This is a genomic window from Megasphaera sp. AM44-1BH (assembly GCF_003467125.1).
GTDB lineage: Bacteria > Bacillota > Negativicutes > Veillonellales > Megasphaeraceae > Megasphaera.
The window spans coordinates 1-92,492 of the sequence record NZ_QSFA01000012.1; the positions used below are offsets into that span (position 1 = coordinate 1).

The following is a 92,492-nucleotide window of genomic DNA, read 5'->3' on the forward strand; positions in this document are numbered from 1 at the left end:
TTTTATTTTAAAAGTGTCAAAGATGGGATTATACAAGAAGCGGATACAAATTCAAATATTTTAATCAGCTTCTCCTTTATTTATAAAAGCCCCAGCATCCTTGAGCTTGGTCATGCTGCCGTTCACGAGGTACAGATTGCCGCCTTCTTCATCCGGCACGGGATTCATGTCTTCCAGTTCCCGGATGTCGTTGGCGGACAGCCAGCCATTCTGCCGGCCGATGCTGTAACCGGTCATGCGGCTCTCATAATCGCCGCGCATCAGGCCGTTGACGTTGAACTTGAGGAAATACTGCTTCTTCTCTTCCGGCAGGAACAGGGCTTTCTGCATGGCCTGCTCCCAGCGGATGACCCACGGGTCTAGCGTATATTTCACAAATTCCATGGACTGCTGCTCAATATTATTGAAGGAACTTTTCTCCAGGTCCCCGATCATGTGCGGCGGGATGCGGTAGAGCCTTGCGATTTCGTTGAGCTGGAATTTCCGCGTTTCCAGGAACTGTGCTTCTTCCGGCGGGATGCCGATTTGCTGGTACTTCATGCCTTCTTCCAGCACAGCCACCTTATGGGCATTGGCACTCCCCCGATAGACGGCATTCCAGGAGTCCCGGACTTTGGCCGGGTCCTTCAGAACGCCCGGATGCTCCAGCACCCCGCTGGGGCTGGCCCCGTTGGCAAAGAAAGAGGCACCGTATTCCTCGCAGGCCATAGTCATGCCCACGGCATTGCGTGCCATGGCAATCGGCGAATAACCGACCAGGCCGTCAAATCCCAGGCCGGGGATATGCAGCACTTCTTCCTTCTGGAGTGCCACTTGCCCATACGGCTTGATGTTCGGATTCTCGTCTCCTGTCTTGGTATACAGATAGAAAATCTTTCCCCGTTCATCCCGGCAGACGGTCATCTTGTCCGGCCTGAGCGGGTATAGTCCCTGCACCCGCCCCAGGCGGTCACGGATGATCTGGGCGTAGGCATTGCCCCAGATGAGCAGATGGCTCATGAGCGTTTCCCGGAAGATGAACGAGGTCATCTCCGGGTTCGGCTCATCATGGAGCAGATGGTACAGCGGATGGTCATAGACCCGCTCCTTGCCGCCAGGCGTGTAACGGTACAGCTGGAGCGGCAGGGCTGCCAGGGTTTCCGCCAGGATGCGGACGCAGGCATAGACTGCCGTTGTCTGCATGGCTGTGAACTCATTGACCTGCTTACCACTGGATGAACGTCCAAACAGGTAATGCATATCCGTCCCGGTGTAATAGTTTTGTGGCTTATCCCTGGTATGAAACAGTTTGGAAAAGATGCTCATAATCCACTCCTTCCTAATAAACCAAGTGATTGTTATAATAGATTCGTCGGATATCTGATTTTTCAAAAATGAAAAGTTTCCCATAGTGACGGAGGGTGATCAAATATGACAAAGGAAGAATTATTAGAGTTTAAATACACGTATGGCTATTTCAAGATTGATGATCTTACCTATGGTTATATGACAATTCTTTTCTTTCAGCCGCCGTGTACTTATACAAAAGTTTCCTTTGATGAATGTCTGGAGGATAGTTGTTCCAAGCATGGTTCAAACATACAATGCACTAAGACACCACAAACCGTACGATTTTTTCATTGAAGCAGGAACTGAAAAGTTTTCCATCAAAATCAGCGACTATAGTAATGAAAACTTAGATGATTCGGTACTCTTTACCGTAAAGATTTCAAATTGGAATAGCGGCTTACAGTATGGTACAGAGCTACATCAGGAAATGCCCGTTGCCTACTTAATGTATGTATTTGAAAAATTTTTCAGTGAATTACTTCATCATCCGGATTTTCCTTTCCAATATCCATGCTTTTCAGAAATAGCCAGCCCGCAAGGTATAGCCGTAGAAGCTGAGTTTGAGAAAAAATATGAAAACATGAATCTTTCTAACGCGAAATACATTAAGTTAGATAAGCAATTCATGCGGGAGCACATAACAGAATTCACAAAGTGCGGCGAAACACTAAAAAATGAATTTATAACTATGCTGACTGAGTATAAAGTTCCTGATGGATGGACAATCTTAAGAGAATCGGGTCCTGAAACAAAGCACGATATTTTCTAGATCTATTAACCTTTATGCCTTAAACTGAAAATCATGGCTTTATGACGAGTGAAACTACTCTAAAATGCAATAATCCCTCGTTCGTCATAAATACTGTTCCCGCCCATTCCATTACGGATGGCCCGATCCAGTGCCATGATGGACGCCACGATTCCGTCGATCTTTTCGACGGATTTTTCTTTGTCCGGTTTGATGTTCCCCGCAGGGTCCTGGCGCATGACGACGTTGCCAGCCATCCATTTGAGGACGGGATTGCCGCCATGGTTGATATTCCCTTCCATCAGAAGCTTGAACAGCTCCTTCGACGGCGGCGACATATCCTTGAACCCCTGGCCGAAAGGCACCATGGTAAAGCCCATGTCCTCAAGATTCTGCACCATCTGGGTGGCGTTCCAGCGGTCATAGGCGATTTCCCGGATGTAGTACGTTTCCCCCAGGCGTTCGATGAACTTCTCGATAAAGCCGTAATGGATGACGTTTCCTTCCGTCGTCTGGATGAAACCCTGCTTCTGCCAGACGTCGTAGAGGACATGGTCACGTCGGCAGCGAAGTTCCAGTGTGTCTTCCGGCAGCCAGAAGAATGGCAGCAGGATATATTTTTCCTCTTCCGTCCGGGGCGGGAAGGCCAGTACCAGGGCCGTGATATCCGATGTGCTGGACAAGTCCAGCCCGCCGTAGCACATCCGCCCCCGCAGGGAATCCAGGTCAATGGGGAGATTCCCCTTATCGTAGACCTGTTCCGGTATCCAGCGGATGCTGGCCGAAGTCCAGATATTCAATCTGAGTTGTTTGAACACATTCTCCTCGGCCGGATTCTCGATAGCGTTCTGGTACGCTTCCCGGACGCGGTCGATCTGGATGGTGTGGCCAAGGGAAGGATTCGATTTGTACCAGTTGGCTTCATCTGTCCAGTCCGCTTCCCCTTCCAGGCCATAGACAACGGGGTAAAAGGTGTAGTCTTTCTTTCGGCCCGCCATCAAGTCAAGGGCCTTTGTGTGCAGCTCATAGCAGATACTGTTCTTGTCGTTGCCCGCCGTCGTGATGATGAAGAAGAGCGGCTGCTCCCGGGCATCGCCGGAGCCCTTGGTCAGGACATCATAGAGCTTGCGGTTCGGCTGGGCGTGGATTTCGTCAAAGACCAGGCCCGACACATTGAGTCCGTGTTTGGTCCCGGTTTCCGCCGACAGCACCTGGTAGAACCCGGCGTTGCGATAATTGATGATGCGCTTGCCCGCCGTCCGTATCTTGGAGCGGCGCATCAGGGCCGGACTCATCTCGACCATCTGCCGTGCCACATCAAAGACAATGGAAGCCTGGTTGCGGTCACAGGCCGCACCATACACTTCGGCACTCGGCTCGTTATCGGCATAAAGAAGGTACAGGGCGATGGCTGCAGCCAGCTCGCTTTTCCCGTTCTTCTTTGGAATCTCTATATAGGCCGTCAGGAACTGCCGTTTCCCGTTTTCCTTGACGATGCCGAAGAGATCACGCACAATCTGTTCCTGCCACGGCAGGAGCAAGAACGGCTGCCCGGCCCATTTGCCTTTGGTATGACAGAGATGCTCGATGAAGGCAACCGCCCTGTCGGCCTTGTCCTTGTCGTAATGGGAATCCGGCAGCATGAACGCTGACGGCTTATATACAAATGCCAAACTTGTCACCCCCTTAACAGCAGTTCCATTTCATCCGTTTCTTTTTCTGCCCCGTTTTCTTCCCCAATCATGCGGCTCCGGGCTGACGGGGTCAGGCCAAACTGCTCACAGAATTTCAGCATGATCTTGAGGTTCGTCTGGGCAATTGATACCTGCGGTACCTGCTGCAGGTAGCCGTTCGGCGTCCGCACCATATCCCCATGCTGGGTGATGAACTCTTCCGCTCCTTTCCATCGGGCATATGCCTGGCAGTACCCGGCAAAGGCCATCATATCCAGATTGGTCAGCATCCCCATCTCAGCGAGGACTTTCCCCAGCCGCTTCCATTCTTTCTTGGCATCGTATTCCAGCCAGTCCGGGCAGCGAGGGAGCCGTCCCTTTGGCATGGGTTCCTTCTTATTGAGGGGACGATGGCCGGGATTGCCTTCCAGCACCTTGAGCGCCGTCGGCTTCGGTTTTCTTCCTCGTACAGCCAATGGCGCTCACCTCCCAATAAAAAAGCCCTTGCGGGCTGTACGACAGAGGGGACCGCATCTGCGTTCCCCTCTGGTTCTCTTTTTTAATTCTTCATGACCCATTCGATGGCGTGGCCATTGTCTTCGAACAGTTCGACGCTGACTGCCTATCCGATATTTATGCATCTTATTCGATGACTTCCCATTCATCAGCTCCGGGTATCAGCCCGAGACTGCTGCCCGTATCCCACTGTACATGGATGGTCCCGGCATCATCGACGAACTGGACGGTGCCTTCTGTTCCCCTGGGCGGGGCCTGCCTGTCATCCATGGAGATAAGTCGCACCCGCGTTTCTTCCATCCGTTCCCGGCTGTGCCGCAGCCCGGCCCGCAGGACGGACAGGTCGAAACCGAATTTGCGGTAATCCCGCTCCATGTTCTGGTAGTACCAGTCTTCCGGGATGCCGAACCGCCGGTCTTCGTGCATGATGTACACAAGGCCGCTGAGGATGCCTTCATCTGTTTCCACATCCACTTCTTTTTTGTAGTAGAACCGCGGGAAACCTTCATAGGCATCGAGCCGCCGTTCATCCGCCGGAGAAATGCACCAGAAAACAACCGGCACGAAGGCATCCGCCTTCTTCTCGATCGTGGCGTAACATCCTGTCAAGGAACCTTTGAAGAGGAGTTCATAGCCCCGGATTCGGCCCGTCCCTGAAAGAACGGCGTCAGGACACCGTCTTGCCATCTGTACTTCACTCATGTTGCTGCCGTAGGCAATGTAGATTCTTTGTTTCATCGCTCTCATCCTTTCTGAAGGGATTGCCCTTCTACTACCCCAAGGGCAGCCGAAGCTGCCCCTAAGGCTATCCCCTTCAAGCGGCGGCATTGCGCCATGCGGAATTGCCCGTGAGGTGTTTGAGGAAGTGGAGGCGGCAGGTCTTGAATTCGTCGCCGATGAGTCCGAGCCGGAGCATCCAGCATCGGAAGGCGTATTTCTCATTGTCCGTTTCGGTTTTCCGTGCCGAGGCTTTCTTCTGCGCGAGGGCCTGATGGACGACGGCCAGGCAGAACTGTATGTATGCCTTGATTTCTCCGGCGTGGAGTGTCCCATTGAAAAGCCGGAACTCGACGGTCCCTTTGGTGAAGGTGGCGTGCAGGTTCAGCCCGTGGTAGCGGGTGCTGTTGTAATGATGATTCCGTCCGTAGGGTACTTCCTGATACCAGAGGTCGGCGATGCCGTCCAGGGTGTCCGGCTTTTTCCGATTGAGGTCCTTCAGGAAAGTGGAGTTTGTCTTCCGGCAGTACCGGCTTTCCCGTGAGGGGTTGATCTGGAGGGCGCGGTAAATCATCTCTTCCTTACTCGCCATGATGTTCACCAGGTTCCGCAGGGTCTTGGCGGTGAACCGTTCGGCCCCGACATGGATGTGGATGCCGCAGGACTTGTTGGCAAAGGCACCGGCCTTGCGGAGCATCCGCACCAGTTCCTGCAGCTTCGGGATGTCTTCGTAGGAAAGGATGGGGCTGACCACTTCTGTACGGTAGAAACTGGAAGCATCTGTAATATTGCCGTTCACCTTCTTCTGAGGAATCAGGCTGGAGTCGTTCATAGCCTTCCATTTCCGCCCCTGTTCATCCCTTGCGGTGTAGGTATCGTAGGCTCCGCCTTCGTGCCGGCTTTCCGTTCCGAAGAAGTGGGCCATGAGGCTGGCAGCCCGGCTTCTCGTAATCCCAGTCATTTCCATTTCGATTCCAAAGTGCAGTGTTTTCATAATCATCTCTGTCCTTTCTATGTGTGCGTGTGTTCTTTCGGTACACTATATATCACTCTAAAGGCACACAATAGCAAGTAATATTGAGAATAATTATGAATTAAATCGAAAGTTTACAGGTTCGGATGCCGGCGTTCCTTCTGCTTTTTGGCATGAGCCATGGCTTCTTCTTCCGTGCGGAAGGCGCTCCATCCGTTCAGGCCTTTCAGCAGGGCCATGCGCGATTCGTGGCTGGCTTTGGTTCCCATTCCGATGCGCAGGAGCCACATCCGCAGGTAGTACTTCTCGTTTTCCGGCTTCCGTGTGGCGGACTGGACCCGTTTCGCCTTTTTCGCTGCGCTGACCATGAAGGCCGCCAGTTCAATCAGGGCGCGGTTCTTCACGGCATTGCCCGTAGCGGCAATGCAGAACGTCACCGTATCTACGGCAATCAGGAAACCCCGTCCTTCCTTGCTGTAGTTCTGATAGATGGCAAAGAAGGACGTCCTGTCTGTACCGGGTTCTTCTTTCAGGTCTTCCACCAACCTGTCCGGCACATGGATGTTTTCGTGCCCCGCGGCCCGGTTCAGCAGGTACTGCTGGGCATGAAGCATGAAGACCAGGTTGCGTAGCTGCGCACCGTCCATGCCATCAAGGGAAACCTTAATTTCCATCATATCCGGCTCCGTTTCCGTCTGCGGCAGTGCTTCCAATCCTGGCGTTTCATCCTGCTGCAATCGCTCTTGCGACACTTCGGTTCCCGTTCCTTCTGCCGGCTCCGGCTGCGGAAGAATGCCTGCTTCCTGCAGGAAAGCTGTGATAGCGGCTTCTGTCTTTTCATCATCGCATTCGATATCGCCGCTGCGAAGGATGCGGAAGCCCTGCCCTTCGTAGGCAAAGGCCGGCGTCCCGGTGTAATGAAGCTTTTCGTTATGGTTGAAAGGAATCAGCTTTCTGGCCAGTTCCTTGCGGTCGTTCAGGTTCGTCTGGATTGTCATGGTCTATGTACCTCCTTGTTTTGCTAGTACATATATCACTCTGAACGCCAATAATAGCAAGTTATTTCTGCACTTTATCATAAGGAATTTTCTCATTTTCACGCAGTACAAACACACCTTCATCCCCGCACTCGCTGATATACCGCTTCACGATAACATCGACGAACTTCTCGTCCAGCTCGATGCCATAACAGATGCGGTCCGTCTGCTGGCAGGCCATGAGCGTGGAGCCGGATCCGAGGAACGGGTCCAGGACGATGCAGTGGCTCATGGACGAGTTCTGTATAGGATAGGCCATGAGCGCCACGGGCTTCATGGTCGGATGTTCCTTGCTGGCTTTCGGACGGTCATATTCCCAGATGGTTGTCTGTTTGCGGTCGGAATACCACTGGTGTTTCCCGTTCAGCTTCCAGCCGAACAGGCACGGCTCGTGCTGCCACTGGTACGGACTGCGGCCCAGGACCAGGGCGTTCTTCTTCCAGATGCAGCAACCGGACAGGTAGAAGCCTGCGTCCTTGAAGGCCTTGCGGAAGTTCAGCCCCTGCGTATCGGCGTGGAACACATAGATGGATGCATCCCGTTCCATGTTCTGCTCCATGTTGACGAAGGCGCTGAACAGGAACTGATAAAATTTATCGTCCGGCATATTGTCGTTCTTGATTTTCCCGGCCGTTTCTTCCACATCCACATTGTACGGAGGATCCGTCAGCACCAGATTTGCTTTCTTGCCGTCCATCAGCTGTGTGTAGGTCTCCGGCAGCGTAGCATCGCCGCAGATGACGCGGTGTTCCCCCAGGAGCCATATATCTCCTGCCTTGGCCATAGCCGGCTGTTCCAGTTCTCCGTCCACATCGAAGTCATCTTCTCTCACTTTCTTGTTGTGGACTTTGGAAAAGAGCTGCTCCACTTCTGGTGCCTCGAAACCCGTCAGGTCTACATTGAAATCGACGCTCTGCAAATCCACGATGAGGTCGGCCAGGAGCTGTTCGTTCCAGGCGCCGGTGATTTTATTGAGCGCGATATTGAGGGCCTTGACCTTGTATTCGTCTTCGATATGGACGACCACGCACTGGACTTCTTCATAATCCAGTTCTTTCAGCACTGTCAGGCGCTGATGTCCGCCGATGACGGTCATGTCGTAGTTGACAATGACGGGTTCCACATAGCCGAACTCCTGGATGGAGTTCTTGATCTTCTCATATTCCTTGTCACCGGGCTTCAGCTGCTTCCTGGGGTTATATGCCGCAGGCTTCAGCTGCCCGATGGGCAGGACTTTCCATTCCATATCCGATGTCTTCATACACTGTTTCCTTTCTGGATGCCGCAGCGATGGCGGCTCCGTATCCGTTCAGATGATGCCAGCGGCAATAATTCCGCACGCTGTCCCGTGACAGCTTCGTTTCCCGGGCGATGGCCTTGTACCCCATCCCCTGTCTCCGCATGGTTTCAATCTGCCTGCGCTGGCAGTCATTCATGAAGTTTCCCTTCTTCCTAGCAATAAAAAATCCCCGAGCCATAAGCCTGGAGCTGCCTGATATTCGGTTGAAGACCGTCCTTATATCCCCCCTTATGAATTTCGCGGTTTTTTCCGTTTGAGGGGGCGGCGGTCATGGACGGAAGGGCTGCAGAGATTTGCATACCCCTCGGGCTTTCCTTTATCAAAACATTCATGTTATTATAAGATAAAATAATATACATTGAATATAAATTACTATTTGAAGAGTGGCGCATTAAATATATTGTTTGTTATCTATGCTACTAGTATTTATTGCAAAATTTTGTCATATATAGGAGGCGAACTAAAAATGAAAAAGATTTTTTTATCATTGATATTTATCTTCTGTTTAGCATCACCGTGCTTTGCTTCAAACTGGCTTTATTTAGGTAAAACATCAGATAATTCCCAATATTATATTGATAAGGATAGTATAAAAACTCTATCCGATTTCGGGGTTTTATGGTCAAAAGTCTTACATGCTAATGGAAACTATGATGTTAACTATTTGTTATTAAACCGAAATCATAAAACTTTTGCAATTCGAATCTATTCAATTTATGACAAAAACGGTAAATTGATAAAAACTAGAAATGTTACTAATTATCCTTGGATTCCTATTCCCAAAAATTCGATGATTGAAAGTGTATATAAATTTATTTGGTGGCATTAATATTTGTATTTCCAATATCTATCTTCGGTCATCGTCTTGTGGTCATGGCAACTCTTGCACAAAGGCTGCCAGTTCTTCTCATCCCAGAACAAATCCGGGTCGCCGCGATGTGGCTGGATATGATCCACGACGGTTGCCGGGACGAGCCGTCCTTTCTCTTTGCATCGGACACACCAGGGGTGACGCTTCAGGAAGAACTTCCTGGCTTTCTGCCACTCTCTCCCGTAGCCACGCAGCATCGCGTTCTTCCGTTCGCCCTGGCATTGCTGTTCATGTTCGTCACAATATTTTTTCCCATACGGCACCAGCCTTGGGCATCCTGGATACTTGCACGGTGTCTGCGGTCTTCTTGGCATAGGGTATTCTTCCTTCCTCTGCACAAACCTGTTATACTAAGATTACAAGAACAGTCTGGCTTGCTAGTGACAGGAGTACTCCCACAGCAAATCCCGTGTTCTTCAGGCAAAGGATATGTTGACGGCGGGAGTGCCGAGGGCTGCTGCAGAAGATTCTGGTTCCTGAGATACCAGCATAGCCTTTGCCGCCAAGAGAGAACCTGTCTATGGCCAGAATGCCGCCGCTGTTTTCAGCAGCTTGCGCTGGAGTTACTGATAGGTTCTTTCTTTTATTTTCCTGCATCAAAAAAGGACCGATGGCGTTCAAGCCTCGGTCCTTCATTCTTTTTTTGCTGATTATAGTATATCTTACAGAAGCCAGTGACATCAAGTGCTGCTTTAGTGACATTCAGTGACATTCGCCAGAAATCTCGATGTGTTTCAGGGCTTCGTCATGCAGGCGGTACACCTGGCGGATATGAAGCCCGAGGGCATCGGCAATGGATGCCCAGTCTTTGAAGGCCAGGTAGCGGAGTTCCAGGACGACCCGTTCCCGGTCGTCCGGCACCCGGCTGATAGCCTTCATGATGTCTGCCTTGAGTTCCACCAGACGGTCGATGTCCTCATCCACTTCATGCTCCATATCCATCATGCGGGTGATGGTCTTTTCCAGCCGGTGCGGGTCTGGCGTCCCGCTCGGCGGCACCGGGCTGAGTGTCGATGACGCCTTGATAGCCAGCTGCCGCAAGGCGGATACCTGCTCCAGCTTGCTGTCTATCTGGATATTGATATTTCGTGCCTGTTCCAGATACGCTTTTGCTTCCATACGCTTCTCTTCTCCTTCTGTTTCCCGCTTCATAGTATACCCCCGTTTCCTGGTTCCGTCATCCCCAGGTCAGCTTTCACCGCGTCAATCAGTGCGGCCTGGGTTCCGTCTTTGTGTTCCAATACTTTCAGGATGCGCTCATCAATCGTGCCCTTGGCCACGATGTGCTGTATGATGACCGTACGGCTCTTCTGCCCCTGCCTCCAAAGCCGAGCGTCGGTTTGCTGATACAATTCCAGGCTCCAGGTCAGGCCGAACCATATCAGGATAGAGCCGCCCTGCTGCAGGTTCAGCCCATGTCCGGCAGAGGCCGGATGAATCAGGGCCACGGGAATCCTGCCGGCATTCCAGTCGGCAAAGTCCTGCGATTCCTTCAGCTCTCTGGCCTCCATGCGCTTCTGGATGCGTTCCTTATCGTGCTTGAACCAGTACACCACCAGGACTGGCTGCCCGTTAGCGCTTTCCACCAGATCTTCCAGGGCATCCAGCTTCCGGTCATGGATATTCACGACATTCTTGTCATCTGTGTAAATGGCGCCATTCGCCATCTGCGAAAGTTTCATAGTAAGCGACGCGGCATTGGCGACTGTGACTTCGCCGCCTGGAAGCTCCAATACCAGGGACTGCTTCAGTTCGTCGTAACGTTTCTTTTCCATTTCGTTCAGCTTGACCTCTTTCGCTACGCTCACCAGCTCCGGCATCTTCAGATAATCGTTCGCTTTCATGGACACGGTGATATCTGAAATCTGATGATAAATGACTTCTTCCGCTCCCAGCAGAGGTTTGTAGGAAAATACCACCATGCCGTTGCGCTTGTCTGGTTTGAAATACAGGTTCCTGTACTGGCTGATATACTGCCCGAGCCTTTTCCCCATGTCCAGCAGCCGGAACTCGGCCCAGAGATCCATCAGCCCGTTGCCGCTGGGCGTACCTGTAAGGCCGACGATGCGCTTCACTTTAGGGCGCATAGCTTTCATGGCCTTGAACCGTTTGGACTGGGCGTTTTTGAAACTCGACAGCTCGTCCAGGACGACCATATCGAAATCCAGGCGGCTGTTCTGATACAGCCAGGCCAGGTTCTCCCGGTTCACGATATAGATATCCGCTTCCTGCTGCAAGGCCCGCCGCCGTTCTGCCACGGTTCCCACAACCACACTGCAGGTAAGTTCTTTCAGATGGTCCCATTTTCGGATTTCTTCCGGCCAGGTATCTCTCGCCACCCGAAGTGGCGCCACGACCAGTACATGTTTGATTTCGAAGGAATCGTACATCAAATCGCGGATGGCTGTCAGCGTCGTTACCGTCTTGCCAAGGCCCATGTCCAGGAACAGGGCCGTAACTGGATGGGACTTGATGTATTCAATGGCGTATTTCTGATAATCATGCGGCAGAAACTTCATCTGGCACCGCCTCCTTTCCTTTCCTTCATGTGTGCCAATCCATCCAGCATCCCAGGAATATTCTCTGGATTGTCCAGGACGAAAACCGGGAACCCCATTTTACGAAGCATGGCATGGCGGCTATTTTGCAGAGGCCTTGGCTTCCGCCCCGGTGCTTTCACTTCTACAAAAGCCATTATTCCATCCGGCAAAAGTACTAACCGGTCAGGCATGCCGCTGTATGACGGCGAAATAAACTTCAATGCCATGCCCCCACGTTTCCTGGTTTCCATCACTAATTTGATTTCTGTTGTGCGTTCCCGCATGAATTTCTCCTTTCTGTGACGGACGGTGACGCCCCAAACCTAAACTTTTCTATATGTGTTTTTTCTCTAAAAAACAGCCTTAAAAGGGGTTTTATATTTGGGTGTCACCGTCCGTCACACCACTCATTCCAAAAAGTCTGAAATCTTAAGCCTGATGCCGATTATGAACCGTCCGTCCCGCTTTTTCACCCGTTCAAATCCTCTCTGCTCCAAAGTTCTGGTAAACTCTGTGGAATTACGGACAAAGTCGCCCGTCCGAATACAGAAACTCCGGTAAGATTCATATAATTTCCCAGATTGTTCGTGCGTGCCAGGATCTATCTCGCAACATTCTTCCAGGAAATGCGTCATCCAGTCATTATCTGCCCTGTATTTTTGAATGGCCTCCTTCACGCACATCGGTTGATGGAAATGGAACTGGCAGTCGATGGCCTTCTTGGCCCCTTCCATCACCCACTTCAACACGTAGGGTGCCGCATGGTCTAAGAGGTATTTTGAATAATTCTTGATATCCATCTTCCGCGTAATGGTTGCCGTAAAAGGAATGACGATAAGCCGTCTCCAGATGCCGGTGTCCATGGCACCGACGCGTGGCAAATGATTCGTATACAAGACGAGCGTATGGGAAGGCATAAAACTGGACGGGTCTTTATACTTCTTTTCTGCTGAAATTCGGTCTGTGGAGCAAAGCTGTTTTACCACTGAAGTTGAAAGGCGCATGCCTTCTTCCAATTCTGCGGCAATAAGGAGTCTCTTCCCCTTAGCTTCAGCCAGTTCAGGCTTTACGTTCCGCTTGCAGTTGGCCGTTAAAGCATCCGCAGAAATAGTACCGCTATAGCTCCCCAAAACACTGGCAATCGTATTCCAGAACGTAGATTTTCCGTTGGAACCTTCCCCATATGAAATAATCAAGGCTTCCAGCTCCACCTGTCCGATAACCGCCAAGCCCGCAATTCGTTGCACGTAATCAATCAATTCTACGTTTCCCTGGAATGTCCGCCCGACTGAATCCAACCAGAGTGCTTTTCCATCATCACCTGGAGAAACCGATGTAATCTTGGTAATGAAATCCATACTGTTATGTAACTGCCGCGATGATGCCCCTTGGTTCAAGTCATAGGTACCGTCTGGGCAATTCAGCAAGAACGGGTTCTGATCCAGATCATCATAGCTGATTTCAAGCATAGGCTTTGCCGCCTGGAGCGCTGAAACCACATATTTCATATCTCGCCGTTTCATAACAAATTTCTTATAAGCGAGGGCAGACAGATAGGCATGATAGGCCTCGACCTGTTTTTCGCTTATCTGTTTTTCAAGTGACTTTCCTCCGCTGCGGATTTCTTCTTCTGATATTCCACTTTCTTTAAGCGTGTTTATGGTATTAGCTAAGGTATCCAGAGCGTCCGCCAATTGCAGGTCAAGAAATTCTTCCATTGCACCCACAGCCCGCTGCTTCGATTCCACCCAGTGCGTTCCGTCATAGCGCAAATAGTCCGTGGCAGCAGTATATTTCAGCTCACTGCCATACTCCCGTACCAACATCTTCGCCTGCCCGATATCCGAATAGTCTCCTGGCTTCAGTGACTTTCCCGTGCCAAAATCATTGTTGTACTGTTCAGGGCTGATATAGCCTTCCTGCTTAGCCACCTTTTCCCCGAACCGGACGGCGCTTTGCCAGATTTTATTGAGTTCGGCATCTTCCAAAGGCGGATCACATTTTTCGGCTTCCTCAAGGAATATGGAATATGCCCGTTCTGTTGCCCCATACCGTTTGATGACACGCCCTGCAAACCGACTCATTGTATTGTTGCGCTGCCCCTGTGGGATAGAATCATTGCTCTTCGTGTCGCAAAATAAATCAGCAATGGTTCTAGCCCCATCCTGCCAAAGGACTGATTCTGCCTGGCTTCCGTAAAGGAACCTGGCAGAATCTAGTGCAGCTCCATCAAAAAACGGAAACTGCTTTTGTACGGCTCGTTTGAGTGCTGTATAAGCATCTCCGTCTGTCATTTTGGGAATCATGAAATAAGCATGAAAACGTGGTCTAGCACTTTTTCCATCTTTCTCCTTCATGTTATTGCGAGATGGGACAATAGCCACAGCCACATCGGGTAACAGGGTAATAAGTTTTTTTCCGGTCACCCATTCGTCAGGATTGTCCGTATCTCCATTGTCACAATCCATGACCGCCACATCAGATACCAGAAAGTTATCCCGGTTCCGGTAGTTGTCCTTATACACCGCACATACGTGGTCAAAGGCGGCTGCAGTTTTCAATTCCTCGCCGTTCGAAATAACTGCCTTGTTTGGATATACAGCATTGTGTTCGTTGCCAGTGCAGTCAGCAGTGTAAATCGTAAAAATCATCTTTCTACCTCCTCGAGGTCATTAGTAAAAAATCTCAGCCTGTAATTTTTCCACCGGGCTCTCCTGATTTCCGCATCCATGCCAGGGGAAATGATATCGCCGAACACCCACACTTCCCGGCATAGGCTCATCAGTACATTGCCAAAATGCATCCCCATTTCCCGTTCCATCGGATTATCGTCATCCAAAAACTGTGTGAACAACAGATGCGGTGCAATGGGGATACGGCCCTGTTCGAAAGCAAATCTGGAATATCGGCGAGCATTTTCAGTGTTTTTCAAGGTATCTCCTGAATAAGGAGAACACACATAAACCAGAGGTCGATATGTTTTCATTGCCTTTTTCTCTGCTTCAATAGTGGATAATGCTTGCTGTGGCGTAGGATCTAAATAGTGCTCATCATTGAATTTATTCATCTCAAATTCTCCTTCCTAAAAGCTCTTTCTACTTTCCTATGGAGAAGGAAATCCATTTTGAGCAAAAACATTAATCTTTTTGATAAAATTCACATTCATATCCATCGGCTCGCAGAATAAGTCCTTCAGCCCACGGCGGCGTCCGCCCCATCTGCTCACAGATGGCGTCAACGCTGACATCCCTGTCGCATTCGATGATAAGTTCATCGTGGACATGGCCAACAATATCACTGCATCGAAGAGTTTGCATGGCATAGCAGAGGATGTCACGGCTGATGCCCTGGACGATGTTTTCCACGAATTTCGGGCCGTAGCTTTCCAGCCGCTCCCACTTCTTCGTTGTGCCGATTCCTTCATAGGTGACGGATTCCCCGCCGAAGCGGTTCTCGCCTATCCGGGGTTTCACATAAGAAAGCCGCCGTCCGCTGGGAAGCTGGATGAACAGCATGCCGCTCTGGTACAAGAAGCGGATGCAGCCTGCCCGCATAGGGACATGTTCCTTGATGGCTGTCTTTACGGCGGCATCCACCTGCCACCAGAAATCGACGATATGCGGATTGGCCGACCGCCAGGACTGGACCAGAGGATACAGTTCATCTTCCGAAAGTCCCATTTCCAGTGCGCCCATCGCCTTCAGCGCACCGACAGAACCGCCATAGCCACAGGCCAATTCTGCGATTTTGCCTTTCTGCCTCAAGTGGCCATTTATCCCATGCTTCACCACAGGTACACCAAACATCTGACTGGCTGTCGTGCAATAGATGTCCTGCCCGGCCGCAAAGGCATCTGATTTCCACTTCTCCCCGGCAAGCCAAGAAATGGCCCGTGCTTCAATTGCCGAAAAGTCCGATACCACAAATTTCATTCCCTTACGTGGCACAAAGGCGGTGCGGATCAGTTGGGAAAGAACATCAGGTACGGAGTCGTACAGAAGTTCCAGGGCTTCATAATTTCCCTGGCGCACCAGTCCCCGGGCTTCCGAAAGATCCGGCAGATGATTCTGGGGAAGATTTTGTAATTGAATGTGCCGCCCAGCAAAACGCCCGGTCCGGTTGGCCCCATAGAACTGGAACATACCCCTGGCCCGGCTGTCATTACAGGCCGTCAGTTCCATAGCCTGGTATTTCTTGACCGAAGACTTTGCCAGCTTCTGCCGGAGAAGCAGTACACTGCGCAGCGGTTCCTCTGCCGTCTTCAGCAGTTCCTGTACCTGCTTCTTGCTCAAAGAATCAGTCTTCATCCCGTGCTGTTCCAGCCAGGCAATCATCTGTATGACGGAATTCGGATTTTTCAACCCCGTCTTTTTCTTTAACTCGTCCATCAATGATTCCCGGCACCGGGCATCCATGGCCACGGCTTGGCCGACCAACGTCTGGTCAATGGCAATGCCTCTGTCGTTGATTTCCTGATCCAGATGGTATTCGTCCCATACCTGTTCCGGTACTGGGTAGTGCTTCAGCCGCTCCTGGATGGCCATTTCCACTTCTACGTCTCGTTTGTTATAAGACTTGAACAGGGTCCATTTATCCGGGGCATGATGAGGTAGATTTCTCGTCCTGCCACCATTCGTTTTAGTTTCCTTGCATGGTACACAGAAGTAACGAATCAGTTCCTTGCCTTCCTTCATCTTCTGGTTATCCAGTTTTAGAACGGCGCCGACGCCTTCCAGTGAAAGGGGCAGCCCCATGTAGGCCGACCAGATCATGGAGCATTTCCATCCCGCCGGATTGAGGAACCTTGCACAGTTCTGGGAAAGAGGGTGATGGTCATGGAACGGGTCCAGGCTTATCCCCAAATCACTCAGATATCGCGACAGGCAGATTCGTTCGAAACTGGCATTGAAGGCCCACTTGGTGACTGCTTCATCGGTTAAGGCTTCCAGAATATCTTCAGGGATAGTTTCTCCCTGGGCCAGGTCAACGACCTGTACTTCGTCGCCATCCACGGCATATCCGAAAAGGAGAATTTCAAAGGCCGGCGATTCAGCATATTTGTACACACCGCATTTAGCTAGATTTATGTTACTGAACGTTTCAATATCAATGCTGATGGTTTTCATATGTTTCACCTCAAGAAAAGCGGCGAGACACAAGGTCCCGCCACCACCATTTACCAATACTTATTTCCGAAAAGATTCCATCTGTTTGCGGTGATATTCCGCTTCCCGTTCTTCCCGGTGCCGTGCTATTTCTTCGTCACGTTGATCTTTCTTGAGGTCTGTATAAATTAAGGCCACAAAAAAACCGCTTGCAGCCAGTGCCACCAGGCAATACATCAGCTCTAAAATCATTTGCATCGTAGTTTCCATTGAAATTCTCCTTCCTTATGCCAAGAAATCGTCATCGTCAGCTGTAGCGAAGTCATCTTCAGCACGTGGTTTGCCACCGAGGGGTTCGCCGTCACGGATTTTCTGCAGGTTGTTCAGGCCGCAAGCAATGCCCTTATTGCCATTGCTGTTAAAAGCGTAGAAGCTGATGGAAGCACGGCCATAGACGCCAGAGTAGACTTCAGAGCGTTCCAGGATGTGCTGGCAGTCGGCATCGACAATGCCAGGCTTCGTAGTAGAATTGGCATTGATGAAGAAACTGTCCTTATAGGCATCATCACCCGGACGTTCTAAATCACCGTCACGGAGTGGGATTTTGATAGCTTCGAGGGCAGGAACTACACGGTTGTTGCCTTTGAGTTTACCCTGACCTTCTTCGTAAGCAGCTTTGATAGCGGCGCGAATCTTTTCTACCGTTTTGGTATCGGACTTGGGGATGATCAGGCTGACGCTGTACTTCGGCGTACCGCCATTGATGGACTTTGGTTCCCAAACATTAGCGTAAGACCAACGAGTGTTGACGCCAGTAATTACTTTGCACGGATTTACATAATTTTTAGACATAATTTTTTCCTCCTTAAAATTTAACATTAAAATCGTCTGTCGCAGTGTGCATAGCCGGGCGTTTGTCCGATTCCGGTACCAGGACCGGCTTGCCCTGCGGCTTTTCCACTAAATCTGACAGCAGTTCTTCGAACCGCTTCTTGCCGAGCTGTTTCGTCATGGCTGTAATGCCGAGCAGCTTCTTTTCGTATGGGTCAAAGCCCGCATCTTCCACTTTGGCAGCGACTGCTTCTTCACTTACGTAGCGGCGGTTTGACCGGCCTTCGACCAGTTTCCATCCGTCCCACTGCTTGCCGGACAGGGCCTGCTGCAAAGCGTATTCTTTGACATCTCCAGCCCAATTCACCAGTTCATCGGCTTTAGCCAGGACGGCTTCGATTTCTTCATCTTGAAGCGTGGACGGGACGGCGAAATCATACTGGGCCAGTTCCAAGTTGTACTCGGCCCGTTTGCGGCAGGTCGCCTTGATTTTGCAGAAGCGGCAGTGGTCGCCAGCTTTATACTCTCCTTCTCCCTTTGCCGCCAGTTCTGCCGCTGGCTTCAATACGGTTTCAGCCCACTGGAGCAATTCTTCTTTGGGCATGGTGTAGGTGCTGACGTTATCACGGCGGGGCTGGAAAATGGTCATCGATATCCGACGAATATCATAGATGCCATCGAACAGGTTCAGCGCGCCGAGGGCGTAGCACATCATCTGCGGATTCTTCTCGGCGCCTACGAGGACCCCAAGTCCATGTTTGTAGTCAATAACGGTCAAGGTATCATCGGCTACGATGAGGCAGTCGCCGGTACCAAAGCCGCCAGGCACCCACTTCGAGAAGTCCAGTCGCTGTTCCACCATGATGAGCGGATCCTTGCAGGATGCTTTGGCAGTTGCTAGACATTCCATAACGAACTGTGAGTATTCATCAGTACATTCAGCCATTTCTTCATCGAAGTACGTCAGAGACTTCGTCGGATCTTCCAATTTCTGTCCCAGTGCCATCTTTACTTTGAATTCACAGAGTGTATGGGCATTGGTGCCTTGGCGAGCGAATTCACTAGTCGTATCTGGCAGCCTGGCACATTCCTTCGCAGACGGCGGGCAAGCCAACCAACGGTAGCAGGATGAAGCGGACAGCACCGCGTGTTTATCCGGCATGACCAATCGCCTCCAATTCTTTCAAGAGGGTGCTGTACTGTGCCGCATCAACACTGGACAGATTGTTGGCGCCGTGTTTCTGAATGAGGCTGCGGACTTCGTCCGTAAATCCCTGGCGTGACCTGTCGGCGGCGACTTTGCGGACATCTTCCAGAGTCGGTTGAGGACCCTGTTTATTTCCGTTCGCCTTGACTTCTTGGCCATTTTCCATTTCCGCTATTTGAGCTACCTTGTCTGCTGCTTGATTGATAGCGTCTGCCGCTATGCGTAGTAATTGTGCAACTTGTCTTGCTGTTTCTTCATTTGTCATGAATTGTCTCTCCTTCCATCGTAGAATGATGCACGGCAAAGAGTAGTAAGTTCCTTGCCATTCTGGCAGATACTTGACTGATAGCACTTAGGACTTGGATTTCTTCAGCCACATTACACACAGCTATGTCGGTATCTGGATAGTTTGTATTCATCACTTTTCTCTCCTTTCCAGAGGCCTTATCACACCTCCTACTTTCTTTTGGAGAAGGAATCCGATTTTGAGCAAACTTTTTTATTTTTTGCTCCCCACCCAAATCGCTCTCCTACTTTCTAATGGAGATAAGATTTATAATTGAGCAAAAAAGCCGCAGGTCTTTCCCGCTAAGGAAAGCCTACGGCTTTTTAATTGAAATATATGAATTTTCTGTGCTCAAAGAGTTCTGCTTTCTCCATAAGAAAGTAGAGGTGAGATTATGAACAAGTCAGTTGAAAATACACTTAATTCTTACTACACTGCAGAACGCATTCAGAGCGAATTATTCTTCCATATGGCTCAACGCATCGCCAAGGACATGTTAGAGGATAAGCTCATTGGTCAGAAAGAGTTTTACATCCTCTCCGACATCAATCGTGAAACATTTCCTCCGTTATTTGCGGAAATATCGCCAAAAACACTTGAAATATTATGATGACAGAGTGATATATAGACATGGAAAGGAGATGTCTACTTGAAGAAGGTAACAAAAATTGAAAAATCTCAAAATGTAGAGAACAAAAAGGAGAAAATTAGGGTCGCCGCTTACTGTCGTGTCTCCACCAGTTCAGATGCCCAGCTTGAAAGCCTTGAAGCACAAAAAGTCCATTATGAAAACTATATCAACAGCCGTGACGATTGGCAATTTGCCGGCATCTATTACGATGAAGGCATCACTGGGACAAAGAAAGACAAACGCCCAGAATTATTAAGACTCATGGATGATTGCAAAGCAGGCAAGATCGATTTTATTGTGACTAAATCCATCAGCCGATTCAGCAGGAATACGATGGATTGCCTGGAATTAGTCCGCGATTTACAGGCCCTGCATATTCCCCTTTATTTTGAAAAAGAAAACATCAATACGGGATCTATGAAAAGCGAACTTTTTTTATCACTGCTCTCCACGCTAGCCGAAAACGAATCCGTATCTATTTCAGAAAACAGTAAATGGTCCATACAAAAGCGATTTGAGAATGGCACATTTAAAATATCTTACCCACCTTACGGTTATGTTTGGGACGGTGAGCAAATGGTTATCAATCCAGAACAAGCAACGGTTGTTCAAAAAATCTTCGCGATGCTTTTATCGGGGAAAAGCACCCAGACTATAGCTGATGATTTAAATCAAAGAGGTGTTGCATCTAAACGAAGTGGACACTGGACTGCAACAACCATCCGCGACATGATATCTAATGAAAAATACGTTGGTGACTGCCTATTCCAAAAAACATACTCAGATTCAAATTTTGTTCGTCATAATAACCATGGTGAAGTGACACAATATCTGGTTAAAGATCATCACGCAGCTATTATCAGCCGTGAAGACTTCACGACGGCTCAAAGGCTAATTCGTCAACGGGCCATAGAAAAAGGAATTATTCAAGGGAGCGAAAAATATCAGAATAGTTATGCGTTTTCCGGTAAAGTGATTTGTGGCGAATGTGGCAACACTTTTAAACGGCGAATGCACGGTTACGCTGGGTATAAATATGTTGCCTGGTGTTGCAGCACACATCTCCGGAACAAAAATAAATGCCACATGCTCTTTATCCGTGATGAAACGTTAAAGCAAGCTTTTATTATCATGATGAATAAGTTGAAGTGTTTCCGTCAAATCATCTTAACCCCATATGTACAATCTTTAAAAACAGATCCTGCTAATAATTCAATGAAAAAAATCCAGAAACTCCATACGCTGTTAGCCCATAACAGTGAAAAGAGAGAAACATTAACAAAACTTCTGTCTCAAGGTATTATTGACTCTATCATTTATAATAAGGAAACAAATGAACTCCTCTTTCAAGCCGATGCCTATCAAAAAAATATTGAGTCCTTAAAGCACACCGTTTCTGACAGTATGGCCATCATAACAGAGGCAATAAATCTTTTACGCTTCGTTGAAAAAGCACCTGCTGTGACGGCATTTGATCCAATGCTCTTTGAAAAATTTGTAGACCACATTCTCATTCGCTCACGTAATGAGATTTGCTTTATATTAAAATGTGGTCTCGCACTTACAGAAAGAAGGTAACGGTATGGGACATACTCCTTATGGATATATCATAAAAAATGGCAAAGCCATCATTGACATAAAACAGGCCAATAAAATCAAAAAGCTTTATGAAAATTATCTATCTGGGATGTCACTGGCAAAAGCCGCCGTTGAAGCTGGAATTGAAACATATCATGGTACAGCTAAACGCCTGATGGAAAACAAGCACTACCTGGGAGATAACTTCTACCCTGCCATTATAGACAAAAATACGTTTGATAGAGCTTCGAAAGAATGCCTTCGACGTGCCACTGTGTTGGGAAGATTGCATCGCAAAACAGCCGTAAATCCTGCATTGCTACCGACCTCTTTCCGATTGTCCAAGGCGAGTAAACATTATAAAAATCCCAAGTTACAGGCCGAATATCTTTATAGCCTAATTGAAAGTGAGGTAATATAATGGGAACTGTTATGATCATTCCGGCAAAAAAGCGAATGGGAAACACCATAAAAAAGTCGGAACAGAAAAAGTTACGCGTTGCTGCCTACTGCCGCGTTAGTACCGATTCAGACGAACAGGAAACAAGCTATGAAGCACAAGTTTCCCACTATACCGAATACATCCATAATCATCCAGAATGGAGTCTTGCCGGTATCTTTGCCGACGATGGCATTTCAGGTACAAACACCAAAAAGCGTGAAGAGTTTAATCGCATGATAGACGAATGTATGGCTGGAAATATTGATATGGTGATTACAAAATCCATCAGCCGGTTCGCACGTAACACGCTAGATTGTTTAAAATACATACGAAAGCTGAAGGATAAAAATATTCCTGTTTTCTTCGAAAAAGAAGCTATTAATACGATGGATGCCAAAGGTGAAGTACTGATTACCATCATGGCCAGTCTTGCACAACAAGAATCTCAATCACTTTCTCAAAATGTAAAACTCGGCCTTCAGTATCGATATCAACAAGGTAAAGTACAAATCAATCACAATTATTTTCTGGGCTATACAAAAGATAAAAACGGCCATCTTATAATTGATCCAGAACAAGCAGAAGTGGTCAAACGAATCTATCGCGAATACCTGGAAGGGTACAGCATGGCAAAGATTGCCCGTCATTTGGAAAAAGACGGCATTCGTACTGGGGCGGGCAAAACTAGATGGCACAGCAGTACCATTAACAAAATTCTGAGAAATGAAAAATACATGGGAGATGCACTACTGCAAAAAACATATACAACTGATTTTTTGACAAAAACACGCGTCAAGAATAACGGAATTGTTCCCCAATACTATGTCGAGAATGATCACGAAGCCATTATTCCCAAGGAAATCTTTATGCAGGTACAGGCCGAACTAGTTCGTCGCCGCGTTGTTCATGTCAGCCCTTCCGGGAAAAAGCGTAATTTTTCCAGTAACAACTGTTTTTCTCAGATTGTTCGCTGCGGTGAATGCGGAGATCTTTACCGGCGCGTTCATTGGAATAATCATGGCCACAAATCTATCGTTTGGCGTTGTATTACAAGGTTGGAACCTACTGCTGCAGATACAAACTGCACGAATCGAACAGTAAATGAAGAACTCCTCAAGGACATCTCACTAAAAGCTATGAATCAGATTTTGCTAGGCAGTGATTCTTTTATTCAACAATTGCAGGAAAATCTTGCAAAAGCCATCACGAAATCCGACACGCTTTCACCAGACGGGATACAGAAACGCCTGGAAGAATTACAGCAAGAGCTTATCACAAAGGCAAACAATCGTCAGGCTTATGATGCCATTGCCGATGAAATTTTCCGCCTACGGGATCAAAAGGAAAAAGCCGAAAATAATCTGCGCAGCCAGAAAGAAGTAGCTGAACGCATTAAAACTTTGCAAGAATTCATAAAAAGACAACCTTCAAACCTTACGGCATTTGATGAATCATTAGTTCATAAGCTTATTGAAAGAATTACGGTGTTTCCAAAGCACTTCACTGTTGAATTTAAATCCGGCATAAGCGTAGACATAAATGAATAAGAGCAGGCACTCACCATAAAAAGGGAGCACCTGCTCTTTTTTTCTAATTCATTTTTCTGGCATCTACCTGGCGCACTCGACATATAAAATCATCTATGTTGAGTTCTCGACCCCTACTATGCCATCAAATTCAAAGTTCCGTAAAACAAATATCTATGTTGTTTTACGCATTCATTTCGAACACTGGCAATTCAATACTTCAGTAAAAATCCAGACCTTGTGATGAAATAATTTTGCCACAGCCTCAACCTATCTAGTGGCGTTAATTCAAGGTTTTTGGAATATATAGTAGAGTGAAAATTTACATAACACTACATCTTGCGTGACATCAATGCTACCGACTCAACGTGATGAGTCCGGGGGAACATGTCTACGGGCTGTACTTTGACGGTCTGGTATCCGTATTGTTCCAGGTAGGCCAGGTCGCGGGCCAGGGTGGCCGGGTTGCACGAGACGTAGACGACGCGTGTTGGTTTGCTCCGGGCAATGGCCTGGAGAACCGGTTCGCCACAGCCGGCCCGGGGCGGGTCGAGGACGATGACGCCGGGGCGGACGCCTTCCCGGATGAGTTCCGGCAGTTTATAGACGGCATCGCCGAGGATGAACTGTGCATTCCGTATGTGATTGTCCCGGGCGTTGCGGACGGCGTCGCGGATGGCCGGGGCAACGATTTCGATACCGTAGACTTGTTTTGCTTTCTGGGCCAGGAACAATGTAATGGTCCCGGTGCCACAGTAGACGTCGGCAACGGTTTCCTTTCCTTTCAGGTCAGCAAAAGCCAGTGCCTGTTCGTAAAGCCGCTGGGCCTGTTCGCTGTTGACCTGGAAGAAGGACTGGGCCGAAATATGGAAGGTCAGCGGCCCGATGGAATCGTGAATCGTATCTTTGCCATATATGGTGCGGGTCCTGGGCCCCAGTATGACGTTGGTATGACGGGTATTGATATTCTGGACGACGCTGGTCAGTCCCGGTATTTCACGGCGCAGGCGTTGTACCAGGTCTTTCATGTGCGGCACCACATCGCCGGCCGTTACCAGGCAGACCATGATTTCTCCCGTATGGACGCCGACACGGCCCATGACGTGGCGTACGATGCCTGTCCGGGCGTCTTCGTCATAGGCTGGTATCTTGAAGTCTTTCATCCACTGACGGACCACGCGGATAATGGTATTGTTGTCTTCTTTCTGGATGGCGCAATCGGCCACATCGATGACTTTGTGAGTGGCAGCGGCAAAGCAGCCGATGGCGACCTTTCCCCTGCCGGCTGCCGCAACGGGAAACTGCATTTTATTGCGATAGTGCCAGGGTGAGGAAGCGCCCAGTACGGGAAGTACGGGGACGTGATTCAGGTGGCCGATACGGACCATGGCGTCTTCTACCTGCTGCCGTTTTTCTTTCAGTTCTCCTTCATAAGTCATGTGCTGGAGCTGACAGCCGCCACACTGGTCGTAGACAGGGCAGTGCGGCTCGATACGGTCTGGCGAGGGCGTAACGATTCCGGCCAGTTCCGCTATGGCATAGTTTTTTTTGATCAGCTGGATCCGTGCCCGGACGGTTTCTCCCGGCAGTGCACCGGAGATGAATATGGTAAAATTTTCATATCGCCCGACACCTTCCCCGCTGGTGCCCAGCCGCATCACGGGTATTTCATAGATTTTCCCTTTTTGTACGGGAATCGCATGTTTTTCCTTCATATGGGTCCTTTCCTGGATATACGAAAGCCTCTCCGCAGGTAACGGTATGCTCTATCCTTGCCGGAGAGGCTTTTGTTACATAATAATTTCTGAAACGACGGGTTTCTGTACGGGAGCCGGTCCGTCTGATATGATAATCTGCTCTGCCGCCTGCTGCGCCAGTTCTTCCATGGGCGCGTGAGAGTTGCCGTAGAGCGTAAACAACGGTTCCCCCGCCCGGACCGGATCATACAATTCTTTGAACAGACGTATGCCGACCATCGGGTCGATGGCATCTTCCTTACGGGCCCGGCCGGCTCCCATGCGCATGGCCAGTTCTCCCAGAGCCCGTCCATGAACGGCCGTGATATAGCCCGTTTCGGTCGATACGGCGGTGTACATCTGCGGAGCCCTGGTAAGGGGTTTCTTTCCAATCCAGGACGCACTGCCGTGCTGGGCACGGACGAACTGGCGGAATTTTTTCAGGCCTTCCCCGTTCTGCACCAGGTGGCGTATGCAGGCTCTGGCCTCGTCTTCGTCCGCTGCCTTGCCGCCCAGGATGAGCATCTGGCTGCCGATGGCTTCAACGACTTCCATGAGCCGGCGGCCGCCCTTTCCCGACAGGGCCTCTACGGCTTCATCGACTTCCAGGCTGTTGCCGATAGCCGTTCCCAGGGGAGCTTCCATGGAAGTCAGAACAGCCCTCGTCGGCCGGCCGGCCAGTCTGCCGATATCGACCATGGTCCGTGCCAGCTGGCGGGCCCGTTCTTTTGTCTTCATGAACGCTCCGTCACCGTATTTGACATCGAGGACGATGGCGTCGGCTCCGGAGGCGATTTTCTTGCTCATGATGGAGCTGGCAATGAGCGGAATGCTTTCGACGGTCGCCGTCGCATCGCGCAGGGCATAGAGCAGTTTATCTGCCGGAGCGATTTCACCGGACTGGCTGATAACGGCCATTCCCATGTCCTGCACCTGCTGGAGGAAGGCATCTTCTGAAAGTTCCGTCTGAAAACCGGGAATCGACTGGAGCTTGTCGATGGTTCCTCCCGTAAATCCCAGTCCCCGGCCGCTCATCTTGGCTACAGGCACACCGGCAGCGGCGACCAGCGGCGCTACGATGAGCGTCGTCGTATCGGCGATGCCCCCTGTACTGTGTTTATCTACTTTGATTCCCGGGATAGAGGACAGATCGACGAGATCGCCGCTTTCTGCCATGGCCTTGGTCAGAGCCGTCGTTTCCCTTGCATCCATACCCTTTAGATACACGGCCATGCACCAGGCAGCGGCCTGATAGTCCGTCACCCGGCCCGCCGTATAGTCCCCGATGAAGCGGGTAATTTCTTCATCGGAAAGCACCCGGCCATCCCGTTTATGAGCAATGCAGTCTATAGGCCACATAGGCGTCACCTCAGTTCCGAAAGAAATCCCGTTCCTGCCGGAAGCTGCCCCAGGGAGAAGTTATCCATGATGGTCTGTCCCAGGTCAGCATAGGTCTTGCGGATGCCCAGGTTGACCGGTTCCGTAAGGGCCGGGCTATAGACGACGAGGGGCACCCGTTCCCGCGTATGGTCTGTTCCTTTCCAGGTCGGGTCATTGCCGTGATCTGCCGTGATCATGAGCAGTTCATCGGGCTGGACCAGGGGCAGGAAATGGCCCAGCATATCATCAAAGGCTTCGATGCAGGCGGCATAGCCCTCTACATTGCGGCGATGGCCATACTGGCTGTCGAAATCGACAAAATTGGCCATGAGCAGGCCTTCCCGGTCCCGGTGGGCCAGCAATTGTTCCGTCAGGGCCTTCATATCTGCCGGATTGTCCCCAGTATGGTATGATTCGGTGAGGCCGATATGGGCGTAAATATCGCCGATTTTCCCTACGCCTGCGACAAAACGTCCTGATCCGGAAAGATAGGAAAAGACCATTTTTTTCTTGGGAAGGCGGCTGTAGTCCCGGCGGTCTCCCGTACGGACGAAATGGCCCTGTGTACCGATAAACGGCCGGGCAATGATGCGCCCTACTTCATAGGGGCCGACGCAGACTTCCTTCCGCGTGATGTCACAGATGCGGTACAATTCGTCAAGTGGAATGACGTCGTTGTGGGCGGCAATCTGAAAGACGCTGTCCGCCGATGTATAGATGATGGGAAGGCCCGTGCGGAAATGGTCCGGCCCCAGCCGTTCGATGATTTCCGTACCCGACGCAATTTCATTGCCGATATAGCCATACCCTGTTTTTTCCGTAAACGCGTTCAGCAGGTCCGGGGGAAAGGCATGGGGAAAGGTAGGGAAAGGCGTTTCCACAATATTACCCATAAATTCCCAGTGGCCGCTGGTCGTATCCTTGCCGGCCGACTGTTCTTCCATCAGGCCATAAGAGCCGATGACTTCCGCCGGTTCCTGATGAATATGGGCTATATTCCCCCAGCCCAGGCGGCGCAGATTGGGCACGCGCAACGGCACCCGGGCATCGATATGTCCGATCGTATCGGCCCCGGCATCACCAAACGCAGCCGCATCGGGCGCATCGCCGGCACCAACGCTATCCATGACGATGACAATAATTCGTTTAAATTTCATATAGGTCACCCCTTTGGGAAATAGTTTTTCTTTTATTATACCATAGGGTTGTTCCGGGCGTATGGAAAAGAGCGGCCTCAGCGAAGATATTTTTTCGCTTTCTGGAAATTGGCGATGGTCTTGGCATCGACGATTTCATTAGTATCGATCAAGTGTTCCACTTCTTCCGGCGTATAGTATTCAAGGTTCATGAATTCGTCTTCATCGAGGTGCTGATGGCCTTTTTTCAGGTTTTTGGCAAGATAAAGGTATATCCGTTCATTGCAGAATCCCGGCGACGTATAGACGTAGCCCAGGGGCTGGATATCGTCGGAAGAAAATCCCGTTTCTTCTTCCAGTTCCCGGTGCGCGCATTCCGCCGGATTTTCCCCGTCGTGTTCAATCTTGCCGGCCGGTACTTCCAGCATAGGCTGGGCGGCTGCGTAGCGGTACTGACGGACAAGGATGATTTTGCCATCATCGGTCACGGGTAAAATAGCGCAGGCGCCAAAATGCCATACGGCTTCCCGTGTGGCCGTCTTCGGTTTTCCGCCCTGTCCGTCATCGATTTCTACGGTATCTACGGTAACATGGAGGACGCGGCCATGTAAAATTTCTTTTCTTGCAATCATGCGTTCTGTACTGATACTCATTGTGATTCCTCCCCTTTTTTAGTGGTTAGTGGCCAGTGGTTAGTGGATGGTCCATTTTATGCCAAAAAGGCTGTCGCATGATGGCGGAACCCTTCGTGCGACAGCCTCTCGTTATATCTGACATCAAAGGTCAGTCCTTATTGGCCCGTACTGCCTATGCCGCCCATGCGGATGCCTGATGCATCGTCATCGTCGGTGGTCAGGTATTTCATAAATATCCCCTGGGCGATGCGTTCCCCTTTTTTTATCGTGTAGGAAACGTCCTTGGTATTGTAATAGGCAATCATGATATGGCCTTCGTTATCGGGATTATTGTAATAATCGCAGTCAATGATTCCCGTGCTGTTGGCCAGCATAAGGCCTTTTTTGAACGCCAGGCTGGAACGGATGAAAATGGAAAGGTATTCATTCAGTTCCATATATGCCTTGAGTCCCGTCGGCACGACCGTCACGGCATGGGGAGCCAGGACGGTATCGGCTGCGGCTTCCAGGTCATACCCGGCGCTTTTTGCTGTTTTCCGCTGCGGCACGTGAATATCTTTCCCTTCATATGCCGTAACGATTTCAAATCCCCGGTGCCTCATTTCTGCACCTTTTTGTTGTCATTCTGACGTCCATGGCTATTGCGCGGTCCGTGACTGCGGTGTGCCTGCCCGTCACCGCCACCGAGCAGGGCTTTGCGCGACAGGTTGATACGGCCTTTGTCATCGATTTCCACGCATTTGACCATGATTTCATCGCCGATATTGACGACATCTTCTACTTTTTCTACCCGTTCTTTAGCCAGCTGGGAAATATGGACCAGGCCTTCTTTGCCCGGCAGGATTTCCACAAAGGCGCCAAAGTTCATGATACGCGTGACTTTGCCGAGGTAGGTTTCCCCTACTTCCACGTCTTTTGTCAGGTTTTCGATCCATTCCTTCGCCTTTTCACCGCCAGCGGCATCGACAGAGGCGATATAGACCAGGCCGGAGTCATCGATATCGATTTTGGCTCCCGTTTCTTCCGTGATCTGTTTGATTACCTTGCCGCCCGGCCCGATGACATCGCGGATCTTGTCGGGGTCGATATGCATGGTGATAATACGCGGTGCATAGGGAGACAGTTCCTTGCGCGGTTCGCTGATGCATTCCAGCATCTTGCCCATGATGAAGATACGGCCTTCATGAGCCTGTTTCAGGGCCTTGTCGAGGATTTCCCGGCTCAGACCTTTGATCTTGATATCCATCTGGATAGCCGTGACGCCTTTCATGGTACCGGCTACTTTGAAGTCCATATCGCCCAGGGCATCTTCCATCCCCTGAATATCGGTCAGGATGGTGAAGTCATCGCCTTTCGTTACCAGACCCATGGCTACGCCGGCTACAGGGGCTTTGATAGGCACGCCGGCATCCATCAGGGCCAGTGTGCTGCCACAGGTACTGCCCATGGAGCTGGAGCCGTTCGATTCGAGGACTTCCGATACGACGCGGATAGCATAGGGGAATTCTTCTTCGCTCGGCATGACCTGGGTCAGTGCCCGTTCTGCCAGTTTGCCATGGCCGATTTCACGGCGGCCCGGGCCACGGGACGATTTAGTTTCGCCGACGCAGAAGCTCGGGAAATTATAATGATGCATATAACGGCGGTCCGTTTCCAGGCCGACGCCATCGATATGCTGGCATTCAGAAAGCGGCGCCAGGGTGCAGAAACTCAGTACCTGTGTCTGTCCGCGGGTAAACAGGCCCGTGCCATGAGTGCGCTTGAACAGGCCGACTTCGCAGCTGACCGGACGGACTTCATCGACGCGGCGGCCATCGGGACGGATCTTATCGACGGCAATCATGTGACGGACGATTTCCTTGATCATCTTCTGGGTGATTTCGGCGACATCGTCCTGATTGTCCGGATAAATATCGGCAAAGTGTTCGTAGATGTCCGTTTCGACGGCATTCATCTTTTCTTCACGGGAAATCTTATCGGCGTTGCAGATAGCTTCTTTCATGGCGGCTTCGCCATAAGCATGAACGGCTTCTACAATATCTGCCGGCGGTTCTTTTTCTACGAATTCCTGTTTGGGCACGCTGATCTGAGGCAGGAATCCCAGCTGGAATTCGACAACTTTTTTGATTTCTTCATGGGCAAACATGATGGCATCGAGGATATCTGCTTCCGGTACCTGTTTGGCGCCCCCTTCTACCATGAGGATGGCATCTTTGGTCCCTGCTACGACGATATCCATATCGCTGGCTTCGCTCTGGGCCACCGTCGGGTTTACGACGAACTGGCCATCGACACGGCCTACGCGGACACCGGCAATCGGGCCGGCAAAGGGGATATGGGACATGCACAGCGATACGGAAGCACCGATCATGGCAGCGATTTCCGGCGCGTTGTCATGGTCTACGCAGAAGTCATAGGCTACGACGTGGACGTCATGACGGTATGTCTTGGGGAACAGCGGGCGGATCGGGCGGTCGATCAGGCGGGCAAAAAGAGTCGCCGATTCGGGCGGTTTGCCTTCCCGTTTAATAAAGCCGCCGGGAATCTTCCCTACAGAGTACATTTTTTCTTCATAATCGACGGTCAGTGGGAAGAAATCTGCATCTTCCCGTGCTTCTTTCGATCCCGTAGCCGTAACAAAGACGGCCGTATCACCATAGCGGACCAAGGCTGCGCCACTTGCCTGTTTGGCGAGCTGTCCTACTTCAATGACCAGGGGACGACCGGCAAAATCCATCTGGAATACCTGTTTTTCCATTCGTTTTCCTCCTTAATGAAAGAGTCCTAAGAGAAATTCAGACAGGCTGTAGGTCATAGGTCAGTATCGCCGAAAAGCGGTACTGACCTATAACCTACCAACCTGTAACATACACTATGTTCTGAAAAAAGAGGCTGATGCGTACACATCAGCCTCACACAACGCGATTATTTACGCAGGTTCAGTTTTTCAAGAATAGCACGATAACGGCCAAGATCATGTTTCTGAAGATATGCCAGCAGGTTACGGCGCTGACCAACTAATTTGAGCAGGCCGCGGCGGGATGCATGGTCTTTCTTGTTGCTGCGGAGATGTTCCGTCAGATAGACGATGCGGGCCGTAAGGAGCGCAATCTGCACTTCCGGGGATCCTGTGTCGTTTTCATTTGCGCCGTATTTGGCGACGATAGCTTTCTTTTCTTCTACACTTAACATAGTTCGTTCCTCCATTTGTAAAAATAATCTATTCGCAAAGTGCTACGTGATCGTCGGAGATTCGAGACACCTGGCACCCGTACGACATCACATATTATACTATATCCCTGCCATGCTGTAAAGGCTTAGAACGCCTTGCCTGTCAGGAGTTCATAGGCTTCTTTGTATTTTTCAATGGTCTTGTCGATGACATCCTGGGGCAGGAGGTAGTCGCTGTCGGGATTGGCTTTCAGCCAGTCGCGGACAAACTGCTTGTCATAGGACGGCTGGGATTTGCCTGCTTCATAGCCTTCAAGGGGCCAGAAGCGGGAGCTGTCCGGCGTCAGCATTTCATCGCCAAGGACGATATTGCCTTTGTCATCGAGGCCGAATTCAAACTTCGTATCGGCAATGATGATGCCCCGGGAGAGTGCATAATCGGCACATTTCTTATACAGAGCAATGGTATAATCGCGGATGGCTTCAGCATATTCTTTGCCTTTTCCCGGGAAGGTTTTGTCGAGGAATGCCGCCCCTTCTTCCAGGGACACGTTCATATCGTGTTCGCCCAGTTCGGCTTTGGTAGACGGGGTAAAAATCGGTTCCGGCAGTTTTTCCGATTCCTTGAGACCAGCCGGCAGTTTGATGCCGCAGACGGTGCCGTTTTCTTTATAGCTTTCCCAGCCGCTGCCGGTGATATAGCCGCGGACGATGCATTCCATGGGAATCATGGTCAGTTTCTGGCACTTCATGCTGTTGCCGTCGAACTGGGGCTGCTGGAAAAATTCCGGCATGTCTTTCACATCGACAGAAATCATATGATTGGGAATGATATCTTTCGTAAAATCGAACCAGAAGCGGGACATCTGTGTCAGGACGGCACCTTTCTGGGTAATCTTATTCTTGAGGATATGGTCAAAAGCAGAGATGCGGTCCGTGGCTACCATGACGATGCTATCGCCAATATCATATACTTCGCGGACTTTGCCCGATTTAAACGGTTTATATTCTTTCATGCTGCGCCTCCATCACCAAATAGTAAGTAATATGTAAATTGGAACACACTTATGATACCATAAAGAATTTTATCCTGCCAGTATCAGTTTGTATTTTTGGATTGTCTCTCTACTTCACGCCTGCCAGTTTGGCCGGGTCCATATGGGCATCGAACTGTTCCGCCGTGACCCATCCGCTCTGAAGGGCGGCTTCCCGCAGGGTCAGTCCTTCTTTGGCTGCTTTTTTGGCAATGAGGCAGGCTTTGTCATAGCCTACGACCGGGACCAGGCCCGTAACGAGGATCAGCGACTGGTGAAGGTTATAGTCGATTCTGGCCAGATTGGGGCGGATGCCGGTAACGCAGTGGCTGCGGAAGGAATCCATGACGTCGCCAAGAAGGCGGATAGACTGGATGAGATTGTACGCAATGACCGGCATGAAGACATTCAGTTCGAAATTTCCCTGGCTGGCGGCAAATCCCATGGCTGCATCATTGCCCATGACCTGGACGGCCACCATGGTGACGGCTTCGCACTGGGTCGGATTTACCTTGCTGGGCATGATGGAGCTGCCCGGTTCGTTTTCCGGTATGAAGAGTTCCCCGATGCCACAGCGCGGGCCAGAAGACAGCCAGCGGACGTCGTTGGCGATTTTCATGAGGTCGCAGGCCAGGGCCTTCAGCATGCCGTGGACGACGACCAGTTCATCTTTGCTCGTAAGGGACTGGAATTTGTTCGGTGCCGTATGGAAGGCCGTGCCAGTCAGCTGGCTGACGATTTCCGCAAAGCGCACGTCATAGCCTTCGGGGCAGTTGATGCCCGTTCCGACGGCAGTCCCGCCCATAGCCAGGTCGCGCAGGAAATCGACGCCCTTTGTCAGCATTTCTTTGTCGCGCTGGATCATACGGGTCCAGCCGCTGAATTCCTGTCCCAGCGTGAGCGGTGTCGCATCCTGAAGATGCGTACGGCCAATCTTGACGATATCCTTAAATTCCACTTCTTTATCATGAAGTGCCCCGTACAGCCGGTCCATAGCGGGAAAGAGATGCCCTTCGATGAGCAGGACGCCTGCCATGTGCAGTCCCGTCGGGAATGTGTCATTGGAACTCTGGGAATGATTGACATGGTCATTGGGATGGACCGTTTCGTCTATGCCCTGTTCCTTCAGGATCTGAACAGCCCGGTGAGCTACGACTTCATTGATGTTCATATTGAACTGTGTCCCACTTCCCGTCATCCAGACCGACAGCGGGAAATTGCCGTCCAGTTTTCCGGCAAGGATGTCATCACAGGCCTGTACGATGGCATCAGCCCGTTCGGGCGTAACGACCCCCAGTTCCTTATTGGTCAGAGCGGCGGCTTTTTTCAGATAGGCAAAGACCGTCACCATTTCCGATGGGATTTTTTCCGTCCCGATACGGAAATTTTCAAAACTGCGCTGTGTCTGGGCTCCCCACAATTTGTCGGCGGGAACCTTAATTTCTCCCATTGAATCTTTTTCTATACGATATTCCATACAGTATCTCCCCTGTCATGCAGACAGAAAAAACCCAGGACCCTCGTGGATCCCGGGCCTCATTGCCTGGTATCTAGTATTATGTTAAATGGCGCAACCCTTTGGCGCCGATATCCGAGCGGACCTGCTGTCCATCAAAGGAAATCCGGCGGACATTGGCATAGGCTTTGTCAATCGCCGCTTTCAGGTCCTCTCCCAAAGCCGTCACGCCGAGGACGCGGCCGCCATGGGTCTGATATACTCCATCCACTTTCTTCGTTCCCGAATGGAACACGACGACATCGTCATCTACAGCGTCGAGGCCGGAAATGACATCGCCTTTATGGCTGGATGCCGGGTACCCCTTGCTGGCCATGATGACGCAGCAGGCAGAGCCTGGTTTCCAGTGGACCATATCGCTGCGCAGCGTTCCCTGGGTGCAGGCATACATGATCTGTGCCAGGTCACCGTCGAGGAGCGGCAGGACAGCCTGGGTTTCCGGATCGCCGAAACGGCAGTTGAATTCCACGACTTTCGGGCCATCGGCGGTAATCATCAGTCCGGCATACAAACAGCCCTGATAGGTAATGCCTTCTTTTGCAAGGCCCTGGACGACAGGAACGAGAATTGTATCGTATACGGTCTGGACCAGTTCCGGTGTCAGTACCGGTGCCGGGGCATAGGCACCCATGCCGCCCGTGTTGGGGCCTTCGTCGTTATCGAAGATGCGCTTGTGGTCCTGGGCCGGGATCATGGGCACAATGGTCTTGCCATCGACAAATGCCAGGAGGCTGGCTTCTTCGCCGACCATGCATTCTTCAATGACGATACGGCCGCCGGACGCGCCAAAGATATGGTCTTCCATCATGGCGTTCACCGCATCTACGGCTTCTTCTACAGTCTGTGCCACGACGACGCCTTTGCCGGCTGCCAGGCCATCGGCCTTGACGACGATAGGAGCTCCCATTTTATGGATATACTCTTTTGCCGCATTGCCATCAGTGAAAGACGCATAGGCCGCCGTCGGCACATGGTACTTCTTCATGAGATTCTTGGCGAATACCTTGGAGCCTTCCATCTGGGCCGCTGCCTTGTTGGGGCCAAAGACGGCAATGCCCTTTTTCTGGCACACGTCGGCAATGCCTTCCGTCAGTGGGACTTCCGGCCCGACGACGATCATGTCTATGCCTTTTTCTGCGGCAAAATCAGCAATGCGGTCCAGTTCTTCTACTCCGATGGGCACACATTCCGCCACGTCTGCCATGGCATCACTGCCGGGCAGGGCATACAACTTTTCTACGCTCGGGCTCTGGGCTAATTTCCAGGCCAGGGTATGTTCACGGCCACCGCCGCCGATTACGGCTACGTTCATCAGTCAGCCGCCCCCTTTTCTACTTGTTCCGACAAGTAGGCAGCAATAGCGGTATCATACTGTGCCGTATGCTGGAAGGCTTCCCGTGCCAGTTCCAGACGGTAGGTATCGGTAAATTCGCCATCTTTTTTCAGGATATCGATGATTTCGCCATACTTGGCCGGATTGGTAACGATAGCGACGTATTTATTGTTTTTAGCCGAAGCACGGACCATGCAGGGGCCACCAATATCGATATTTTCAATAGCTTCTGCCAGTGTGACGCCCGGTTTGGCAATCGTCTGCTGGAAAGGATACAGGTTGACTACGACCAGATCGATGGGGGTAATGCCATGATCTTTCATATCCTGGACGTGGGACGGATTGTCACGGACGGCCAGAATGGCACCGTGGATTTTCGGATGAAGCGTCTTGACACGGCCATCCATCATTTCTGGAAAGCCCGTTACATCCTGCACAGCCATGACAGGAACACCAGCTTCTTTTAAAGTCCGCATGGTACCGCCTGTCGAAATAATTTCAATACCGAGATCAGCCAGAGCTTTGCCCAGTTCAACAATTCCCGTCTTATCGGATACACTGAGAAGCGCGCGTTTTACCTTCATGATATTTCCTCCTTAACCCTGAGTGCCACGGACGACATTGCCGTCTATAGTCAATTTATCATCGCAGAAAAGCTGTACGGCCCGGACATAGGTCGGATGTTCCTTCGTCAGGATCCGGGCTGCCAGCGTATCTTCCGTATCGTCTTCCAGAACAGGGACAGCTGACTGCAGGATAATCGGGCCGGCATCCATGTCGGGAACGACGAAGTGGACCGTGCATCCTGCAATTTTTACACCCGCTGCGACAGCCTGTCCCTGGGCGTGAAGGCCACGGAAACTGGGCAGCAATGCCGGGTGGATATTGATGATTTTATGTTCATAGTGGGAAATGAAATCACTGCTTAGAAGGCGCATGAACCCTGCCAGGCAGATGACATCGGCCGCATACGGCGCAATGGCATCGAGGATATACTGTTCGAATGCCTGTTTGCTGGCAAAGGACTTGCGGTCGGCTACGATGACCGGCACGCCCCAGGATTTTGCCTTGTCGATGCAGGCTGCCCCGGGGATATCCGTTACGAGCGCCTTGATTTCCGCATTGATCGTGCCATTTTCTACGGCTTCGTGGAGCGCTTCCGCGTTGGAACCGCGTCCGGAAGCAAAAATGACCATCCGTTTTTTAGTCATCAAAAGCGCCTCCCTTGAGGGTTACACGGACATCACTCTGAACGGCCTTGCCGATGACATAGGCCTTTTCGCCGCGGCTGGACAGATTTTCCAGTACGGCATCGGCTTCATCAGGAGAAACGATCATAATCATGCCGATGCCCATATTGAAGGTACGGTACATTTCTTCTTTTGCCACGTCGCCCCACTTCTGCAGCAGGCCGAAAATCGGGAGCTGCGGCCACGACGTCACATCGATTTCTACGCCGATTCCCTTCGGCAGGACGCGGGGGATATTTTCATAGAAGCCGCCACCGGTGATGTGTACCATGCCCTTGACGTTGAAATTGCGGATAATCGGCAGGCACGGACGGGGATAGAGGCGGGTCGGCGTGAGCAGGCATTCCCCGATGGTCATACCCAGTTCATCAATGTACTGATCCAGTTTCATATTCTGCCGTTCAAAAACGATTTTGCGTACCAGTGAGAAGCCGTTGGAATGGACGCCTGTAGATGGAAGGCCAATGAGCACGTCGCCATCCTGTATGGTTTCCCCGGTGATTACCTTGTCCCGGTCTACGATGCCGACGCCAAATCCGGCCAGATCATAGTCGTCTTTGGCATAAAAGCCGGCCATTTCAGCGGTTTCACCGCCGAGGAGCGCACAGCCCGATTCTTCGCAGGCATGGGCAACGCCCTTGACGATGGTAGCGACCTGGACGGGATCCAGTTTGCCGACGGCAATGTAATCGAGGAAAAACAGAGGTTCCGCACCCTGTACGAGCACGTCGTTGATGGACATGGCAACGCAGTCCTGACCGACTGTATCATGCTTGTTCATCATGATAGCCAGGCGCAGTTTCGTCCCAACCCCGTCGGTACCGCTGACGAGAATCGGTTTCTTTATCTTGCTGTCCATAAGGGAAAAGAGTCCGCCAAATCCGCCGAGGTCACCGAGTACTTCCGGGCGGTACGTCGCCTTTACAGAATCTTTCATGAGTTCTACGGCTTTGTTGCCGGCATCGATATCTACGCCAGCGTCTGCATAGGTCAAACCTTTTTTATTCGAGAGCATATTTTTCTCCTTCCTCATTGGTCACAGGAATGTCTGTCGGATAGTCATTATTGAAGCAGGCCAGGCACAGGTCTTCTTTCGGAATACCCGGGATGGCCCGGCACAGGCCGTCGATAGAAATGAAATGCAGTTTATCGACACCGATGTATTTGCGGATTTCTTCCACGCTCAGGGCGGAGGCGATGAGTTCCTTGCGCACAGACGTGTCGATGCCGTAGAAGCAGGAATACATGATGGGCGGTGCCGAGACGCACATGTATACTTCTTTGGCACCGGCTTCGCGGAGCATCTTGCAGATGATGCCGCTGGTCGTGCCACGGACGATCGAGTCATCTACCATGACGATACGCTTGCCCTGTACGACCGATTTGACTACGTTGAGCTTCATCCGTACGGCCAGTTCCCGTTCTTTCTGGTTCGGCTTGATGAAGGTACGGCCCATGTAGCGGTTCTTGATGAGGCCATGATTGAAGGGGATGCCCGATGCCATGGAATAGCCGATAGCTGCCGTATTGCCGCTGTCGGGGACGGAAATGACCAAGTCCGCATCATACTGGGTTTCATTCCACATTTCTTTCCCCATATTGAGGCGCGCCTGATAAATATCCTGTCCATCGATGACGCTGTCCGGACGGGCAAAATAGATATATTCAAAGGAACATATCTGCTTGCGGTCCGCCTTGCCATAGAAATAGGATTTGACGCCATCTTCACTGATTTCCACGACTTCACCGGGCTGTACGTCACGGACGAACGTGGCTCCCAGTGCATCGAGGCCGCACGTTTCCGAGGCAATGACCCAGCCGCCGGTCGTCGTCCGACCAATACAGAGGGGCCGGAATCCGTAGGCATCGCGGATACCATAGAGGCGGTCTTTGGTCATGGCAACGATGGAAAACGCTCCCTGGATGCGGTTCATGCTTTCCTTGATGCGTTCTACGATAGTCGTCTGGCGGCTGCGGCTGATGAGGTTGACGATCAGTTCCGTATCCATCGTCGTCTGGAAGGTGACGCCGCTGGCATCGAGTTCTTCCCGCAGTTCCCGCGTATTGGTCAGGTTGCCGTTATGGGCCAGCGCAATCTGGCCGAAGGAAGAATAGACGGCAAGTGGCTGGATATTGCGGGGATTATTCGAGCCCGTCGTCGAATACCGGACGTGGCCGATGCCGATGTGGCCGCCCAGATCTTCGGGGACGCCTTTTTCAAAGACCGTACTGATCAGGCCCATACCGCGGTAAGTATGAATGTCATGTCCATCGGTCAATGCAATGCCGCCACTTTCCTGACCGCGGTGCTGGAGAGCAAATAAGCCCCAGTACAAATATCGCGGTATATCCAGCGTTTTGTCAAAAATACCGATAACACCGCACTCTTCGTGCTGTTTGTCCCAAATCGAATCGTACATTATGAGGGAACCTCCTGTATGTGAAAATCTATCTATGGTAATAAGGGTCGTTCACTATTTTTTAAATGCCTGCAGTACCTGGCCGGCTGCGTTGTTCAGCTTCGTCTTGACGGTATCACTGGTCTTGAGCATCTGCTGCAGTTTGTCGTTCTTTTCCATGACCTGGCGGGTCATTTTTTCCCGATATGCCTTATATCTCGCTGCCAGTTCGGGATCGCTGACGGCGCCGATCTGGATGGCAAAGAGCGCCGCGTTCTTTGCCCCGTTGATAGCCATGGTGGCCACGGGCATCCCCGACGGCATCTGTACGATAGCCAGGAGCGCGTCCATCCCTTTCAGGCTGCCGCTTTCCAGCGGTACCCCGATGACCGGGAGGGTCGTATAGCTGGCAATGACTCCGGGAAGGTGCGCAGCCATGCCGGCGCCGGCAATGATGCAGCTCAGTCCCCTGTCCTGCGCTGTAGAAGCAAACTCCCTGACTTCGGCTGGTGTACGATGGGCTGAAGCCAGCAGTACTTCACATTCCACACCAAAATCATTAAACAAATCAAAAGCCTTTTTCATTACGGGAATATCGGAATCGCTTCCCAGGACCAAACCGACTTTCATTCTAACCCCTCCTCAGAAAACACAAAACCCAAAGGAGACATAATATCACCTTTGGGTTTATTCACTTAGACATACAGATAGCATGATACATGTACAAACCGTTTAGAACCAGCCCATAAACCTGTATACATGCTGCATCTCCTTATTAATATTGATAACATCGAATACAGTTTCATTCTAACAAAAAGGGCGGGACGTGTCAATGAAAATGCTATAACTAATGCATAATCCGGCATGCCGTAGATGTATTTACAAAATCTTGGATAAAAATTCTTTTGTCCGTTCTTCTTTGGGATGGAAAAACAGGTCATCGGGCTTTCCTTCTTCCAGGATATACCCGCCATCGACAAAGAGGACGCGGTCGGCCACTTCACGGGCAAACCCCATTTCATGGGTAACGATGGCCATGGCCATGCCGTCCCGTGCCAGGTCTTTGATGACGTCCAGGACTTCACGGACCATTTCCGGGTCCAGGGCAGACGTCGGTTCGTCAAAGAGCATGAATTTCGGTTTCATAGCCAGAGCCCGGGCAATGGCGACACGCTGCTGCTGCCCGCCGGACAGCGTTTCCGGATAGGCATCTTTCTTGTCTTCCAGCCCTACCTTACGAAGCAGATTGATGGCCGTTTCCTGTGCTTCTTTTTTGGAGACATGGCGCGTCTTCATAGGGGAAAGCATAATATTCTGCAGTACCGTCATGTGCGGGAAGAGATTGAACCGCTGGAATACCATGCCGACTTCCTTGCGGATATCGTTGATACTCTTGGCATCATTCATACTGATGCCATCGACGATGATTTCTCCTGCCGTCGGCTGTTCCAGATAATTGATGCAGCGGAGAATCGTGCTCTTGCCGGATCCGGACGGCCCGATGATGACGACAACTTCCTTATCCTTGATTGTCAGATCGATTCCTTTCAGGACTTCATGGGTCCCAAAGCTTTTTTTCAGGCCTTTAATTTCTATCATCTGTAGCAAACCTCTTTTCCAAGTAGCTGACCAGGCGTGCAATACCCAGGGTCATAATCAGGTAAATAGCGGCGACGGTCATCCAGATTTCAAAAGAGCCATAGGTCTTGGCAATAATCAACTGGCCGCGCCGTGTCAGTTCTTCAAAGCCGATAACAGAGACCAGTGACGTTTCCTTGGTCATGGAAATGAATTCGTTGCCCAGTGGCGGGATGACGTGTTTGAATGCCTGCGGCAGGATGACATAGCGCATCGTCTGCCCCCACGAAAGGCCGAGAGACCGTCCGGCTTCCATCTGTCCCCGGTCTACGGACTGGATACCTGCACGGAAAATTTCCGATACATAGGCCCCGCTGTTAATGGAGCAGGCCGCAACCGCCGCGACAAAGGGGTTGATCCGTTCCCCGATGACCATAGGCAGGGCAAAATAAATGAGGAAGATCTGCACCAGCATAGGCGTACCGCGGATGACATTGACATAGCATACAGCGAGGATATTCAAGGCTTTCATATGGGAAAGGCGGCAGATACTGGTAATGAGGCCCAATACCAGGCCGATGCCGACTGCCATAGCCGTAATTTCAATCGTAACAGCCGCGCCCTGCAGCAGCAGGGGTATGGAGTCCAGAATTAACTGAAAATCAAACTTCATGCCAAACACTCCTTCAAAAGAGGCAATAGAATAGTAAAAATAAACACTGTTCCTATTATAATTGCATTAATATACGTTGTCAATCTCTTTTTATTCTTGTTTACAAAATTCTGTAACAAACGGACATTGTTCCTGTTCTAACGGAAAAAAAGGCGCCATCCCCATGAGGATAACGCCTTTTTGTCTATTACATACAGATATATATTAATTTATCGCCCTTATGCGTCCTGTGCTGCTTTGGAAAGGATATCTCTCATATGGCGGACGGCCGCACCGATGTCAGGCTGTGAAATAATGGCGCTGATCATGGCAAAGGAACGGAATCCTTCTTTATAGAGGCGGGCCATATTGGCCGGACCCACGCCGCCGATACAGGTCAGGGGCATGTCTTTCTGAGAGAGAGCATAGCGGATGGCTTCGGCACTGACTACCTCGTTGGCATCCTTTTTCGACTGGGTCGGATACATCGGTCCGAATCCGACATAATCTGCCCCGTCGGCAATAGCGCCCTTGATTTCATCGATCGTATTGGTGGAAACGCCGATAAGGACATCGGGGCCAGCCATCTTGCGTACGAAGGAATAGGGCGCATCGTCCTGACCGACATGTATGCCGTCGGCACCGCAGGCGATAGCCAGATCGACCGAATCGTTCATGATGAACGTCACGCCAGCGTCATGGCACATGGCTGCAATCTGGCTGGCTTCTGCATACTTTTCCCGCCAGGACTTATGCTTTTCCCGGTATTGGATTACTTTGACACCGGCATCGATGACCTGCCGTGCCGTTTCTATATTTCCCCGGCCCAGGCACAATGCTTCACCTAAAATACAATAGATGGGTTCTGTCAAGAACTGATGCAGACTTTCTTCTCGTTTCATGCTTTCATTACTCCTCTCTCAACAATGGCCAAAAATATCTTTCGTCGTCGGATCCGTCAGGAAAGCCACCTGCCAGCCCCGTTCTTTTGCGGCATTCTGCAGGCGCTGGGCCAGGACCGGCACAGAAATGACTTCCGTGCCATAGTGGCCGCCGTCGGCAATGACCATCCCGCGCTTCACGGCGTCCTGTGCTTCATGGTATTTTACGTCGCCGGTCAGGTACAACTGGGCTCCCGCAGCAGCGGCTTCCCCGATAAAAGAGGCACCGGCACCGCCGCAAAGGGCTACTTTTTCTACGACTATATCCTCCGGACCGGCATAGGTAAGAATCTGGATTCCCAGGGCCCGTTTGATTTTCCGCAGCACCATGCGTGCCGGTTCCGGTTGGGCCAGTTTTCCGATCCGCCCGATATAACAGGATTTCCCTTTATTGACCAGAGGATAGATATCAAAAGCCGGTTCTTCATAGGGATGGGCCATCCGCACGGCAGATAAAAGGAGATTCAGCCGGCTGGCAGGAATAATCGTTTCAATCCGGATTTCCTTCGTCTGTTCCAGTTTTCCTATATTACCAATAAAGGGATGGGTCCCGGCCAGGGGCTTGAACTGACCTTCCCCATCTGTACTGAACATACAATGGCTGTAATTTCCGATAAATCCGGCCCCGGCGTCCCCCAGAGCTTTGCGCACGGCTTCGGCGTAGCTTTCGGGAACATATACAGCAAACTTATACAACGGATCTGTATGAACGGGAACGAGGCCCTGTATGTCCGTCAGTCCGATTTTTCGTGCCAGGATATCATTGACGCCGTGTTCGGCACTGTCCCAGTTCGTATGAGCGCTGTAGACGGAAATATGATGGCTCAGCAGTTTCTCATACATGAGCCCGTCATAAGTGTCCGTGCGCAGGGATGACAATTTCTGAAAAATAACCGGATGATGGCTGATGATCAGATTTACTTTATTTTTTATGGCATAATCCACCGTATCCATGGTCACGTCCAGTGTCACCACTGCGCTTTGGATTTCTTCCCGGGGACTTCCGATGAGCAGTCCCGGATTATCCCATTTCTCTGCCAGATACGGCGGAGCAAAGGATTCCATGATGTTGATTATTTTACTGAGTTGTATCGACATAAGAGCGCCTCCATTGTCTGAATATGTGCCCGGAGCGTTTCCTGCCTGCTGTTCTGGTCCTGCTGGCTCTTTTGAAGCCCCTGACAGATAGTCCTGTCTTTTTCGATGATCTGGCGGATCAATAGCGGAAGGAGCGGATCTTTGCTTTGCCAGTTGCACGGTCCGACATCATACATCCATTCCTCTTGGATTTCTCCTCTGCCCGGTTCCGCTTTCATCATTTCATACAGCCGGCCGTCCTCCTGTATGAGCCGTTCAGCTGTAATATGCCAGCCGTGGCTGTACAGGTACTGCCGCAGCCGGGATGCCTGGCTCTGGGGCTGCAGGATGAGGAAAGAAAATGACCGGACCACGTCCGGTGACTGTTCCAGCAGATGTTCTATGAGGGGGCCGCCCATACCGCAGAAAACGGCACCATCGGCTTCCCCGGGCCGGATGCGCAGCAGGCCGTCACTCTGACGGCATTCGATGCAGGATGCCAGTCCTGCCCCCTGCACATGGGAACGGGCCGCGCTGAGGGGGCCTTCAGCAATATCGGCAGCAATGGCCGACGGACACCATCCGCTGGCACAAAGGGCAACCGGCAGATAGGCATGATCGGTACCGATATCGGCAATGCGGGCTCCTTTGGGAACCAGTCCGGCAGCTGCCTGCAGACGTTTCGTAAGATGTATCACTACGTAACACTCCTTTATCGTATTCGCATTGATTACATTTTACCACATTCATCCCTATTTTTCTGTATTCATCTCCCATAAGGGGAAAAATTGTATCAGTTCTATGACATTTCGCCCAATAGGTGTGACAGAAAAGCCATATCCCTTTATAATAGGGGGTGTGAAATGTTTTTGATAAAAGGAGGTATATTCTCCATGAAACCGAAAAAGCTTATCTGCCGTACAGTCTTCTGGCTCTCTTTGCTGGCAGGATGCAGTGGTGTCGTGATGGCATCACCGGCAGCAGTCACTGCTACACCTGCTGCAGCATCCACTGTGGCAGACAAAGGAACCGCCGTGGCAGCGGATACCCGTACAGCCGTTGACCCGCTGGCCGGACGCAGCCCGGAACTCATAAAGAAATATTATCTCACCAGCGGCAAGACCTATGACCGGGCGACGACGCTGATCAACAGCCTGAACCCGGCCCTGACCGGCCTTGACAGCAAGCAAAGCAGTTACTATCTGCGTATAGATAAAGAGCTGACAGATAACTATTTCCGCCATGTCCGGGCGTATCGCACGGATACACAGGAACTGACTGGTGACTATCTGGTTGCCAAAGACCAGTCGTCTGTCTGGCGGGTAGATGGCAGCCAGCCCGGCATGATTTATGGCAGTGCCGAAAAGCTGCTGAAAAAGAGCCGTCTTATCGTATATCCCCGCTATCTGGCTCTGGGCAGCAAGGGTGTCGTCCGTATGCAGATCCCGGGAAATGTCCCCTATACGCTGACTGCCAGGAGTCTGAATGATACCATTGCCAGAGTAACCGATTCACGCGTCATCGAAACGGTTTCAACAGGCAAAGCCGACATCATGGCAGACTATACGGTCGGAGACCAGAAAGGCACGGTAGTACGGGAAATCCGTGTCGTAACGAAAGAAGATCTGGAACGCATGGCCTATGCCGCATACCTGAATGAATTGTATTTTGATACGATGTGGGCCTATGATCCATGGCCATATGGGTGGGGATACTACGGTCACCATCATCACCACCGCCCGGGGCCTCCCCCGCCACCGCCACGTGGACACCGTCCTCCACCGCCACGCCGGTAATCTGCCTGAGACGGCAATGGGGCCGGACGGTATGGAATATAAATGATATGTCTGTCCGCACAATACATAAACCGGACCGGCCTGTGAATGGTTCCCTACTCACAGGCCGGCCCGGTTTTCTTTTCATTTTTTATGCCGTATGTGGCAGACGATGCACATACCGGTAGTATAATATGCCAAGCAGTACAGCCGTCACGATCCAGCTGACGGGATAACTTGCCATGAGCGTAGCAAAGGTATGGGACGAGGGAAAAACGGCATACACCCAGGCAATGCGCACGCCGCAGATGCCAATGAGGGTCAGGATGGCCGGCGGGAGGGAAAAACCATATCCTCTCATGGCCCCGGACAAAATTTCTATGAGAATATTGATAAACTGGGTATACACGACATACATAATACGGGTATTCCCCAACTCAATGACCAGAGGATCGCTGCTGAAAAAGCCGAGCATAGGAATAGCCTGCCAGTAAATGAATAAGGCCATCAGTCCCATGAAAAAGGCATTGAGGCCGAGGCACCACCACATGACACTCCGGCAGCGCCGGATATTGCGGGCACCGTAATTCTGGCTGACAAAGGTCGTCGCCGCCTGTCCGAATGAGTTGATAATGCAATATACGTTGATTTCAATGGTAAAGGCTGCGGCAGAAGCAGCCATAGCATCGGCGCCGAGGCTGTTGATTGCCGACTGGATGATGATATTGGAAATACAGAACACCATTCCCTGCAGGCCGGCGGGCAGACCGATCCGCAGAATCGGATCCAGATACACCCGCCGCAGAGACAGAGCATGCAGATGCAGTTCCAGAACATCGCCGCTGTGCAATAAAGAAACGAACAGAATAGCTGCCCCCACACCATAGGAGAGGACCGTAGCGATGGCCACTCCGGCTACCCCGCCGTGAAAGAGGCCTGTAAATAACAGATTGAGCACAATATTCAGGCCGCTGGCCACAGCCAGCGCTATGAGCGGAGTACGTGTATCTCCCCGGCTGCGGAAAATAGCTGCCTGGAAATTATAAAAGCTGATGAAAGGCAGTCCCAGCATATAGATCCGCAAATACAGTTCTGCCGCCGGCATGACTGCATCAGGAACACCGAGATGGGACAATATGATTCCCGCCGTTATCTCTCCCAGGATCATGAGCAATATGCCAGCCAGCAGAGCCAGCACAAACGTAGTATGAACGGCCTCGCTGGCCTGCTCCGGACAGCGTGCCCCCAGATAGCGGGCAATGACGACATTGGCTCCCAGGGATAATCCAAGGAACAGCGTGACAAAAAGGGAAATAACCGGCGTATTATTGCCGACGGCTGCCATGGCATGGGTTCCTACAAATTGTCCCAGAACAGCCACATCAGCTGCATTGAACAATTGCTGGAGCACCCCGGTCAGCGCAAGGGGCAGGGCAAAAATAATCAGTTTATTCCACAGAGAACCATGCAGCATATCGAGCTGCCTTTTTTTATGTTCGTGCCTTTTTGTTCGTTGTTTGTGGTCCATAACGTCTCCTTTCCCGATCAGACCCTGTATCCTGAAATAATGCCGTTGTTGTTTTATTATAGCAAAAAGAAAGCACGGCAGAAAGACGGGATTTTTCTTTTCTGCAGTGCTTTCATTCTGGTACAGACAGATAAATTTTCAGCCCATGGCCGGCAGGCAATCCAGCATCAGTCCCACAGGCAGTCCTTTACGGGGGCCACGGCGATTCGTTTTGTCATCATCTTTATTTTTTTCGGATTTTTTCCAGATTGCGTAATTGCGGCTTAAAATTTTTTCCATTCCCATGATATACATACGCGGATTCTCCTATTCTTCACAAGCGAGTGAAACGGCGCGGAAAATTGCTGATAATAGCGTATTCTATGCGCTTTTCAGGGTAGTTCCCCTGTCCGCTATGCATTATAAAATAAAACAATAAAAAAGGCCAATACTCCTTCTGCATAGAGTTTTCCCTATAGCGGGTATTAAATTTTTCGGATTGATATTAAAATTTTAAACCGCTCAAAAGTAGCTCGTCCTGCTTAAAAAACAAAAAATATTTCCATTACAAAATTAAGGTTATACAACAGATTTTCTATACTCAAAATGCATAAAAAAAAGATGCCGTCCCGCGCCTCTGCAGCGCAGAACAACATCTTCTTTCAACCTTCATTCGTATTATTTTGTTCCCGATGATTCCAGTACAGCGGCCTGTTCCGCTTCCGGTGTGCCGAGGCCGGGACGATGCTTGTCCGTGCCACCCCACCACCAGCCACAGGCCTTGCAGACGACAAAGCAGGCAATCGTCAGGGCAAGATAGAGGCCGGCAAAGAGCCAGTGCTGTCCCTGCATGAGCATGATGGGACCAAACGACCAGGCAAACATTTCAAACGGCGTATTGAGAGAACCGACAATGGCCGTATCATTCAGCGTTTTGGACTTGTTGTCGGGATCGACGATACGCAGCAGGACGAACCCGATGGCAAAGACGCCCGTCGAATAGCCGTACACGAAGAGAGACCGTTCAAACCAGCTTTCGTTATTCATCTGCGGGCCGACGGTCCAGAGCATATACGTAACGATGATCATGCCCACAATGAGCAGCATGAGCAGCGGAACAGCGTACTCGATGACGACAGGGATCTTGATGGAGGCGATGCCGAAAAAGACAAGATAGTCCGTAGCCGTGCAGGAAATGCGGCTGATTACCCGGTTGTCAATGTAATCGTAAGCCGGCGTCCGTTTCAGGATGAGGAACAGCCCGACCCCGAGTAGGAAGGCGAACAAGTAGCTCGGCAGGTCCAGACCAGTGCTTTTATAGATGAAATCCATGATGAACCACCCGGCGCCAGAGCAGGTCAGCAGCAGAGACAGATGGAAAGCCAGCGTGTCCAGTGTCGTGGAGGAAATAGTTTCATCCCCCATGGACTGACGGTTTTCCTTGGAAATCAGGCCGGTTCGCAAATCGCCGGAAATGTAAGAGAAATCCTTGATATACGCCGTATATCCTCTGCGGGCTGCCATTTTCGTATAGATAAGGCCGCCGAAGATGCCGGCCAGCAGCCCTACGGTAGCGCAGGTCATGCCAATGTCTTTGGCATCTTCAAATCCCAGCTGTGCCAGGGAAGAACCGACAGCAGCTGCCGTGCCATGGCCACCGGAAAATCCCGATGCCAGCAGGAGCCCGAAGGCATAGTTAATATCGGGAAATAACTGGGAAATGACAAGAATAGAAAAAATAACAGGAAGGCTGAACTGGATTGCCTGGGCCAGTGTCTTGTAACAAAAATAAGAACCAAGGCGGGCGACTTCCTTTTTCATGTCATTTTTACGGATCGTAAATCCCTGAAGGCCGATAGCTGCAAAAATGAGAATGATCAGCGTGCCGGGATAACTGCCAATCCCCTTGGAAAACGGCAGGATTCCCGTATACCGGACAGCCAGTGCCAGAATGCCTGCCACCATGGCAGACGGCATGAAAAATCTCTGGATGAATCCCACTTTGGCACGAAGCAGCTGCCCGATGAGAATAAACACAGAGGCTATAAAAAAATCAATCAGAAAATTAGTAACGGTCACAAACGTATCCCCCTGTCATGACGTGTGATTGCATAATTATAATTTAATGAAATTGGTCGATTTAGAAACGGTCGCTGCCGGAGCCGGGTCCAGAGCCTGATCTTTGATGCCGAGGATGACTTCTGGCTGGATCCAGGGTTTGTCCTGAATGGCACTCGTTTCTTCGTGTGTCAGATATCCTTTATAGGTCACCATGGAACGGCGCAGGAAGCCATCTTTGGCACAGGCAGCGGCTACTCCGTTTTTGATGATGCTCAGGAAATGAGGCAGAACGGAAGCGGCGTATGCAATGGAAGTAGACTGGCCACAGGCTGCCGGAATATTGCTGACGCAGTAGTGCACCACGCCTTCTTCCACATAGGTCGGATGGGAATGGGTCGTTTCGTGGAATGTTTCGATAGCGCCATAGTCATTGCTGATATCGACGATGACCGAGCCCTTTTCCATGGAAGCCACCATCTTGCGGTCGATCATGAATTCTTTCGCATCTTTCGGCCAACGGACACAATTGTAAACGACATCGACCGTCGGCAGGATTTTCGTCAGGTTATAGTGATTGGAAATCATCGTATCCACGCTTTCATGGAACTGCTGGCCAATCATGCGCAATACGCCGATATTGACATCCATGACCGTAACCCGGGCACCGAGCTGCTGCAGGACGCCGACACAGGCACGACCTACCGTACCGGCACCGATAACCAGCGCATGGACGCCGGGAGCGCCGCCGAAGCCATTGACAAATTTGCCTTTGCCGCCATTGCAGGACAGGAGGCTGTTCAGGCCCATCATAGCGCCGATTTTGCCAGCCGCTTCACAGTTTGGCGAACCATACCGATGGGAATCTTCTGCTGCAAACGACACGGCTTTGTGAGCCAGCAGGGCATCGACTTCTGCCGGATGAGCTGCCGGATGAATGCAGGTAAAGATAATCTGATTTTCCCGGATGAGGTCAAATTCCCGTTCTTCCAGTTCTTTTACTTTTGCCACAAAATCACAGTTGGCATAAATTTCTTCCATCGTATCGACGATTTTGGCACCTTCTGCGGCATAGGCTTCATCGGAAAAACCAGCCCCCTTGCCAGCATCCTTCTGAACCCATACTTCCGCACCGGTACGGGCAATCATGGCGACTTCGGCCGGAGTAGCAATGACGCGGTATTCATCGGCTTTAATGTCTTTCAATACACCAAATTTCATGAATAATTCCTCCTTAAAACTATATATGTATAAGTAATGTTGGTATAATAACAACGCTTCAATTATATTTTATATATTTGAGTACTGTCAATATATAAGAACTCACATTTTTTGTATACATTATTTTTTTGTGTACATTTGTCCATTGTAAATAGACTTGATGTTAAAAACATACGGCTGGTTACTACTATATTTAGTTCCCATGTACGGGATACACAATCCGTATAGTTTAAATTCATAGGGGAAATCTTAAAAACCGTTCATCAGTAAAACGTTTTTCCTGTAAACTTAAACGTTTACCTGAAAATTTTTAATATTTTTTTCGTAGATTTCCTTGACAGTCTCCCATGTGCGTGCTATGATTGCACCATCAAACGTCACACAAACGCGATGAAGCAAACTAGTACACTTACCTGAATCGTTACAGAGAGCTGCCGGCTGGTGCGAGGCAGTGCGGACGAGAAGTCGAACTCATTGCCGAGCGGAAAGGCTGAACCGAGTAGGCCGCTACGGGAACTCCCGTTACAGAGCATGGATATCGCGAAAATGCCGTATCCGAGAGGGCGCCTGATTGCCAGGCGAAGCAGAGTGGTACCGCGGAAGGATATATACGCCTTTCGTCTCTTAGCAAACACGCAGAGAGACGAAAGGCGTTTTCGTTTCTCTCACGAGGGATATTTGTTATACTAGGGGGAATTATCATGCAAACACCATCCACGATTAAAACCGCATCGCTGAGCCTGTGCTTTTCAGTTGGTGCCGTATTATTCAGTTCTCATGCCGGCGGCGGCTTCGCCACAGGCAATCAGGAAAATGTCTACTTCGTCAGCCTGGGCTGGCTCGGACCGATTACCGCTATCATTACGATGCTGCTCTTCACACTGACTATCAAAGAAGCCATGAATATGTATAATTCCCGGCACCTGCGCAGTTATAAGCAGCTGTTCCAGAATTTGTACAGCCCCTTCAAAGGCATCGAAGTATTATTTGAAGCGTTCTTCTATATCATGGTCATCATGGCCGTTTCCGCGACCGTTTCCGGTGCCGCTTCTGCTCTGGCCGCACAGACGGGCATCAGCTATTATGCCGGTATCGGCGTCGTCGGCACAATTATTTTCTTCCTGACTATTTTTGGTGCCGGTCTTGTCCGCCGGGCTACGACGTATATGGGCATTGCCATTCTGGCCATGGTCATTGCCATCTTCTCCGTCGGTATCTATATGGGCGGCACAGCAGAAGGAACCATGTTCTTCACGCAGGCAATGGCACAGGATTTCGCCGTAAACGGCTTTTCCAAATTGCCGACAGCCATTCTGCACGCCTTCACCTACTCTGGTTTCCAGTGCGTCGTCATTCCGACCATGATTGTCGTCGGCATGCCGTTAGTTACCCGTAAAAATTGTGCTACCTCCATGTGGTTCTCGTTCGCTATGAACGCCATTGCCCTGACCTTAGCCGTATGCATGCTCTTAGGCTGGACCGGCATCTATGGTAAATCTCCACTGCCGACCCTGACCAGCCTGAAATCCATGGGGATGACCTGGCTGACTATTGCTTACAGTATTTTCCTGATGTTATGCCTGATTTCGACGGGCGTCACAACCGTCTTTGGCTTTACAGCCCGTTTCTCTGAAATCCATATGCTGAAGAAAATCAGCAAGAGTGCCGTTATCCGTTCTGCTATTGTCACCTTCTTCATCATTGCTTTGTCCATGACCGTTTCCATCGTGGGGCTGACCAATATCATCAAATACGGCTATGGCTACTGCGGCTATCTGGCCATTGCCATCATCATCGTTCCCTTCCTGACCATAGGACGTTACAAAAACATCCGCTATGCCAAGGATAAAGCCTATCGTGCCCGTATCGACGCTATGAATGCAGATCCCGATTCTTTCGAAGACGCACCAGTTATGAGCACGGCAAAGGAAAATGCATAATTTGCAGATGCCTTAAATAAAAAACATTTACGTCAACTATCAAACTCAAAAGAGAGGCAGTCACATCAAACGTGATGTGACTGCCTCTCTTTTTATACCCTGATTCAGGCTCTGAGCTCACTGATAAGGGTAGATCCCAGAATGAGGACAGCACCAATTATCGTGCTGACAGCCAGCGGTTCCTGTAAAAACAAGGCCGACAGAAATACAGCGACAATCGGGTCAATATAGGTCAGGATAGCTACGGTCTGTGCTTTTAAATATCCCATAGCGCCAAAAAATAAGGAGTAGGCAAAGCCTGTAACAAACAGACTCAGTACGAGAAGCAGGAATAACTGGAAAGGCGTACAGGACAAGGCAGACCAGTTTTCCGTAATAAGCGTATAGGGCAGCAGGACTACGGCAGCTGCAGCCAGCTGGATAATGGTTTTATCATAAGCCGAAATAGGAGAAAATTTCTTATTGCACACGATAACAGAAGCATAAAATACCGCTGCACCAAGCGCAAAAAAGACTCCTGACAAGTCCGTAATGTCCGATAACCCGTTTTCAAAAATACCGCTGACGAACATCATCCCCAGAAGGGCCAGCAGCACACAAACAACCTTTCGTGCCGTAAGGGTTTCGTGTAGCAGCACAGGAGATACGAGAATCACGAATACCGGTGCCATATAATAGCAGATAGAGGCAATGGCCAACGTCGTGTGACGGAACGCCTCAAATAGTAAAATCCAGTTAATACCGATACAAATGCCGGAAATAATCAGCAATTTCAGGTTATCGCGGATCTGCTCCTTTGACATGGGCATATGACGGAACCGGACCAATAAAAATAAGAACGCCGCCCCTAATGAAGCCCGGCTGAGTGCTATAATGCTGGATGGCAGGGGAATATAATGAACGAACAATCCCACTGTCCCAAAGGCAAACATAGAAAAAATAAGATACCCTCTGGCATGTGATTCCAATGAATACACCTTCCCCACCCCTTCTTGAACCAGAACGATTCGCGCTCGATTCTTTAAAAACTATATTAATTATATAATTAAAAAACGCCCTTCTGACCGGCAGGATTGCCCATATCCTGTCAGCCAGAAGGGAAACACCGATTGTACTGTACATACGGTGCCGTCACGATACCTGTTCTTACTTATCCATTCCATCCGGTATCTGCTGTTCCATCACCTTGGTCGTCTGATGCCAGGCACGGAAAAAATAGGTCTGGGGAATCAGGCTTTTTGGCAGATATATGGCCAGTATCACAAAGGTAAGGAAGAAAATCAGAACACTGGCATTTCGCTTGAGTGTCGGAAGAGAAATAAAAATCTTTGCATTAAACTTAAAAATAAAATATCCCAGGAAATAGTAAAAGACGACTATCCCCACGACCATAGGCCATCCTAAATCCGTACATACTTGTTGTACATACGCTCCCAATGATTCAGTACGTAATGTAAGGATTGCCTGTTCGGTTATACAAGTCCCATAGAGGGAAAAATGTATGACCTGACATAAGGGAATAAACATCAGGAGTTGTGATAATATGGTCGTGCAGGACTGAAAAAGACGGCAATGCCTGCGTCCGGCAGTCAGCTGCTGCGCTGACATCAGAAACAGTGCAGCATAGCAGCCAAACAATATATCCGCCATGGGATCCAGTCTGGGAGCACCCTCACGCTGGAGATACATCAGCAGTGGCGTAGTCAGGGCCCAGCTCATGCCCGTAAGGAATTGTGTCAGCCAGAGCCGGGAAAGAAGGGTCTTGCCGCTGATCTGCTGTACGACATAAAACAGCAGCATCGGAGGTATCAGCTGTCTCGTAGCCAGGCTCACATCATGGATATCCTGCCCTGTCGATGTGCCATAATACAAAAGGAAACAGGCGGCATACAAGAGCAGGCATTGTGCAATAAAGCGTATATTCTGGTTGCGTGAAGTACGTGGTGTATTGTCAGGTATGTTCTCAGTCATGTACATTGATGTTCCTTTAAAAACTACATAGTATAGGCTTATTATACCATGACAAAAGCATAATGAAAATATGCAGACCATAAAATAAACTTGACGATATAAATAATTCATGTTATACTACATTAGTATTGCATGTTAAGTATTACATGGAGCGGTATCGAAGTGGTCATAACGGGGCTGACTCGAAATCAGTTAGGCCGAAAGGTCTCGTGGGTTCGAATCCCACCCGCTCCGCCAGATAAAAAGCGCACTCATAAGCCATTAACGAAGCTTATGGGTGCGCTTTTTCTATGTCCGGAATACGGAGTTACTTTTATCCCATTCTTCTGTATTCTTTGTTTCTATCTTTTATTTCATTACATTTAATAGTATGATAGACATAGATATTGTCAGGAGGGATTACTATGAATACTGATATGGTGACCCAATTAATTCCCGGACATGGGTTGAAACTAAAAGGCCGGGAATTACAAAATTATATCACAGCTGAAGTAAAGCGGATGCGGGCCGGGGAAAAAGATTACCACTTGACCATCCCTACAGGATGGGAAAAGTCGGAACGTACGATTAACGATATCGTAGTTGAAGAATTCCGTACAACATCCCGGTCCAATCTCGTTCTGCTGCAGTTCCATGGTGGCGGTTATACCGGTGCCATGCACGATAAGTGGCGAGTCAGCGCGATTCTGCAAGCATCCCTTGTTAATGCCAAAGTTGCTTATTGTGTAAATTACCGGCTGGCACCAACTTATGTATATCCGGCTGCATTAGAGGATGCTCTTGCTGTTTATAATTATATTTTAGAACAGGGGACAGATGCAAAGGACATCATCCTTATTGGCGATTCTGCCGGTGCCAACCTGGCCATTGAAACAGTGATGTTTCTTCGGGATCACAATATTAGTCTTCCCCGTGTTTTGCTTCTGCAGTCTCCCTGGGTGGATTTAGGTACCAGCCAGGCATCGCGAACGAGTAATAGAGAAAAAGATCAGATTTTAGGCCGTACTGCTCCACTGTATCCGGAAATACTGAAACCATCTTATGCCGGCAGCCTTTCAGTAGATGATCCACACCTTTCCCCCATCAACGGTAATCTGGCCGGTCTGCCACCCATGCTCATCCAGACCGGGGGCAATGAAATATTTCTCAGCGAAGATGAAGAATTTGCCCATAAAGCCGCCCATGCAGGCGTGCATGTTACACTAAGCATATATCCCGGGATGCCACATAATTTCGGTATCTGTTTACCTGAATTAGAAGAATCCGTACAATCAGAATACGAAATCAGAGATTTTGTCCGTCATTATACAGAGAATAACTGACACCAACGCCAAAAAAGCACCTTTCAACCTGTCACGTCCGATTGCCCAGGGAACGGGCGGCGCATCGTTTTAGTGTTTTAGCTTCGTCCGCAGCGATATGATAGTCCGTATAGGGTATAACCTTCTCTTGGATAAATGTCTCTGATTGCGCCAGTAATTTTTCTGGTTGCAGCTGGGGAGCCAGTTCTTCCAGTCCGGGGTAGGCGTCGCCTTGATTCCAATCATGCTGCCGGTTATAGGGACAAATGTCCTGACAACTGTCACACCCACAGATCCAGGTGCCGCAGTTCTTATCATCCAGCCCGGGTGAGAGTTCCCCTTTGGCAAAAGTAGTAATAAAAGAGACGCATTCCAGTGGGCTCATGGTAAACGGTCCTTTCAGGGCTCCGCTGGGGCAATGCGCTTGACATAAATGACAGCTTTCGGCACATGGCCGTATATCCGGTACATGATGACACCAGGCCTTCTGGTCTGTCACATACCCCACCAGCTCCACAAAAGAGCCTTTTTTCGTATAGAAAAAATTATTTTTACGAATAATCCCCAGGCCCGCCATCATGGCCGCATACCGCAAGGGACCAATGCTGCGATGTCCAAATTGACTACCTCCTTCACAGCGGATTCCCTGCTCCTTAAACCACGTTTCAAAGTCTCTACGCGCAGCGAGACTCTCTTTACAGACACCATTACTGGGTGACAGGAAAAAAGCTTTACCATATTTTCCCCGCAACGAAGCGGGAAAGCGGTACTTGCCTAACCAATACGTACCAATGATTACCGATTTAGCCCAAGGGAACCGTTTCTTAATATTCGCAAAATCTCCCATTCTCTGATAAAAAAAGGCGCTGGACGGAACTTTCTCTTCCCGTTCTTGTAACCGCTGTTGAAATCCATCCATATCATCTATCGGAATGATTCCACAATCATCAAAGCCACAGGCCAATGCCTTATCGTAAATGACCTGCCCTAATTTATCCGTGTCCATGTTTATCTCTCCTTCTCTTCTTGTATCGTGTATATACACGAAAAATAAAAAATATATCTATTCCATTAGCTGGGCTAATAAATCTTCTAATTGGCTCATTTTCTTTTTCCCTAAGCGGGATTCCAATTGCTGCTGCGCTTGTTGCCAATATCCATAGGCCTGCGCAAACACGGCTTGTCCCTGCGCTGTCAGTTGAACGAGTCTTCGCCGCCCTGTAGAAGGGAGCGTTTCCATCAATCCTCGTTTCGTAAGCAGCGTAATATTCCGGGAAAGAGTCGTCCGGTCCAAATTCATGGTTAAGGCTAATTCTGTAATTGATAAAGGGCCTAATTCTTTACTATGCCAGAGAATAGAATACTGTTGCACCGTAATCCCTGCTTCTTGCAAATACTTGTCGTATAAAGCCGTAACGGCCAAGGTAACTTGCCGTAAATTGAAGCAATGACATTGCCGTAAATGAAATTTCTTATTGGCATTACATTCTTGATTCATGTTCTATCCTCTCATCGTGTATATGCACTATATTATCATCAGTCACCGATTTCGTCAAGAACCGGCCGGTTCTTTTTGCTATCTTTCATTTCGCCTTTTCCGTGTATCAGAAAAAATACAACAGGGAATCCTGCTTTTTCCACTTAGATTCTCTGCCGTAATCCTTTTTCCTGCCTATGCCCTGATTTCCGTGCCGTTCTTGAAGTTCACCCGGATGTCCCGGGTTTACCAACACAAAACACACCTGCCTCTTATCTATTCATCCATATAGCTCTCTGAGTGTGATATAATAAATGCATAAAAAATTCTGCATAGGGCAGTAAATCATCGAGGCATTCCTTATGAAATCGTATTATACAATAGGTGAAACGGCAAAACTACTAGGAGTGACAACACAGACCCTGCGGCATTATGAAAAAATCGGTATTTTACAACCCCGTAAAATAGATTCACATACGGGATACCGCTATTACTCATTTGATCAGTTCCATATCATTGACCGGGTAAAATATCTTCAGGGATTAGGCCTGCATCTGAACGATATCGGCCAAATCATCAAAAAAGGGACCGTTGCCGGCCTTCTGCCTGCCCTGGAAAAAGAATGGCAGAAATCCTATCAGGAACTGGAACAGATTCAGAACCGCATCAAAGATATCGAATGGTACATCGAATATTTTACCTATCTCAGTAAAATAGATGATTCCAGCATTTTGTATCATCTCCATCTGCCGGAACGCCATATCATCCAGGTACCCTGCTACGATACAGACGCCCTGGCCGATATGGAAATCCGCCTGGCGAAAGCCAAAGGTTCTTCCCGTCTCCATCACTTACCTTACCGGAGACAATATGGATATATTCTTTCTATTTCTGATTTGTTCGCCAGCCGTTTTCATCCTACACAGTATTTTATTTATCTGAAACACCGCCCGGATCAGTATCTTCCAGAATATAAAAAGCTGCCTGCCGGCGAATACATCTGTTTTCGCACCCAGATTCTAAAAGAACATTGGGATACGACACTGCTGCATAACTTTTTCTCTGATATGAATCGGCCGGAGCTTGCCCTGGCCCTGGAATTCGAAGATAATCTGGTTGAATATGAGGATGCCCAGTACGAAGTACAAATATATTCTCCTGAACAAAATCAAACTTTATAGCAGGAATAAGGTTGTATGATATATCTTCTCCCTGATGCATACATTTTCTTTTGTAAAAGAGCTAAAAAGCATATTATCGATGAAACAATTGCAAGAATAGGCTGAGAATTTCCTCAGCCTATTCTTTTTTTGCAACAAAAAATGATTTGACTTGTTTCTTACCAGAAGGTTTATGCTCTACTCATAGCAAAAACATCGTTTTGCAAGTACTACTATTATTTTTAGGAGGATACCATCATGAACCCATCTGTATCAAGAGAAACTCAAATTCTGTACGTCGGCAGTGAACCACAATTACCAGTAGAACATCCGGAAACGCCGCCTATCTATCCTTCGACGGCCAATATCATTCAGGACATGGATGATTACGACCGTGCTAACAAAGGAGAAAAGTATTATTATTGCCGCACAGCCAATCCAAACCGCGACGGCGTAGCCCAGGCCGTATCGTATCTTGAACATGGTGAACAGTCTCTGGTCTGCTCATCCGGCATGGCTGCTATTTCAACAACCATCCTGTCGCTAGTCAAAGCTGGCGACCATATTATCACCAGCAATGCCATCTATGGGGAAACGATTGAATTATTTGATCGTATTGTAAAAAAATTTGGTGTTGAGGTGACTTATGTTGACCTGACCGATTCCGATGCCGTAGAACAGGCCATACAGAAAAATACGCGTCTCATCTATACAGAAATCATTACCAATCCGCTGATCCGCATCATCGATATCGATGCCATTACCCGTATCGCCCACAAAGCAGGGGCTCTTGTCGTCGTTGACAGCACATTTACGACACCATTTGCTATCTGTCCTCTCGAGCACGGTGCCGATATTGTCGTACACAGCATGACAAAATACTTCGGTGGTCACAGCGATATTACGGCCGGCTGCATTACCGGACCCAAAAAATTGATGAAAAAAATCTATTCCGACTATCTTCTCTTCGGTGGCTGTCTGGATCCACAAAATTCCTGGCTTCTCCTTCGCAGTATCCGCACCATGGAAATGCGTGTCACCCGCCAGTTTGCCAATGCTCAGGCACTGGCTGAAGCCCTGCAAGCCGACCCGCATGTCCGCTATGTCAATTATCCGACTCTTCCCAACCACCCTCAGCATAAGTTGGCTGAAACATTACTGCCCCATGGCTGCGGTGCCATGCTCAGTTTCCGAGTGGAAGATGACCGGCAGAAAGTCAATGAATTCATGCACCGCTTGAAAGTAGTCAAATATCTGGGAACACTGGGCGGCTATCGGACGACCATCGCCCATCCTGCTACGGCATTCCGCTTTGACTTTACCCCGCAGCAGCTTCGAGATATGGGTATGGAAGAAGGTCTGATCCGTATTTCATCGGGCATAGAATCAACAGAAGACCTGATTGCTGATTTCAAACAGGCGTTATCCGTATTTGATACCGTAAGATAAGGCGGTGATACCTATGCTAAAAAACATCAATCTGCCCATCGCACTGTTAGCCGTCGGCTTGTTGTTTGCTCTGGTCATACCAATGGTTCTGGCACCGGAAGGAACAGCATATGTCATCAGTATTTTCTATAATATTATGACCATAGACTTTCCCTGGGCACTCATGCTCATTGCCTTCTTAAGCGCCGTCTTTGCCATCTTCATCATGTTTTCCAAATACGGAGATATCCGCCTCGGTGGAAATGGTGCCAAGCCACATTATAAGACATTCTCCTGGGCAGCCATGAATATGTGTTCAGCTGCAGGTGCCGGTATTTTCATCTTTGGTATGGTCGAATGGATGTATTATGTCAAAACTCCGCCTTTTGGAGTCATTCCCGATTCAGTACAAGCCTACGAATATGCTTCAGCTTACGGTATGTTCCACTGGGGATTTTCCGCATGGGCCATTTATCTTCCCGTCTCACTGGCACTCGGTTACATGTTCTGGAATAAAAAAGTAGACTCACTCAATTTGTCTGATTTATGCAAATCCGTATTAAAAGGCGATAGTCTTCCAGTCCGTATCATCCGCAAAATTATCGACGGGCTCGTCGCTTTTGGATATATTGGTGGCCTCGTCTGCACAGTCGGGTTGGGCACATCGATTCTGGCAGAACTGGCCAGATACCTGCTGGGTTTTGAAGTCACCTTTACACTGCGCATCGCCGTTATCCTCATCTTCTGCCTCTTCTTCATACTTTCCACATCCAAGAGTATTGCCAAAGGGATCAGTATTATCAGTGACTTCAATGTCAAACTGGCACTGGGATTCTTCATCTTTATTCTTCTCGTCGGCCCTACTTCATTTATTCTCAACAATTTCACTATGGCTGTCGGGACCAATATCCGGGAATTCGTGCACATGAGTTTTAATACCGACGCCATTGCCCAGACAGGGTTTGTCCAGCAGTGGACTGTATTTTACTGGGCCTGGTATCTGGGCTGTACGATTTCTGACGGCTTATGGCTGGCCCGTGTTTCCTATGGCCGCACGTTCCGGGAAATCGCAATCGTCCGCTGCATCTGGACGACACTGGCCTGCTGGCTTGCCTTTGCCATTCTGGGAAATTACGGAATGCATCAGGAATTGACAGGAGTGCTCTCGTTGTCACAGCTCGTCATTGACAGTGGCAATAATGCGGCCGTCCTGGCAGTACTCAAAACATTGCCTCTTTCGTCATTGGCAATCGTCGTGTACATGGCCGTCGTCTTCATCACACTGGCCTGCGGTGCTACAGCGGCTTCTACGGTCGTTGCGACACTCACTTCTAAGAATTTGAAAAATGATGAAGAACCTGCAAGCTGGTATAAAGTATTCTGGGCATTTCTCGTACTGCTTTTGCCCGTCGGTATTCTGTTTTTGGAACACATGGTGCCCGGGCTCAATGTTCTTACTACCATCCAGTCCGTTACGACGATTATGGCTATACCACTTTCTGCCGTTATCGTGCTTCTGCTGGTTACATTTTATAAGACCTTGCGAAAAGACATCCGTAAAAAAGAATTATATGTTGATGACATCAATAAAGATAAGTGGAATTCTGTATAAGCGCTGATGAAAACACGGACTCTCACCTGATATAACTATAAAAACAGGGACATCACATGAATACCTGATAAATTCATATGATGTCCCTGTTTTCGTTTTTGCTTTATATACTTCTAACCGTTACATTCCTGTTTAGCGGCTATGATTTTGGCAGCCCGGTCTACAATGATTTCAGCCAAGGCAAATTTGCTCATTTTTTCCAGTTTTTCGACACGGCCGTCTGCATAGAGCAGCGTGCCGATATTGGTCGTTCCCTGGAATCCGGCGCCTTTGGCACTGACATCGTTAGCAACGAGCATATCGAGATGTTTCTTTTTCAATTTGGCAGTTCCGTATTCGATGACATTGGTCGTTTCTGCGGCAAAGCCAATGAGTACCTGATGCGTTTTGCGCTGTCCCAGTCCATAAAGGATATCAGGGTTCTTTTCCAGCTTCAGATTCAGTACGTCATCATCTTTCTTGATTTTGTTCTTAGCCGGGGCTGCTGACCGGTAATCGGCTACGGCAGCTGCCTTGATGACCAGGTCACAGTCATCGTAATAGGCATCGACAGCCGCTTTCATATCCCGTGTACTGCCTACATCGATGCGTCGGCTGACGCCGGGCGGCGTTTTCAGATGATCATTGGATCCTGCAATAAGAGTCACATCGGCTCCGGCCAGTACGGCTGCTTTTGCCAAGGCAAATCCCATGCGTCCACTGGAGTGATTGCCAATAAACCGTACCGGATCAATCGGTTCCCGTGTGCCGCCAGCAGTGACAATGACTTTTTTACCCACCAGAGTATTCGTGCGACAGACGGTCAGTTCAATGCGATCCACGATTTCTTCCGGTTCCGGCAGCCTGCCGATGCCAATGATACCACAGGCGAGATGTCCACTGGCCGGTTCCATGATTTCATAGCCAAAGCGTTTCAACTTAGCCATGTTGTCCTGTACGACCGGATTCAGATACATGTTGCTGTTCATAGCCGGTGCAAAAAGTACCGGGGCTTTCGTAGCCATGATTGTTGTCGATAACATGTCATCGGCTATGCCGCTGGCAACTTTGCCGATAATATTGGCCGTCGCCGGGGCGATGACAAAGATATCGGCCCAGCGGGCCAAAGCAATATGTTCCACATTAAATTCCGGTGTATCGTCAAACATGGACACTGCTACCGGGTTGCCACTGATTTCACGCATGGTCAGCGGGGTAATCAGTTTCGTGGCATGTTCTGTCATGATGCATTTTACTTCAGCACCGCGCTGGCGCAGCAGGCTGGCGATGTGGGCCGCCTTAAAAGCTGCTATACCGCCACAGATGCCCAGTACGACGTGTTTATTTTCCAACAGCATAGGATGCCTCCTTATTTTATGCCGGCCTTGGGAGCTTCATAGGTAATCTTACCCTGGTCGATTTCTTCCATAGCGATGGATACGACTTTTGTCGTGTCTACATCGACAAGGGGCTTGTCGCCATCGGTAAGCTGGCGGGCCCGTTTTGCCGCCAGTGTAACCAGTGTGTACTTGCTATCTACCCGTTTCATCAACGATTCCAGTGTCGGTTTAATTAACATGATGCATCTCTCCTATTTCTTGTACAAATCTCTAATAGCAGCAATCTTACAGGTATTGCGTGATGTCTTCATTTCTTCTGCCGTAAGAATAGCGGCCGCTTCATCTATGGAAGAAGCCAGGTCGTCATTGACAATGAGATAGTCATACTGTTCTATCCACTGCAACTCATCACTGGCCTTGGAAAGGCGCCCGGCAATGACCTCTTCCGTATCGGTCTTCCTGTCCCTGAGGCGCCGGGCCAGTACGTCCATGCTGGGCGGCACGATATAAATGAATACCCCCTGGGGATACTTCTGTTTGACCTGCATAGCCCCCTGGATATCAATTTCCAGCATGACATGCTTTCCTTCGTTCAACATGCGGAATACATAGTCTTTCGGCGTACCATAATAATGGTCATACACTTTGGCATGTTCCAGGAACGCATCCTGTGCCAGCAGTTCTTCAAAATGGGCATTATCGGAAAAGAAATAATTGATGCCGTCCTGCTCGCCCGGCCGGGGACTGCGGGTCGTCATAGAAATAGAATAATTGATATTGGGGAACCGCTTGCGCAGGGCATCACAGATGGTGCCTTTACCGGCTCCGGATGGGCCCGAAACAACAATGAGCAAGCCCGGATCTTTCATGTTCATTACTTCCTTTCTCATTCTTCAGGCTCTGTATCATCAGCCTCGTCTTCGCCAACGTGGAGTATACGGTGGGAAATCGTTTCCGGCTGCAATGCAGACAGTATGACTTGTCCATTGTCCATCATCAGTACAGACCGGGTCTTACGGCCGAAGGTGGCGTCAATCAGAGAATTCCCTTCCCTGGCTTCCTGAACCAGCCGTTTAATCGGAGCCGATTCGGGACTGATAATCGCCACAACCTTATTTCCCATTACCATGTTGCCAAAGCCTATATTCAATAAATTGAAATTCATCTCGTCTCCATCATTCAATATTCTGCACTTGTTCTCGAATCTTTTCAATTTCATTCTTCAGGCGCAGTACCTGTTCCGTTACCTGCAAGTCCTGAGCCTTGGAGCCGATGGTGTTCGTTTCCCTGTTCATTTCCTGAATCAGGAAATCGAGTTTGCGTCCTGTATCGCCACTGGCTTCCAGAAGTCCTTTTAATTGTAACACATGACTGCGGAAGCGGACAACTTCTTCTGTAAAATCCACTTTATCCGCATACACAGCTACTTCCTGCAACAGCCGGTCCTTCTCCGGCTGGACCTGCAGCTTCTCCAGTATGGCAGTCATCTTTTTTTGTAATCGTTCTTCATAAAGCTGAATGATCTGCGGTCTGCGTTCCGCAATGGATTCGATAATATCAGACATCGTATCGGTCCGCCGCAGAAGATCTGCCTGTATATTGGCCCCTTCCCGTTCCCGCATGGTCGTCATTCCCTGCAGGGCCTGGTCCAGACTCTGACAGAATACGGGACGGCAGGCATCGGCATCGATAATGGGAGGTTCCTGGCTGAACCAATCCGTATTCAGGGATATAATATCGGAAAGTGTAACAGGCGCCCCGTCAAACAGCTTATTCTTGGCCTCTGTCAGAGCGTCCCGGCAGGCTGTCAGTGATGCGTAATCGATCTGTACCCGTGGCATTTCCGGCGCCAGATCCTGAACGGTTACAAAGACATCGACCTTGCCGCGGTGCAGCTGTTCTTTAATGCCGTTGCGGATGGTGTCTTCCAGTGCCAGATAGGCATGGGGCATCCGTATATTTAATTCCAGGAACCGCTGATTCACGGCTCTCATTTCAATGGTGACTGATATCCGCCCGTCGCTGGCCGTACCAGTACCAAATCCGGTCATACTGCGCAATATTCACGCCCTCCTTCATACATCCTGTTCAAAGCTTCATTATAGTCCATTTTTCATCATTTTACCAGATGATACAAGGGTTCATTGACAGGATACGTCCTGCTTTTGTATCAGCCGTGTCCAGGCATCGGAAACAGCGGCAAATTCATCGAGGGAAAATGTTTCTCCCCGGCGGCTGCCATCGATTCCGCTTGCTGCAAGGATCTGCTGGATATCGTCCTTGCTGACACCGGCGCCTTTAAGCGTATTGGAAAAGGTCTTGCGGCGCTGGGAAAAGGCGGCTTTGACGACCTGAAAGAAACGCTTTTCTTCCAGCACTGTCACCGGTGGCTGCTTGCGCACGTCCATGGTGACGACTGCCGATGTGACTTCCGGTGCCGGCATGAATGCCCGCGGCGGGATTTCAAAGAGAATTTCCGGTTCCGTATAATACTGGACCGATACAGAAAGGGCTCCGTAAATTTTACTTCCTGGCCGGGCCGTCATCCGTTCCGCTACTTCCTTCTGCACCATGACGACAATCCGTTCGATGGGCAGTTTCTGTTCCAGCAGTTTCATGATGATCGGCGTCGTAATATAGTACGGCAGATTAGCACAGACGGTAAAAGGTCTGTGTCCCATCGTTTCTTCTATATCAATTTTCATGATATCCCCATGGACAATGCGGACATTGGGATAGTGCTCCAGCGTTTTGTCCAGTACGGGCAAAAGGCGCGTATCCAGTTCCACTGCCGTGACAGCGGCTCCCGTTTCGGCCAGAGCCTGCGTCAGCGTCCCGATGCCGGGGCCGATTTCCAGTACGGGGCTTCCCGGTTCTAAGCCGGCCGCATTGGCAATATCGGCGACGACACTATGACGGATGAGAAAGTTCTGTCCCAGTTTTTTACTCATATGGAGGCCGAACCGCTTGACAATATAATGGACGACTTCCGGTTTGGCTAAATCAACGTCTTTCATGTTCTGTCTCCTCTTCTATCTGCTGCAGGGCATCGAACCATTCTTCCCGGCTGACACCGTAGTGATTCAGACGCCGCAAAAACTGCTTGGCATTACCGTACCCTATTCCCAGGACAGCACCCACAGCTGCCCGGCGTTCTGCCGCATCAGGTCTGCCATTGAGGCCCGCTGCCATGATATCTGCCATAGTAAAGATGTTTTCCGGCGTAAAGGTGGCACATCGTGTTTTGGAAAGAGCCAGACGGATGGCCTCAGGAGATGCCTGTTCGACTCCCAGGTCGTCATTGGCGATAGCGTCTTTCCGCGGGATGAATGCGTGTTTTGCCTTGGGGAACCGCTGACTCAGATAGCGGCGGATCCGTTCCCCGGCCTGATCCGGATCGGTTAGGATGATGATTCCCCGCTTTTCGTATGCACAGGCAATCTGCCGCAGCGTATCAGGGCGCAGGGAAAAACCATCGGTAGTAATCATATCGGCATCAATATGACTGGCACGGATACGTGCTACATCGCTGCGTCCTTCGACGATAAGAACTTCTTTTATCATACTTCCGTTCTCCTATTTATTTTCCAGAATATATCTGGCGGCGCTCAGGACAGCCAGGACATTGTGTTCAAATACGATACCTCCCTGCAGATAAATCATATACGGTTCACGGATAGGACCATCGGCTGACAATTCAATTGATGACCCCTGTACGAAATCGCCCGCTGCCATAATGATTTTATCCGCATACCCGGGCATATCGTCGGGGATAGGCGTAACATGGGCATCGACCGGCGAGAACGTCTGGATTCCCTGGGCAAAAAGGCACATGTTTTTTTCATTTTCCAGATAAATAGTCTGAATCAGGTCAGACCGCGGTTCATCAAAAGCCGGCGATACATGGAACCCGATACGGTCAAAGACAGCCGCTGCAAAGACTGCGCCTTTTATAGCCTGGGCCGTCACATGGGGAGCCATAAAGAAGCCCTGGAAAAATAAACGGTACCCATAGGCATAGGAACCGAGTTCTCCTCCCAGACCGGGAGCGGTCAGATAATCGGCAGCAGCATCGACAAGATCAGCCCGGCCTGCAATATATCCGCCTGTCGGAGCAATACCGCCGCCCGGATTTTTGATAAGAGAACCGGCCATGATATCTGCGCCAGCTTCAATCGGTTCTTCTTCCGCGGCAAATTCACCGTAACAATTATCGACAAAACAGATAGTATCGGGACTGACCGCCTTTACCGTCTTGATAATGGTCCGGATATCGGGAATCGTCAAGGTAGCCCGGGAGCTGTATCCCCGTGAACGCTGGATGAGGACCAGCCGCGGTTGTTTTTCCTGACAGGCTGTCCGGATGCCTTCCAGATCATACGCATTCTGCTTCAGCGGCACTTCTTCATATAATACGCCTTTTTCTTTGAGAGAATGAGGCGTGTAACGGGCATAGCCGATAACCCCCTGCATCGTATCATAGGGCGCGCCGATGAGGGAAATCATGCGATCGCCCTTCTGGAGCAGTGCACAAAGAACCGTAGCCAGTGTATGCGTACCGGAAACAAAGTGAGGCCGTACCAGTGCTTTTTCAGCCTTAAAGACCGTAGCAAAGACTTCATCCAGCTTTTCCCGGCCCATATCGCTATATCCATATCCCGATGTACCGGCAAACTGGTATGAAGAAATCTGTGCTTTTTTATAAGCATCGAGTACCTTCTGTGTATTGTGGAGCGCAATCGTATCGATGCGTTCAAACTGGGTGGCACAGGCGGCCATCGCTTCTTTACGTATCGTTTCCAAATCGAAAGACAACATGTCAAATCCTTTCCTGCAATGAAAAAATAAAGAAATTTATACAATAGGATGATCAGACAGCCAGTTATCCGTATCCCGGATAACGGTCGCCGCCAGTTCGTTTTCCGAGGCGTAGTCCTCTTTGGCGTACCAGTGTATGTACGGCATGCGTTTAAACCAAGTAATCTGCCGTTTGGCAAAGCGGCGCGTGCGTTTCTTGATTTCATCGGCAGCATCTGCCAGACTGATTTTCCCCCGGACGTACAATGCCAGTTCTTCATAGCCAATGGCCTTCATAGCCTGCGATTGAGGTGAAACTCCTTCATGAAGCAGACGCGCGACTTCCTCAGGCCAGCCGGCATCCAGCATCATATCGACCCGTTTTTCGATGCGGTCGTATAACACCTCTCTGGGGAGGCTGAGCCCGATGACATAGGCATCATACTGCACCTTATGTCCGTGACCGGCCCGTACAAAAGCAGGGCCTTCTCCTTTATCGATCGCCACCATCAGGCGCACCAGGCGGTGTGTATTCGCCAGCAGTTCATGCCAGTCAGGTGGCTGCCACCGGGTCTGCTCTTCAATATAACTCCGCAATTCTCCTTCTGTCATTGTCCGGATATGTTTGCGGGCCCGTTCCCGTTCGTCTTCCGTAACAGCCGACCCTTCGAAATCAAACCCTTCAAGCAACGCCTGTACATACAGGCCCGTCCCGCCAACCAGGATGGGGACTTTATGTCGTTCATTCAGGCTGCGGGCGACCTTTGCCGCCATGTCACAAAAACGGGCCGCCGAATAGGGTTCGTCCGGTCCGGCAATATCGATGAGATGATGACGGAACCGGGACAATTCATCTGCCGTCGGTTTGGCCGTACCGATATCCATTCCCTTATATATCTGATAGGCATCCCCAGAAATGAGCTCTGTACGGTAATGATCTGCCAGGTAAAAACTGAGAGCCGTCTTACCTACCGCCGTCGGGCCGGCTATTGCAATAATCTTATCCATGAATTTTCCCTTCTAAGACTGCATAACGGACGCGGCTATACCGGCCGCCCATAATCCGGGCCGATGGGAATACCTGCAGGAGAGGCTGCAGGTACCGGCCTTTGACCACGACCCGCTTCGATATATGCATCGCCCGTTCCAGTGACTCCATTGTCAGTTCTTCATGGTCCATGATAGCCCGGACCGGCTGAAACTGACAACTGGCCTGTACGGGCTGGCTGAACATAGGATCAAAATAAATGATATCATATGGTTTCTGACAATTCGCCAGATAAGTACGATAATTTTGATTGTACAACGTAATACGGCGCAATGCCTGTGTCACATCGCACGTTTCATGTACGAAATGAGAAAAGCCCCATCCGGTCACAGCAGCCATCTGAGGCACCGTTTCTAATGCGGTGACAGCAGAGCCTGCCGGCAGCCCGAATGATGCCACTATGGCATCGGCACCAAAGCCACAGGTCGCATCCAGGACTGACACAGGCCGGTCAGCGCCAAAGGCCTCCAGCAAATGATCCGGTTTTCCCTTGCGCAGCTGCTGGATCCGCAATTCGGCCATGTTCAGACTAAAAAAGTGTTTACCTTCATCCCGTTCAATGACCGGGCCCCGGCTGGTATAAATAAGCAGGTGCTCCGTCCCGTAACGCCGTCGCAGCTGCTCTACGCTCTGGCCGCGTCGTGGCACAAAGACAGCACCTATAGACGCAGCCCATGACTCTGCTTCCCCGATGAGAGTACCTTTTGCCTTGAGGGACGGCACTACATATAATCCCATCATCATGTCCGTTTGAATAATTTAGCCAGGTCGTCGGGCGTAAACCGCACAATGATAGGCCGTCCATGGGGGCATACATAAGGCTTTTCCGTATGGAATAAATCTTCTATGAGCTGCTTCATCTGCCTGATATTGAGCCGGTCCCCTGCCTTGACTGCCCCGTGGCAGGATAAATATGCCAGAGAACGGTGACGCAGCACGGCCTTGTCTGCCACGTCATTTTCATGGAGCAGGCGGCAGATATCCTGCAGCGAATCGGCAATATCACTCGTTTTTAAATCGCAGGGAACTTCTTCGACGCGGAGTGTCGTTGGACCGGCCACCGAATAGATATATCCCAGATCGGTAAAGACATCCTGCCGTTCTGTAAGGAGAATCATGTCTTCCGGATCGGCTTCTACAAATTCCGCCGTCAGCAGCTGCTGGCTTGGCATGTGTTCTACGCGATGGCAAAATGTATCATACCGTATCCGTTCATGGGCAGCATGCTGGTCGATGATATACAGATCCTGCCCCTTCTTGGCTACGATAAAGCAGTCCGCTACCTCTCCCAGAGGGATGAACACATCATCGTCTCCCTCAAAGGTAATCCGCGGCTGTACCGGATGATTCTCTGTTGCATCAGACTGTCCGCCTTCGTGTAATGCTTTTGAAAACTGCTGTTCTTCACCAGTATCAGGCAGGCGGGACGGTTTCCAGCCGTTAGAACCGGCAGATGTATGTTCATGGAGCATCCCCGATGGGGACGCCATATTCTTTTGTTCTGCAGCAGGACCTTCCACAGGTTTATTCAACGGAGAGATGGCCGCAGAACTGCTCTGTTCTTCCCGGGAAGGGCCGGTTTCAGAGAGCGTAGCCCGGTCCTGGGCCATTCCCATCGGAAAGACCTGTTGCATCCTGTCTTCCTGCGACGGAGCATGAGATTCCTCTTCTTTTGCAGCAAATAAGGGCGCATCGGAAAAAGGATTTTCCCGCACCACTTCCGGTTTCTTCGCTACAGAAGCCGGAGCCGCAATCTGCTCCGGTTTTTCCTGATCGATGAGGGCCGTTATGATACTGTGATACAGCGCCCGGTAAATCTGCTGTTCGTCGGAAAACTTGATTTCTGTTTTTGCCGGATGAACATTCACATCAATACTGGCCGGATCTACATGAAGATGCAGCATCGCAAAGGGGTACCCCGATTTGGGCAGCATCGCATGATACGCATTGTCAACAGCTTTGAACATGAGCGGGTTGTGAACGATGCGCTGGTTGACAATGCATGTCTGCCACGAACGGGAACTCTTAAGGACCGATGGCTTTCCTACGTATCCCTCAATCTGTATATTATCATGGTCGTAGGTGACAGGGAAAATTTCCCGTGCCACGCCGGCACCATAAATATTGGCAATCGTTTCTTTCAGATTGCCAAGGCCGCCTGTATGCAGTGTCGTCCGTCCATTATTGATGAATGTAAATTCAATTCCCGGCTGGGCCAGAGCCAGTTTGGTAATCATTTCACTGATTTTTGAACTTTCCGTCCGTTCGCTTTTCAAAAATTTCTTCCGCGCCGGCGTATTGTAAAAAAGATCACTGACTTCCATCGTCGTACCAGCCGCTGCTCCAGCCTGGTCTTCCGACGTAATGACGCCTCCATCGAGGACGAGGTGCACGGCAAATTCATCTTCCGGCCGCCGTGTCGTAATCTGCATATGTGAGACGGCAGCAATACTGGGAACGGCTTCGCCACGAAAGCCAAGAGAGGTAATGGCGAATATATCCTCGACCGAACTGATCTTGCTCGTGGCATGACGGATAATGCATTTGTGCGCATCTTCCCGGCTCATGCCACATCCGTTATCGGTGACGCGGATGTAGGATGCCCCGCCTGCGGCGATTTCCACCTCAATGGCACTGGCACCGGCATCGATAGCGTTTTCCACCAGTTCTTTCACGCACGAGGAAGGCCGTTCCACGACTTCCCCGGCAGCGATTTTATTGCGCGTCGCTTCGTCCAGAATATTGATGATCGAATTCAATTCCTGCCACTTCCTTCCTTAGCCTCTTTCTGCAGCGTATACAAAAAGGAAATTGCTTCAATAGGGGTCATACTCGTCACATCGACAGATAACAGATGATCGATGACCGGGCTGGTAAACAGGCTGTCTTCCACGGGAGCCTGAGTCGCAGACTGCGGGACTGCCGGAACAGAGGGCTGGACAGCTCCTTCCGCTTCCAGACCCGTCAGGATGACATCGGCCCGTTTCAGCAGCTTTTCTGGCAATCCTGCCAGCCGTGCGACGTGAAGGCCATAGCTCTTGTCCGCCCCGCCCGGTACGATACGGCGCAGGAATTTGATGCTGCGGCCCCGTTCTTTGACGGCGACGGTATAATTTTTTATTTTTTCTGATTCATCCGCCATAGCGATGAGTTCATGATAATGGGTGGCAAACAACGTCAGTGCATGAATCTGCTGCAGGCAGTATTCGATGACGGCCTGGGCAATGGACATGCCGTCAAAGGTACTCGTCCCCCGGCCGATTTCATCGAGGATCAGCAGGCTGCGGGATGTAGCATGCTTTAAAATATACGATACTTCCTTCATTTCCATCATGAATGTACTCTGACCTGTCAGAATATCATCACTGGCACCGATACGCGTAAAAATCCGGTCTACCGGGCAGATGGACGCCTCCCGGGCCGGTATAAAGGAGCCGGCCTGGGCCATGAGCACGAGAATGGCCACCTGGCGCATATACGTCGATTTGCCAGCCATATTAGGGCCGGTAATAATCAGGACTTCATGATCCCTGTGGTTGAGTGTCACATCATTGGGCACAAATAATTCATCTTTCAGATATTTTTCGATGATGGGGTGACGGCCATCGCGTATCGTGACAGACTGATCCCGGTTCAGGCCGGGACGGATATAATGATTTTCATGGGCCGCTCTGGCCAGGCTGTACAGGCAGTCGATTCGGGCAATAGCCCGGGCTGTCTGCTGCATATCCGGAATATACTTCCCGATCTGCTGCCGGATCTGGCCAAATAACTGATATTCCAGGGTCAGCATGCGTTCCTGACTGGTCAGGACTTTGACTTCAAATTCTTTTAATTCCGGCGTGATATACCGTTCGGCATTGACCAGAGTCTGTTTGCGCACATAATAATCCGGTACGGGCTTCGTATTGGCATGAGAAATTTCAAAATAATACCCAAACACCTTGGTGTAGCCGATTTTCATTTTAATGCCCGTTTTTTCTTTTTCTTTTTCTTCCAGCTCCTGCAAAAAGGCATGACTGTTGGCGGCAATGGAACGGATTTCATCCAGTTCTTCAGAAAATCCATCGCGGATGACACCACCATTACGAATGACCACACCTGGGTCATCTTTTATACCCCGGCATAATAAGTCATACACTTCCCGATGCTCTGCCACCTGGTTATTGAGGCGTTTCAATAACTCACTGCCAGCGTCATCGAGGATGTGTTTCAGCTGGGGTATGACCGACAGCGATTCCCGCAGGGCTACCATATCTTTAGGGCTGGCTGTCCCCGTTTCCACGCGGGTCAGGATCCGTTCGAAATCATAAATCCTGTCCAGTGTATCGGATAAATCCTGCCGCATGATTTCGTGACTCACCAGTTCTTCCACCGCGTCCTGACGAAGGAGGATGTCGGAGATACGCAAGAGAGGTGCTTCCAGCCATTTCCGCAGCAACCTGCCACCCATAGCCGTGTGAGTCTTATCGAGGACATCGAGAAGTGTTCCCTTCCGCCCTCCGTCGCGTACATTCTGTGTGATTTCCAGATGGCGGATGCTTGCCGCATCAATGACCAGACGCCGTTCATTATCGATACGTTCCAGGTGATTGATATGAGAAATATCAGACTGCATGACTTCGCTGACATAGGATAACAGCATGCCGATGCAGGCTGCCGCATCATGGGCGGCATCGAAATCTTCTTTTTTAAAATACGAGGCAGCCTTTTCTCCATAATCGCAGTCAGCATCTGCCTCAAAAGGCGTAACCGTGCACTGGGACATGTGGCTTTTCAAATACTGCAGCACCGTATCAATCTGCGTTCCCAGATGATAATAAATCAATTCACTGGGTTCATAGACAGAGAGGATATCAAACAAGTTATCTTCCATCGCCGTCACGGCGCATACCGACCAGAGGCATTCTCCCGTCGTCACATCCATGAGGGCAATAGACAGGAGGTCATCTTTTTCTGTCAGGCAGGCAATATAATTATTCTTTTTGGAAGCTACGGCATGTTCCAGCGTAATCGTCCCCGGCGTGATGACCTTGATGATTTTCCGCTTGACAATGCCCTTGGCCAGCTTCGGGTCTTCCATCTGTTCGCAAATGGCTACTTTATATCCTTTATGGACCAGCCGTTCTATATAAGTATCCGCCGAATGGAACGGCACACCGCACATGGGCACCCGTTCTTTATTGCCGCCGGCCCGCCCCGTCAGAGTCAGATCCAGCTCCCGTGATGCCGTCAGGGCATCGTCAAAAAACATTTCATAAAAATCGCCAAGACGGAAAAATAGTATTTTATCTTTGCATTGTTCTTTGACTTCGAGATACTGTTTCATCATCGGAGTCAGTTTTGGCGTATCAGGCAAAATATACCTCCCTTACACATTGGATTCGTGTACTATGTGGCCTTTGAGTACCCATGTCTGTCCTTTATCGACCATGACGGGTACCGTATCGCCAATGGCCGCTGAACCATCATTTTCCCAGATAATCATCTTATTACCCGTCGTACGGCCGAACCAGTGATTCATATCATTTTTCGTCGGCCCCTCTACGATGACATCATAAACGTGGTGTTCCATGGCCTGATTCTTTTTCAGACTGTACACGTTTTGCACGTCCATGAGCCGCTGCAGACGACTGCTCTTCACTTCCTGGGGAATCTGGTCTTCCATGGAGGCCGCCGGCGTACCTGTCCGCGGAGAATACATAAATGTATAAGCCATATCATACTGGCAGCGTTTCAGGAATTGGAGCGTATCCATAAACATCTCTTCTGTCTCGCCGGGGAAACCGACAATGATGTCTGTCGTCAGCACCAGATCCGGAATGCGTTTGCGGGCATACTCCACCAGATCCATATAATGATCCACTGTATAGCCGCGGTTCATTTTTTTGAGCAGGCCATCGTTTCCACACTGGATGGGAAGGTGCATATGATTGACCACTTTATGGCATTCAGCGATGGCATCGATGGCATCGTAATTCATGTCCTTGGGATGACTCGTCATATACCGGATCCGTTCGATGCCTTCTACTTCATCGACAGCCCGAAGCAGGCTGGCAAAATCGTCATGGCTGGACAGGTCTTTCCCATAGGAATTGACATTCTGGCCCAACAGAGTAATTTCTTTGTATCCTGCATCGGCAACGCGCCGGACTTCTTCCACGACAGCCTGGACCGGACGGCTGACTTCCCGGCCCCGTACGTAAGGAACGATGCAATAGGTACAGAAATTATTGCACCCGTTCATGATGGGGATCCAGGCGAAAAATTTCTGGAACCGTTTAGCCGGAAGTTCATGAAATGCCGGCTCATGCATATCTGACGCCAGATAATGTTCTTTTTTCTGTTGCCGTTCTTTAATGAGGTCGATGAGAGTGTGGATATTATGCGTCCCGATGACCAGGTCAATATGGGGAGCCCGTTTGAAAAGGCGGTCCTGCCATTCCTGTGCCATGCAGCCCGTAACGGCGATGATAAGGTCCGGATTCTGATCTTTCAAATGCTTCAGTTCACCGATTTTTCCCAGCGTCTTATCCTCAGCCGCTTCACGGACACAGCACGTATTCAATAAAATCACATCCGCCATCGAAAGCTCGTCCGTCTGATGATAGCCCAGTTCTTCCAGCTGTCCTGCATAATGTTCGGAATCGCTCTGATTCATCTGGCAGCCGTAGGTCTGGATAAAATAAAATTTCTCATTCTGCATCATACTATATTCCTCAGTTTCTTCGTATTGGATAGGGTATCTTGGATTTTTACTTTTACATTTCATAATACCACATATCAAAGACTCTGAACAGAGAAGAAAAAAATTACCGGCCCCGCTATTCTGTACTCACGGTGAAACATTCTGGGCAGGGCAGCGCACATACAGTCCCGGCAGGAGTTCTTCCGCCAGATTATGTAAGATCAGGTTGACCAGTATACAACTGATATCTGCCGCAGAAAGGCCGGTATGCATGACCAGCTGTTCCACAGGCAGTGCCTGCGATTCCTGAAGCGCTTCATAGACCTGCCGTTCCCTGTCTGGCAGCACGCAGGCTGGCTTACCTTCCTCTTTTTTCACATTCTGCCAGCCATATTCATCCAGGACATCGGCCGCACGGGTCAGAATGATAGCCCCGTTCCGCAAAAGTCCGTTCGTTCCCTGGCTCATAGTGGAAAAAATGCTGCCCGGCACGGCAAAGACATCACGGCCTTCCTCCAGGGCAAAATCAGATGTAATCAATGCCCCGCTCCGGGCAGCCGCCTCGACGACGATGACACAGCGGGCCATGCCGGCAATGATACGGTTGCGGGCCGGAAAATTACAGGCCAGCGGCTCCACGCCAAAGGAAAATTCACTGACGATGGCACCGCCGGCATCACAGATTTCCTCGAACAGGCGCCGGTTCTCCGGAGGATACGTCCTGTCAAGGCCGTTGGCAACGACAGCAATAGTCCGGCCGCCACCGCGGAGTGCACCCGTATGGGCCCGCGTATCAATGCCCCTGGCGCCGCCGCTGATAATAAAAACACCCTGCCGGGCTAATTGCTCCGACAGGGTATGGGCGGCATTCAGCCCATAAGGAGTAGCTTTACGGGCTCCGACGATGGCTGCTGTCTTGTCGTTTTCAGGCAGTATCCCCTGATAAAACAACACCGCTGGCGCGTTATATGTCTGCTTCAGTAATTCCGGATACGCCTCTTCCTGAAAGGTCACCAGCTGTACCTTCCGGGACCGGAGCAGTTTTTCCTGTCCTTCCCAGTCAAACTGGTTCCGGGCCGCGTTGATATGGCCGGCCTTCTGCACTCCCAGACCGGCAGCTTCTGCCACAGCTTCTCCGTCAGCCTGCCAGGCGTTCTGTGCGCTTCCAAACCGGGAGACGAGGCTCCGTATCCGTCTGGCTCCCATGCCTTTTATGGATTTCCAGGCTGCCATGTACCGCCGTTCTTTCATCAAATCTTCTGTCTCCACTGTATTCACATCCTTTGCAGTTTATTTCTGTAACTCAGCGCTTCGGCTACATGCTCCTGACCGATTTCGTCTGCTCCTTGCAGGTCAGCTATGGTACGGGATACTTTGATGATCCGGTCGTAACTGCGAGCACTGAGTTTGAACTTATCAAACACTTCCTGCAGGAGCTTCCGTGCCTCTTTTGTCACGATACACGTTTCCCGGATAGCCCTGTGTCCCATATGGGCATTGCAGAACATACCAAAAGGCCGTAGCCGTTCTATCTGCCGTTTCCGGGCTGCAATGACACGGCTCCGGATAACAGCAGACCCTTCCTGTGCCTTGTCGGAAACAAGCTCACGGTACAAGGGCCGTTCGACACGGACATGAAGATCAATACGGTCCAGCAAGGGGCCGGAAATCTTCCGTACGTACCGCCGGATTTCTCCCGGCGTACAGGTACAAAGCTGATCGGACCCGTAATTGCCACAGGGGCAGGGATTCATGGCAGCTACAAGCATATATTGTGCCGGGTACGTCAGTGAAGCGTGAACGCGGGCAATATGTACGACGCCGTCTTCCAGTGGCTGGCGCATGACTTCCAGTACGGAACGGGGAAATTCCGGCAGTTCATCGAGAAAAAGGACGCCGTTATGGGCCAGCGTCACTTCTCCCGGCCGCGGAATCGTGCCGCCTCCGATAAGGCCATTGACAGAAATTGTATGATGAGGACTGCGGAAAGGCCGCTCGGTAATCATGCGGTCCTGATGAAACAGTCCGGCTACGGAGTAAATTTTCGTTACCTCCAGCGACTCTTCTGTATTCATGGGAGGCAGTATGGTCGGCAGCCGTTTAGCCAGCATAGTCTTACCGGCGCCTGGCGGACCGATCATAAGTACGTTGTGTCCGCCGGCAGCAGCAATTTCCAAAGCCCTCTTGGCCAGGAACTGCCCCTGTACTTCCGAAAAGTCTATCGTATAGACCGGCCTTATTTCCTGCTGGTCCTGTGGTGGGACGGCTTCTTCCAGCCGTTTTATATCGTTCAGATGCTGTATTACCTCCCGCAGTGTGTGAACGGCATAAACAGTCAGTTTATTACATAACAGGGCTTCTGCCGCATTTTCCTCGCTGATAAATACGGTATGGAATCCCGCGGAAGCTCCTTTTAAAATCATAGAGAGCAGCCCTTTTACCGGCCGGATATGCCCATCGAGGGATAGTTCGCCGATAAACAGGCATCCTGCTGTCTTCTCTGCCCGTATCTGCCCGCTGGATACCATGATTCCGACGGCTATGGCTACGTCCAGACCAGTACTGTCTTTTTTCAGTTCTGCCGGTGCCAGATTCATGGTAATCCGCCGCATGGGAAATTCATATCCGCTGTTCTTCATAGCCGAGCGGACCCGCTCTTTCGATTCCTTGACAGACGTCGCTGCCATCCCGACGATTTCAAATCCGGGAAGTCCGTTGGCAATGTCCGTTTCTACGGTAATAATATTGCCTACCAGTCCCAGCGTCGTCGCTCCATATACACTTGCAAACATATACTCCTCACATCCCCGGCCAGAACGCATGCCGGATATGATGCAGCCGCAGCGTCCCTCCGGGCCCTGGCATGACTTCGATGACATCAAACCGGCATGGCACGTCCCATAGCTGATACCGTGCCATATAGGACTGGGCCGTTATTTTTAATTTAAACTGCTTGTGCTGTGCTACGGCTTCTGCCGGATATCCATAATACAACGAACGTCTCGTCTTCACTTCGACAAACACAATCGTATCGCGATCACGGGCAATGATATCGATTTCTCCCAGCCGCGTCCGGTAATTCCGTTCCAGAATACGATATCCGCACCGGCGCCGCAGGTAAAGAGCCGCCTGTGCTTCTCCTGCCTTTCCCAGTTCTTTTTCCGGATCACTCATAATGATATATCTCCTTTATCCATCAGTTAGTTATAGGATAGCAAAGAAAGATTAACGTCATATGAAAATACGATGAGTTGCAGATTAGAAAAAAATGGCTTTATTAAAAGCAGATTAGAATTTCACCATTATTGTTGCTTTTTTTATTATTTATGCTCTTCCCTCTGCATAAGTATATGTATCTGTGATACAATGTCTCATATCTGAAAAAAAGGAGTCTTATCCCATGATAAAAGGCATCAACGTGTACTACATATACTTCATGCTCAGTCAGGTCATCTGGGGCGTCCTGCCGGCATTCTGGATTCTGCTGCGCGACTTGTCCCCGTTGTATACGCTGGCATCGCGTATCGTCTGGTCTTCCGTTTTCTGTTTTATCCTGATTATGCAGAAACACCTGCTGCCCAGTCTGACAGGTCTTTGCCATCAGCGACAGCAATGGCCCTATATAGGCGGAGCCTGTCTGCTCGTTACACTCAACTGGGGCGCATTTATCTATGCCATGACCCGCGGCTTTATCCTCCAGGCCAGTCTGGCCTATTTCATCAATCCCATTGTCGTCATATTTTTTGGTGGCCTTATCTTTCATGAAACCATCAGTCTGATGCAGAAATTGTCCATGTTCCTGGCTGCTTCCGGGCTGGTGCTGGCATTCTGCCTGTATGGGCAGATTCCCTATCTTTCATTCATCATCTGCCTGTCCTGGGCATCATACAGTCTCCTGAAGAAAAAAATCGTCCTCGACAGCCAGGTTTCCGTCTTTATTGAATCCTTTTCCATGGTACCCCTGTCCCTGTTATTTATTGGGTTCAGTGAATTTCACGGTGCCGGCGCAGTCGGGACATTTCACGGTCTGCAATGGCTCCTGCTGCCGGCTACAGGTATCGTGACGGCCATTCCTATGATGCTTTTTACGGCCGGTGTCAAGGGCGTGCCCATTACGGTTTCGGGCATCCTCATGTACTGTTCGCCCAGTATCACCCTGGTAATCGGCCTGCTGAGTGGTGAAGTCATGACCCGTCCCATGCTGGTCGCTTTCATATTCGCCTGGATAGCTGTCGCCATCTACATCACCGGGATATACCGGGCGATGAAGCAGATACAGAACCGGAACGGAATGCACGATTCCCGTCCTCATACGCAGAGTATACATAAATAATACAATTGCCATCCCACCTTCTCATATCAGAATTCTTTGTTTTATGATATACTAAATACTAGAATGGTAAGCAATCCTCCCTGGAGAGGGACAAAAAAATACTACATTATCTATCGAGGGTGATATTATGTTTAATCTGCATGTACCTACGCGTGTTCTCTTTGGCTGCGGCCAGCTCAATGAACTCCATGCACAGCCTATGCCCGGCAAAAAAGCCATGATTGTCGTATCCAACGGCAAATCCGTAAAGGTCAATGGTTATCTGGCCCGCACGGAAGAACAGCTCCACCAGGCCGGTATAGAAACCGTCCTCTATGACAAAATTGAAGCCAACCCACTGCGCCAGACCGTAACGGCAGGCGGGCAGATGGCTGCAGCCTCCGGTGCCGATTTTCTCGTCGCCCTCGGTGGTGGCAGCGTCATCGACGCATCAAAAGGCATCGCTGTCGTAGCTGCAAATGGCGGCGACGTCTGGGACTATATTACCAACGGTACCGGCAAGGGAATGCCTATCGAAAAAACACCGCTTCCCATCATCGCCATTACGACAACAGCCGGTACGGGATCGGAAACTGACATGGGCGGCGTCATTACCAATCAGGAAACGAAAGAAAAAACGCCTATCAAAGGACCCCAGCTTTTCCCGCAGCTCGCTATTATCGACCCGGAACTCATGGCATCCGTACCACCCCGTTTTACAGCCTATCAGGGATTCGATGCCCTGTTCCACAACATTGAAGGATATATTGCCAATAAATCCAGCCTCATGAGTGAAATGATTGCCCTTACCGCAATCGAGGCAATCAGCCAGTATCTTCCCATTGCCGTCAAGGATGGGAAAAATCTGACAGCCCGTGAAAAGGTCGCATTTGGCAGTTATCTGGGGGGCCTGGAAATGGTCGTATGCTCTACCGTAAGCGAACATTCCATGGAACATTCTCTCAGCGCTTTTCATCAGGAACTGCCTCATGGGGCCGGCCTGATTATGCTCAGCGAATCCTATTTTACGTACTTTATCGAACATCACGTCTGCGATGGCCGTTTCGTCCGCCTGGCCCAGGCCCTGGGTATGACGGAAGCGACGGAACCAAAAGATTTCATCACAGCTCTGCTGCAGCTGCAGAAAGACTGTGGTGTAGCCGATCTGAAAATGTCCGATTATGGCATCACGCCGGATGAATTCCCCCAGATGGCCCGCATCGCCAAATCGGCCATGGCGTTCCTGTTCAAGAGCGACCGCATCGACTTATCCGAAGACGATGTCGTAGAAATTTATCAGAAAGCGTATAAATGATTATGTACAGAAAAGAGGAGCGTCCCGGCGTTCCTCTTTTTTCATTGTATGCTCTCTAAACTCCTTCTTGACGTAAAGCGGTCAGTCGTATTATAATATTTTGGTGAGGTTTCCCTGTGAAATCTCATTATACGGGCCTATAGCTCAGCGGTAGAGCCCCCGGCTCATAACCGGTTGGTCCTTGGTTCGAATCCAAGTAGGCCCACCATCTTATATACAAAGTCCCTGTAATCCTGTGATTACAGGGACTTTGTATATACCAGTATAACCAGTTTTCTTCATCAGTCAGCTGATAGCAAAAATATCTTATAAAAGCCGCCTTCCCTGATCATATGTACGAGATACAGGGAGGGCGGTTTATTGTTACATCACTTTTTTTCATATTGTGCCCGTTACTTTTGCAATTGCTCGTACAGATGGAACACTTCTGGTAAAATGATTTTTTCCATGCCCACTTTGATGAGTCTCGGTAATCCGGGCAGGCAGAATATCAGGCACTGACGGCAGACACCGGCACTGGAACGATACGCCAGAGACTGTACACCATAGTCATTGCGGTATGCCATGGCGGTCATGAGTCCGGCAAATCCCGGAATCGGTTTGTCAAAGAGAGGTTCCACTGTTTCCAAAGTCACGTCCCGTTTTGCCAGTCCCGTACCACCGCTGGTAATGACGACATCGACACTGCAAACCCATTCGTGAAGATGTTTCAGTATTTCTTCCCGGTCGTCGCGAACAATCTGATAATCGACTACCTGATGCCCGCCCTGGGTAAGAGCGGACTGTATCATTAACCCATTCGTATCATTGGAAAATGTCCGGCTGCTGCTGATTGTCAGTATAGCAGCCCGTAAAGGATGTTCTTCTGTCATTGTTTTGGTCAAAATAATACCTCCTCATTTCATAAAATCCACTTGTCTTCTATAGCTGCATCATGTTCCTGCTTGTAATGCCTCTTCCAGCGTCGCGCCGTGCAATAGCGATTGGAGAAAAACAGGCATTTTTTCTTCGCTTGCTATAGTACCATGATATACTTTTTCTTTCATTCCGACAACATGAATCTGTGCTCCATCAAAAGCCATGCTCAGCCGGCAATTCCCCTCACAGGGGAACGGTTCTGCGCCTCTGTGCCAGATAATATGCGCCTCGTGCTGCCAGGGGACTGGTTCTGTCACGCCGCACAAATCGGCCGCAACAAAAAGACCATTGTCTGCGCCTGCCCGGGCCGCCTGACCTGCAAACTGCTGATACATGGCGTCAGAACAGGCCGCTCCCGGTGAAATATACAATAGCATATAATCTTCCCAGAAAACATGGTCTTCCAGGAATTCTTCATCAGGCAGCGCATTTTCAGAAACAAATGAATCATCCCATCCGTAATGACGGCATATACGCCGGCTTCCGGTACCACCATTAACCGGTACCAGAGGCAGACCGGCCCGTTGAAAGGCAGCAATCTGTTTCTCCTCATTCCGTCTCAACGCCACGTTTGTTTCCCAAAGGGAAAAAGGCAGACCAATATATAATACGAACACAATATCACTCCCAATTTTTCTTTATATAGTATATAATTCGACTTCAATCGGCAAACTCCTGTTTGCCAGCCATTACGTATATTTATCTTTAATCTGATTCAATATCTGCTATAATATATGGTATCTGAATTACACATTCAAAGGAGAAGATCGACATGTTTAAAAAAATAGCGTCTGCCCTTATGGTGGCTGCTGCCTGTGGCTGTACCATGGTTTCAGCCATGTTTTTTGATGACAATCCCCGTTATATCCAGGTAGGTCATGATGAAATGACCGAATCGTACATTGACATGAACTCCATCAATTCCATCCGTTATGACCCTCCCTATTACGTCATTCAGGCCACGGTCCTGACCTATGATTATTCTACGAACACGGCTACGGGATACCAGAATAATTTCTTCTATAATTTCAACGCCCAGACAGTCCGGACACAGACATTGTCTACGACGACCTACGATACGTTGAAAGGTACCCCGTCGGCACAGACCATCAACCCGGATCCGGAAGTTGCGACGACCGATCGCTATTCGGTCAACGGCAAAGCCGCGGATAATGCGTTCTTCAACTGCTATAATATGACGTTCTACCACACCTTCGATAAAAAGAAAGATGCGAAAAACAGCGAAAGGAACTGATCTCCATGGATATGAACACGTTACTTCATTACGGCGGTATGATTGTCACCTTTCTTTTTGTCGCTGCCGTCCTCTACTCTATGATCATGGCGATCCGCCGGCGCAGCCGTAAGCAAAAAGCAAAGGAAGCCGTGGAAAAACGCACTCATATTAAAATCAAAAACCTCCATCAATTCGATATCAAACCGGACGATGGGTATTATAAGTACCCTATCGGTCCCGTCGAATATACACGGCGCAAACCCCAGCGGTTCACGGCTGTCTCGGTCGAACTGGCTTCCCAGCAGCCCTACTCCATCTGTCTCATAGGGTTTGCCGAATTTGCCGGAGGAGAATTAAAGGACCAGCATTACTTTTATATCCAGCCGCCGGAAAAAGATCTGCGCGAACTAAAAAATCCCGATGTAACCTGGGATCTTCTGAGTAAAGCCGACGAATTCGGCGAATACTGGAATGCCGGCATGAAAGATTATTTCATCAATCATACCCTGGTCTGCCATAATGCGCCTTACGTTATTGGCTGCATCACCCATGCCCTTACCGTATTCGGCATCAAACCCCCGGAATTTCGTTTTATCGATACGCTGGAAATAGCAAAAAAACTGTATACCTTCGATTCCAACAAACTGGATGCCACCTGCGATGAAATGAATATCGACCTGGATATGCACAACAGCCTGAGTGAAGCCCGGGCCATCGGCCAGTTTTTCTATAAATCCTGCAAAGAATTTCCCATGTATCTTCCTCGCATTTACTACGCCAACGGCAAGCCGTCTAAAGAAGAACAGCAGGCCAGTGTCATTGCCGTCGTAGAACGGGAAGAAGCGCGCCCGGAAGACATGTTCGCTCCCCGGCCCGTCGATGATGACATGCTGAAAGAACTGCTGGATAAAAAATATCTCGAACCGGGCAAAGAAGAAGGGACGTATTACGCAACCGACGAAGGCCTGGATTTTTCAGAAAGCCTTCCCTGATCATCACGCAAAAAACGGTATCATATTTAACTCTGAGTCTGCAGAGAATAAACGAAACGACCTGTTACATGATATAGGAAGAACATCATGCAACAGGTCGTTTTTTACAATACATCGGAAAGCCAGTCTACAGCATCGCCCATCATATTCGTCGTAACGAAATGCTTCAGTCCCGGATAGGTAATAAAACGGCTTCGTACACCGGCCAGAGTGTACAGTTTGTCCATATAGTAGGACTGGGCCATGGGATGCACCGTATCGTCGTTACCGGCAGTCAGAGCCAGTACCGAACGGCCTTCCAGATTCTCTGTATGCGTGTACGGGTCCCACCGGCTTATTTCCTGGCGCAGGTCGGGCAGGAAATCCATCGGTTTCAGCGGCAGTCCTGCACGGAAGCGGCGGTCCGATTCATCCCACCACCCGGAACCATTCATGGCTACGGCTGCCTGTACGTCCCGGTTCCACGTCAGGACTCCCAGAGCCGTAAAACCGCCCATGGAATGACCCATGACGGTCAGCGGCACATCGTCGTGCCATGTTCTGGCATAGGCGATGACCTGCGGTGCTTCACAAAGATTCTGGAATATAGTCTGCCAGAATTTCAGATACGCATCCGGATTGTCTTCATAATCGATGATTCCCCGTTCTCCATGATGGACAGCTTCGGGAATCAGGACATCATAGCCGTACGCCGCCAGAATATGGCCGCGCAGAGATTGCAGTTCTTTTGTCGATGTCCAACCATGATAAAAAATAACCATGCCTTTCACGTCTTCATGACACGAGATTTTCAGACAGGGAATATCCCCAATATATATTTTTTCTTCTGTAATCATATGGTTTACCTCAATGGAAACACGGCCGCCAGCAATCTGCCGGTGGCCGTATCGTTATTTTCTATCCCGCAGGGAAACAGGTTTTTGCAGTAGTTCGGACCAGACGAGTCCTGCATAGATATCGCGTGCCTCGCCGGAAAGCCCGCTCCAGGCCGGAGGCTGGATATACGAATATACGACGGCAGGAGCAGTGGGAACGGATGCCGGTTCCGGCACCGTCCCGATTGCAGCAGCTGCCGGGCGGGAAACCTGCCCGGCCCGTCCTGTATCCTCCGGCACAGGAGCCCCCTTGGCCGGTCTGGCCGTACGCGGTTTTTCTGGTACCCGTCTTTTGGCCTGTCCCTGCTGCGGTGCTCTCTTAGGAGCTGGTCCCTGCTTCGTACGCTGCCCTGGTTTCGTCGTATCCATAGGGCTGCTGCGGCGTTTTCCCCGGTGCGGATAGCGCCTTTTGTGACGCAACGCATCGGGCAGAGCAAATAACAGCATGAGCAGTATCACGCCGATAATATATTCCATACCATCACCTACTTATCGGCCGGCGGTTCCGGAGACGCGGATCCGGTCTGTCCCGGTACGGCAGATGGCTGTGCCTTGGCTTTCGGTATGCCCGCCTTCGCTACGGCATCGCGCATCTTGGTATCAGCCATGACGTTGCGCATCGTGTAATAATCCATGACGCCCAGATTCCCTTCGCGGAATGCCTGGGCAATGGCCAGTGGTACTTCGGCCTGGGCTTCTACGACCTTAGCCTGCATTTCCTGCGTATAGGCCTGCATTTCCTGTTCTTTTGCCACGGCCATGGCCCGCCGTTCTTCGGCTTTTGCCTGGGCAATCTGTTTATCGGCTTCAGCCTGATCGGTCTGCAGACGGGCACCGATGTTACGGCCTACATCGACATCGGCAATATCAATGGACAGGATTTCAAACGCCGTTCCCGCATCCAGGCCTTTACTGAGGACAGTCTTACTGATTTCATCGGGGTTTTCCAAAACCTGTGAATGATCCGCTGCCGAACCGACACTGGTAACGATACCTTCCCCGACACGGGCGATGACCGTCGCTTCACCGGCACCGCCGACGAGACGGTCTATATTAGCCCGCACCGTGACCCGGGCCCGTACTTTGAGTTCGATGCCATTCTGGGCCACTGCGGAAATAAACGGCGTTTCAATGACCTTCGGATTGACACTCATCTGTACGGCTTCCAGAACATCCCGGCCGGCCAGATCGATAGCGCAGGCCCGTTCAAAGGTCAGGGACATGGTCGCCCTGTGAGCAGCAATCAAGGCATCGACAACGCGGTCTACATCACCGCCGGCCAGATAATGAGCTTCCAGCTGATTGACATTGACATCGAGACCGGCCTTATTCGCTTTGACCAGAGGCAGGATAATCTTGGACGGAACGACGCGGCGCAGACGCATGCCAATGAGATTGACAATGCCCACGGAAACGCCGGCTGCCATCGCCGAAATCCACAGTCCCAGTGGTACGAAATGGAGAAACAGGGAAATAACAATGATCGCAGCGATAATAATGAACAGCGGCGCTGCCAGAAGAGATAACATAGATATAGACATAGACTGCCTCCTTATGGATTCGACGGCACCGGTTCGACGACGACCCGGCCACCTTCGACTTTAATAACGCGCACGGCTACATCCCGGTCTATAAACGCTCCGCTTGAAACGGCATCGACCCGTTCTTTGCCAATACGGATGGTACCGGCCGGGCGCAGGATGGTAATCGTCGTACCGCGCTGAAACAGATACTTGCTCTTATCTTCCTGGGATGTATACCCTTTTTCTTTCGTAGACCGCGTGGTCAGGGCTACTCTGGCAAACAGCCGGCTTTTCGGCAGATGCCTGCCCAGGATATAAAACAGGATGACAGCAATGACGATGCCGCCAGCCAGAATATACACTGCCTGTACGGTTGCTCCCAGCATCCAGAACAGACTGCCAAACAAAAGGAGGATACCGGCTACGCCAAAGATACCGATTCCCGGTGTGACCAGTTCCAGGGCAATGAGGACCAGACCGCCTATAAACGCTCCGATGACTTTCAGATCATCAGCCAGTGTGCCATCACCAGATATGAGCATGACGCCGCCCAGCAGGCATGCTGTCACCAGCCCGACGCCGATGCCGGCCGTTTTGATTTCGATGAGGACTGCCGCCAGGATAAGGCCGACAAAAAGCATGCGGACGTATTCATTCTGGAGCAGCCCCAGCACGTCATCCTTCCAGCCTTTATCTTCATAATACACCGCTGCATCATCCATACTGAACAAATGCAGGGCTTCTTCTGCCGTATCAGCCGTTCCTTCCGACAGGTTCAGCTCCCGGGCCTGCACGTCCGTAAGCGCAAGGATTTCACCGGCATCGGCATATCCGGGCAGGCCGTCTTTTTTATCGACCATCGCCTCGGCGATGCGGGGATTGTGGCCGTTATTAGCGGCAGTCGTACTGAATTCCGATTTCAGGGCTGCAATATTCTTTTCCGTTGCCGGTATGGGCTCAGCCGCCCCTATGCTGCTGCCCGGTGCCATGACAATATGGCGGCAGGCAATGGCAATCAGCGCTCCCGCCGACCAGGCACGTGATGTAACCAGGGCAATCGTAGGAATAGACGTTTCCTGCAAAAGATCACGGATGCGCAGTGCGCTGTCCACACGGCCACCTTGGGTATTGATGCGCACGACGATAGCCTTATCCCCGTTTTCTTCAGCCTGGCTGATACCGCGCTGCACCAGTGCTACCTGGCTGCCATCGATTTCTCCGGAAATGGAAATGACCCGGGCCGATTCTTTTTCCTGGGCCCATACAGCAGGCCCTGTCACTGCAGCTGCCAGACAAAAACATACGACACAGACAAAAAAACGCATGGCTACAGCAAACTTCATGAGTTCACCTCCACTAACTTACTCATTCGTGGTTCTGGGTGGAACGGACTTGAAATACCCGGCAGCCTGCATCTCTGCCAGCTCGGCATCGGACAAGGTACGCGCCACATGACGTTCGGCTTCTTCCACCGGCTGGGAGCGGACAATTTCGATTTTATCGAGAACGGCATTATACACATCGGCAGGCTTGTTTTCTTTCAGCCATTCCAGCATATGCTCCACCCACTGCCGGCAGGACCAGGAACCTTCGCCGTGATTGTGTCCGCGCAGGATCTGTACCTGCACCTTTTCAGGAATCTTGGCAATCAGCCAGTTCCACATTTCGTAATGGATTAAATACGTATATTTGGCATCGATCTCGCGCAGGTTCTTCTCATGAAGTTCCAGTTCATAGCGGGACCAGAATAAGCCAAGTGTCATTCCAATTACCTCCCAACAAGGATGTTTTATGGTAAAGAAGTCCTTGCCTGTGCAAGTACTTCCTTATACAATTCTATACATTTTCCCAAAATCCTGCAACTACAGAAAAAATACCACAAAAAGAAGGCTGTAACAGACGATTGGGATTCTGTTATCAACCTTCTCCGGCATTTCCGTCATAAACGGAACAACGTTTCTGTATTTTTCTTGGCATGTGCCATCAGTTCCTGGACCGGCACATGCATATAGGACGCCAGTGTCTGCGCCACATAGACAATATTATTGGGGACATTGGTCCGGGGCAGATGAAATCCCCGCGGTGTCAGATACGGCGCATCTGTCTCCAGCAGCACTCTGTCAAGGGGAAGAACTGACACGGCATCGCGCAGGTCATCGGCACGCCGTTCATCGCAGATCCATCCGGTAATGCCAATATAAAATCCCATACTGAGCAGCGTCTCCAGCGTCTTTTTGTCACCGGTATAACAGTGGACGACGGACCGGGAGCATATGTCTTCATGGCCGGTGAAACAGGAAATGAAATCATCGGCAGCATCCCGTTCATGAAGAAACATGGGTTTATCCAGCTCTTCCGCCAGAGCAATGAGCTCCTTGAAATAATGGAGCTGGTTTTCTTTCGTCGAATACATGCGGTCGTAATCAAGCCCCGTTTCCCCTACGGCGACTACTCTGGGATTAGTCGTTACGATGCGCCGGATTTCCTCTATATCCTCTTTCCTGGCTTCATCTGCCGCATGAGGATGGATGCCTGCCGTCCCATAGGCATCGTGATCTTTGACAAACGCATCGACTTTGCGGTTTTCCCGGTCTTCTGACCCGGTGAGGATACAGCAGATGCCATCGGCTGCCGCATCAGCGAGGATGCGTTCCGGCCGGGGAAAAGAACGGGTAAACAGATTGAGACCAATATCATAATAGGTAATATCCATATCACACCTCACGCTGGTCAGGATTCTGTATTCATATCATCAAGAGACAACAGAAAGCTCGGCGCATAGTCGCGGAGAAAATGCTGTACTTCCGGCATTCCCAGATTCTGCAGCCGGGTTCCAATTGTTTCATAGGCTTCGTTAAATTCGCTGTTGCCGGCATGTTTTTCCTGCAGGCATTTCAAATACGCACTCAGCGTATCAGCCGCCTTGACAAAGGGCCATACAGGATCTTCCTCAGCATGGCAGATCAGCGGTTCATAGTCCGGCTGCAAATCTTCCGGCAGCGTTTCTACCAGCCGTTTCTGTGCCAGCTCTTCTACTTCGCCGTAGGTCCTGCGCATGACCGGACTGAAATACTTGACCGGTGTCGGCATGTCACCGGTAAAGACTTCACTGGCATCGTGATACAACGCCAGCAGGACAGCCCGGCCGGCATCCACCGTGCCGCCATCCGCGTAGTATCTATTGTGCAGCAGGCAGAGATGATAGGCAATCATCGCCGTCTGCAGCGTATGCTCCTGCACGTTTTCTTCGATGGTATTGCGCATCAGGCTCCAGCGGCGGATAAATTTCATGCGCGATAAGATGGCAAAGAAATGACTCATATGAACTCCTTATTTGCGATACAGCCCCATAGCCCGGCAGGCTTTGACGTAGGTAACATTGGCCTTGGCATGGGCTTTCTTGGCGCCTTCGTCGAGGATAGTATCCAGCTCGGGATCGCCGACAAGCTGCTGATAGCGCTGCTGGATCGGTTCCAATACGGAAATGACCGCATCAGCCACATCTTTCTTGAAGGCCCCGTAGCCTTTGCCTTCGTAGGCTTTTTCAATATCTTCATGGCTCTGGTCAGTCACAGCCGAGAGGATTTCAATCAGGTTGGAAATGCCGGGCTGGCAATCCGTATCATACCGTACAGTATTCAGGCTGTCCGTCTGGGCCCGTTTAATTTTCTTTTCAATATCCTTGGGATCATCGAGAAGATAAATGGTAGCCGTCGTATTGGAATCGGACTTACTCATTTTTTTCGTCGGTTCCTGCAGGCTCATAACCCGGGTACCGTCATGGCCGAGCAGGATCTGAGGCAGTTTAAATACTTCCCCATACAACCGGTTGAACCGCTGTGCCAGATCGCGGGTGATTTCCATATGCTGTTTCTGGTCATCACCGACGGGAACATAGTCGGCCTGATACAGAAGGATATCTGCCGCCATCAGGGGCGGATAGGTCAAAAGGCCGGCCGGGATGGAATCGCCCCGCTTGGAAGCTTTGTCCTTGTACTGGGTCATCCGTTCCAGTTCGCCTACATAGGAAGACGTAATCATGATCCAGCCGAGCTGTACGTGTTCCGGTACTTCCGACTGTACGAACAGTGTCGCTTTCTGCGGGTCCAGGCCGGCAGCGATATAAATAGCTGCCAGCTGACGGGTCCGTTCATGGAGAAGCTGCGGATCCTGTGGCACCGTAATAGCATGCTGGTTGACAATGCAGTAATAACATTCATTGGCATCCTGCAATTTCGTAAAATTACGCAGTGCGCCAAGATAATTTCCTAATGTAAGATTGCCACTCGGCTGAATACCTGAAAAGATAATAGACATAATGTTTTCTCCTCCTGCCAATAAAAAAACCTTCCATCCCTTATTATAGGGACGAAAGGAAAGTGTTTCCGCGGTACCACCCTGGTTGGCATAAAGCCCGGCTCTTACATGCACATCATAATGCACTCTTTCATGGTAACGGTGAAAGTTCCGGCCCGTCATACTGACTTCTGACGGCCCCTCCCGGGCCCATTCCTTCTTTCTCCTCCTGCCGGACTTACACCATCACCGGCTCGCTGAAAGGGGTGTAAAAGAACTACTTGCTCCCGCTCATCGGGTTTCTTTATATATATTGGTATTGTAGCCCCGAATACAGGCCCTGTCAAGGACGATCTTACAAAAAAAGCCTTGACTTAAACCTTACTCCATGTGCTAAAATAAGCCATCACAGGAGGAATTTACATGAAATTGACACGAAAAAAAATCATACTGACTGCCCTTCCACTGGTGGCAGCCGCTCTCATAGGAGCTTATTTTTTCATTCCCGGTTCCAAAGCCGTCGCCCGTCAGGGCATACAGGTCACTAAAGCGGCCGCAGCCCATTACGATCTGACCAGCGATGTCGATGCATCCAATGTACGACAGGTCATCACCCGGGACAGCACGACGAGCCGCACTATTATGTGGCAGTCTGATTTCTCAGAAGAACCGGCCCTGGTCGAATACCGCATAAAAGGCTCTGATGGCGATGTATTCCAGCAGCAGGCGACGAATGAAGCCTTTACGGACGATGATACGACGACCTATATCCACAGCGCATTGCTGCAGGACCTCACACCGGGAACAACATATGAATATCGCGTTGGCTACGGGGAAAAACGGACAGAATGGCAGGAATTCCAGACCGCCCGGGGAAATGATTTCAAAGCCCTCATTTTCCCAGATTCCCAATCGAGTGACTACAGCGTCTGGGCTGCTACGGTCCAGCCGGCCTGGCAGCGCAACAGCGATGCACAGTTTTTCATCAATATGGGCGATCTCGTGGATAACGGGCAGGACCACTATCAGTGGAATGCCTGGTTCGATGTCGTCGGCCCCATGATCCGCCGCATCCCCGTGGCCCCGCTCATGGGGAATCACGAAACGTACAACCGCGACTGGAAGGTGCGGATGCCCGAAGCATACCTCCATCTCTTCTCCCTGCCCGGCGGTGTTCCCGGATCGTATCAGAACCAATTCTATTCCTTTGATTACGGCGATGTTCATTTTGTCGTCCTCAATACGCAGGCGTCAGAACTGGCCGACTGGCAGCCCCGGCTCAACGAAGAACAGGCAGCCTGGTTCCGGCAGGATATGGCAAAGACGACCAAAAAATGGAAAGTCGTCCTCATGCACAAGGATCCGCTGCAGTATGGCTTTGCCAACCGGCCCCAGCCACGGGAAGAAGGATTTTCTCCAGAAGGCACATTCTGGATGCCCCTATTCGATGAAGCAGGCGTAGACGTCGTCCTGTCTGCCCATCTGCACACCTACCGCGACCGGGGACATATCCGGAATTTCCAGCGCGATCCGTCGGGCCCCCTCTATATCATCACCGGCGTGGCCGGCAATGTCCAGTATCCCGGCCTCTGGAAACAGCACAGCCTGGATGAATACGTGGCCCCTCAGCCGGAAACAGATAATTATATGACCATGGAAGCTACAGAAAATCAACTGACATTCCAGAGTTTCCTGCCCGACGGCACACTGCTGGAACGCACGGCTGTAGAAAAATAACAAGTACTATAGATAAAGATAAAACGGAGCAGTCCGACAGACCCAGATGAGTCTGTCAGACTGCTCCGTTTATTTACGTACGTTCTATTTTCTGTCTTTGACGCGGACACGCTGTACCGTCGGCTGTCCGTTATCGTCACGATGAATCGTGTCAATCCGGATGTACTGGAGTTCTGGTGAAAATTCTTTGACCAGTTTACTCAATTCCGGATCCATGCTTCCTGCACCGCTTTCGACAATGCGGTATACGATGGCTGCAAATTCATAGCGGGTCATCATGCGGTCCCCTTTGAATTCTCCATCAGGGTAGCCTTCCAGAAGGCCTTTCTTGGCCAGAGCCGTCACGTACTGGTAAGCCCAGTGGTTTTCTGCCACATCGGGGAATAGGACACTCTTTTCCGGCCCTTCTGCCATGCCGTGCATGCTTTCTAATTTGGCAATAAGGGCATCCTGTTCGGCCATATGACGGCGCATAGCTTCCATTTCCTTCGCCATGGCGACGCGGGATGTCGATATGTGATTGCCCTGTCCCAGTTTGATGCTGACGCCGGCATTGAACATATTTTCTCCGCCGCCGAAGGAGCCGCCGATGCTGAACATGGTGTCTTCATTGGGACGGTAATACGCACCGACAGCTGCCGCATTGGCTCCCCGGTAATGGCCATATCCTGCAGCAAAGTCCCACTTGTCGTCCGGGTCGAAGTCCAGCGGATGGAGGGCTGCCAAAGCCGCCGAACCGGCACCGACGCGGTCTACGCGGGTTCCCAGCTTATTCACGGCTCCGCCCAGATTGGAAATGGCCTGGCCTGCGGCGTACAACTGACTGCCATTGACGGC

At 50.3% G+C, this 92,492-nt stretch carries 93 protein-coding genes, 2 tRNA genes and 2 other annotated features; of the genes, 19 read left to right on the plus strand and 76 right to left on the minus strand.

Going from position 1 to position 92,492, the window contains the following annotated elements; genetic code table 11:
* Positions 1-60 precede the first annotated feature (60 nt).
* Positions 61-1,305, minus strand: a complete 1,245-nt coding sequence (locus tag DW949_RS08670; protein ID WP_118022839.1) for a phage portal protein — start codon at positions 1,303-1,305, stop codon at positions 61-63.
* 229 nt (positions 1,306-1,534) lie between these two features.
* On the opposite strand from DW949_RS08670, the gene DW949_RS08675 reads away from it, so the two are divergent.
* Positions 1,535-2,098 (plus strand): hypothetical protein, encoded by a 564-nt coding sequence (locus DW949_RS08675; RefSeq protein ID WP_147349052.1) that lies wholly within the window; start codon positions 1,535-1,537, stop codon positions 2,096-2,098.
* 59 nt (positions 2,099-2,157) lie between these two features.
* On the opposite strand, the gene DW949_RS08680 is transcribed toward DW949_RS08675, so the two are convergent.
* From DW949_RS08680 to DW949_RS08710, 7 genes are all read right to left on the minus strand, one after another.
* Positions 2,158-3,720, minus strand: a complete 1,563-nt coding sequence (locus DW949_RS08680; protein WP_118022916.1) for a terminase large subunit — start codon at positions 3,718-3,720, stop codon at positions 2,158-2,160.
* Positions 3,721-3,755: 35 nt separating this feature from the next.
* Positions 3,756-4,226 carry a phage terminase small subunit P27 family gene (locus DW949_RS08685; RefSeq protein WP_026385613.1) on the minus strand — a complete coding sequence of 157 codons (471 nt, stop codon included), beginning with the start codon at positions 4,224-4,226 and terminating at the stop codon, positions 3,756-3,758.
* Positions 4,227-4,392: 166 nt separating this feature from the next.
* Complete coding sequence (locus DW949_RS08690; RefSeq protein WP_118022841.1) at positions 4,393-5,004, minus strand: DUF4314 domain-containing protein; 612 nt, start codon at positions 5,002-5,004, stop codon at positions 4,393-4,395.
* Between the two features lie 76 nt (positions 5,005-5,080).
* Complete coding sequence (locus DW949_RS08695) at positions 5,081-5,983, minus strand: amidoligase family protein (protein WP_118022842.1); 903 nt, start codon at positions 5,981-5,983, stop codon at positions 5,081-5,083.
* Positions 5,984-6,090: 107 nt separating this feature from the next.
* A complete protein-coding gene (locus tag DW949_RS08700) occupies positions 6,091-6,954 on the minus strand; it encodes a hypothetical protein (RefSeq protein ID WP_118022843.1) in 864 nt (287 codons plus the stop codon).
* 61 nt (positions 6,955-7,015) lie between these two features.
* The gene (locus tag DW949_RS08705; RefSeq protein WP_118022844.1) at positions 7,016-8,239 is read right to left on the minus strand and encodes a site-specific DNA-methyltransferase; all 1,224 of its coding nucleotides are present in this window, start codon (positions 8,237-8,239) and stop codon (positions 7,016-7,018) included.
* Positions 8,190-8,429 carry a hypothetical protein gene (locus DW949_RS08710; protein ID WP_118022845.1) on the minus strand — a complete coding sequence of 80 codons (240 nt, stop codon included), beginning with the start codon at positions 8,427-8,429 and terminating at the stop codon, positions 8,190-8,192. Before DW949_RS08710 ends, DW949_RS08705 begins: the two co-directional genes overlap by 50 nt.
* A gap of 330 nt (positions 8,430-8,759) precedes the next feature.
* Here DW949_RS08710 and DW949_RS08715 point away from each other — a divergent pair, with 330 nt between their 5' ends.
* A complete protein-coding gene (locus DW949_RS08715; RefSeq protein WP_118022846.1) occupies positions 8,760-9,122 on the plus strand; it encodes a hypothetical protein in 363 nt (120 codons plus the stop codon).
* Here DW949_RS08715 and DW949_RS08720 read toward each other — a convergent pair.
* The 13 genes from DW949_RS08720 to DW949_RS08780 form a co-directional block, all read right to left on the minus strand.
* Positions 9,119-9,478, minus strand: coding sequence for an HNH endonuclease (locus DW949_RS08720; protein WP_118022847.1), 360 nt, complete (start codon positions 9,476-9,478; stop codon positions 9,119-9,121). The two genes, DW949_RS08715 and DW949_RS08720, sit on opposite strands and share 4 nt — an antisense overlap.
* A 31-nt stretch (positions 9,479-9,509) precedes the next feature.
* On the minus strand, positions 9,510-9,785 hold the full coding sequence (locus DW949_RS08725; RefSeq protein WP_147349053.1) for a hypothetical protein: 276 nt from the start codon (positions 9,783-9,785) through the stop codon (positions 9,510-9,512).
* An 81-nt stretch (positions 9,786-9,866) separates the two neighbouring features.
* The gene (locus DW949_RS08730) at positions 9,867-10,316 is read right to left on the minus strand and encodes a hypothetical protein (protein ID WP_118022849.1); all 450 of its coding nucleotides are present in this window, start codon (positions 10,314-10,316) and stop codon (positions 9,867-9,869) included.
* Positions 10,313-11,683 carry a DEAD/DEAH box helicase gene (locus DW949_RS08735; protein ID WP_118022850.1) on the minus strand — a complete coding sequence of 457 codons (1,371 nt, stop codon included), beginning with the start codon at positions 11,681-11,683 and terminating at the stop codon, positions 10,313-10,315. The genes DW949_RS08730 and DW949_RS08735 overlap by 4 nt, the downstream gene beginning before the upstream one ends.
* Positions 11,680-11,988 (minus strand): VRR-NUC domain-containing protein, encoded by a 309-nt coding sequence (locus tag DW949_RS08740; protein ID WP_118022851.1) that lies wholly within the window; start codon positions 11,986-11,988, stop codon positions 11,680-11,682. The genes DW949_RS08735 and DW949_RS08740 overlap by 4 nt, the downstream gene beginning before the upstream one ends.
* A 123-nt stretch (positions 11,989-12,111) precedes the next feature.
* Positions 12,112-14,355 carry a phage/plasmid primase, P4 family gene (locus DW949_RS08745; RefSeq protein ID WP_118022852.1) on the minus strand — a complete coding sequence of 748 codons (2,244 nt, stop codon included), beginning with the start codon at positions 14,353-14,355 and terminating at the stop codon, positions 12,112-12,114.
* On the minus strand, positions 14,352-14,771 hold the full coding sequence (locus tag DW949_RS08750) for a DUF4406 domain-containing protein (protein ID WP_118022853.1): 420 nt from the start codon (positions 14,769-14,771) through the stop codon (positions 14,352-14,354). The genes DW949_RS08745 and DW949_RS08750 overlap by 4 nt, the downstream gene beginning before the upstream one ends.
* Positions 14,772-14,841: 70 nt before the next feature.
* Positions 14,842-16,830, minus strand: a complete 1,989-nt coding sequence (locus DW949_RS08755) for a DNA polymerase (RefSeq protein WP_118022854.1) — start codon at positions 16,828-16,830, stop codon at positions 14,842-14,844.
* A gap of 60 nt (positions 16,831-16,890) precedes the next feature.
* Positions 16,891-17,079: a hypothetical protein gene (locus tag DW949_RS08760; RefSeq protein WP_118022855.1), complete on the minus strand. Its 189-nt coding sequence runs from the start codon at positions 17,077-17,079 to the stop codon at positions 16,891-16,893.
* 15 nt (positions 17,080-17,094) lie between these two features.
* A complete protein-coding gene (locus DW949_RS08765) occupies positions 17,095-17,661 on the minus strand; it encodes a DUF2815 family protein (RefSeq protein ID WP_118022856.1) in 567 nt (188 codons plus the stop codon).
* Between the two features lie 13 nt (positions 17,662-17,674).
* On the minus strand, positions 17,675-18,802 hold the full coding sequence (locus DW949_RS08770; protein WP_118022857.1) for a DUF2800 domain-containing protein: 1,128 nt from the start codon (positions 18,800-18,802) through the stop codon (positions 17,675-17,677).
* Positions 18,792-19,112 carry an rRNA biogenesis protein rrp5 gene (locus tag DW949_RS08775; RefSeq protein ID WP_118022858.1) on the minus strand — a complete coding sequence of 107 codons (321 nt, stop codon included), beginning with the start codon at positions 19,110-19,112 and terminating at the stop codon, positions 18,792-18,794. Before DW949_RS08775 ends, DW949_RS08770 begins: the two co-directional genes overlap by 11 nt.
* The gene (locus DW949_RS08780) at positions 19,102-19,368 is read right to left on the minus strand and encodes a hypothetical protein (protein WP_118022859.1); all 267 of its coding nucleotides are present in this window, start codon (positions 19,366-19,368) and stop codon (positions 19,102-19,104) included. Before DW949_RS08780 ends, DW949_RS08775 begins: the two co-directional genes overlap by 11 nt.
* Before the next feature lie 159 nt (positions 19,369-19,527).
* Between DW949_RS08780 and DW949_RS08785 the strand changes: the two genes are divergently transcribed.
* From DW949_RS08785 to DW949_RS08800, 4 genes are read left to right on the plus strand one after another with little or no spacing between them, the layout of a single operon-like run.
* Positions 19,528-19,743: an SHOCT domain-containing protein gene (locus DW949_RS08785; protein WP_118022860.1), complete on the plus strand. Its 216-nt coding sequence runs from the start codon at positions 19,528-19,530 to the stop codon at positions 19,741-19,743.
* Positions 19,744-19,782: 39 nt separating this feature from the next.
* The gene (locus DW949_RS08790; protein WP_118022861.1) at positions 19,783-21,342 is read left to right on the plus strand and encodes a recombinase family protein; all 1,560 of its coding nucleotides are present in this window, start codon (positions 19,783-19,785) and stop codon (positions 21,340-21,342) included.
* 4 nt (positions 21,343-21,346) lie between these two features.
* Positions 21,347-21,763 (plus strand): integrase, encoded by a 417-nt coding sequence (locus DW949_RS08795; RefSeq protein WP_118022862.1) that lies wholly within the window; start codon positions 21,347-21,349, stop codon positions 21,761-21,763.
* Positions 21,763-23,331: a recombinase family protein gene (locus DW949_RS08800; RefSeq protein ID WP_118022863.1), complete on the plus strand. Its 1,569-nt coding sequence runs from the start codon at positions 21,763-21,765 to the stop codon at positions 23,329-23,331. The genes DW949_RS08795 and DW949_RS08800 overlap by 1 nt, the downstream gene beginning before the upstream one ends.
* Before the next feature lie 311 nt (positions 23,332-23,642).
* On the opposite strand, the gene rlmD is transcribed toward DW949_RS08800, so the two are convergent.
* From rlmD to DW949_RS08900, 20 genes are all read right to left on the minus strand, one after another.
* Positions 23,643-25,025 carry a 23S rRNA (uracil(1939)-C(5))-methyltransferase RlmD gene (gene rlmD / locus DW949_RS08805; RefSeq protein ID WP_118022864.1) on the minus strand — a complete coding sequence of 461 codons (1,383 nt, stop codon included), beginning with the start codon at positions 25,023-25,025 and terminating at the stop codon, positions 23,643-23,645.
* Positions 25,026-25,100: 75 nt separating this feature from the next.
* A complete protein-coding gene (locus DW949_RS08810) occupies positions 25,101-26,405 on the minus strand; it encodes a thymidine phosphorylase (RefSeq protein WP_118022865.1) in 1,305 nt (434 codons plus the stop codon).
* 5 nt (positions 26,406-26,410) lie between these two features.
* Entirely contained in the window at positions 26,411-27,583 is a 1,173-nt protein-coding gene (locus tag DW949_RS08815; RefSeq protein WP_118022866.1) for a phosphopentomutase, read from the minus strand.
* Between the two features lie 77 nt (positions 27,584-27,660).
* Positions 27,661-28,215: an NUDIX hydrolase gene (locus DW949_RS08820; RefSeq protein ID WP_118022867.1), complete on the minus strand. Its 555-nt coding sequence runs from the start codon at positions 28,213-28,215 to the stop codon at positions 27,661-27,663.
* A gap of 137 nt (positions 28,216-28,352) precedes the next feature.
* On the minus strand, positions 28,353-28,799 hold the full coding sequence (dut, locus tag DW949_RS08825) for a dUTP diphosphatase (protein ID WP_118022868.1): 447 nt from the start codon (positions 28,797-28,799) through the stop codon (positions 28,353-28,355).
* Positions 28,796-30,955: a polyribonucleotide nucleotidyltransferase gene (locus DW949_RS08830; RefSeq protein WP_118022869.1), complete on the minus strand. Its 2,160-nt coding sequence runs from the start codon at positions 30,953-30,955 to the stop codon at positions 28,796-28,798. Before DW949_RS08830 ends, dut begins: the two co-directional genes overlap by 4 nt.
* A gap of 167 nt (positions 30,956-31,122) precedes the next feature.
* Positions 31,123-31,389, minus strand: coding sequence for a 30S ribosomal protein S15 (gene rpsO / locus DW949_RS08835; protein WP_059075274.1), 267 nt, complete (start codon positions 31,387-31,389; stop codon positions 31,123-31,125).
* A gap of 125 nt (positions 31,390-31,514) precedes the next feature.
* Complete coding sequence (locus DW949_RS08840; RefSeq protein WP_118022870.1) at positions 31,515-32,384, minus strand: phosphoribosylaminoimidazolesuccinocarboxamide synthase; 870 nt, start codon at positions 32,382-32,384, stop codon at positions 31,515-31,517.
* Positions 32,385-32,493: 109 nt separating this feature from the next.
* Positions 32,494-33,879, minus strand: a complete 1,386-nt coding sequence (gene fumC, locus DW949_RS08845; RefSeq protein WP_118022871.1) for a class II fumarate hydratase — start codon at positions 33,877-33,879, stop codon at positions 32,494-32,496.
* 79 nt (positions 33,880-33,958) lie between these two features.
* On the minus strand, positions 33,959-35,230 hold the full coding sequence (gene purD / locus DW949_RS08850; protein WP_118022872.1) for a phosphoribosylamine--glycine ligase: 1,272 nt from the start codon (positions 35,228-35,230) through the stop codon (positions 33,959-33,961).
* Positions 35,230-35,835, minus strand: a complete 606-nt coding sequence (locus tag DW949_RS08855; protein WP_118022873.1) for an IMP cyclohydrolase — start codon at positions 35,833-35,835, stop codon at positions 35,230-35,232. The genes purD and DW949_RS08855 overlap by 1 nt, the downstream gene beginning before the upstream one ends.
* 12 nt (positions 35,836-35,847) lie before the next feature.
* On the minus strand, positions 35,848-36,462 hold the full coding sequence (purN, locus tag DW949_RS08860; protein ID WP_118022874.1) for a phosphoribosylglycinamide formyltransferase: 615 nt from the start codon (positions 36,460-36,462) through the stop codon (positions 35,848-35,850).
* Positions 36,455-37,516 (minus strand): phosphoribosylformylglycinamidine cyclo-ligase, encoded by a 1,062-nt coding sequence (gene purM, locus DW949_RS08865; protein ID WP_118022875.1) that lies wholly within the window; start codon positions 37,514-37,516, stop codon positions 36,455-36,457. The genes purN and purM overlap by 8 nt, the downstream gene beginning before the upstream one ends.
* Positions 37,503-38,924, minus strand: coding sequence for an amidophosphoribosyltransferase (gene purF / locus DW949_RS08870; protein WP_118022876.1), 1,422 nt, complete (start codon positions 38,922-38,924; stop codon positions 37,503-37,505). The genes purM and purF overlap by 14 nt, the downstream gene beginning before the upstream one ends.
* A gap of 51 nt (positions 38,925-38,975) precedes the next feature.
* Positions 38,976-39,530 carry a 5-(carboxyamino)imidazole ribonucleotide mutase gene (purE, locus tag DW949_RS08875; protein ID WP_118022877.1) on the minus strand — a complete coding sequence of 185 codons (555 nt, stop codon included), beginning with the start codon at positions 39,528-39,530 and terminating at the stop codon, positions 38,976-38,978.
* 249 nt (positions 39,531-39,779) lie between these two features.
* On the minus strand, positions 39,780-40,499 hold the full coding sequence (locus tag DW949_RS08880; RefSeq protein ID WP_118022878.1) for an amino acid ABC transporter ATP-binding protein: 720 nt from the start codon (positions 40,497-40,499) through the stop codon (positions 39,780-39,782).
* Complete coding sequence (locus DW949_RS08885) at positions 40,486-41,151, minus strand: amino acid ABC transporter permease (protein WP_118022879.1); 666 nt, start codon at positions 41,149-41,151, stop codon at positions 40,486-40,488. The genes DW949_RS08880 and DW949_RS08885 overlap by 14 nt, the downstream gene beginning before the upstream one ends.
* Positions 41,152-41,369: 218 nt before the next feature.
* On the minus strand, positions 41,370-42,032 hold the full coding sequence (gene thiE, locus DW949_RS08890; RefSeq protein ID WP_118022880.1) for a thiamine phosphate synthase: 663 nt from the start codon (positions 42,030-42,032) through the stop codon (positions 41,370-41,372).
* A gap of 18 nt (positions 42,033-42,050) precedes the next feature.
* Positions 42,051-43,169 (minus strand): Nif3-like dinuclear metal center hexameric protein, encoded by a 1,119-nt coding sequence (locus tag DW949_RS08895; protein WP_118022881.1) that lies wholly within the window; start codon positions 43,167-43,169, stop codon positions 42,051-42,053.
* On the minus strand, positions 43,145-43,846 hold the full coding sequence (locus DW949_RS08900; protein ID WP_233539547.1) for a class I SAM-dependent methyltransferase: 702 nt from the start codon (positions 43,844-43,846) through the stop codon (positions 43,145-43,147). Before DW949_RS08900 ends, DW949_RS08895 begins: the two co-directional genes overlap by 25 nt.
* A gap of 195 nt (positions 43,847-44,041) precedes the next feature.
* On the opposite strand from DW949_RS08900, the gene DW949_RS08905 reads away from it, so the two are divergent.
* Positions 44,042-44,944, plus strand: coding sequence for a hypothetical protein (locus tag DW949_RS08905; protein ID WP_118022882.1), 903 nt, complete (start codon positions 44,042-44,044; stop codon positions 44,942-44,944).
* 130 nt (positions 44,945-45,074) lie between these two features.
* Here the strand turns inward: DW949_RS08905 and DW949_RS08910 are convergent, their stop codons facing one another.
* From DW949_RS08910 to DW949_RS08920, 4 genes are all read right to left on the minus strand, one after another.
* The gene (locus tag DW949_RS08910) at positions 45,075-46,451 is read right to left on the minus strand and encodes an MATE family efflux transporter (RefSeq protein WP_199595826.1); all 1,377 of its coding nucleotides are present in this window, start codon (positions 46,449-46,451) and stop codon (positions 45,075-45,077) included.
* Between the two features lie 138 nt (positions 46,452-46,589).
* Positions 46,590-46,745 (minus strand): hypothetical protein, encoded by a 156-nt coding sequence (locus tag DW949_RS13650; RefSeq protein WP_158570663.1) that lies wholly within the window; start codon positions 46,743-46,745, stop codon positions 46,590-46,592.
* Between the two features lie 363 nt (positions 46,746-47,108).
* Positions 47,109-48,509, minus strand: a complete 1,401-nt coding sequence (locus DW949_RS08915) for a sodium/glutamate symporter (protein WP_118022884.1) — start codon at positions 48,507-48,509, stop codon at positions 47,109-47,111.
* A 36-nt stretch (positions 48,510-48,545) separates the two neighbouring features.
* Complete coding sequence (locus tag DW949_RS08920; protein ID WP_118022885.1) at positions 48,546-49,709, minus strand: alanine dehydrogenase; 1,164 nt, start codon at positions 49,707-49,709, stop codon at positions 48,546-48,548.
* 381 nt (positions 49,710-50,090) lie between these two features.
* Positions 50,091-50,337: a binding site (T-box leader), on the plus strand.
* Between the two features lie 73 nt (positions 50,338-50,410).
* On the opposite strand from DW949_RS08920, the gene DW949_RS08925 reads away from it, so the two are divergent.
* Positions 50,411-51,649, plus strand: a complete 1,239-nt coding sequence (locus tag DW949_RS08925) for a hypothetical protein (protein WP_118022886.1) — start codon at positions 50,411-50,413, stop codon at positions 51,647-51,649.
* Positions 51,650-51,753: 104 nt separating this feature from the next.
* Here the strand turns inward: DW949_RS08925 and DW949_RS08930 are convergent, their stop codons facing one another.
* The gene (locus DW949_RS08930) at positions 51,754-52,626 is read right to left on the minus strand and encodes a DMT family transporter (protein WP_233539548.1); all 873 of its coding nucleotides are present in this window, start codon (positions 52,624-52,626) and stop codon (positions 51,754-51,756) included.
* Between the two features lie 169 nt (positions 52,627-52,795).
* Complete coding sequence (locus tag DW949_RS08935; RefSeq protein ID WP_118022887.1) at positions 52,796-53,620, minus strand: hypothetical protein; 825 nt, start codon at positions 53,618-53,620, stop codon at positions 52,796-52,798.
* A 148-nt stretch (positions 53,621-53,768) separates the two neighbouring features.
* On the opposite strand from DW949_RS08935, the gene DW949_RS08940 reads away from it, so the two are divergent.
* Both DW949_RS08940 and DW949_RS08945 read left to right on the plus strand, forming a co-directional pair.
* A tRNA-Ser gene (locus DW949_RS08940) sits at positions 53,769-53,857 on the plus strand.
* A gap of 167 nt (positions 53,858-54,024) precedes the next feature.
* On the plus strand, positions 54,025-54,942 hold the full coding sequence (locus DW949_RS08945; RefSeq protein WP_118022888.1) for an alpha/beta hydrolase: 918 nt from the start codon (positions 54,025-54,027) through the stop codon (positions 54,940-54,942).
* A 31-nt stretch (positions 54,943-54,973) separates the two neighbouring features.
* Here the strand turns inward: DW949_RS08945 and DW949_RS08950 are convergent, their stop codons facing one another.
* Together DW949_RS08950 and DW949_RS08955 are read right to left on the minus strand one after the other, a co-directional pair.
* Positions 54,974-55,927: an epoxyqueuosine reductase gene (locus tag DW949_RS08950; protein ID WP_118022889.1), complete on the minus strand. Its 954-nt coding sequence runs from the start codon at positions 55,925-55,927 to the stop codon at positions 54,974-54,976.
* Between the two features lie 57 nt (positions 55,928-55,984).
* Positions 55,985-56,419 (minus strand): MarR family winged helix-turn-helix transcriptional regulator, encoded by a 435-nt coding sequence (locus tag DW949_RS08955; RefSeq protein ID WP_118022890.1) that lies wholly within the window; start codon positions 56,417-56,419, stop codon positions 55,985-55,987.
* A gap of 341 nt (positions 56,420-56,760) precedes the next feature.
* Here DW949_RS08955 and DW949_RS08960 point away from each other — a divergent pair, with 341 nt between their 5' ends.
* From DW949_RS08960 to DW949_RS08970, 3 genes are all read left to right on the plus strand, one after another.
* Complete coding sequence (locus DW949_RS08960; protein WP_118022891.1) at positions 56,761-57,579, plus strand: MerR family transcriptional regulator; 819 nt, start codon at positions 56,761-56,763, stop codon at positions 57,577-57,579.
* 237 nt (positions 57,580-57,816) lie between these two features.
* On the plus strand, positions 57,817-59,007 hold the full coding sequence (locus tag DW949_RS08965) for a PLP-dependent aspartate aminotransferase family protein (RefSeq protein ID WP_199595827.1): 1,191 nt from the start codon (positions 57,817-57,819) through the stop codon (positions 59,005-59,007).
* 13 nt (positions 59,008-59,020) lie between these two features.
* Entirely contained in the window at positions 59,021-60,598 is a 1,578-nt protein-coding gene (locus DW949_RS08970; protein WP_118022893.1) for a BCCT family transporter, read from the plus strand.
* Between the two features lie 113 nt (positions 60,599-60,711).
* Here the strand turns inward: DW949_RS08970 and coaBC are convergent, their stop codons facing one another.
* The 16 genes from coaBC to DW949_RS09050 form a co-directional block, all read right to left on the minus strand.
* Positions 60,712-61,935, minus strand: a complete 1,224-nt coding sequence (gene coaBC / locus DW949_RS08975; protein WP_118022894.1) for a bifunctional phosphopantothenoylcysteine decarboxylase/phosphopantothenate--cysteine ligase CoaBC — start codon at positions 61,933-61,935, stop codon at positions 60,712-60,714.
* 11 nt (positions 61,936-61,946) lie between these two features.
* Positions 61,947-62,156 carry a DNA-directed RNA polymerase subunit omega gene (rpoZ, locus tag DW949_RS08980; RefSeq protein WP_059075300.1) on the minus strand — a complete coding sequence of 70 codons (210 nt, stop codon included), beginning with the start codon at positions 62,154-62,156 and terminating at the stop codon, positions 61,947-61,949.
* Between the two features lie 12 nt (positions 62,157-62,168).
* Positions 62,169-62,786: a guanylate kinase gene (gene gmk / locus DW949_RS08985; RefSeq protein WP_118022895.1), complete on the minus strand. Its 618-nt coding sequence runs from the start codon at positions 62,784-62,786 to the stop codon at positions 62,169-62,171.
* Positions 62,787-62,803: 17 nt separating this feature from the next.
* Positions 62,804-63,082, minus strand: coding sequence for an extracellular matrix/biofilm regulator RemA (gene remA, locus DW949_RS08990; protein WP_059075302.1), 279 nt, complete (start codon positions 63,080-63,082; stop codon positions 62,804-62,806).
* Positions 63,083-63,092: 10 nt separating this feature from the next.
* Positions 63,093-63,968, minus strand: a complete 876-nt coding sequence (locus DW949_RS08995; protein WP_199595834.1) for a YicC/YloC family endoribonuclease — start codon at positions 63,966-63,968, stop codon at positions 63,093-63,095.
* A 90-nt stretch (positions 63,969-64,058) separates the two neighbouring features.
* Positions 64,059-64,934, minus strand: coding sequence for a 16S rRNA (adenine(1518)-N(6)/adenine(1519)-N(6))-dimethyltransferase RsmA (gene rsmA, locus DW949_RS09000; RefSeq protein ID WP_118022897.1), 876 nt, complete (start codon positions 64,932-64,934; stop codon positions 64,059-64,061).
* Positions 64,921-65,481, minus strand: a complete 561-nt coding sequence (rnmV, locus tag DW949_RS09005) for a ribonuclease M5 (RefSeq protein WP_118022898.1) — start codon at positions 65,479-65,481, stop codon at positions 64,921-64,923. The genes rsmA and rnmV overlap by 14 nt, the downstream gene beginning before the upstream one ends.
* A gap of 12 nt (positions 65,482-65,493) precedes the next feature.
* Positions 65,494-66,735, minus strand: coding sequence for a methionine gamma-lyase family protein (locus tag DW949_RS09010; protein ID WP_118022899.1), 1,242 nt, complete (start codon positions 66,733-66,735; stop codon positions 65,494-65,496).
* 36 nt (positions 66,736-66,771) lie between these two features.
* A complete protein-coding gene (gene miaA / locus DW949_RS09015) occupies positions 66,772-67,722 on the minus strand; it encodes a tRNA (adenosine(37)-N6)-dimethylallyltransferase MiaA (protein ID WP_118022900.1) in 951 nt (316 codons plus the stop codon).
* Entirely contained in the window at positions 67,715-68,500 is a 786-nt protein-coding gene (locus DW949_RS09020) for a class I SAM-dependent methyltransferase (protein ID WP_233539549.1), read from the minus strand. Before DW949_RS09020 ends, miaA begins: the two co-directional genes overlap by 8 nt.
* Positions 68,501-68,502: 2 nt before the next feature.
* Positions 68,503-70,521, minus strand: a complete 2,019-nt coding sequence (gene mutL, locus DW949_RS09025; protein ID WP_118022902.1) for a DNA mismatch repair endonuclease MutL — start codon at positions 70,519-70,521, stop codon at positions 68,503-68,505.
* Complete coding sequence (gene mutS / locus DW949_RS09030) at positions 70,518-73,094, minus strand: DNA mismatch repair protein MutS (protein ID WP_118022919.1); 2,577 nt, start codon at positions 73,092-73,094, stop codon at positions 70,518-70,520. Before mutS ends, mutL begins: the two co-directional genes overlap by 4 nt.
* Positions 73,095-73,133: 39 nt before the next feature.
* Positions 73,134-74,471 (minus strand): tRNA (N6-isopentenyl adenosine(37)-C2)-methylthiotransferase MiaB, encoded by a 1,338-nt coding sequence (gene miaB, locus DW949_RS09035; RefSeq protein ID WP_118022903.1) that lies wholly within the window; start codon positions 74,469-74,471, stop codon positions 73,134-73,136.
* Positions 74,472-74,597: 126 nt separating this feature from the next.
* Positions 74,598-75,719 carry a DNA-processing protein DprA gene (dprA, locus tag DW949_RS09040; protein WP_233539550.1) on the minus strand — a complete coding sequence of 374 codons (1,122 nt, stop codon included), beginning with the start codon at positions 75,717-75,719 and terminating at the stop codon, positions 74,598-74,600.
* Positions 75,720-75,724: 5 nt separating this feature from the next.
* Complete coding sequence (locus DW949_RS09045; protein WP_118022904.1) at positions 75,725-77,242, minus strand: YifB family Mg chelatase-like AAA ATPase; 1,518 nt, start codon at positions 77,240-77,242, stop codon at positions 75,725-75,727.
* 7 nt (positions 77,243-77,249) lie between these two features.
* On the minus strand, positions 77,250-77,624 hold the full coding sequence (locus DW949_RS09050) for a YraN family protein (protein ID WP_118022905.1): 375 nt from the start codon (positions 77,622-77,624) through the stop codon (positions 77,250-77,252).
* Positions 77,625-77,850: 226 nt separating this feature from the next.
* Here DW949_RS09050 and rarD point away from each other — a divergent pair, with 226 nt between their 5' ends.
* From rarD to DW949_RS09065, 3 genes are all read left to right on the plus strand, one after another.
* Positions 77,851-78,783, plus strand: coding sequence for an EamA family transporter RarD (rarD, locus tag DW949_RS09055; protein ID WP_118022906.1), 933 nt, complete (start codon positions 77,851-77,853; stop codon positions 78,781-78,783).
* Between the two features lie 127 nt (positions 78,784-78,910).
* The gene (locus DW949_RS09060; RefSeq protein ID WP_233539551.1) at positions 78,911-80,077 is read left to right on the plus strand and encodes an iron-containing alcohol dehydrogenase; all 1,167 of its coding nucleotides are present in this window, start codon (positions 78,911-78,913) and stop codon (positions 80,075-80,077) included.
* Positions 80,078-80,210: 133 nt separating this feature from the next.
* A tRNA-Ile gene (locus tag DW949_RS09065) sits at positions 80,211-80,285 on the plus strand.
* 184 nt (positions 80,286-80,469) lie between these two features.
* Here DW949_RS09065 and DW949_RS09070 read toward each other — a convergent pair.
* Both DW949_RS09070 and DW949_RS09075 read right to left on the minus strand, forming a co-directional pair.
* Positions 80,470-80,961, minus strand: coding sequence for a molybdenum cofactor biosynthesis protein B (locus DW949_RS09070; protein WP_233539552.1), 492 nt, complete (start codon positions 80,959-80,961; stop codon positions 80,470-80,472).
* Between the two features lie 48 nt (positions 80,962-81,009).
* Positions 81,010-81,612, minus strand: a complete 603-nt coding sequence (locus DW949_RS09075) for a hypothetical protein (protein WP_118022907.1) — start codon at positions 81,610-81,612, stop codon at positions 81,010-81,012.
* Positions 81,613-81,767: 155 nt separating this feature from the next.
* On the opposite strand from DW949_RS09075, the gene DW949_RS09080 reads away from it, so the two are divergent.
* Both DW949_RS09080 and DW949_RS09085 read left to right on the plus strand, forming a co-directional pair.
* Complete coding sequence (locus tag DW949_RS09080) at positions 81,768-82,250, plus strand: hypothetical protein (protein WP_118022908.1); 483 nt, start codon at positions 81,768-81,770, stop codon at positions 82,248-82,250.
* 5 nt (positions 82,251-82,255) lie between these two features.
* Positions 82,256-83,224, plus strand: a complete 969-nt coding sequence (locus tag DW949_RS09085; RefSeq protein WP_233539553.1) for an exonuclease domain-containing protein — start codon at positions 82,256-82,258, stop codon at positions 83,222-83,224.
* A 104-nt stretch (positions 83,225-83,328) separates the two neighbouring features.
* On the opposite strand, the gene DW949_RS09090 is transcribed toward DW949_RS09085, so the two are convergent.
* The 8 genes from DW949_RS09090 to trpS all read right to left on the minus strand — a co-directional run bounded on the left by DW949_RS09090 (position 83,329) and on the right by trpS (position 89,939).
* Positions 83,329-84,060 carry an alpha/beta fold hydrolase gene (locus DW949_RS09090; RefSeq protein ID WP_118022909.1) on the minus strand — a complete coding sequence of 244 codons (732 nt, stop codon included), beginning with the start codon at positions 84,058-84,060 and terminating at the stop codon, positions 83,329-83,331.
* Between the two features lie 54 nt (positions 84,061-84,114).
* Positions 84,115-84,576, minus strand: coding sequence for a hypothetical protein (locus DW949_RS09095; protein ID WP_118022910.1), 462 nt, complete (start codon positions 84,574-84,576; stop codon positions 84,115-84,117).
* An 8-nt stretch (positions 84,577-84,584) separates the two neighbouring features.
* Positions 84,585-85,640 (minus strand): flotillin-like protein FloA, encoded by a 1,056-nt coding sequence (floA, locus tag DW949_RS09100; RefSeq protein WP_233539554.1) that lies wholly within the window; start codon positions 85,638-85,640, stop codon positions 84,585-84,587.
* A gap of 11 nt (positions 85,641-85,651) precedes the next feature.
* Positions 85,652-86,965 carry a nodulation protein NfeD gene (locus DW949_RS09105; RefSeq protein WP_233539555.1) on the minus strand — a complete coding sequence of 438 codons (1,314 nt, stop codon included), beginning with the start codon at positions 86,963-86,965 and terminating at the stop codon, positions 85,652-85,654.
* 18 nt (positions 86,966-86,983) lie between these two features.
* The gene (locus DW949_RS09110) at positions 86,984-87,385 is read right to left on the minus strand and encodes a hypothetical protein (RefSeq protein ID WP_118022911.1); all 402 of its coding nucleotides are present in this window, start codon (positions 87,383-87,385) and stop codon (positions 86,984-86,986) included.
* 176 nt (positions 87,386-87,561) lie between these two features.
* Complete coding sequence (locus tag DW949_RS09115; RefSeq protein WP_118022912.1) at positions 87,562-88,335, minus strand: TatD family hydrolase; 774 nt, start codon at positions 88,333-88,335, stop codon at positions 87,562-87,564.
* 17 nt (positions 88,336-88,352) lie between these two features.
* Positions 88,353-88,943: a 5'-deoxynucleotidase gene (yfbR, locus tag DW949_RS09120; protein ID WP_118022913.1), complete on the minus strand. Its 591-nt coding sequence runs from the start codon at positions 88,941-88,943 to the stop codon at positions 88,353-88,355.
* A 9-nt stretch (positions 88,944-88,952) separates the two neighbouring features.
* On the minus strand, positions 88,953-89,939 hold the full coding sequence (gene trpS, locus DW949_RS09125; RefSeq protein WP_118022914.1) for a tryptophan--tRNA ligase: 987 nt from the start codon (positions 89,937-89,939) through the stop codon (positions 88,953-88,955).
* A 44-nt stretch (positions 89,940-89,983) separates the two neighbouring features.
* Positions 89,984-90,222 (minus strand) — a binding site (T-box leader).
* Between the two features lie 119 nt (positions 90,223-90,341).
* Here trpS and DW949_RS09130 point away from each other — a divergent pair.
* Positions 90,342-91,655, plus strand: a complete 1,314-nt coding sequence (locus DW949_RS09130; RefSeq protein WP_118022915.1) for a metallophosphoesterase family protein — start codon at positions 90,342-90,344, stop codon at positions 91,653-91,655.
* Between the two features lie 84 nt (positions 91,656-91,739).
* Here DW949_RS09130 and DW949_RS09135 read toward each other — a convergent pair.
* Positions 91,740-92,492: S-layer homology domain-containing protein (locus DW949_RS09135; protein WP_199595829.1), on the minus strand; the 753-nt coding region annotated here is incomplete at its 5' end.

Excerpts from the sequence above, each read along its gene's own strand:
- DW949_RS08670 (WP_118022839.1), bottom strand. The coding sequence starts at position 1,305 with ATGAGCATCTTTTCCAAACTGTTTCATACCAGGGATAAGCCACAAAAC.
- DW949_RS08680 (WP_118022916.1), bottom strand. The coding sequence starts at position 3,720 with ATGCTGCCGGATTCCCATTACGACAAGGACAAGGCCGACAGGGCGGTT.
- DW949_RS08690 (WP_118022841.1), bottom strand. The coding sequence starts at position 5,004 with ATGAAACAAAGAATCTACATTGCCTACGGCAGCAACATGAGTGAAGTA.
- DW949_RS08695 (WP_118022842.1), bottom strand. The coding sequence starts at position 5,983 with ATGATTATGAAAACACTGCACTTTGGAATCGAAATGGAAATGACTGGG.
- DW949_RS08700 (WP_118022843.1), bottom strand. The coding sequence starts at position 6,954 with ATGACAATCCAGACGAACCTGAACGACCGCAAGGAACTGGCCAGAAAG.
- DW949_RS08705 (WP_118022844.1), bottom strand. The coding sequence starts at position 8,239 with ATGGAATGGAAAGTCCTGCCCATCGGGCAGCTGAAGCCTGCGGCATAT.
- DW949_RS08710 (WP_118022845.1), bottom strand. The coding sequence starts at position 8,429 with ATGAATGACTGCCAGCGCAGGCAGATTGAAACCATGCGGAGACAGGGG.
- DW949_RS08715 (WP_118022846.1), top strand. The coding sequence starts at position 8,760 with ATGAAAAAGATTTTTTTATCATTGATATTTATCTTCTGTTTAGCATCA.
- DW949_RS08720 (WP_118022847.1), bottom strand. The coding sequence starts at position 9,478 with ATGCCAAGAAGACCGCAGACACCGTGCAAGTATCCAGGATGCCCAAGG.
- DW949_RS08730 (WP_118022849.1), bottom strand. The coding sequence starts at position 10,316 with ATGAAGCGGGAAACAGAAGGAGAAGAGAAGCGTATGGAAGCAAAAGCG.
- DW949_RS08735 (WP_118022850.1), bottom strand. The coding sequence starts at position 11,683 with ATGAAGTTTCTGCCGCATGATTATCAGAAATACGCCATTGAATACATC.
- DW949_RS08740 (WP_118022851.1), bottom strand. The coding sequence starts at position 11,988 with ATGCGGGAACGCACAACAGAAATCAAATTAGTGATGGAAACCAGGAAA.
- DW949_RS08745 (WP_118022852.1), bottom strand. The coding sequence starts at position 14,355 with ATGATTTTTACGATTTACACTGCTGACTGCACTGGCAACGAACACAAT.
- DW949_RS08750 (WP_118022853.1), bottom strand. The coding sequence starts at position 14,771 with ATGAATAAATTCAATGATGAGCACTATTTAGATCCTACGCCACAGCAA.
- DW949_RS08755 (WP_118022854.1), bottom strand. The coding sequence starts at position 16,830 with ATGAAAACCATCAGCATTGATATTGAAACGTTCAGTAACATAAATCTA.
- DW949_RS08760 (WP_118022855.1), bottom strand. The coding sequence starts at position 17,079 with ATGGAAACTACGATGCAAATGATTTTAGAGCTGATGTATTGCCTGGTG.
- DW949_RS08765 (WP_118022856.1), bottom strand. The coding sequence starts at position 17,661 with ATGTCTAAAAATTATGTAAATCCGTGCAAAGTAATTACTGGCGTCAAC.
- DW949_RS08770 (WP_118022857.1), bottom strand. The coding sequence starts at position 18,802 with ATGCCGGATAAACACGCGGTGCTGTCCGCTTCATCCTGCTACCGTTGG.
- DW949_RS08775 (WP_118022858.1), bottom strand. The coding sequence starts at position 19,112 with ATGACAAATGAAGAAACAGCAAGACAAGTTGCACAATTACTACGCATA.
- DW949_RS08785 (WP_118022860.1), top strand. The coding sequence starts at position 19,528 with ATGAACAAGTCAGTTGAAAATACACTTAATTCTTACTACACTGCAGAA.
- DW949_RS08795 (WP_118022862.1), top strand. The coding sequence starts at position 21,347 with ATGGGACATACTCCTTATGGATATATCATAAAAAATGGCAAAGCCATC.
- DW949_RS08800 (WP_118022863.1), top strand. The coding sequence starts at position 21,763 with ATGGGAACTGTTATGATCATTCCGGCAAAAAAGCGAATGGGAAACACC.
- rlmD (WP_118022864.1), bottom strand. The coding sequence starts at position 25,025 with ATGAAGGAAAAACATGCGATTCCCGTACAAAAAGGGAAAATCTATGAA.
- DW949_RS08810 (WP_118022865.1), bottom strand. The coding sequence starts at position 26,405 with ATGTGGCCTATAGACTGCATTGCTCATAAACGGGATGGCCGGGTGCTT.
- DW949_RS08815 (WP_118022866.1), bottom strand. The coding sequence starts at position 27,583 with ATGAAATTTAAACGAATTATTGTCATCGTCATGGATAGCGTTGGTGCC.
- DW949_RS08820 (WP_118022867.1), bottom strand. The coding sequence starts at position 28,215 with ATGAGTATCAGTACAGAACGCATGATTGCAAGAAAAGAAATTTTACAT.
- dut (WP_118022868.1), bottom strand. The coding sequence starts at position 28,799 with ATGAGGCACCGGGGATTTGAAATCGTTACGGCATATGAAGGGAAAGAT.
- DW949_RS08830 (WP_118022869.1), bottom strand. The coding sequence starts at position 30,955 with ATGGAAAAACAGGTATTCCAGATGGATTTTGCCGGTCGTCCCCTGGTC.
- rpsO (WP_059075274.1), bottom strand. The coding sequence starts at position 31,389 with ATGTTAAGTGTAGAAGAAAAGAAAGCTATCGTCGCCAAATACGGCGCA.
- DW949_RS08840 (WP_118022870.1), bottom strand. The coding sequence starts at position 32,384 with ATGAAAGAATATAAACCGTTTAAATCGGGCAAAGTCCGCGAAGTATAT.
- fumC (WP_118022871.1), bottom strand. The coding sequence starts at position 33,879 with ATGGAATATCGTATAGAAAAAGATTCAATGGGAGAAATTAAGGTTCCC.
- purD (WP_118022872.1), bottom strand. The coding sequence starts at position 35,230 with ATGAACGTAGCCGTAATCGGCGGCGGTGGCCGTGAACATACCCTGGCC.
- DW949_RS08855 (WP_118022873.1), bottom strand. The coding sequence starts at position 35,835 with ATGAAGGTAAAACGCGCGCTTCTCAGTGTATCCGATAAGACGGGAATT.
- purN (WP_118022874.1), bottom strand. The coding sequence starts at position 36,462 with ATGACTAAAAAACGGATGGTCATTTTTGCTTCCGGACGCGGTTCCAAC.
- purM (WP_118022875.1), bottom strand. The coding sequence starts at position 37,516 with ATGCTCTCGAATAAAAAAGGTTTGACCTATGCAGACGCTGGCGTAGAT.
- purE (WP_118022877.1), bottom strand. The coding sequence starts at position 39,530 with ATGAAAGTCGGTTTGGTCCTGGGAAGCGATTCCGATATTCCCGTAATG.
- DW949_RS08880 (WP_118022878.1), bottom strand. The coding sequence starts at position 40,499 with ATGATAGAAATTAAAGGCCTGAAAAAAAGCTTTGGGACCCATGAAGTC.
- DW949_RS08885 (WP_118022879.1), bottom strand. The coding sequence starts at position 41,151 with ATGAAGTTTGATTTTCAGTTAATTCTGGACTCCATACCCCTGCTGCTG.
- thiE (WP_118022880.1), bottom strand. The coding sequence starts at position 42,032 with ATGAAACGAGAAGAAAGTCTGCATCAGTTCTTGACAGAACCCATCTAT.
- DW949_RS08895 (WP_118022881.1), bottom strand. The coding sequence starts at position 43,169 with ATGTCGATACAACTCAGTAAAATAATCAACATCATGGAATCCTTTGCT.
- DW949_RS08905 (WP_118022882.1), top strand. The coding sequence starts at position 44,042 with ATGAAACCGAAAAAGCTTATCTGCCGTACAGTCTTCTGGCTCTCTTTG.
- DW949_RS08910 (WP_199595826.1), bottom strand. The coding sequence starts at position 46,451 with ATGGACCACAAACAACGAACAAAAAGGCACGAACATAAAAAAAGGCAG.
- DW949_RS13650 (WP_158570663.1), bottom strand. The coding sequence starts at position 46,745 with ATGTATATCATGGGAATGGAAAAAATTTTAAGCCGCAATTACGCAATC.
- DW949_RS08920 (WP_118022885.1), bottom strand. The coding sequence starts at position 49,709 with ATGAAATTTGGTGTATTGAAAGACATTAAAGCCGATGAATACCGCGTC.
- DW949_RS08925 (WP_118022886.1), top strand. The coding sequence starts at position 50,411 with ATGCAAACACCATCCACGATTAAAACCGCATCGCTGAGCCTGTGCTTT.
- DW949_RS08935 (WP_118022887.1), bottom strand. The coding sequence starts at position 53,620 with ATGACTGAGAACATACCTGACAATACACCACGTACTTCACGCAACCAG.
- DW949_RS08945 (WP_118022888.1), top strand. The coding sequence starts at position 54,025 with ATGAATACTGATATGGTGACCCAATTAATTCCCGGACATGGGTTGAAA.
- DW949_RS08950 (WP_118022889.1), bottom strand. The coding sequence starts at position 55,927 with ATGGACACGGATAAATTAGGGCAGGTCATTTACGATAAGGCATTGGCC.
- DW949_RS08955 (WP_118022890.1), bottom strand. The coding sequence starts at position 56,419 with ATGAATCAAGAATGTAATGCCAATAAGAAATTTCATTTACGGCAATGT.
- DW949_RS08960 (WP_118022891.1), top strand. The coding sequence starts at position 56,761 with ATGAAATCGTATTATACAATAGGTGAAACGGCAAAACTACTAGGAGTG.
- DW949_RS08965 (WP_199595827.1), top strand. The coding sequence starts at position 57,817 with ATGAACCCATCTGTATCAAGAGAAACTCAAATTCTGTACGTCGGCAGT.
- DW949_RS08970 (WP_118022893.1), top strand. The coding sequence starts at position 59,021 with ATGCTAAAAAACATCAATCTGCCCATCGCACTGTTAGCCGTCGGCTTG.
- coaBC (WP_118022894.1), bottom strand. The coding sequence starts at position 61,935 with ATGCTGTTGGAAAATAAACACGTCGTACTGGGCATCTGTGGCGGTATA.
- rpoZ (WP_059075300.1), bottom strand. The coding sequence starts at position 62,156 with ATGTTAATTAAACCGACACTGGAATCGTTGATGAAACGGGTAGATAGC.
- gmk (WP_118022895.1), bottom strand. The coding sequence starts at position 62,786 with ATGAAAGATCCGGGCTTGCTCATTGTTGTTTCGGGCCCATCCGGAGCC.
- remA (WP_059075302.1), bottom strand. The coding sequence starts at position 63,082 with ATGAATTTCAATTTATTGAATATAGGCTTTGGCAACATGGTAATGGGA.
- DW949_RS08995 (WP_199595834.1), bottom strand. The coding sequence starts at position 63,968 with ATGACCGGATTTGGTACTGGTACGGCCAGCGACGGGCGGATATCAGTC.
- rsmA (WP_118022897.1), bottom strand. The coding sequence starts at position 64,934 with ATGAAAGACGTTGATTTAGCCAAACCGGAAGTCGTCCATTATATTGTC.
- rnmV (WP_118022898.1), bottom strand. The coding sequence starts at position 65,481 with ATGATAAAAGAAGTTCTTATCGTCGAAGGACGCAGCGATGTAGCACGT.
- DW949_RS09010 (WP_118022899.1), bottom strand. The coding sequence starts at position 66,735 with ATGTTGTCTTTCGATTTGGAAACGATACGTAAAGAAGCGATGGCCGCC.
- miaA (WP_118022900.1), bottom strand. The coding sequence starts at position 67,722 with ATGGATAAGATTATTGCAATAGCCGGCCCGACGGCGGTAGGTAAGACG.
- DW949_RS09020 (WP_233539549.1), bottom strand. The coding sequence starts at position 68,500 with ATGGGATTATATGTAGTGCCGTCCCTCAAGGCAAAAGGTACTCTCATC.
- mutS (WP_118022919.1), bottom strand. The coding sequence starts at position 73,094 with ATGATGAAACAGTATCTCGAAGTCAAAGAACAATGCAAAGATAAAATA.
- miaB (WP_118022903.1), bottom strand. The coding sequence starts at position 74,471 with ATGATGCAGAATGAGAAATTTTATTTTATCCAGACCTACGGCTGCCAG.
- DW949_RS09045 (WP_118022904.1), bottom strand. The coding sequence starts at position 77,242 with ATGTTTGCAAGTGTATATGGAGCGACGACGCTGGGACTGGTAGGCAAT.
- DW949_RS09050 (WP_118022905.1), bottom strand. The coding sequence starts at position 77,624 with ATGAGTGATCCGGAAAAAGAACTGGGAAAGGCAGGAGAAGCACAGGCG.
- rarD (WP_118022906.1), top strand. The coding sequence starts at position 77,851 with ATGATAAAAGGCATCAACGTGTACTACATATACTTCATGCTCAGTCAG.
- DW949_RS09060 (WP_233539551.1), top strand. The coding sequence starts at position 78,911 with ATGTTTAATCTGCATGTACCTACGCGTGTTCTCTTTGGCTGCGGCCAG.
- DW949_RS09080 (WP_118022908.1), top strand. The coding sequence starts at position 81,768 with ATGTTTAAAAAAATAGCGTCTGCCCTTATGGTGGCTGCTGCCTGTGGC.
- DW949_RS09085 (WP_233539553.1), top strand. The coding sequence starts at position 82,256 with ATGGATATGAACACGTTACTTCATTACGGCGGTATGATTGTCACCTTT.
- DW949_RS09090 (WP_118022909.1), bottom strand. The coding sequence starts at position 84,060 with ATGATTACAGAAGAAAAAATATATATTGGGGATATTCCCTGTCTGAAA.
- DW949_RS09095 (WP_118022910.1), bottom strand. The coding sequence starts at position 84,576 with ATGGAATATATTATCGGCGTGATACTGCTCATGCTGTTATTTGCTCTG.
- floA (WP_233539554.1), bottom strand. The coding sequence starts at position 85,640 with ATGTCTATATCTATGTTATCTCTTCTGGCAGCGCCGCTGTTCATTATT.
- DW949_RS09105 (WP_233539555.1), bottom strand. The coding sequence starts at position 86,965 with ATGAAGTTTGCTGTAGCCATGCGTTTTTTTGTCTGTGTCGTATGTTTT.
- DW949_RS09110 (WP_118022911.1), bottom strand. The coding sequence starts at position 87,385 with ATGACACTTGGCTTATTCTGGTCCCGCTATGAACTGGAACTTCATGAG.
- DW949_RS09115 (WP_118022912.1), bottom strand. The coding sequence starts at position 88,335 with ATGGATATTACCTATTATGATATTGGTCTCAATCTGTTTACCCGTTCT.
- yfbR (WP_118022913.1), bottom strand. The coding sequence starts at position 88,943 with ATGAGTCATTTCTTTGCCATCTTATCGCGCATGAAATTTATCCGCCGC.
- trpS (WP_118022914.1), bottom strand. The coding sequence starts at position 89,939 with ATGTCTATTATCTTTTCAGGTATTCAGCCGAGTGGCAATCTTACATTA.
- DW949_RS09130 (WP_118022915.1), top strand. The coding sequence starts at position 90,342 with ATGAAATTGACACGAAAAAAAATCATACTGACTGCCCTTCCACTGGTG.